This is a genomic window from Flavobacterium sp. 245 (assembly GCF_004362055.1).
In the GTDB taxonomy this organism is placed as follows: Bacteria; Bacteroidota; Bacteroidia; order Flavobacteriales; family Flavobacteriaceae; genus Flavobacterium.
Map to the genome: position 1 here is coordinate 461372 of NZ_SNXB01000002.1, position 115343 is coordinate 576714.

The 115343-nt window shown below is 34.6% G+C and carries 97 protein-coding genes and 1 pseudogene (2 of these 98 running past the window's edge); 38 read left to right on the forward strand and 60 right to left on the reverse strand.

Going from position 1 to position 115343, the window contains the following annotated elements:
* From EV145_RS05310 to EV145_RS05340, 7 genes are all read right to left on the reverse strand, one after another.
* Positions 1-1359: the 5' portion of a DUF5597 domain-containing protein gene (locus EV145_RS05310; RefSeq protein WP_133524178.1), read on the reverse strand. It extends 270 nt beyond the left edge of the window; the window shows 1359 of its 1629 coding nt (coding positions 1-1359); its start codon is at positions 1357-1359; the stop codon falls past the left edge of the window.
* Between the two features lie 92 nt (positions 1360-1451).
* Positions 1452-3656 carry an endo-1,4-beta-xylanase gene (locus tag EV145_RS05315; RefSeq protein ID WP_133524179.1) on the reverse strand — a complete coding sequence of 735 codons (2205 nt, stop codon included), beginning with the start codon at positions 3654-3656 and terminating at the stop codon, positions 1452-1454.
* Between the two features lie 12 nt (positions 3657-3668).
* A complete protein-coding gene (locus EV145_RS05320; protein WP_133524180.1) occupies positions 3669-5033 on the reverse strand; it encodes a glycan-binding surface protein in 1365 nt (454 codons plus the stop codon).
* Positions 5034-5068: 35 nt separating this feature from the next.
* Positions 5069-6700, reverse strand: coding sequence for a RagB/SusD family nutrient uptake outer membrane protein (locus EV145_RS05325; protein ID WP_133524181.1), 1632 nt, complete (start codon positions 6698-6700; stop codon positions 5069-5071).
* Positions 6701-6713: 13 nt separating this feature from the next.
* The gene (locus EV145_RS05330) at positions 6714-9881 is read right to left on the reverse strand and encodes a SusC/RagA family TonB-linked outer membrane protein (RefSeq protein ID WP_133524182.1); all 3168 of its coding nucleotides are present in this window, start codon (positions 9879-9881) and stop codon (positions 6714-6716) included.
* A gap of 606 nt (positions 9882-10487) precedes the next feature.
* Positions 10488-11519 (reverse strand): LacI family DNA-binding transcriptional regulator, encoded by a 1032-nt coding sequence (locus EV145_RS05335; protein ID WP_133524183.1) that lies wholly within the window; start codon positions 11517-11519, stop codon positions 10488-10490.
* Between the two features lie 118 nt (positions 11520-11637).
* Positions 11638-13239, reverse strand: a complete 1602-nt coding sequence (locus EV145_RS05340; RefSeq protein WP_133524184.1) for a Na+/H+ antiporter — start codon at positions 13237-13239, stop codon at positions 11638-11640.
* A gap of 330 nt (positions 13240-13569) precedes the next feature.
* On the opposite strand from EV145_RS05340, the gene EV145_RS05345 reads away from it, so the two are divergent.
* The 5 genes from EV145_RS05345 to EV145_RS05365 all read left to right on the forward strand — a co-directional run bounded on the left by EV145_RS05345 (position 13570) and on the right by EV145_RS05365 (position 21681).
* Positions 13570-15048, forward strand: a complete 1479-nt coding sequence (locus EV145_RS05345) for an ankyrin repeat domain-containing protein (RefSeq protein ID WP_133524185.1) — start codon at positions 13570-13572, stop codon at positions 15046-15048.
* A 102-nt stretch (positions 15049-15150) separates the two neighbouring features.
* On the forward strand, positions 15151-15633 hold the full coding sequence (locus tag EV145_RS05350; RefSeq protein ID WP_133524186.1) for a DUF2271 domain-containing protein: 483 nt from the start codon (positions 15151-15153) through the stop codon (positions 15631-15633).
* 48 nt (positions 15634-15681) lie between these two features.
* Entirely contained in the window at positions 15682-17865 is a 2184-nt protein-coding gene (locus EV145_RS05355; RefSeq protein WP_133524187.1) for a PepSY domain-containing protein, read from the forward strand.
* Positions 17866-18076: 211 nt separating this feature from the next.
* Positions 18077-19090 carry an FAD:protein FMN transferase gene (locus EV145_RS05360; RefSeq protein WP_133524188.1) on the forward strand — a complete coding sequence of 338 codons (1014 nt, stop codon included), beginning with the start codon at positions 18077-18079 and terminating at the stop codon, positions 19088-19090.
* 242 nt (positions 19091-19332) lie between these two features.
* On the forward strand, positions 19333-21681 hold the full coding sequence (locus tag EV145_RS05365; protein WP_133524189.1) for a mechanosensitive ion channel family protein: 2349 nt from the start codon (positions 19333-19335) through the stop codon (positions 21679-21681).
* A gap of 191 nt (positions 21682-21872) precedes the next feature.
* On the opposite strand, the gene EV145_RS05370 is transcribed toward EV145_RS05365, so the two are convergent.
* From EV145_RS05370 to EV145_RS05400, 8 genes are all read right to left on the reverse strand, one after another.
* Positions 21873-22814, reverse strand: coding sequence for a DUF2931 family protein (locus EV145_RS05370; protein WP_243739203.1), 942 nt, complete (start codon positions 22812-22814; stop codon positions 21873-21875).
* A 52-nt stretch (positions 22815-22866) separates the two neighbouring features.
* Positions 22867-24501, reverse strand: a complete 1635-nt coding sequence (locus tag EV145_RS05375; protein WP_133524191.1) for a T6SS phospholipase effector Tle1-like catalytic domain-containing protein — start codon at positions 24499-24501, stop codon at positions 22867-22869.
* A 3-nt stretch (positions 24502-24504) separates the two neighbouring features.
* The gene (locus EV145_RS22570) at positions 24505-24780 is read right to left on the reverse strand and encodes a hypothetical protein (RefSeq protein WP_243739204.1); all 276 of its coding nucleotides are present in this window, start codon (positions 24778-24780) and stop codon (positions 24505-24507) included.
* A 66-nt stretch (positions 24781-24846) separates the two neighbouring features.
* Positions 24847-26313, reverse strand: a complete 1467-nt coding sequence (locus tag EV145_RS05380; RefSeq protein WP_243739205.1) for a type VI secretion system Vgr family protein — start codon at positions 26311-26313, stop codon at positions 24847-24849.
* A gap of 199 nt (positions 26314-26512) precedes the next feature.
* Positions 26513-26974, reverse strand: a complete 462-nt coding sequence (locus EV145_RS05385; RefSeq protein WP_133524192.1) for a hypothetical protein — start codon at positions 26972-26974, stop codon at positions 26513-26515.
* Positions 26975-27147: 173 nt separating this feature from the next.
* Entirely contained in the window at positions 27148-28554 is a 1407-nt protein-coding gene (locus EV145_RS05390; protein WP_133524193.1) for an efflux transporter outer membrane subunit, read from the reverse strand.
* A gap of 17 nt (positions 28555-28571) precedes the next feature.
* Positions 28572-31736 (reverse strand): efflux RND transporter permease subunit, encoded by a 3165-nt coding sequence (locus EV145_RS05395; protein WP_133524194.1) that lies wholly within the window; start codon positions 31734-31736, stop codon positions 28572-28574.
* Between the two features lie 6 nt (positions 31737-31742).
* Complete coding sequence (locus EV145_RS05400) at positions 31743-32906, reverse strand: efflux RND transporter periplasmic adaptor subunit (protein WP_133524195.1); 1164 nt, start codon at positions 32904-32906, stop codon at positions 31743-31745.
* 267 nt (positions 32907-33173) lie between these two features.
* Here EV145_RS05400 and EV145_RS05405 point away from each other — a divergent pair, with 267 nt between their 5' ends.
* The 3 genes from EV145_RS05405 to EV145_RS05415 are packed head-to-tail and all read left to right on the forward strand — an operon-like array spanning position 33174 to position 35261.
* Positions 33174-34217 (forward strand): sensor histidine kinase, encoded by a 1044-nt coding sequence (locus EV145_RS05405; protein WP_133524196.1) that lies wholly within the window; start codon positions 33174-33176, stop codon positions 34215-34217.
* A complete protein-coding gene (locus tag EV145_RS05410) occupies positions 34217-34948 on the forward strand; it encodes a LytR/AlgR family response regulator transcription factor (RefSeq protein WP_133524197.1) in 732 nt (243 codons plus the stop codon). Before EV145_RS05405 ends, EV145_RS05410 begins: the two co-directional genes overlap by 1 nt.
* 19 nt (positions 34949-34967) lie before the next feature.
* On the forward strand, positions 34968-35261 hold the full coding sequence (locus EV145_RS05415; RefSeq protein ID WP_133524198.1) for a DUF3861 domain-containing protein: 294 nt from the start codon (positions 34968-34970) through the stop codon (positions 35259-35261).
* Between the two features lie 607 nt (positions 35262-35868).
* Here the strand turns inward: EV145_RS05415 and EV145_RS05420 are convergent.
* The 10 genes from EV145_RS05420 to EV145_RS05460 all read right to left on the reverse strand — a co-directional run bounded on the left by EV145_RS05420 (position 35869) and on the right by EV145_RS05460 (position 43334).
* Positions 35869-36819, reverse strand: a complete 951-nt coding sequence (locus EV145_RS05420) for a DUF2931 family protein (protein ID WP_243739206.1) — start codon at positions 36817-36819, stop codon at positions 35869-35871.
* A 55-nt stretch (positions 36820-36874) separates the two neighbouring features.
* Positions 36875-37189, reverse strand: a complete 315-nt coding sequence (locus EV145_RS05425; RefSeq protein ID WP_133524200.1) for a hypothetical protein — start codon at positions 37187-37189, stop codon at positions 36875-36877.
* A gap of 42 nt (positions 37190-37231) precedes the next feature.
* On the reverse strand, positions 37232-37888 hold the full coding sequence (locus EV145_RS05430; RefSeq protein ID WP_133524201.1) for a hypothetical protein: 657 nt from the start codon (positions 37886-37888) through the stop codon (positions 37232-37234).
* A 92-nt stretch (positions 37889-37980) separates the two neighbouring features.
* A complete protein-coding gene (locus EV145_RS05435) occupies positions 37981-38730 on the reverse strand; it encodes a hypothetical protein (protein ID WP_133524202.1) in 750 nt (249 codons plus the stop codon).
* Position 38731: 1 nt separating this feature from the next.
* A complete protein-coding gene (locus EV145_RS05440; RefSeq protein WP_133524203.1) occupies positions 38732-39616 on the reverse strand; it encodes a hypothetical protein in 885 nt (294 codons plus the stop codon).
* Positions 39600-39770 (reverse strand): hypothetical protein, encoded by a 171-nt coding sequence (locus EV145_RS22355; protein WP_166638412.1) that lies wholly within the window; start codon positions 39768-39770, stop codon positions 39600-39602. The genes EV145_RS05440 and EV145_RS22355 overlap by 17 nt, the downstream gene beginning before the upstream one ends.
* Before the next feature lie 5 nt (positions 39771-39775).
* Entirely contained in the window at positions 39776-41584 is a 1809-nt protein-coding gene (locus tag EV145_RS05445; protein ID WP_133524204.1) for a type VI secretion system Vgr family protein, read from the reverse strand.
* A gap of 188 nt (positions 41585-41772) precedes the next feature.
* The gene (locus EV145_RS05450) at positions 41773-42384 is read right to left on the reverse strand and encodes a thioredoxin family protein (protein ID WP_133524205.1); all 612 of its coding nucleotides are present in this window, start codon (positions 42382-42384) and stop codon (positions 41773-41775) included.
* Between the two features lie 3 nt (positions 42385-42387).
* Complete coding sequence (locus EV145_RS05455) at positions 42388-42864, reverse strand: TlpA disulfide reductase family protein (protein WP_133524206.1); 477 nt, start codon at positions 42862-42864, stop codon at positions 42388-42390.
* A gap of 152 nt (positions 42865-43016) precedes the next feature.
* Entirely contained in the window at positions 43017-43334 is a 318-nt protein-coding gene (locus EV145_RS05460; protein ID WP_133524207.1) for a winged helix-turn-helix transcriptional regulator, read from the reverse strand.
* 165 nt (positions 43335-43499) lie between these two features.
* On the opposite strand from EV145_RS05460, the gene EV145_RS05465 reads away from it, so the two are divergent.
* The 4 genes from EV145_RS05465 (at position 43500) to EV145_RS05480 (ending at position 46986) form a co-directional block, all read left to right on the forward strand.
* The gene (locus EV145_RS05465) at positions 43500-44414 is read left to right on the forward strand and encodes a DsbA family protein (protein ID WP_133524208.1); all 915 of its coding nucleotides are present in this window, start codon (positions 43500-43502) and stop codon (positions 44412-44414) included.
* A 171-nt stretch (positions 44415-44585) separates the two neighbouring features.
* A complete protein-coding gene (locus tag EV145_RS05470) occupies positions 44586-45422 on the forward strand; it encodes a sulfite exporter TauE/SafE family protein (RefSeq protein ID WP_133524209.1) in 837 nt (278 codons plus the stop codon).
* Positions 45409-45816: a DUF1634 domain-containing protein gene (locus EV145_RS05475; protein WP_133524210.1), complete on the forward strand. Its 408-nt coding sequence runs from the start codon at positions 45409-45411 to the stop codon at positions 45814-45816. Before EV145_RS05470 ends, EV145_RS05475 begins: the two co-directional genes overlap by 14 nt.
* Before the next feature lie 147 nt (positions 45817-45963).
* The gene (locus EV145_RS05480) at positions 45964-46986 is read left to right on the forward strand and encodes an LLM class flavin-dependent oxidoreductase (protein ID WP_133524211.1); all 1023 of its coding nucleotides are present in this window, start codon (positions 45964-45966) and stop codon (positions 46984-46986) included.
* A 256-nt stretch (positions 46987-47242) separates the two neighbouring features.
* On the opposite strand, the gene EV145_RS05485 is transcribed toward EV145_RS05480, so the two are convergent.
* On the reverse strand, positions 47243-49681 hold the full coding sequence (locus tag EV145_RS05485) for a TonB-dependent receptor (protein WP_133524212.1): 2439 nt from the start codon (positions 49679-49681) through the stop codon (positions 47243-47245).
* A gap of 365 nt (positions 49682-50046) precedes the next feature.
* On the opposite strand from EV145_RS05485, the gene EV145_RS05490 reads away from it, so the two are divergent.
* Together EV145_RS05490 and EV145_RS05495 are read left to right on the forward strand one after the other, a co-directional pair.
* On the forward strand, positions 50047-51327 hold the full coding sequence (locus EV145_RS05490; RefSeq protein WP_133524213.1) for an acetyl-CoA C-acetyltransferase: 1281 nt from the start codon (positions 50047-50049) through the stop codon (positions 51325-51327).
* A complete protein-coding gene (locus EV145_RS05495) occupies positions 51328-52065 on the forward strand; it encodes a hypothetical protein (RefSeq protein ID WP_133524214.1) in 738 nt (245 codons plus the stop codon).
* 35 nt (positions 52066-52100) lie between these two features.
* On the opposite strand, the gene EV145_RS05500 is transcribed toward EV145_RS05495, so the two are convergent.
* On the reverse strand, positions 52101-52712 hold the full coding sequence (locus EV145_RS05500) for an FMN-dependent NADH-azoreductase (RefSeq protein ID WP_133524215.1): 612 nt from the start codon (positions 52710-52712) through the stop codon (positions 52101-52103).
* A 109-nt stretch (positions 52713-52821) separates the two neighbouring features.
* On the opposite strand from EV145_RS05500, the gene EV145_RS05505 reads away from it, so the two are divergent.
* From EV145_RS05505 to EV145_RS05515, 3 genes are all read left to right on the forward strand, one after another.
* Positions 52822-53199, forward strand: coding sequence for a winged helix-turn-helix transcriptional regulator (locus EV145_RS05505; protein WP_133524216.1), 378 nt, complete (start codon positions 52822-52824; stop codon positions 53197-53199).
* Positions 53200-53340: 141 nt separating this feature from the next.
* Positions 53341-55251 (forward strand): fumarate reductase/succinate dehydrogenase flavoprotein subunit, encoded by a 1911-nt coding sequence (locus EV145_RS05510; RefSeq protein ID WP_133524217.1) that lies wholly within the window; start codon positions 53341-53343, stop codon positions 55249-55251.
* 95 nt (positions 55252-55346) lie between these two features.
* Entirely contained in the window at positions 55347-56093 is a 747-nt protein-coding gene (locus EV145_RS05515; protein WP_133524218.1) for a succinate dehydrogenase/fumarate reductase iron-sulfur subunit, read from the forward strand.
* Positions 56094-56208: 115 nt separating this feature from the next.
* Here the strand turns inward: EV145_RS05515 and EV145_RS05520 are convergent, their stop codons facing one another.
* Positions 56209-56955: a 4-hydroxy-tetrahydrodipicolinate reductase gene (locus tag EV145_RS05520; RefSeq protein WP_133524219.1), complete on the reverse strand. Its 747-nt coding sequence runs from the start codon at positions 56953-56955 to the stop codon at positions 56209-56211.
* A gap of 403 nt (positions 56956-57358) precedes the next feature.
* Here EV145_RS05520 and EV145_RS05525 point away from each other — a divergent pair, with 403 nt between their 5' ends.
* The 10 genes from EV145_RS05525 (at position 57359) to EV145_RS05570 (ending at position 67377) form a co-directional block, all read left to right on the forward strand.
* Positions 57359-57793 carry a DUF1810 domain-containing protein gene (locus EV145_RS05525; protein WP_133524220.1) on the forward strand — a complete coding sequence of 145 codons (435 nt, stop codon included), beginning with the start codon at positions 57359-57361 and terminating at the stop codon, positions 57791-57793.
* 130 nt (positions 57794-57923) lie between these two features.
* Positions 57924-58274: a hypothetical protein gene (locus tag EV145_RS05530; RefSeq protein WP_166638413.1), complete on the forward strand. Its 351-nt coding sequence runs from the start codon at positions 57924-57926 to the stop codon at positions 58272-58274.
* Between the two features lie 239 nt (positions 58275-58513).
* Positions 58514-59209, forward strand: coding sequence for an ABC transporter ATP-binding protein (locus EV145_RS05535; protein ID WP_133524221.1), 696 nt, complete (start codon positions 58514-58516; stop codon positions 59207-59209).
* 30 nt (positions 59210-59239) lie between these two features.
* On the forward strand, positions 59240-61534 hold the full coding sequence (locus EV145_RS05540) for a TonB-dependent siderophore receptor (protein WP_133524222.1): 2295 nt from the start codon (positions 59240-59242) through the stop codon (positions 61532-61534).
* A gap of 5 nt (positions 61535-61539) precedes the next feature.
* Positions 61540-62991: an ABC transporter permease gene (locus EV145_RS05545; RefSeq protein ID WP_133524223.1), complete on the forward strand. Its 1452-nt coding sequence runs from the start codon at positions 61540-61542 to the stop codon at positions 62989-62991.
* Position 62992: 1 nt separating this feature from the next.
* Positions 62993-64339 carry a DUF3526 domain-containing protein gene (locus EV145_RS05550; protein ID WP_133524224.1) on the forward strand — a complete coding sequence of 449 codons (1347 nt, stop codon included), beginning with the start codon at positions 62993-62995 and terminating at the stop codon, positions 64337-64339.
* A gap of 283 nt (positions 64340-64622) precedes the next feature.
* Positions 64623-65894 (forward strand): DUF6624 domain-containing protein, encoded by a 1272-nt coding sequence (locus EV145_RS05555; protein ID WP_133524225.1) that lies wholly within the window; start codon positions 64623-64625, stop codon positions 65892-65894.
* Positions 65895-65967: 73 nt separating this feature from the next.
* The gene (locus tag EV145_RS05560) at positions 65968-66294 is read left to right on the forward strand and encodes an ArsR/SmtB family transcription factor (protein WP_133524226.1); all 327 of its coding nucleotides are present in this window, start codon (positions 65968-65970) and stop codon (positions 66292-66294) included.
* Between the two features lie 58 nt (positions 66295-66352).
* Positions 66353-66826, forward strand: coding sequence for a DUF6428 family protein (locus EV145_RS05565; RefSeq protein ID WP_133524227.1), 474 nt, complete (start codon positions 66353-66355; stop codon positions 66824-66826).
* A 131-nt stretch (positions 66827-66957) separates the two neighbouring features.
* The gene (locus tag EV145_RS05570; RefSeq protein WP_133524228.1) at positions 66958-67377 is read left to right on the forward strand and encodes an arsenate reductase ArsC; all 420 of its coding nucleotides are present in this window, start codon (positions 66958-66960) and stop codon (positions 67375-67377) included.
* Between the two features lie 47 nt (positions 67378-67424).
* On the opposite strand, the gene EV145_RS05575 is transcribed toward EV145_RS05570, so the two are convergent.
* The 4 genes and pseudogenes from EV145_RS05575 to EV145_RS05595 form a co-directional block, all read right to left on the reverse strand.
* Complete coding sequence (locus EV145_RS05575) at positions 67425-69425, reverse strand: heavy metal translocating P-type ATPase (protein ID WP_133524229.1); 2001 nt, start codon at positions 69423-69425, stop codon at positions 67425-67427.
* Between the two features lie 258 nt (positions 69426-69683).
* Complete coding sequence (locus tag EV145_RS05580; RefSeq protein WP_133524230.1) at positions 69684-70931, reverse strand: efflux RND transporter periplasmic adaptor subunit; 1248 nt, start codon at positions 70929-70931, stop codon at positions 69684-69686.
* 2 nt (positions 70932-70933) lie between these two features.
* Positions 70934-75343: pseudogene (locus EV145_RS05590) on the reverse strand (CusA/CzcA family heavy metal efflux RND transporter).
* A 104-nt stretch (positions 75344-75447) separates the two neighbouring features.
* On the reverse strand, positions 75448-75771 hold the full coding sequence (locus EV145_RS05595) for a DUF6660 family protein (protein WP_243739207.1): 324 nt from the start codon (positions 75769-75771) through the stop codon (positions 75448-75450).
* Positions 75772-76069: 298 nt separating this feature from the next.
* Here EV145_RS05595 and EV145_RS05600 point away from each other — a divergent pair, with 298 nt between their 5' ends.
* A complete protein-coding gene (locus EV145_RS05600) occupies positions 76070-77191 on the forward strand; it encodes a hypothetical protein (protein ID WP_133524233.1) in 1122 nt (373 codons plus the stop codon).
* Between the two features lie 12 nt (positions 77192-77203).
* A complete protein-coding gene (locus tag EV145_RS05605) occupies positions 77204-77980 on the forward strand; it encodes a porin family protein (RefSeq protein WP_133524234.1) in 777 nt (258 codons plus the stop codon).
* Positions 77981-78171: 191 nt separating this feature from the next.
* Here EV145_RS05605 and EV145_RS05610 read toward each other — a convergent pair whose 3' ends face one another.
* From EV145_RS05610 to EV145_RS05630, 5 genes are all read right to left on the reverse strand, one after another.
* Positions 78172-78768: a chemotaxis protein CheB gene (locus EV145_RS05610; RefSeq protein ID WP_133524235.1), complete on the reverse strand. Its 597-nt coding sequence runs from the start codon at positions 78766-78768 to the stop codon at positions 78172-78174.
* Positions 78750-79559 carry a CheR family methyltransferase gene (locus tag EV145_RS05615; RefSeq protein WP_133524236.1) on the reverse strand — a complete coding sequence of 270 codons (810 nt, stop codon included), beginning with the start codon at positions 79557-79559 and terminating at the stop codon, positions 78750-78752. The genes EV145_RS05610 and EV145_RS05615 overlap by 19 nt, the downstream gene beginning before the upstream one ends.
* 19 nt (positions 79560-79578) lie before the next feature.
* Positions 79579-79944 carry a response regulator gene (locus EV145_RS05620; RefSeq protein WP_133524237.1) on the reverse strand — a complete coding sequence of 122 codons (366 nt, stop codon included), beginning with the start codon at positions 79942-79944 and terminating at the stop codon, positions 79579-79581.
* 107 nt (positions 79945-80051) lie between these two features.
* Positions 80052-83618, reverse strand: a complete 3567-nt coding sequence (locus tag EV145_RS05625; RefSeq protein ID WP_133524336.1) for a response regulator — start codon at positions 83616-83618, stop codon at positions 80052-80054.
* A gap of 13 nt (positions 83619-83631) precedes the next feature.
* The gene (locus EV145_RS05630; RefSeq protein WP_133524238.1) at positions 83632-84846 is read right to left on the reverse strand and encodes a response regulator; all 1215 of its coding nucleotides are present in this window, start codon (positions 84844-84846) and stop codon (positions 83632-83634) included.
* Between the two features lie 275 nt (positions 84847-85121).
* On the opposite strand from EV145_RS05630, the gene EV145_RS05635 reads away from it, so the two are divergent.
* Positions 85122-85970, forward strand: a complete 849-nt coding sequence (locus EV145_RS05635; RefSeq protein WP_133524239.1) for an SDR family oxidoreductase — start codon at positions 85122-85124, stop codon at positions 85968-85970.
* A 48-nt stretch (positions 85971-86018) separates the two neighbouring features.
* Positions 86019-86279 (forward strand): SemiSWEET family sugar transporter, encoded by a 261-nt coding sequence (locus EV145_RS05640; protein ID WP_133524240.1) that lies wholly within the window; start codon positions 86019-86021, stop codon positions 86277-86279.
* Positions 86280-86455: 176 nt separating this feature from the next.
* Here EV145_RS05640 and EV145_RS05645 read toward each other — a convergent pair whose 3' ends face one another.
* Entirely contained in the window at positions 86456-87250 is a 795-nt protein-coding gene (locus EV145_RS05645) for a hypothetical protein (protein ID WP_133524241.1), read from the reverse strand.
* Positions 87251-87751: 501 nt separating this feature from the next.
* Positions 87752-88090, reverse strand: coding sequence for a hypothetical protein (locus tag EV145_RS05650; RefSeq protein ID WP_133524242.1), 339 nt, complete (start codon positions 88088-88090; stop codon positions 87752-87754).
* 226 nt (positions 88091-88316) lie between these two features.
* Between EV145_RS05650 and EV145_RS05655 the strand changes: the two genes are divergently transcribed.
* Positions 88317-91523, forward strand: a complete 3207-nt coding sequence (locus tag EV145_RS05655; protein ID WP_133524243.1) for a PAS domain-containing protein — start codon at positions 88317-88319, stop codon at positions 91521-91523.
* Positions 91524-91591: 68 nt separating this feature from the next.
* Here EV145_RS05655 and EV145_RS05660 read toward each other — a convergent pair whose 3' ends face one another.
* Positions 91592-92023 (reverse strand): response regulator, encoded by a 432-nt coding sequence (locus EV145_RS05660; protein ID WP_133524244.1) that lies wholly within the window; start codon positions 92021-92023, stop codon positions 91592-91594.
* 216 nt (positions 92024-92239) lie between these two features.
* Between EV145_RS05660 and EV145_RS05665 the strand changes: the two genes are divergently transcribed.
* Positions 92240-92743, forward strand: a complete 504-nt coding sequence (locus EV145_RS05665) for a pyridoxamine 5'-phosphate oxidase family protein (RefSeq protein ID WP_133524245.1) — start codon at positions 92240-92242, stop codon at positions 92741-92743.
* Positions 92744-92846: 103 nt separating this feature from the next.
* Here EV145_RS05665 and EV145_RS05670 read toward each other — a convergent pair whose 3' ends face one another.
* From EV145_RS05670 to EV145_RS05680, 3 genes are all read right to left on the reverse strand, one after another.
* Positions 92847-93557: a DUF72 domain-containing protein gene (locus tag EV145_RS05670; RefSeq protein ID WP_133524246.1), complete on the reverse strand. Its 711-nt coding sequence runs from the start codon at positions 93555-93557 to the stop codon at positions 92847-92849.
* A complete protein-coding gene (locus EV145_RS05675) occupies positions 93554-94285 on the reverse strand; it encodes a DNA-formamidopyrimidine glycosylase family protein (protein WP_133524247.1) in 732 nt (243 codons plus the stop codon). The genes EV145_RS05670 and EV145_RS05675 overlap by 4 nt, the downstream gene beginning before the upstream one ends.
* Positions 94286-94356: 71 nt before the next feature.
* Positions 94357-94929, reverse strand: a complete 573-nt coding sequence (locus tag EV145_RS05680; RefSeq protein ID WP_133524248.1) for a ferritin-like domain-containing protein — start codon at positions 94927-94929, stop codon at positions 94357-94359.
* A gap of 188 nt (positions 94930-95117) precedes the next feature.
* On the opposite strand from EV145_RS05680, the gene EV145_RS05685 reads away from it, so the two are divergent.
* Positions 95118-95696, forward strand: coding sequence for a hypothetical protein (locus EV145_RS05685; protein ID WP_133524249.1), 579 nt, complete (start codon positions 95118-95120; stop codon positions 95694-95696).
* 96 nt (positions 95697-95792) lie between these two features.
* Here EV145_RS05685 and EV145_RS05690 read toward each other — a convergent pair whose 3' ends face one another.
* From EV145_RS05690 to EV145_RS05725, 8 genes are all read right to left on the reverse strand, one after another.
* Positions 95793-96440: a DUF5661 family protein gene (locus tag EV145_RS05690; RefSeq protein WP_133524250.1), complete on the reverse strand. Its 648-nt coding sequence runs from the start codon at positions 96438-96440 to the stop codon at positions 95793-95795.
* 90 nt (positions 96441-96530) lie between these two features.
* Positions 96531-96692 (reverse strand): DUF1328 domain-containing protein, encoded by a 162-nt coding sequence (locus EV145_RS05695; RefSeq protein ID WP_084157389.1) that lies wholly within the window; start codon positions 96690-96692, stop codon positions 96531-96533.
* A 109-nt stretch (positions 96693-96801) separates the two neighbouring features.
* On the reverse strand, positions 96802-97887 hold the full coding sequence (locus EV145_RS05700) for a DNA topoisomerase IB (RefSeq protein WP_317128109.1): 1086 nt from the start codon (positions 97885-97887) through the stop codon (positions 96802-96804).
* Positions 97888-97898: 11 nt separating this feature from the next.
* On the reverse strand, positions 97899-98138 hold the full coding sequence (locus EV145_RS05705) for a Rho termination factor (RefSeq protein WP_133524252.1): 240 nt from the start codon (positions 98136-98138) through the stop codon (positions 97899-97901).
* Between the two features lie 234 nt (positions 98139-98372).
* Positions 98373-99050, reverse strand: a complete 678-nt coding sequence (locus EV145_RS05710) for a hypothetical protein (RefSeq protein WP_133524253.1) — start codon at positions 99048-99050, stop codon at positions 98373-98375.
* Between the two features lie 45 nt (positions 99051-99095).
* Positions 99096-99734: a hypothetical protein gene (locus EV145_RS05715; protein ID WP_133524254.1), complete on the reverse strand. Its 639-nt coding sequence runs from the start codon at positions 99732-99734 to the stop codon at positions 99096-99098.
* A 176-nt stretch (positions 99735-99910) separates the two neighbouring features.
* Entirely contained in the window at positions 99911-100783 is an 873-nt protein-coding gene (locus EV145_RS05720; protein ID WP_133524255.1) for an XAC2610-related protein, read from the reverse strand.
* Positions 100784-101057: 274 nt separating this feature from the next.
* Positions 101058-101678 carry a hypothetical protein gene (locus tag EV145_RS05725; RefSeq protein WP_133524256.1) on the reverse strand — a complete coding sequence of 207 codons (621 nt, stop codon included), beginning with the start codon at positions 101676-101678 and terminating at the stop codon, positions 101058-101060.
* A gap of 289 nt (positions 101679-101967) precedes the next feature.
* Here EV145_RS05725 and EV145_RS05730 point away from each other — a divergent pair, with 289 nt between their 5' ends.
* Positions 101968-102555: a DUF4142 domain-containing protein gene (locus tag EV145_RS05730; RefSeq protein ID WP_133524257.1), complete on the forward strand. Its 588-nt coding sequence runs from the start codon at positions 101968-101970 to the stop codon at positions 102553-102555.
* A gap of 316 nt (positions 102556-102871) precedes the next feature.
* Here the strand turns inward: EV145_RS05730 and EV145_RS05735 are convergent, their stop codons facing one another.
* From EV145_RS05735 to galA, 4 genes are all read right to left on the reverse strand, one after another.
* A complete protein-coding gene (locus EV145_RS05735; protein ID WP_133524258.1) occupies positions 102872-103924 on the reverse strand; it encodes an NAD(P)-dependent alcohol dehydrogenase in 1053 nt (350 codons plus the stop codon).
* Positions 103925-104022: 98 nt separating this feature from the next.
* Entirely contained in the window at positions 104023-104427 is a 405-nt protein-coding gene (locus tag EV145_RS05740; RefSeq protein ID WP_133524259.1) for a cupin domain-containing protein, read from the reverse strand.
* 230 nt (positions 104428-104657) lie between these two features.
* Positions 104658-105527, reverse strand: a complete 870-nt coding sequence (locus tag EV145_RS05745) for a helix-turn-helix domain-containing protein (RefSeq protein ID WP_133524260.1) — start codon at positions 105525-105527, stop codon at positions 104658-104660.
* 215 nt (positions 105528-105742) lie between these two features.
* A complete protein-coding gene (galA, locus tag EV145_RS05750) occupies positions 105743-108562 on the reverse strand; it encodes a beta-galactosidase GalA (protein ID WP_133524261.1) in 2820 nt (939 codons plus the stop codon).
* Positions 108563-108773: 211 nt separating this feature from the next.
* On the opposite strand from galA, the gene EV145_RS05755 reads away from it, so the two are divergent.
* Complete coding sequence (locus tag EV145_RS05755) at positions 108774-109157, forward strand: hypothetical protein (RefSeq protein ID WP_133524262.1); 384 nt, start codon at positions 108774-108776, stop codon at positions 109155-109157.
* Positions 109158-109168: 11 nt separating this feature from the next.
* Here EV145_RS05755 and EV145_RS05760 read toward each other — a convergent pair whose 3' ends face one another.
* On the reverse strand, positions 109169-109642 hold the full coding sequence (locus tag EV145_RS05760; RefSeq protein WP_133524263.1) for a hypothetical protein: 474 nt from the start codon (positions 109640-109642) through the stop codon (positions 109169-109171).
* Positions 109643-109801: 159 nt separating this feature from the next.
* The gene (locus tag EV145_RS05765; RefSeq protein WP_133524264.1) at positions 109802-110290 is read right to left on the reverse strand and encodes a TlpA family protein disulfide reductase; all 489 of its coding nucleotides are present in this window, start codon (positions 110288-110290) and stop codon (positions 109802-109804) included.
* A gap of 160 nt (positions 110291-110450) precedes the next feature.
* Between EV145_RS05765 and EV145_RS05770 the strand changes: the two genes are divergently transcribed.
* Together EV145_RS05770 and EV145_RS05775 are read left to right on the forward strand one after the other, a co-directional pair.
* Positions 110451-110753 carry an ArsR/SmtB family transcription factor gene (locus EV145_RS05770; protein WP_012025367.1) on the forward strand — a complete coding sequence of 101 codons (303 nt, stop codon included), beginning with the start codon at positions 110451-110453 and terminating at the stop codon, positions 110751-110753.
* Between the two features lie 7 nt (positions 110754-110760).
* A complete protein-coding gene (locus EV145_RS05775; RefSeq protein ID WP_133524265.1) occupies positions 110761-111867 on the forward strand; it encodes an NADH:flavin oxidoreductase in 1107 nt (368 codons plus the stop codon).
* Positions 111868-112098: 231 nt separating this feature from the next.
* On the opposite strand, the gene EV145_RS05780 is transcribed toward EV145_RS05775, so the two are convergent.
* From EV145_RS05780 to EV145_RS05790, 3 genes are all read right to left on the reverse strand, one after another.
* Complete coding sequence (locus EV145_RS05780) at positions 112099-113226, reverse strand: acyltransferase family protein (protein ID WP_133524266.1); 1128 nt, start codon at positions 113224-113226, stop codon at positions 112099-112101.
* A gap of 57 nt (positions 113227-113283) precedes the next feature.
* The gene (locus tag EV145_RS05785; protein WP_133524337.1) at positions 113284-113931 is read right to left on the reverse strand and encodes a DUF1349 domain-containing protein; all 648 of its coding nucleotides are present in this window, start codon (positions 113929-113931) and stop codon (positions 113284-113286) included.
* A gap of 229 nt (positions 113932-114160) precedes the next feature.
* Positions 114161-115343, reverse strand: the 3' portion of a protein-coding gene (locus EV145_RS05790) for a glycoside hydrolase family 3 C-terminal domain-containing protein (protein WP_133524267.1). It continues 1034 nt past the right edge of the window; only the last 1183 of its 2217 coding nucleotides appear in the window; the start codon falls outside the window, past its right edge; the stop codon is at positions 114161-114163.

Below are 115343 nucleotides of genomic sequence, written 5' to 3' on the forward strand. Positions count from 1 at the left end.
TTCTTTAGCACCATCTGACCAATTTAAAGTATAATCATGTTTGAACGTAAATTCATAATTTCCTAACTGAATAATTTGCGACTGATTTTCTTTATCCAATAAAACGCCATCAATTCTTCCTTGTCCTTTATTTGCTTCAATAATCGGCGTTAACTGTTGTACTAATTCATATATTTTTCCAAGCGGTTCTTTTTTTGCATCGGTAACAGATTCAATAGAAAAAGGCGAAAAACCAATTGCTTCATAATGACCAATTGCATATAAACCTTTGAACGGCGCACTAGTATCAAAACGATGTTCTGGAATAAACAAAGGATCGCCTTGACGTGTAAACAAATCATTCCAATGCTTAAAATTAGGATTATAAAAATCTGGAGAAAGAAAATCAATTGATGATCCGCCTGCTTTCCAAACATCCATAAGATGTGGCAGTGGCCCCGCGCTTGGGTATTCGCCCGGTTTTTTCTCGGGTGCATTCAAAGCAGCATTTACAAACATTGGCAAAGGATAAATATTTTTTCCAGATTTCGCAACTTTATTGGTAAACGCTGAAAAATACCAAGCCATAAAAATTTCATCGGTCTGAATTCCTTTTCCAAAGACTTCTTCCCAGTTTCCTTTGGTTTTAAAACCATTTTTTTTCCATATTTCCAAAAATTCTGGAACTAATTTGTCTTTATTTTGTTGTAGGTATTTTAACAATTCCGCTGGAATTTCTTTCTGAAATGCTTCATTTGCCAGCGAACAATAATCTCTCGCAGTTGGCAGCATTCCGATTTCATTTTCAACCTGAATCATGATTACGGTCTGTTGCTTTTGATCAAAATCTTTGATGTGTTTCATTAGTTTTTGAAAAGCATTCAAATCGGCTGTTAGATTATTTTCACTGAAAGGTGTCAGGATTTCATGGCTTTTGCCTTTATCATCTTTAATTCTTGGGTATTTCTTCTGATTTAACTTTACCCATTCTGGTGCGTGACTTGACATGCTGTTTTTCCAAGAACCAAACCAAAGAAATACTAGTTTTAAATTCTCATTTCTGGCTCTTACAATTAAATCATCAACCAAAGAAAAGTCGAATTTGCCTTCCTCCTTCTCGATCAATTCCCAATAAATTGGCGTGAGAACGGTATTCAAATTCATATCGGTCAGTTTGGACCAAATAGGTTCCATAATTTCCATTGTAGTTGCTGAAGAATTTCCTAATTCTCCTCCTCGAATTATAAACGGCTTTCCGTTGACGATTAACTGTATTCTATTTCCTTTTTTTTGAAGACTCGGAATTTTTTCCTGAGAAAACCCAAACTGTATAAACAGTACAAAAAGCAGAAAAAATCTCTTTTTTAGAAAATATAGCATCCTGATTGTTTTAAAAAATTTAAGAAAACAAATAATCCATGCACAAACCCGAAATGGAATTTGTGTCATGGATTATTTTGAAATAAAAACTATTACTTCTTTACTAATTCACCAGAGAATCCAGCACTTACATCTTTTCCTGCAAGACCATCTGCAGTTCCTTTGTAAGCATGTTTACGGACATAATTTGCATCCCAAAGGTTTGGAGACTCATTTGGAAGCCAGAATTCGTGCTCTTTTACGCTATCTGAAACACCCCAAATTGTAATCCCGTATTGTTGCGCCGGCGGAATATGTTTTTTGTACATGTCAATAACGTATTGATACATTGCAGCCTGAGAAGCTTGTTGTTCAACTGTTGGCGTAGCAGTACCTAATCTGATGTCCAGTTCAGAAATTTTAATCAATTTACCGCTTGCAGCCAATTTTTGGAACATCTGAACAATTTTATCCTTATCAGTTGTCAGCGAAATGTGCATTTGAGTTCCAATTCCGTCAACTGTTGCTCCTTTGCTTTCAATATATTTTACATACTCAATTAAACCGTCACATTTGTCTAATCTTGACTCAAGATTATAGTCATTAATGAAAAGTTTATCGGTAGCATTTCCGTTTGTACGAGCTAATTTAAAAGCAGTTACAGCGTAATCTTTCCCTAAATATTTAATCCATGAAAAATAATCTGTTGCAGTGTCACCTTCAGTTCCGTTTCTTAAGGTACCGTCTTCTTTCATTGGTTCATTCACAACATCCCAAGCAAAAACACTTGTTTTATAGTGATTCATCATTTTAGAAATCCAATCTGCCATTGCATCACCAATGATTTTTGTCTTCTCAGCATCAGTTTTATCGATATTAACTGGTGGAGTTGCTCCTCCACTTGAAGTTCCGTCAGAAACTACCACATTGTCGATATAATATGTTCCTGCAACTCCTCCTAAATCAAAATTTAATCCAGTTTCTGTTCCATTACCCTTAAACTTCCATTCAACAAGTTTCCATGTTGGTGAAGTTGCCTGATCTCCTTGATAATGAGCAGTTGTACCAGTTGTAGAACAACGTACAGAACCTGTTGCATCTGAACGAATCATATAAGAAATTGTATAATCTTTGTCTAGAACCAGTGTCGAAGTAAAATCAGCATGAATCTGTGTTTTCCATTGATTTGCTGCATCGCTTGTGGCATTTACTACTTTCATAGCACCATTTCCTTCGTATGAATTTGCAACACCAGCAAGACTCAATGCGACAACTCCAGAAGGATTGTATTGAGCCCATCCAGTAAGATCTGTATTAAATTTGCCATTAGCAACCAAGTTCGCAACTCCTACAGGCGCATCTAAATCAACAACCGCTAATGTATTCACATCAATTAAATATGTCACATTTGGCAAATAACCCAAATCGATATTAAACTGAAAAGTTGTACTTCCTGCTTTAAAATCACCTGGAGCTAATTTAATTTTAACTTGTTGCCAAGATGAAGTTGTGGCAAAAGCTTCTGTCCATGATCCTCCTGTGGCGTACCAATCTTTATATGGATATTGATTTGTCAAAGATGCATTAAAAGAAAGTCGGCCTTTTCCAGCAACATCCGATTTTATATAAAATGAAATTTCATAATTGTGATTTGCAACAATTGGAACATTTGGCGAAGTCAACTGTAGACTATATGCCGCTGAAGATGTTGCGCTTGACTGCAATTGTACTGCCTGTGAAGTGCTTGTAAGTCCAGAATTTGCAACCACCGAAATTCCTTTTCCAGGATTATTTCTTGCCCAGTTTGTAAAAGCACCGCTTTTTAAACCTGCAATGTCCAGAATGTTAGTCCCGCTTGAACCCGGAATTACTGTTGGTGCAATTATACTGTTCAAATAACTTGCATTTTGATTTGAATGCCAAACTAAAGTATGACCAAAAACTTTTAATCCTGCTTTCTTTGTTTCGGCAATAAAGGCATCAATTGTAGCAAAATTTATTTCTCCTTTTGAGTTTACCATTGCACCATGTTTCATAGCATATCCCGGTGTCACTTCGTCAAAATTTTCATTTACAATTTTGCGGTAAGCTGCATCGCTCATATACAAATCTGCTCCAATTCCGTTTCCTAGAACGAAATTGGTGTAGTTTTTTAATGGCTCGTAACGGCTAATTTTTTCAACTAATTCTAATGGAAGCTCTGCGCCAGTTACAGCGCCATGCTCCGGATCCTTTTCCCAGTCCATTAAATTATCATCGCAAGATGACAAAAGCATTAAGGACAAGGCAGCTATTGGAAGTATATTTTTATATTTCATTTTGATGCTTTTTTAGTTAAAATCGTTATAAACTGGTGTGTTTAAAGAAACTATTCTCCAGTTGTCTGTATACACTTTTACAGAGGTTGCTTTTGCAGCAAATTCTACTTCACTTGCAGTTCCTGTAACATCTTGAAGCTTAACATTAGAGTTTTCGAAATACATTCCGAAGTTTTGATATGTTGCTGCTTCGCGAAAAGCCAAAACAGTTTCGAAAGTAAAAGGTTCTTTCGACCAAGCATAGAATTTATTTAACGGAATCGTTACCGTTCTCCAGCCTGTACTTTTAATTTCTGATGCTTTTCCGTCAATAATCCAAGGAACATAATTGTAGCAAGCTCCTGTCCATTCTCCACCATTAAAATTGTTGATCATACAAATTTTCAAGAATCCTGTCTCTTTCCATATTTCAGGAACATACATTTCAAATTGAAGCGCTACTTTATCTAGAGGCGTACTTGCCGGAATATATGGCGTTAATTGTGCTCTCCAGTTATCTACTCCGTTTCCTGCAGTCCAAACTTCTGAAAGACGGTTCTTTCCAGCCTCAAAAGAAGCAATACGAGCTGGGCGATGTGGCACATATTTTCCTTGTGAAACATTTTCAGTTCCAACTGCAGCGGATTCTAAATCTGCTGGCTGAATCATGCTTGTGCTTGTTCCCCAATATCCGTGTTGTCCTTGTCCATCAAAATTAAGAAGCAATCCTTTTTTGAAGTTAAAACATGCCGGAGAATAAACGCCTCCATTTGAACCTTCAACAAATAATGAACCTCCAATATCTGAAACTCCGTTTGGCATTGCAACTGTAAAGAACTCACCATCTGGATCAGAAACAATTCCTGTTGTTACGGTAACATTTCCAGGGAAAACCACTTTTTTAATTTCTGTCAAACCAGAACCCAAAACATGAATAATTTCTCCTGGATTAGGCATTGTGTTTGAAATTCCATTAATAACCGGTTTTCCTGAACGAATATCAAAAGCGAATGTTGTTTCGGTATTATCATTTACAAAACGAATTGTATTTCTGACACCAGGATCTGCTTCAATTGTTGGCGTATCAGCAGAAACACTGATAATCATTGAGTTATCAGAAACAAAAACAACATTAAAATACGTTGAATATCCGTTTATAAATACTTTTCTTAATCCTGTAAATCCCGAACCTTCAATACGCAATGTCTGTCCTAGTCGGGCAAAACTCACTTCTCTGTCGGGAACAGATGAATTTACATCTTCCAGAAATACTTTGCTTATTACTATTTGTTTACTGGCGCCGTCACTATTGTCGCAGGCAGTAAACAGCATACTAAAAACCATCATCCCAATAAATGCGATGGGTACCCAATACTTTTTATTTAAAATATATTTCATATAATCTTTCTTTTAGATTTATTTTTTCAGTCTGATTAGAATAAGTCTTTGATTTTTTCTTCTGTGAATTGATACGGAACTGGATTTTCTCTCAACAACGGGTTCTGAACCAATTCAGATTCTGGATAAGGCAACACAAAAATCGTAGCATCAATTACACCAATAGAACGTGTGCTGTTGCTTTTTGAAGGATCAATCGAAACTGTATTTGTTGCAGAATCATATAAAATTGGCACGATAGTTCCTCTGTTTTGAGCGGTAACATAATTGATTACTTCCTGTTGTTTGTAATATGATCTGCGTACTAAATCATACCAATATTGACCTTCCATACACAATTCGACTCTCCTTTCGTGAATAATATCAGCATAAGTCAACGTTGTTTTTGGATCAAGACCAGCACGCTGGCGAAGCGCATTTACACCTGCAATTGCTAATGGATCAGCAGTTGAAGCATTATTTCCTAAAGTAGCTTCAGCATAATTCAAGTAAACTTCTCCTAAACGCAGCATATAAGTATTTAAACCTGAATTCATACGAGTCGTTTTAGCGTTGTCTTTAGTTGAACCTACAACGCCTTTTTTCACAGTTAAGAAATCTTTTGTGTGATCAACCGTGTAACCTCCATTTGACTTGTTTATTTCTGGATAAAAATCATCATCGCCCATCCATGTTGCTTTACGGCGTGCATCTTTAGATTCATATTCTTGTAAAATATTATACGAAGCTCTCGTCCAGTACCCCCAAGCGGCATCATCTCCTGTAATATCAGAACCTAATGCAAAATAAGCCTGTTGTGTATTGTTTACGCCATAATCTCCGTTTGGAACCCATTGCAGTGCAAACATTGATTCTGGATTGTTATTATTGTCAATTTTAAATAAATCAGCGTAATTAGCCAGTAATTTATATGGACCTGAATTGAATACTTTTAAAGCTGCTTTTTTAGCTAAATCAAGATATTCCTGCTTTCTGGTACCGCTGTTTGGATTGTCACTAACTCCTGAAAAAGATAAATAAACACGGGAAAGCATTCCGAATGCACTATATTTTGTCAAACGTCCTGCCTGACCTGCCTGCTCTGGAAGATATTTAGCAGCAAATTCTAAATCACGAATTGCAAATTCATAAACATCTTTCATCGGGCTTTTATTTACAATTGGGTTTTTAACCAATTCTCTTGGGTCAGTAGAAATAATGGCGTCGCCCCAAAGTGATGCCAAATACCAGTAAGCAGTTCCTCTCATAAAACGAGCTTCGGCAATGTATTTGTTTTTGATAGTCGTATTTACATTGCTGTCTGAAATACCAATAATTACATTGTTAGACTGTTGTATGACATTGTATAATGATCCCCAAGCAGAAACTAAAGGTCCTGTTAATCCAGTTTCAGATAAATCAGTAAAAGGATAAACATAATCTGAATATGGTGCATATAAATTGTCTGAACGTCCATCGCCTAAACCATAATAAAATTTATCATTAAAATCGAACCAAACTTTATTGTAAAGCGGTCCTGTTGCAGCCTGAAAATCGGCTTCTGACTGATAAAAATTCTCTTTTGTAATCTGATCTTCGGGTTCAACATCTAAAAGATCACTGCAACTAGTCCAAACAAATGGTAATGCGATCAAAAGAACCGAGTATAATATTTTTTTTGTTTTCATTGTTTGCAATATTTTAGAAGTTAACATTTAATCCAAGTGTTGTTATCATTGGCGAAGGATAGCGTCCGTTATCAATGCCTGTTAAAAGCGCATCTTGATTTAGCGAACCAACTTCAGGATCATACCCTTTGTATTTTGTAAACGTTAAAAAGTTTTGAGCATTTGAGTAAATTTTGATATTCGAAATTCCGTATTTAGAATATAATTTCTGTGGAAGATTATATCCTATCGAAATATTCTTAATACGTACATAAGAACCATCTTCTACAAATCGATTGCTGAAACGATAATTTGATGATGAAGCTGCTGATGATGCAGCGATTCTAGGCATATAAGGATCTCCACCAACAATGTGTACGTTACGGTAATCATTTGGTCCTGTTGGATCAATTAATTCTAATTGCGCATAACCTAAAGCCGATGTCAATAAATTGGTATTTTCTCTAGGATTTTCTAACCAGCGTCTTTGGTAGTTTACAATATCATTTCCATAAGAACCTGTTACCAAAATACTAACATCAAACCCTTTGAAAGAAAATGAGTTGTTGACACCAAAAGTGAAATCTGGATTTGCATTACCAATATAATCACGATCTTTTTCATTAATCACACCGTCTTTGTTGATGTCTTCAAAAATATAATCTCCAATCCAAACACCGTTTTCCCCAATTTTCATTCCTTCAGGCAACGCAGTTGGCTGAACCGTTCCGTTTTTATCTTTATAATAGAAATCAGTTGCGTTTTCAAAACGTCCAATTACTTTGTATCCGTAGAATTGACCAATTGGTTCTCCAACCGCAGTACGCGTAACAATCGTTACATCAGAACCTTGCTGAATGCTTTTGTTCAATATTCCTGTTTCTGTGTTTAACGAAAGGACTTTACTTTTGTTCATTGAGAAAGTAACATTGGTTCTCCAAGAAAAATCTTTTCTGTTCATATTTAAAGTATTCAGCGTAAACTCAATACCTTTATTTTCAAGCGAACCAACGTTTACCCAAGGAGAAGATGTTGAACCTTGTCCAGTTGTACCAACATAAGCCGGAAGTGGCAGTTGTAATAGTAAATTATCTGTCTTTTTATAGTAAACATCTGTAGTAAGTTCGATTCTATTATTTAAAAACCCAAGATCAAGACCAATGTTTGTTTGGCTTGAAGTTTCCCATTTCAAATCTTTATTAGCTGTATTTGCTGCAAGAAGTCCAGTTCCCCAGTTTGTTGCCGAAGCATTATAAGTTGAAGTATAAGCGAAGTTTGGCACATTTTGACCACCTACTTCTCCCCAGCCAACACGCAATTTCATGTTATTAATTACTTCGTTGTCTTTTAAAAAGTCCTCATTTGAAACTTTCCAAGCTAAAGCCGCAGATGGAAACCAACCCCACTGATTTTCTTCAGCGAATTTTGAAGACCCATCACGACGAATCGTTGCTGTCAATAAATATTTATCGTTAAAAGAGTAAATCAATCTGGCAAAATAAGATTTCAAAGCACTGGTATTGCTTCCGTTTGAGTTTTTAGCCGTTGTTGCATCACCAGCATTCAAATCAGTAGCACCGTTTGTCAAATATCCTGAACGGTATCCGTAAAGATTTTCCCAGTGTGATTCCTGCATTTCCTGAGACACCATTGCATTAATATTATGAGAACCAAAAGTTTTGTTGTAGCTCAACATATTGGTCCATATCCAGAAATCGCTGTTTGACTTTGTTCTTGTTCCTTCGCGAACATCATTTACAAGTGCGCCAAAAGTATACGACGGACTAAAAGTATAGTTGTTTGCAAAACTATAATCTAAAGAGTATTGCGATTTGAATTTCAAGTCTTTTGTAAAACTGATCTCAGCATACGTGCTGGCTCTCATATTATAATTGATATTGTGATTGTCTTTGATTGAAGCAAGACCAATAGGATTATTTTGAACAAATTCAGTTGTATCTGGTCCGTCAAAAGTACCATCTGCATTGCGCACAGCTACGTTTGGCGTTTGTTTAAGCGCAGTTAGAATCAAAGAATCATCTGTAACTGTTGTTGTTTGATTTGTTTTGCTAAGTGCAAAATTTACTCCTATTTTAAAATAGCTTTTAACCTGAGAATCAACAACTCCTCTTAAATTAAAACGGTCAAAACCAGATCCAATTGCGATACCTTCCTGATCTAAATATCCAATTCCCATTGCATAAGTAGTATTATCAGTTCCTCCCGAAGCAGATAAATTATAACTCTGCATCATGGCTGTAGTAAAAAGTTCCTTTTGCCAGTCAGTTCCTTCACCTAATAAATCAGGTCTGATGAAAGTATTATCACGCTGCACAATTCCTAAATCAGCACGCGTATTTTTAAGTGTGCCGTATTCTTTTAAATTCAGCAAATCCAAATGTTTTGGGATTTCCTGCCATCCTACATAACTGTCAAAATTAAGAGCCATGTCTCCTTTTTTGCCACGTTTTGTTGTAACTATAATTACTCCGTTTGCCGCTCTAGATCCGTAGATTGCAGTAGCCGAAGCATCTTTTAAAACATCCATCGAAACAATATCTGAAGGATTGATTGAAGCTAATGGATTTGACATTAAAGCACTTGCTGTTCCATCAATAATAACACCGTCAATTACATATATAGGTTCGTTAGATCCGTTTAATGAGCTGATTCCACGAATACGAACCGAAGAGCTCGCTCCCGGCGCACCACTGTTTGCCTGAATCTGAACACCCGCCACACGACCTTGCAAAAGCTGATCAATAGTAGTTGTTACAGATTCTGTAACTGCCTTACTTGAAATAGAAGAAATGGCGCCGGTTAAATCGCCTCTTTTCATGGTACCATAACCTACTACCACTACTTCTTTCAAGTCATTTAAGTCTTCTTCAAGCGTAACATTTATTTTAGTTTGATTAGCAACAGCTACTTCTTTGGTTTTATATCCGATGAAGCTGAAAACCAAAACACCGTTAGACGGCAATGTTTGTATGGTATAACCGCCATCAAAATTAGAAACTGTGTTTACATTAGTTCCTTTTACAATGATATTAACTCCAGGTATTGGTCCATTTGCATCTGAAACTATACCAGATACAGTGGTTTGAGCATTTAAAGCAGCAGAAAATACAAACATCAGGAATAGCAATCCTAAATTTTCAAAGTATTTCCATTTGCTTTTCGTAATTAAAAAGTTAGTCATAAATGGTTAATTTAATTAGTTAATAGTTTGGTTAGTTGGTTATTTTTTTAACAGACTTATATTTAGTGTGTATTTGAATGATAATCAAAGCCAAAATAAATCTTTGTTTGAACAAATATATATAAAATACAACAACACACAACCGGTTGTGCAATTTTTTTATTTGAATAATTAAAAAAAAAGGGGTTTAAAAAATACATAATACATTTTTTTAATTAAAATTTTAAACATTTGATAAAACAACAATATATAACAACGAAAACGTTGTAGATAAATTGGCGTTTTGTTAAAAAAATTAAAAAAAATGCAAAAGTTAAATATTAGTTTTTTTTTTATTTCTACTACAATATCAAGCTTGAGTAATCTGTAAGTAAATATTGTCGAGTTAGCATTGGCGTAGGATAATTTATTACAGTTCTATTTTATTCAGAAAAATAAACCAAAAAGACAATCGGTTGCTTTTTAAATAAAAAAACTCCCGTCATTATAATTGACGGGAGTTTTTTTTATGCTTAAAACTAATCGATAAAAACAATAAATATCTCAAAATAAACTTCTTAAATATCCAACGATTTTCTGATTTTTATTTTATATCAAAACAGTAATTTATTTTCTATGCGAAGATTCGCGAACAAGAACTTCTGTATTTAAGAAAGTAATTTCCTGGACTTCACTTTCTTTAAGGGATTTTAGATTTTTTATAATAATTTCAGCCGCTGCCTTTCCCATTTTTTCTGCCGGATGCGTGATCGTAGATAAATTAGGATCTATAATTTCAGATATGGGGTCATTATTAAAACCAATGACTGCCAGTTCTTCGGGCACTTTTATTCCTCTTTTCTTTGCGGTCTGCACGGCACTAACTGCTATAATATCTCCAGAAGCAAAAAGACCGTCTGGAATTGGCTTTAAATCAAATAATTTGTTGCTTGCTTTTACACCTTCTTCATAGGTAACCGATTTTAAATCCACTATCAATTCATCTATTATAGGCAAATTATGATCTCTTAAAGCTTCAGTATAACCTCTTTTTCTTTCATTATAAAGATTTCCAAATTCTGCACCAGCAGTTAAATGTGCAATTCGAATACAGCCTTGCTCAATTAAATGCTTGGTAGCTTTATAACCTGCCGAATAATTATCAATAACGACTCTAAAAGTATTATAATCCTTTGGAACCCTATCAACAAATACAAGCGGAATATTATTGTTTGAAAATTGCTCAAAGTGCGAAGTATCTCTTGTTTCCATTGCAAGCGAACATATAACACCGCTTACGCGGTTGCTGTACAATGATTTAGCCATATTTACTTCTTCGGCATAGGAATCGTGCGACTGCATAATAATTACAGAATAGTCCGATTTTTGTGCTGTAATTTCAATACCGCTGATCAAAGATGATAAAAAGGGCTGCGTAACTGTTGGAATCAAAACGCCAATTGTTTTTGTTTTATTGCCGCGCAAGCCTGCTGCCAGAGTATTAGGAACAAATCCCATTTCTTTGGCTGCTTTTTTGACCTTTTTTATGGTTTTATCACTTATTGAATGATGATCTTTTAAAGCTCTTGAAATTGTAGATGTTGCTAAATTCAGCTTCTCGGCAATATCGTAGATCGTGACATGTTTATTCTCTTCCATGAAATAATAATATGAGATGTAAATATAAGTTATTTTACAACACTATAGGATTTCTAAAATTGACTTAATCAATTATCAAATTATCTTAATTTTCGAATTATCTAATTATCTAATTCGCTTATTCCTCATACATTTCCATCCAAAGGCGCGTTTCCTCAAGATCCAGCTCTTTTTCTATTTTCCTGAAAATCTCTTCATTTACGGAGCCGTTTTTGTGCATTACTTCTAATTTTGCTCGCTCAACATTCAGCAGATCGATCTGGAGTTTTGTAAAATCATTAAAAATCTCCCCTCCCATTACATTTCCTTTTCCAAAGAAATTTGCTGGAAGCTCTGTTTTCTGCAAACGATTAAATTTTACTTCATATTTGCTTTTAATATTATGAAGCAAATCATCATTTAGGAGCGAAAAATTATCTTCAATATGCGCAATTGTCTCCGAAACAATTACATTTCTAATTTCATATTCTTCGGCTAAAATCGAATACGGCTGTAGTTTTAATTTCCGAATGAGCCACGGCAACGTAAGCCCTTGAACAACTAATGTAGAAAGTATGACACAAAAAACTAAATAAATAATAAGGTTACGGAGCGGAAATCCTTCTTTCTCATTTAACATTAATGGCAAAGCCAATGCTGCAGCCATAGAAACCACACCGCGCATTCCGGACCACCCAAAAATAATCATGTTGCGATAATCGAATTCTTCGTTCTCACGGATTCTTTTACTGAGAAATCTTGGAACCAAAGTTGCCGGAACAATCCATAAAAAACGCACCAAAATAACGACCAAACTAATACTAACACCCCATAAAAATAAAGAGGTTCCAGAATAATTGCTTATTCCTGAAATAATATCACGCAGCTGCAAGCCAATTAAAATAAAAATCAGACCATTTAATATATTGGTCAAAATGTTCCAAATAGTTCCAGCCATCATACGGCTTTCATGCGTAAAAATAACGCTCGATCTAGCCGACAGAAAAAGCCCTGTAGTTACCACCGCAAGTACTCCTGAACATTCAAAATGCTCTGCAATTAAATACGATGCAAAAGGTGTTAAAAGTGTCAATGTCGCTTCTATAATATCATCGCAAACAAATTTTTTATGAATAATGCTCATGACATAACCTACCACAAGACCAATTGCAATTCCTAAAGTCGACATGATAAAGAAATTTAATCCTGCCTCCCAAAGCACAAAATTTCCAGCAATTATAGCAGTTAATGCGTATTTGTAGGCTACAAGGCCACTTGCGTCGTTCAGCAAACTCTCGCCTTCAAGAATAGCAATCAATCGCGGATGCAGACCGAGTCCTTTAGTAATTGAAGTTGCCGAAACGGCATCTGGAGGAGAGACAATGGCGCCCAGCAAAAATGCCAACGGCCAAGAGATATCATCTATAAGCATGTGCGCCGCAACGGCAACAGAAAATGTGGTAAATAAAACCAACCCGACTGCTGCAAGTGTGATGGGGCGAATCGTTTTTTTAAACTCGTACCAACTCGTGTACCAGGCCGCATGGTATAAAAGAGGAGGCAAAAAGATAATAAAAACGACCTCAGGATTTAAGGCAATTACCGGAAGCCCCGGAACAACACTAATTGCCACACCACAAAGAACCAGCACAATTGGAATTGGAAAATTATATCTTTTACTTAATAAGCTCAAGAAAGCGACTCCAAACAGTAACATTATAATTACAGTAATATTCTCCATACTACAGATTGTTTTGATTTTTTAAATTTAGATGTTATTGGAAACGGCTACTAAATTAATATTTAATGATAATTATACTCTTTTTTGTTTTAGAAAATAAAATTTTAAATGAAATTAAACTTTTATCCCAAATATAGGTCTTATACAAAGAAAATTATATTAAAATCTGCTTTAGACCAAAGTTTCTGAGCCAAATAAATTGGTTTACTGATATTAATTTTTACATTTGCGTTATTTTTATTTATTCTAAATAGAATCGTTTTTTACGAATGATTTTACTAAAAAGGATAAACAAAATTTAACGTACTGAATAACAACAAATACCAAAATATGAAAAAGAATATCTTTCTTTATTTGGCATTAACTACCGCTTTTTTTGTTAATGCACAGCAAAAAAATACATTATTAGAAGCTTCTTTTTGGAAAACAGCGCCAGATGTCAATACGGTTAAAGCTGAAATTGCAAAAGGAAATAATCCAGCAGAAGCCAATGCAAATGCTTTTGACGTTACCACTTTAGCAATTAATAATGATGCACCTTTTGCAACTATAACATTCTTATTAGAGCAACCAGGAAATCCTGTAAACAAATCTACACACGATAATCGTATTTATTTGCACTGGGCCGCTTACAGAGGAAATACCGAATTAGTAAAGTATTTAATCTCAAAAGGATCTGATATTAATTTTGAAGACAGCCACGGTACTACGCCACTAGTTTTTGCAGCGAGTAATGGGCAATCTGACCCAGCGCTTTATGAATCTTTTTTTAAAGCTGGAATTGATCCGAAGAAAAAATACAAAGACGGAGAAAACTTATTGCTTTTAGGAATTCCATCGGACAAGGATTTAAAACTAGCTGATTTTTTAACTACAAAAGGATTATCACTAAATGATACTGACAAAAACGGCAGCACAGCATTTGATTATGCAGCCAGAACTGGAAATATCGCACTTTTGAAAAAATTATTAGACCGAAAAGTAAAATATACTGATAACGCTCTTTTATTTGCAACTCAAGGAAGCCGTAGAGAAACGACTTCGCTTGAAGCTTATAAGTTTTTAGTTGAAGATTTAAAATTAAAACCAACTGTAACAGGAAAATCTGGTGAAAATGTGCTTCATTTATTAGCAGGAAAACCAAATCAGAAAGAAATCCTTGCTTATTTTCTATCAAAAAATGTTGATGCAAACAAAGTAAATAATGATGGAAACACTCCGTTTATGATTGCAGCGGGAGCAAGAGAAAATGGTGCGCTTGAAGTATTGCTGCCTGTAGCAAAAAATATCAATTTACAAAATCCGAAAGGTGAATCGGCATTGACAATGGCTGTTAAATCCGGAACTCCGGAAGCTGTTGCACTTTTATTAGGAAAAGGAGCCGATGCAAAAGTTCTTGATAAAGATGGGAATAATCTAGGTTTTTACTTAGTACAGTCGTACAAACCAGATCCTAAGCAAGATACTTTTGATGCTAAAGCAAAAATGCTTCAGGAAAAAGGCCTGAATCTTGCCACTCCGCAAAAAGATGGGAGTACTTTATATCATTTCGCAGCAGCAAAAAATGATCTTTCTTTATTAAAAAAGTTAGCGGTTTTCCAAATTGACATAAATGCTAAAAACAAAGACGGAATTACTGCATTGCACAAAGCTGCAATGGTTGCAAAAGATGATTCAGTTTTAAAATACTTGCTTTCAATTGGTGCAAAAAAAGACCTTATGACTGAATTTGATGAAAGCGCTTATGCTTTAGCAAAAGAAAATGAGTCGTTGACAAAACAAAACATATCAATAGAATTTTTAAAATAAATTTAAAAAGTTATGAATTATGAGTTATGAGTTTTGAATTCAATTCATAACTCACAATTCTTAACTCAAAACTCATAACTCATAATTCATAATTAACAAAAAATGAAATCAATTCTAAAAATCGCACTTACAAGTGCACTTATCTGCCTAATCTCTTTTCAGTCTAATGCACAAACAAGCAAATACAAATGCATGCTTCAAATGGCAAATTATATGGGAGAAGGTGCATATATAGTAGTTTCTTTAATCAATCCAAAAGGCGATTATGAGAAAACGCTTTATGTAATGGGAGATGATAAAAAATGGTACAAATCCTTAAAAGAATGGAACAAATTTCATACTGTAAAAGGCGATGATGTTAGCGCTATCTCAGGGGCGTCAGTTACTGGAGGAGACCGAAGTGTTACCACTTTCGAAATCGATGATTCAAAAATGAATAAAGGATATAAATTACGTTTTGAATCGGCTGTTGAGGACCAGAAATATTATGTAAGTGATCTAGAAATTCCTTTGACAACAGCTGGTCTTGCTGATAAAACTGACGGTAAAGGTTATATCAGATATGTAAGATTAAACAAAATTTAATACCTTACATTCCACATTTATATTTGATTATCTTTTAGCTTACATTCAATGACTCTTTCTTTTTGGCGTTACACACACTTAGTCTTGGCTTTGTTTTCTTCTTTGTTTTTACTGCTGGCATCCCTTACAGGAATCATTCTGGCTGTAGATGCTGTTCAAGAAAAAACTTTGCCGTACAAAACAGAAAATTTTGATACATTAAATTTAAGTCAAACACTTCCGGTTTTAAAAAAGAAATATGCCGAAATTACCGAATTAAGTGTCGATTATAATCAATTTGTAACCCTTCAGGCTATTGATGAAGATGGAAATGACATCAATGCTTATATCGATGCCAAAACAGGAAAAACGCTAGGAACTCCGGCAAAAAAAAGTGAATTTATTCAGTGGATTACAAGTCTTCACCGCTCCTTATTTCTTCATGAAACGGGGCGTTTTTTTGTTGGTGTAATATCATTTTTATTATTTCTGATTGCAATTTCAGGCTTTATGCTTGTTTTGAGCCGTCAAAGAGGAATTCGTAATTTCTTTTCGAAAGTAATCAAAGAATATTTTGCCCAATATTATCATGTTGTTTTTGGAAGATTAGCTTTAATTCCGATTTTAATTATTGCGCTTACTGGAACTTACCTTTCTCTTGAAAGGTTCAACTTTTTTATGGGAGATGAAAAAGCGAAGCCTGTAAAAACTGAACTTTCGGCAACAGCCAAAAAAACGTCAGTCTTTGAAAAAACACTTTTGAAAGATGTAAAAAAAATCGAATTCCCTTTTACAGATGACCCAGAAGAATATTATATCATTGAATTAAAAGACCGCGAAATAGAAGTTAATCAAGTTACAGGTGCTGTAATTACAGAAAAGCTTTCGCCAATGACGATTCAATTAGCCGCTTTAAGCCTTGATATTCACACCGGCAGAATAAATGCTGTTTGGGCTATTATTTTGGCAATCGCCTGTCTAAATATTCTATTCTTTATTTATTCTGGTTTTGCAATCACTTTAAAGCGAAGAGCGAGCCGTATTAAAAATAAATTCAAAGCTGCCGAAAGTTCGATCATCATTTTAGCAGGTTCTGAAAACGGAAGCACTTTGCGTTTTGCCAATTCAATTCTGAAACAATTAATAGATCACGGACATAAAGCGCATATTGCTGAATTAAATAATTTTACTGTTTTTCCAAAGGCAGAACATATTATTGTTTTCTCTTCAACACACGGTTTGGGAGACGCGCCTTCTAACGGAAGTAAATTTGTTTCTTTAGTAAAGAAAAATAATCAAGAGCAGAAAATCAATTTTTCTGTTGTTGGTTTTGGCTCAAAATCATATCCTGATTTTTGTGGTTTTGCTGTTGAAATGGATCAGCTTTTAGAAAAACAAAACTGGTCGGAACGTTTCTTGGAATTGCAGACTGTTAATGATAAATCGGCAACAGAATTTGTGGAATGGGTGAAATTATGGAGTGCCAAAACCGGAATTTCATTATCAACAACACCTTCACTTTATAATCATGTTCCAAAAGGGCTTCAGAAATTAATGGTTTTAGACAAAACTTTAGTTTCCGAGTCAGAACAAACTTTCTTAGTCACTTTAAGAGCTAATGCAAGAACCAAATTTACATCTGGTGATTTATTGGCCATTTATCCAGCAAACGACAACAGAGAACGCTTATATTCGATTGGAAATCATTCTGGAAACATACAATTGGTTGTCAAACTTCATCAGCATGGATTGGGTTCTGGTTTCTTAAATAATTTAGTGCCAGGAAAAGTCATAAAAGGCCGAATCATCAACAATCATGCTTTTCATTTTCCGAAAAAAGCATCAAAAGTGGCTTTAATTTCCAACGGAACCGGAATTGCGCCATTTCTTGGAATGATTGAGCAAAACAAGAAAAAAATCGAAACGCATTTATATTCTGGATTCCGAATGGAAACTGAAATGGTTTCTGGCTACAAAACGTTTGCTTCAGAAATGATTGTGAAACAACAGCTTCATAATTTTCATTTGGCTTTTTCACGCGAAGCGGAACATTTTTATGTCATGGATTTAATTAAAAGAGATGCTGATTTCTTTATTAATTTGCTGAAAGAAGAGGGTGTTATCATGATTTGTGGTTCGCTTGCGATGCAAAAAGATGTTGAAACGATTTTGGATACTTTATGTTTGGAAAATAACATTGGAACACTTTCAGAATTTAGAAATAATGGCCAGCTGTTAACTGATTGCTACTAACTAAATTACTATGAACTTGTGAGTCATAGGTTTGACTAGTACTTAAATTCTAAAAGATTAGAAAGCTTAATTTTAACCACAAATTGCGCAAATTTTCGCGAATTAATTTGTGTGCATCTGTGTAATTTGGGGTTAAGAACTTCTTTAGAAGTTGAAAACGCTCTATAGTAATAGTTTTGAACTATTTTTGAGAACAATAAAAACAAATTTTATGTCAATTCAGAAATCATATTGTAGAAGAATTTTGCTTCTTTTTATACTGATTTTCAGCTTTTCGGCCAATGCACAAGTCTTACGAAAAAGAACAACATTGCTGATGGGCGGACGATTTGATATTACCATTGTTGCCAAAGATTCTCTTGAAGCAGAACAAAGTATAAACGAAGTAATTGCCGAAATTACAAGAATCGAAAACTTAATATCAGATTGGAAACCTGATTCACAAGTTTCTCAAGTAAATCAAAATGCAGGAATCAAACCTATAAAAGTCGATCGAGAAGTTTTTGAACTTGCCAAAAGAGCCATAAAACTATCTGAAATAACTAAAGGCGGATTTGATATTAGTTTTGCTGCAATGGACAGAATCTGGAAATTCGACGGCTCAATGACCGAAATGCCTTCGGCGGAAGCCATAAAAAAATCAGTGGAGAAAGTAGGTTATAAAAGCATTATTCTTGACAGCGTACAATCTACAATTTTTCTGAAATTAAAAGGAATGAAAATTGGATTTGGCGCTTTGGGCGAAGGCTATGCTACCGATAAATGCCGTGCCATGATGATTGCAAAAGGCATCAATGCAGGAATTATAAACGGTTCCGGAGACATGAGTACTTGGGGAAAACAGCCAAACGGAATGTCTTGGAAAATTGGTATTACAAACCCATTTAATCCTGAAAAACTTTTAGCTGTCGTACCGCTTGAACAGCAAGCAGTTACTACATCGGGCAGTTATGAAAAATTTGTTGTTTTTAACGGCAAGCGTTATTCACATATTATAAATCCAGCAACGGGTTATCCAGCAACGGGTTTGTGCAGTGTAACAGTCTTTGGTCCAAATGCCGAAACTGCAAACGGCCTAAGCACTTCATTGATGGTTTTAGGCCAAAAAGAAGGTTTAATTTTACTCGAAAAACACTCCGAATATTCTTGTTTAATGATTACGGATAAAGGAAAAGTAATTAAATCTAAAAACTTCAATATTAAACACTTTAAGGCGAACTTTTAATCGCTTTATAAAAAACTAATTGTACTATTTGTCATTAATCGTCCATATTTTATAAAACTTTGCGCCTCTGCGACTTTGCGAGATTAAAACCTTTTTGCAAAAAACACTTCAAAAATATTAGGTATTTTCCTTTATATCCTTTTGAAAATTCTACATTATATTTCCTATAATATTTCGTTAATTACACACCAGAAATAGCTAAAAAAATCTAAATTTGAGAACCCAAATTTCATTCTTAAAATATGATTATAAAAAGAAGTTACCTGTACGTATTCGCCTTATTTGCAATCTTGTTTTTTGTACCAATTGCCTACTCGCAAACGGCGCCGCAAAAAAAAGAAAACCGCTCAAAATTATTTGAAAAAACCACAACCGACAGCGATTACCTGATGGCAATTGAAAAAGCTGGTGAAGTTATGGAATCAGCCTACAACGACACCGATTTTGATGGGGAAACGCGTCATATATTTGGCGAAATCAAAAGAACGCAAAGCAAACTTGATCTTATTTTAACGAGTCTGAAAGGCGCAAATCCTAATGTGCGAAATCAGCAGATGTATCGTATTGTATTGAAAGAGATTCAGCAGGAACTGGAAGACCAAAATACGGCCATCAATTCCCGAAATGCCAATCTTGAAAAAATCAAAAACAGGTTTGTCGATTTACGCAAAGACAAAACTTTTATGGAACTCATAAAAGATACAGTTCGTCGTAAACAATTCAAGAAAGAGTTTGCCAACCTAAAAAAAAGATATCTGGCAACAGACAGTTTGATGTCTAAAAATCAAGGCATTTTAAACAACAAAAAAAGACTGACTGTTGAAAGAAAAATTGCGGTATCGAATGCCTTAATTGCAGTTGAAGATAAACTGGAACAATCCGGAATTAGTATTCTTAGAAAAGAATATCCGTTTTTATGGAGCACAAACGATTCTGTGCCTAAAAAAGCAGTATCACAAAATATAAGAGCGAAAATAATTATAGAAAAAAGCGTTGCATCTTATTATCTAAGTTACCGTGCCGACGGCTTATTTACATTGCTGTTCTTTATGGGAATTTTGTTTTGGTACATTTCCCGTAATTTAAAATACTTAAAAGAAAACGGATACAATGAAAACCTTAGTTATTTCAATTTTAATTACTTAAATCGAGGTGTTCTGATTCCAGTTCTTGTTATTGGACTTAATATTGCCGTCGTTAGTAATTTGTATGCTCCTGCCCTATTTTTAGAAATACTTCAGCTTATTCTACTCGGAATTCTTACTATACTATTTAAAAATAAATGGGCAGCACAGTCCATGAAAAATTGGATGCTGCTTATGGGGCTCTTCTTTACACTTTGTTTTCTCGATTTATTTATAGAAGTAGGTTTTATACAACGCGCTGCATTCATTGTAATTAATATCCTGGGAATACGCTATGGTTTAGTACAGATAAAAAGCATTAAGAATCAATTGTATATCAAAGGATTTTTTAAATGGGCAAGTATCCTTTTTATTGGTTTTAATGGTTTATCGATACTTTACAATCTTTTTGGAAGAGTTTCGCTTTCAAATATGCTGACGATTACTGCTTTTATTTCGCTTACGCAGATTATCGCATTGAGTGTTTTATTGAAGATTATTCTTGAAATCATTCTGCTTCAAATCTATACAACAAGAATTAAGCGCGGTATAGAAAAGATTTTTGATTATGAAAGTTTATCCGATACCTTAAAAAAGCCTTTTATATTAGTAATCAGTTATATGTGGCTTGTGGTGATTGCTTCTAATCTAAACATTTGGGAATCGCTTCGTACTTCTTTAGGGAATTTACTAAGTCATCCAAACACTATAGGAAGCATTACTTTTACTTTAGGAAATATTGTTTTGTTTTTTATAATTATCTGGATTGCGCATCTTCTTCAAAAGTATGTAGCTTACTTTTTTGGTGAAATAGATGATGAAAACGAGGAAAACGTCAACAAAAGACAACATTCTAAACTATTAATTACCCGACTTCTTGTTTTGATTGCCGGTTATCTTTTAGCCGTCGCGGCTTCAGGAATGCCATTGGATAAATTGAGTATTCTTTTAGGCGCACTTGGAGTTGGTGTTGGACTTGGGCTTCAAAATGTGGTAAATAATTTTGTATCTGGTGTCATTTTAATTTTTGATAAACCAATTCAGATTGGAGATGTTATCGAAATTAGTTCAGAATCCGGCCGAGTGAAATCAATGGGTTTAAGAACTACAAAAATCAATGCGCCAAATGGAGCCGAAATCATTATTCCGAACGGAAATTTATTGTCTCAAAACATCACAAACTGGACTTATACCGACAACTTTAAGCTTGTCGAAATTTCGATCGAAATTAGTGGAGAAACAACTCCAGAAGCTATAAACGAAATTGTAATGCAGACTCTTGAAAATATGCCGTTAATTAATCTGGAAAAAGCGCCTCAAATATTCTACACCGCAATTTCAGACGGAAAATATAAACTGCTGATTAAATTCTGGTGCAGCATTTACCGTACCGAAGAAACAATAAGCAGTGCTCGTCAGGTTTTGTTTATCAATTTTAAAGCTAAAGGACTGACTTTTTCTACTTAAAATTTTAAAACAGGAATGCATTAAAATCAAAAAACGTCCCGAAATTCGGGACATTTTTCTTTATGATACTTAGAATAGGAATAGTTCAATGTTAAAACGTATTTTAGGATAAGACAGGGGGATTGTTTTTGTTATTTTATCCATTGTGTATTTCTCTTTTGCGTTTTGATTATAAAACCGTCACTTAAGAACTAATAAGAACCTTCATACATTACAGAACCTTTATAGATACGAACACTATCAACTTCTACAGGTTCATGATTTAAAAACAGTTTAAGTTCTTGATTATCTTTGCTGATTTTGACTTCAAATTCCTGCTTATCCTCTGTTTTAAAATTTTTGAACTTTTCAAATATCACTTTTTCATTTAGAAAAATATTGCCCCTAAAACGTTCGTTGGGACTGGTTTCCCAATCTAATTCCAAAATTTGTGGCAAAGCACGATTATCATATGTAGTCGCTGGTAGTGAGGGCATAAAAATAATATCCTGTTCACCATTGTAATTGGTAAAACAATATTGAAACAAACGCAAAGCTGGATTTTCGTTCTCCATTTTTATCCTAAAGGTGTAGCGCTGGCGGTACATATCCCATTTTGCACAGGAAGCATTTGGCAAAAAATCCCTTTCTGCTACTTCTTTACGGTTCATAGACCAGTTTCTAAAAAGCTGTTCCTCCAGTTTCTTGTCATCCTTTATAACTTCTGCCTTATAACTGCCAAGTTCAATCCTAAAAAACATATATTCTTTCCAGACTACAACCATACCCTGAGGGGCAAAACCAAATATAAGCCCTGTAAATTTTTCATTTCGATAATCGTTGTATTTATAAGTGGTATCCAATGCTTTTTTCATTTCCTCTATAGGAAATTGAGCTTTTAAATGGTAAAATTTATCCTCATAACCCGCATAATAAATTACATCGGCTCCTACAGGCGTGCCATGCTGCGAAGTCCAGCTTTTTCCAGACTCTCCCCAGCGTCCTGATGATCCGCCAAAGGGCAGGCTGGCAGACTCTCCCTCAAGTATAAGGATATCACCTCTTACAAATTCTACTCTGTAAATATTTTCATTGCTTTTATGTTGTTGCCTGGGCTGGCATGTGTAACTTTGCCATTCGTATTTATTTCTCATTTGACAGCTTGCGTTTAGTGTAATGATAAAAAAAATTAAAACCTTGTTTAGTTTATCCATTTTGTATTTCTCTTTTGCGTTTTTCTACAGGCAGAACATCATCAAATCTCGGCTCCAGCCCAAATTCGTCTGCCTTTACAGACCAATGCAGGTATTTGTGACGTAATTTTTTTAAATCATCTTGTTTTATATAATCGAGATAACTTATTTGTTCTGATTCTTTTAAATATTGCGCTAAGGGTTTCTGTTCTGTAATGGCTTCATTTCTGTGTTTCATAACAGCCTTGCTATAGTTTGTGATCTGTTCAAATACCTTTGTAATAAATGGATCTGAAATATTTGTTTTTTGCTTTTCAATTGTTTCATCGTAAATGACTCCAAATTGCTTCTGTTTCGAAACCATAATCATTTTGTTCAGCGCTACTTTATCATAGGTGTTTTCTAAAATACGCGTTCCTACCAAATAGGCTTCACTTTTACCGTAATCATATTCTATAACTAGCTGATTATCATCATACCAGCCTTCACCTAATAATATTTTCTTAAAAGCATCACATTTTGGTGTATTAGGAATAAACTTAAAATTCTTATCGCGGGTTCCTAAAAAAAAGCGTTCCTTAAATACAACTGAACGTTCTTTATCACCTTGTCTATAAGAACCTCCAATATCTGAATGTACACCAGGCAACTTTAGTTCCAGACCTCTGTGTCCGCAACTGGAAATATTGGTTAAATCGAAATTCTCTCTGTATTCATCGGCTGAGGAAAGTTGCAAAACCATTCTGGCTTTTTTTACTGCATCTAGTCCCAAATCCTTCACATCGTTATTATGATTAAAACCATGAGACGAAACAGTATCATACAAACCAACAAAATTGAAAAAGACCTCTTTTATTTCGAATACTCCATTATTAACTAAACATCTGCCAAAATAGCCATATTTAATTTCAAAACTGTCAGGGTAAGCAGGTTTGGTTTTGTCTTCATTCTTCGGATATTTTTGCTGCTTCATATCTCCAGGAAACCAGAAATAGCCATTAGGAGAAACTTTTACAGTATAAGGAGAACTGTCAGTAACACTTAAAAAATGCCTCGCTGTTGCTGCCCCTCGACTAAAACCAAAGACATTAATCGTAAGCAGATCAATAGGTTTTCCTTTTGATGCTTTAGAAACTTCTATACCTCCCAACTCACAACCTCGTTTTACCTTGTCTTTGATCCCTGTATGCCAAAAAATTCCCGTCTGTGCAAGACCTTTTGGCAACTTATCATCTGATTTTAAATCGGTTGTGCCAACCCCTTCAACATAAACTGATTTTTGTGTAGACTTTTCTGTTGATATTGCATCATAACCCCTTGCAACGTTGGTGTAATCATTCTCGTAACTGTCATCTTTTTTATTTGAGTTTTCTTGATAGGCAGGCATGCTTTTTTCTCTGGCTTCAGTATTGTTTCTGTTGTTTGCTGTACCGTCAAAAAAAATATTTAGTGTTAGTTCAAGTCTATTACTCATCTTGTCTTCAGGATGCGGAGGATCATAGTCATGATATTTTATCCCTTCTTGTTCTCCATGCCAATTATTATGTGTATTGGCTGCAAGATGAACGTTGCCATTTGTTGCGTGAATATCGATATTTCCTTTGGCAGTTTTAGTGAGTTTTCCGCCAACTATTCTTGTTATACTCATAATTTAGTAATTTCTTGAATTTTCACCACTATGACTGTTTACATCTTTAGATGCTCGAAGACTTATACTTTTTTCGGTACTATTTAAAAGAACTTCTTGAGCCATTTCTTTAATATCCTTACTTTCAGTTTCTTTGTTTCCTTTTATCCATTCAAACATATTGCTGGTAACATTGAGAATAAAATTAATTCCAATAGTAAGGTATTTCGAGCCAGTTATGGTCTCGGTATAATCTCCTCCAACAGTATCTGTTTTATTCAGACCAACATTTGTATTCATATTCTGCCCAGCGTTTATATTGATGTTTTCACCTGCATTTATCGTAAAATTCTTCGGTGCACTGGCCTAAATATTTCCCTGTCCGTCCTGAAAAACTTTACTTCCGGCTTTGTCTTCCGTCAGAATAGAACCATCGGCATCGTTGATAATGATTTTGCATCCACTTCGGGTTCTTATCGCCTTAATGTCATTTTTTGGAGTATTATAACCTGACAACTCCTGCCCATTATAATGCGCTCCCATAACATAAGGGCACTGGGCATTTCCGCCTTCAAAACCTACTAGTACCTCCTCATCAATTTCAGGAATAAAATAAAATCCTTTTCCGACTCCGGTATGAGGTTGAATCATTCTGATCCACTGGCTAGATTTGTTTCCTGATGCCCAAAAGAATTCCACTCTCACGCGTCCGAGTCCTTCAGGATCATTGTTGTCTTTTATTTTTGCCGGCTGGGTTTCTGCTCTGGCAAAAACTTTTGTATCTGTATAATGCGGAGCCGAGACATCGTCTGGAATTGCTTTGAATTTGCAGGTATAGTTTCCGTGTACTTCTGAGTGGTGTGTGGCTTCTATACAAATCAGATGGCGTTCTGTATTTTCGTCTATGATGGTAAACATTTGTCCCAGTCCTAACGGAAAATAAGAGATTCCGCTGTAATATACACTGTTGGCATCACTTGCTGCAGTCTGCAGTCTGACCATTTCTTCAAGTTCGTCTTTGCTTTGTGCATTGTTGGTATAGGCTCCAACAATCAAACCAGGCTGGGCAACGGTTCCTTGATTGAATCCAATATTTGATGCTAAACCGTCTTTGCTTCCTGATGTGGTTCTGGCTGATGAATTTCGGATGTTGGCTGCATTATGATAATCATAACCGCCCAGCGAAATTTTATGCGCACTCATATTCGCTTGTATGGTAAAGTCATGGAGTGATGCCCCGTTGATGAGTTTTATTTTTGTGTTTTTGATTTGCCCAAACTGCATGCGCATTCCGTCAAAATAGAACCACTGACCGTAACGCAGCGCCAGCCTTTTGAGAAAATTGAAATTGGATTCGTTATATTGTGCCATATAACTGAATTCTTTCATATAGGTCGACCTGATAGCATCTCTCTGGTAAAATTCAGTAGGGCCTTCATACAAAAGATCCAGCACAATATCATCCATTCCTCTTTCCAAATAGGTTCTCGATTTTGGCATGCCGTCAATAACAATGCTGTGGCTTGTACCGCTCACGTGAAGTCCGACCGGGCTTCCGTTCCTGTCTATCGAAGTCAGTCCGGTTATGATGCCTTTGCTCATCAGTTTGATTCCTGTAAGACTTTTGAAAGTAAAAATAACTTCATTTCCATTGTAGCTTTTCATTGCCTTGTCCTGTTCTGCGGGAGGTATGACTGCTTTTGCGTTATATTTCCAGACAAACGAAAAATAATGATGATCTGCCATTTTCTGCGACAGCTTCAAATCATAATAAATAATGTTTTGGGTAAAACCTCCGATAGTAATGTGGACTTGGTCTGAGAAATGTGCCATAAATTTTTGGTGATTGGTTAATGTTTAATATTTCCAAAAGAAATATCAAACGAAATCGTTTCCATAAAAATAGAAACGTAACCAAAAAATAGTTGAACTAAAAAAGGTTTATTTATAACTTAATAGGATATAATAAAGTGAGGCTAAAAAAAAACGTCCCGAAATTCGGGACGTTTTTCTTTGTCATGTTTAAATTTGCTTAATGGTGATCGTGGTTTTTATCTGAATGCTTATCGTTTCCTTTATTTTCAGACTTATGTTTTCCATTTGAAGGATTGTTTTTTTGAGGTTTTTCGCCTCTGTTTTTCTGTGGTTTGCCTTTATATCCTTTTGGATATTCTGCTCTGTGTTTCTTATGATACGTATAAGGAGCGTCTCCTCTGTAATCATTCAAAACTACTTTATAACCTGAGTAAAGATCATATTGTCTGTATCTTTCCGGAAGCCTTTTTGCGCGTACCCATTTTCCGTTATTATCAGAAATAAATACACTTTGATTTACATCATAATAAACATCAATATCTGGCAAATAATAATATCTGCTGCTATCATAACCAACCGGTCCCCAATTTGGCGGTGTTCCAATATTTACATTAACTGAAACCTGTGCCTGAGCAAAAACACTTGTAAAAAGCATTAAGGCGAATACTAACTTTTTCATCTTTTTTAAATTTTAATTATTAATTACGATAGATACTAATCGAAAGTAATGCCAAATTTCTATTTAATAGCATTCATTATACAAAAACACCAAACTAATCGACGAAAAGTACTTCTCAACCGATATACATTGCAAAAAAACATCTCAGAATTTGAGATGTTTTTTTGTGAATTTTATTTCCAACCGCCACCTAAAGCTCGGTACAAGTCAACAACAGCCTGCAGTTTTTGCAAATTATCATTGATACCGCTTAATTGCGCAGCCAGTAAATTTTGCTCAGAAGTTAATACATCTGTATAATTTGTAGCCGAGCTGTATTCTAAAAGCTGTTGTGTATAATCTACAGCTTTTACTAAAGCTTCGATTTGTTTGGTTCTTGAATCTTCTTTTTCGGTTGCCATTTGATACGCATACAAAGCATTTGAAACTTCCTGCCCTGCTGTTAATAAACTTTGCTGAAAATTATTGTAAGCCTGTAATTGCTGTGACTGAGCGGTTGTCAATCGCATTTTGTTGAGTCCTTTATTGAATATTGGTTGCGTTAATCCGCCAATAATCGAATAAAAAACAGAATTGGTAAAAAAGTCTGTTAATTGCAAATTCGAAAACCCGCCACTTGCTGTAAGTGTTAAACTTGGATAAAAATAAGTTTTAGCCAAATTTGTCGACTCAAAAGCGACTCTGAAATTAAATTCCGCTTGACGGACATCGGGACGATTTTCCAATAATTGAGAAGGCAAACCTAAAGCAAGATTTTCAGGAATAATCTGCGAATCTAATGTTCCTCTTTCGATTGGTCCAGGAGCCTGTCCTAATAAAATATTAATAACATTTTCGGTTTCGCGAATTCTTTGTTTTAAATCAGGAATCAAAACTTCGGCTGCATGCTGATTGGCTTCGCTCTGTACTACGGCTGCGCCAGTCACAATTGCTCCTTCTTTTAATTCCTTTATTGTTGCAACATTTTTAATACGGCTTTCTAGCGTTTCCTGCGTAATTTGCAATTGCTTATCATAAGCAAGCAATAAAAAATAATTGTTTGCAATATCTGAAATCAACTGTGTCTGAACGGCCTGTTTTGCAGCATCTGAAGCCAGATAAGTTGCTAGCGCAGCTCTTTTAGAACTACTTAATTTTCCCCAAATATCAGCTTCCCAACTTGTACTTAAACCTAATTTATAAGTTGTTGTTAACGTGTTGATATTAATTCCTGCCGGAAAATTAAGTCCAGCCTCAGATTGTTTAGTGCGTGTTGCATTTGCATCCAGGCTTAAAGTTGGATAATATGCTAATTTGCTTTGACGCAATGAAGCATTTGCTTGAACAATGTTTTCAATTGCATTTTTAAGATTCAGATTTTGATCAAGTCCTTTTTGGATTAAGGCGTTCAGTTTTTCATCTTTAAAAACGGTCTGCCAAGGCATATTAGCAATAGTAGTCGAATCGGCGGAAGCCTGATCTCGGTACAATTTATCTGTCGACAGCGTTGTGGGGCGTTCGTACTTTTTGGTAACAGAGCACGCACTCAAAAGTACGGCTGTCATTACCATCAAAATATATTTATTTGAACTATTTGTCATTTCTTTTGAATTAAATTTTATGCTTTATGAGCTTCTAATAAATGATCATCTTCTTCATCGTCATCATCATAACTTTCCTTTGCCGGACCGCTAACTCTTTCCTGTAATGTCTGAAAAATGATAAACAAAACCGGAATCACAAAAACTCCTAAAATGGTTCCAATCAGCATGCCGCCAACAGCTCCTGTACCAATCGATCTGTTCCCTACTGCTCCGGCTCCCGACGCAAACATCAACGGAACAAGTCCGAGAATAAAAGCGAATGATGTCATCAAAATTGGTCGCAGACGCGCTACGGCTCCTTCAATTGCTGCTTGAACAATTGGCAGTCCTTTTCGTCTTCTGTCTAAAGCAAATTCGACAATCAAAATACCGTTCTTCGCTAGAAGTCCGATTAACATGATTAAAGAAATCTGCAGATAAATATTACTATTCAATTTGAAAATAATCGAGAACAAATAAGCTCCCGCCAATCCAAACGGAATTGAAAATAACACCGCAAAAGGGAGAATATAACTCTCGTACTGCGCACTTAACAAGAAGTAAACAAATACCAGACACAGAATAAATATGAATATTGTTTCACTTCCAGAAGCTAATTCTTCACGCGTTAAACCTGAAAATTCATATCCGTAACCTGCTGGAAGATTTTCGGCTGCAACTTCCTGAATGGCTTTAATAGCATCGCCTGAACTGTAGCCCGGTTTTGGTGCTCCAGTAATCGAAATAGAGGTAAACAAGTTAAATCTTGAAATCGATTCGGGACCAAAAACTCTTGTCATATTTACAAACTCTGTAATTGGCGCCATAGTTCCGGCATTATTACGGACAAAAATTTTATTCAATCCTTCAGTATTGGTACGGAATTCTGGAGAAGCTTGAATCATAACACGATATTGTTTCCCGAATTTATTGAAATTCGAAGCATACAATCCACCATAATATCCTTGCATAGTTGATAAAATCGTATTTACAGAAACTCCGGCATCTTTGGCTTTTGCCAAATTAATATCCATCATATACTGCGGAAATCCAGGATTAAATGGTGTTGTGGCATATTGAATTTCTGGACGTTCTGCTAATTTCGCCAAAAACTCATTATTGACTTTATAGAATTCGGCAGTAGTATGTCCACCTTTGTCTTGCAATTGGAATTCAAATCCACCACTTTGTCCAAAACCTTGAATAGTTGGCGGTGAAATAAAGAAAATATTAGCTTCGCGAATGCCACTCGTTTTTGCAAAAAGCTGTCCAATTACGTCATCAACACTAAGGTCACGTTCATCCCATGGTTTCAATTTCACAATAACCATACTGTAGGCACTACCTGCTCCGGCTGTAAAGTTCTGCCCGACAATTCGAAGTGTATTTTTTACTCCCGGAATTGTCTTCGCGATACTGTCTACTCTTTTAGCAATTACATCAGAACGCTCCATAGAAGCGGACGGCGGTAAACTAATATTAGCAAAAACAGTTCCCTGATCTTCAGAAGGAACGAAAGCAGATGGCGTGGTTTTCATCATATAAAATAAAGACAAACCTGCTATTAAAATCGAAGCCAATACAATCCATTTTTTTACAGAAAGAAAACTTACAGAACGCTTGTATCTTTCGGTTACATTATCAAATGCAACGTTAAATGAAGTGTAAAAACGCTGCAAATAACTTTTATGTTTATGATCGTCTGCATGCGGTTTCAATAAAAGTGCACATAAAGCTGGACTTAGCGTCAAGGCATTTACAGCAGAAAGAATAATCGCTACAGCAAGCGTAATACCAAATTGTTTGTAGAAAACTCCAGTTGATCCTGTAATAAAAGTAACTGGAATAAATACTGCTGCCATTACTAAAGTAATCGAAATAATCGCTCCGGAAATTTCGTCCATAGCGTGAATGGTCGCCTTTTTAGCCGATTTATATCCGTGATCGAGTTTGGCGTGAACGGCCTCGACGACCACAATCGCATCATCAACGACAATACCAATGGCGAGAACCATCGCAAAAAGCGTCAATAAGTTGATCGTAAATCCGAATAAATTTAGGAAGAAAAACGTTCCTACAATCGCAACCGGAACCGCAATCGCCGGAATTAAAGTCGATCTAAAATCTTGAAGGAAAATAAAAACTACAATGAAAACTAATATAAAAGCTTCAATCAAAGTGTGAATTACTTTCTCAATAGAAGCATCCAAATTTTCGTTGACATCTACCATGATGGTATATTTCATTCCTTTTGGAAAACTCTTTGCGGCTTCTTCAATTAACTTTTTAGAATTGATAATTACATCACGTGCATTTGAGCCAGGAGTCTGGCTGATTGCCATTGCTGCCGATTCTACACCGTTTGTTTTGATAGTTGATGAATAACTTAAAGATCCTAACTCTACTTTGGCAATGTCTTTCAAACGAAGCATTTGTCCATTCCCAACAGATTTTATAATGATATTTTCAAACTCCTGAGCACTTGTTAAACGTCCTTTATATTTAATTACATATTGAAATGCCTGATTTCCGTTTTCACCAAATTTACCTGGCGCTGCCTCGATATTCTGCTCTGCCAAAGCGGCTGAAATATCACTCGGAATCAATTTATATTGCTGCATTACATCTGGTTTAAGCCAGATTCTCATCGAGTAATCTTTTGCACCAAAAACGGTTACATCTCCTACTCCAACTACACGTTGAATTTGTGGCACAAGATTGATCTTCGCATAATTTTGAAGAAACGTCTGATCGTATGCTTTATCATCACTATATAAAGAGAAAATCAGCAAGTTACTGCTCTGGCTTTTAGTTACCGTCACTCCTGCCTGAGTTACCTCTACAGGCAATAAACTTGTAGCTCTTGAAACCCTGTTTTGCACGTTTACCGCAGCTAAATCTGGATTTGTACCTACTTTAAAGAAAATTTTGATAGAAGCATTTCCGTCATTTGTGGCTGTAGAAGTCATGTAAGTCATGTTTTCTACACCATTAATCTGCTCTTCCAATGGAATTACGATACTTTTCAGTACCACATCGGCATTGGCACCTGTATAACTAGCCGAAACATTTACTGTTGGCGGTGCGATATCCGGATATTGAGAAATAGGCAACTCAATCAATCCTAAAACACCCAAAATAACAATAATAACAGATATTACTGTTGAGAGTACAGGTCGTTGTATAAATTTTTTAAACATTTGTTTTTATTTTAAATCGGCGTAAACTTTATCTGAAGATTGATTTTGGCTCTTAATTTCTGTTCCGTCTTTCAGTGTTGCCACTCCTTCAAGAACAATTTGATCTCCAGTCTGCAAACCGCTGGTTACCACATAATAATTTCCTGCACTGTTATCTAAAATGGTAATATTGGCACTTTTTGTTTTACCATCTTTTCCAACAGTAACCGCAAATATTTTGTCCTGAAGCTCATAAGTTGCGCTTTGCGGAATAATCAAGGCTTCTTTTACTTCATTTGGAATTCTAACAGTGGTACTGCTTCCACTTCTAATAATGCTTTTTGGATTTGCAAAACGTGCTCTAAAAGTAACCGAACCCGTTTCGGTATTAATTAAACCATTTACGGTTTCAACTCGGCCTTTTTCAGAATAAGGTGTCCCGTCAGACAGCACTAATGAAACCGCAGGCATATTTTGGATTTTTTGTGCCAATGTTGTACCTGGCGTTTTGCTTTCTGTAAAATCTAAAAGCTTTTTTTCATTTATCGCAAAATAAGCATACACATTTCCGATGCTCGAAACTGTAGTCAAAGCATCAGCAGTATTTGAGCTTACTAAACTTCCCAAACGAAACGGAATTGAACCGACAACTCCATTCACCGGACTTGTTACAGTTGTATAACCTAAATTTGTTTTAGCATTGACTAAAGCTGCATTCGCCTGCGCCAGCGTTGCCATAGCCGATTCATAAGTGTATTGTGCTGATTCTAAATCGTATTTACTGATAATTCCTTTTTCAACTAACGGTCTCACTTTATTAACTGCCAGTTTTGCTGCGCTTACTTCTGCCTGAGCACTTTTTATGCTGGCACTTGCAGTGCGAACCTGCTGTTCATATTCTGGCGCGCTAATTTTAAACAATGGCTGTCCTGCTTTTACTACAGCGCCTTCATCTACAAAAATCTTATCAATATAACCTTCAACTCTAGGACGTATTTCAATATTTTGCTGTCCTTGAATACTGGCAGGATAATCGCTGTATAATGTTGCAGACTCTGGTTGCAGCGTCAGGGTTTTATACTCTTTAACCTGTGGCGCAGCTCCGGCCTGAGCCGATTTATCATTTTTATTACCGCAAGAGACGATAATAACTGAGGCTGCGAAAATGCTTAAAAATGATTGCTTATTCATTGTGAAAATGTGTAATTATCTATTTATTAATAAGCAAAAGAACTAAAATAGAACACGCAAAATTTTTAGAATAGACGAACAGCGAAGCACAATCGATAGAGACAGCCTGACACCCGACGGTTTTTTTTCAGAATTAAACAAGCGTTTAATTTGTATGCTCGTCGGTTAAAAAATGGTTTCTGATGGCTGTAACGTTATTTTGGGCGATTGGTTCCAGATCGTATTCAAATAAAATGTAATATTGTCTTTAAAAAATCATAACTTATAATGGCTTCAAACATTTACAGACCCTATTTATTTGCCGGACTGCATATTCTCGGCTGGTTATTATTAGGTTTTATAATGCTGTTTTACATTCCTTTAACTTGGAATGTAGTTCTTCCTGGGGTATTTTGGCTTTGGCAGATAATTGTCTTGTTTCTTCTAATTGTCATTTTTTATTCTAATGCCAAAATCATAGTTCCAAAAACCATTATTAAAGACAATACATCGCCATTTTTGCTGTGGATTTTTCTTGTCATCTTTGCTTTGCAATTCATAGCTTATTTTTATAATCTACAAACCGACGTACATACAAAAGTCAGTTTAGTTCTGGGTTTCAAAAAATACAGAAATCCTTATTTCGACAATTACGTTTTCATGCTTACTTTATTGGTTTTGGGAATCAGTACCAGCTGGGCGATGCTACAACATTGGCAAAAAGCGGCACAACACAAACAAAAATTGGAACAGGATAAAACCATGGCCGAATTAGCAATGCTGAAGGCACAAATTAATCCGCACTTTTTTTTCAATTCGCTAAACAGCATTTACTCGCTTACTTATACTGATATTGAAGATTCCAGAAATGCGCTTCATACTTTAAGCCGAATGATGCGCTACCTGCTTTACAGCACCGAAGAAACAACGACTTTGCTTAAAGAAGCTGAATTTATGAAGGATTTTATAGCGCTGATGAAACTTCGGGCGAACAGCAAACTCACGATTACTACTGATATTCCTGAAAAATTGCCTGATTATCCGATTGTTCCAATGTTATTACTTCCTCTTGTCGAAAATGCATTTAAACACGGAATTCACGCTACAGACAAAAGCGAAATTTATATTAAGCTGCGCCAAAATGGAAGCAATCTTGATTTTGAAGTAGAAAATACTTATTTCGAAAAATCTGGAACTTCAGATGAAGGTGGAATTGGCTTGACCAATACGAAACGCCGACTTCATTTGATTTATCCAAACAAACATACATTAAAAGCCGGCGTTGCTTCAAATGGAAAATATAATGTAAAACTGCAGCTAAATTTAGAATAATGATGATATTAAAATGTATAGCAGTTGACGATGAGCCACTAGCACTAAAACTTGTGGAAACTTTTATTGAGCAGACGCCTTTTCTGGAATTAACCGCAAGCTGTGATAATGCTGTCGAAGCGATGGGATTAATTAGAGAAAAACAGCCCGATATTGTCTTTCTCGACATCAATATGCCCAATCTTACGGGAATGGAACTGGCCAGACTTTTACAAGATACTCCGGGATTAATGCCTAAAATAGTATTTACCACCGCCTATAATCACTATGCCATTGAAGGTTACAAAGTAAATGCTGTAGATTACCTTTTAAAGCCTTTCAGCTATGAAGAATTTCTGCGCGCTGCCAATAAAATTTTACAAATAACCGAAGAATCTTCAAATAACTTTCAGCCCATTACCGCCGATGATGAATTTATTTTTCTGAAAGTCGAATATAATTGGGTCCGAATTTCGCTGAAAGATATTTTATATATCGAAAGTTTGAAAGATTATGTAAAAGTTCATCTGGACGATTCGCAAAAAACGGTTCTTTCTTTAATTTCATTAAAAGCTTTAGAAGAAAAACTGCCTTCAGCAAAGTTTATGCGAATTCATCGTTCGTTTATTGTGTCACTTGATAAAATAAGCGCTATCAGCAAGCATTCTGTTTTTATCGGCAAAACCGAAATAACTGTGGGAGAACAATACAAAGAACCATTTAAAACCATCGTTGACAAATGGTTAAAATAAAAATAGATTATTTATTATCATGGAAAAAAGATCAAACAAATATTATCTGACATTAAGTCTAAAAGAATACGCAAACGGAGAAACTGAACCTGCAAAAGAACTCGGAATTGAATTTTCTAATCACGATGAAATTTTTGGCATCATTCAAAAAATGAAAGAAAAAAACTTATTTGATGATCCGTCTGAAGCAACTCAGTTTGCACTCGGATTAAAATTATTCAGCGAAATAAAACTAAAACACCGCAAAAATCCTTTATTTGATGAGTTAAATGAAGTTTTTCCTGTTTTTATGAAGAAACTGAAAAGTTTATAAAAATGAAAAAACGCCTCAATAATTGAGGCGTTTTCATTTTTATAAACTATCGAATTTATTTAATTCCTTCCAAAGTTATTTCCAATTTCAACTGGATAAATATCCATATAAGAAGATAAAATATTTAATGAATTTTTAGTGTTTGTCAGCCTTACAACCACGCTGTCGTTAGTAACTCTCTTCCGTATTATCAAGGTAAAACTGCAAAGAGAATGCAATACTAATGAGAAGAAACAAGGTTAGAAATACTTTCAATATATTTTTTTTTAAAATTAAATGCTTTTTTAAAATAAATCTTTTTAATTAATACATGTCGATTTTGTAAAAATGTAATGTTTGTTAATCAGTGCACGTGTCTCTCTAATGACTATTTATTCTAAAGGTATTTAGGCTTCCTTCAATAACGGTTAACCAGCGGGTTATTTGTTCATTTTAAAACGTTTTACGCTACTGTTAGCGCAGATTATTTGCAATCTGTGCCCATAAAGATTGGCCTGCGCGATGCAGTATAGAATAAAAGCTATATATTTCTTTGTAGCTTTTGTTTTAATTATTAGTATAATGTCTTACTGTTGCGGGCAAGGATTGCAAATCCGCGCTAACGGATTCATTTAAGATGATATGAATCTTTATAACTAACTGAACCTTCGTAAATACGCACACTGTCAACTTCAATAGGTTCGTTATTTAAATACAATTCCAATATTCTATTGTCTTTACTTATTTTAATCTCAAATTCCTGCTTATCTTCTGTTTTAAAATTCTTGAATTTTTCGAATATTATTTTTTCATTTAGGAAAATATTACCTCTAAAACTTTCTCCGGCGGCAGTTTCCCAATCGAGTTCCAGAATTTGTGGCAAAGCACGATTATCGTAATTTGTAGTAGGACGGTGTGGCATGAAAACGATGTCTTTTTCGCCATTATAATTTGTAAAACAGTAACGAAACAAACGTAAAGCCGGGTTTTCGTTTTCCATTTTTACCCTGAAATTGTAACGTTTTCTATACATATCCCATTTGGCACAGGAGGCATCGGGTAAATAATCCCTTTCAGCCACTTCTTTCCTGTTCATAGACCAGTCCCTAAAAAGCTGTTTCTCCAGTTCTTTGTCGTTGGCAATAACCTGAGCCTGAAAGCGACCAAGTTCAATCCTGAAAAACATATATTCTTTCCAGACCACAACCATCCCTTGAGGCGCAAAACCAAAGATCAGGCCTGTAAATTTTTCATAACTATCATCATCATATCTATAAGTAGTATCCATGGCTTTTTTCATTTCTTCAATCGGAAATTGGACTTTCAGATGATAAAATTTATCTTCATAGCCCGCATAATAAATGACATCGGCTCCAATAGGTGTGCCGTGCTGTGATGTCCAGCTTTTCCCGGAATCTCCCCAACGTCCTGACGATCCGCCAAAAGGCAAGCTAGCGGGTTCTCCTTCGAGGGTGAGGATATTTCCTCGTACAAATTCTACTCTAAAAATATTTTCATTATCTTTATGTTGTTGCGAAGGCTGACAGGTGTAACTATCCCATTCATATTTATTTCTCATTTGGCAGCTGGCATTTAATGTTATTATTAATATTAAAACTAAAAAATGGTTTATTTTATCCATTGTGTATTTGTCTTTTACGTTTTTCAATTGGCAAAACTTCATCAAATCTGGGTTCCAGACCAAATTTGTCTGCTTTTACAGACCAGTGCAAGTATCTGTTTCGCAGTTTTTTTAAATCATCGGGTTTTATATAATTGAGATAGCTTATTTGCTGTGATTCATTTAAATATTGTGCCGCAGGCTTTTTTTCTTTTATTGCTTGGTTGCGATAAAGCATAACAGCTTGACTATATTGGGTGAGTTGCCTAAAAACATCAGCTATAAAAGGATCTGAAATATTAGTTTTTTGTTTTATTTTTGATAACATTATTATATAACTCGTCGACACATCAATTTGATAAAATAGCTTTTAGTTGCAGTAAGTACCTCCATATAAGCGATCTAAAACATCATGAAAATTATCTTCTTTGTAATCTACAAACATTTCATAAGAATGATTATCCATATAAAATCGAGTGTTATAATTGTTTATTAGAAATCGATTAGAATACATTTCTCCTGTTTTCTTATTTTTAATTTGAGATTTAATTGAAGTTTTAACTCCATTATAGTATTTAATAATTTTATCTCTGCTTGTAAAATCTGCTATATCTTTTTGTGATTCATCAATAGGGTCTACAATTATATCTTTGTATAGCAGGGTGTCATTTCTAAAAAAATAAGTTATAATCCTATTATTCAATTTGTTTTTTAGATAATCTCTGTTTTTTTTCTCTTTAATTGAATCTTCTATATAAAAGTGCCATAATTGAATTGGACATAATTGACCTCCTTCATTTTTTTCAGGTTTCACATTTGAATACATCTCAAACTTAGTGACTGATTTAAAATAAACATCAATTTTATCTTCTTCATTAGGAATATAGACAAATGAATATTTATAAAACCCATTATCTAAGAGTTCTTTTTGTGTTACAACTTTATTTAGATAATGATTAATTTTATTTTTTTTATTGCAAGAAATAAATAATACTATTATTAATATTAGGGATGTTATTTTTCTCACTTTGTTGTTACTTTTATTCCGATAGCGCGGATTTGTTACGAAGAAAATCTGCGTGAACAGATAATTTATCCTTTTCATCTAACCATATAATTTTATTTTACTGGATGCCATTTCAAACCAGAATAATATGAGCCTATAATAGTATAAATTGTATAACTGTCATTATCAATATAGTTTATAGAACTTTCGTAAAAGGGATGTTTTTTATCACTATATCGTATCGTTGTTTTAAGATTCCCTATCAAAAACACTGTGGGATGATCTTTGGTACTTATATCTTTCACCAACAACGACTTGATGGGAATCTTTAGGCTGTCGTAATATCGAATGATTTTTCTCTTGGTCGTAAAATCGGTTATTTCTTTATCTTTTTTGTCAAAATCTTCAACTATTATGCTTTTATATTCAAGAGAATCGTTTATAAATAAGTAGGTTATGATTCTGTTCTTTAAGACAACTTTTAAATATCTCGTGTTTGCTTCTCTTTTGATTGTATCCATGCCGTAAAAATTACTAAATTGGGTTGGGTATATTTGTCCTTTTTCATTTTTTTCTGGTTTTACATTCGAATATATATCACGTCTTATTAGTAATTTTATGGAATCATAAATTCCGTCTCCACTACCAATCGAGTCAATACGCGTATGGGTATAAGCATAAGTATAATCAGAAGTATATTTATATAAATCTTCTTTATTGACAGTATCAACATAAGAATATCTATAAAAACCATTATCTAATAATTCTTGCTGTGTTATTGGATCTGGCAAATAGTGGTTAATTATATCTCTTTTTCCACAGGATATTAATGTTATTATAAATAATATAATTATAATTCTCATTTTACTTCTGTTTTAATATTAAACCAAATTCTTCTAATTCTTTTAATACATCTCGCTCCACATTTTTAGGTTTTCCATCTAATTTTTGAGAAGAAATATAACCATTGAAATTTTCTCTTTTATATTCTCTTAATTCAGTTGTTTTATCTAAATAAACTGGTCCTTTTATAGGATAAGTATATTCTGCAAGACTGAATCTTGGCTCTGCACTCAAAGCCATTCCTAAAATTTTCATTGCCGTGTCTGCAATTACTGGTGCTTTACCTGGTATAAAACCAACTGCCGATGTTGTTATTCCTAACAAGCTTAATGTTTTATTTAGTTCATCACGGTTTTCTGCAACCTTTAGGTTCGTATAATTAACATCGGTTCTGCGGTTGCACAGTGATGCCTGTTTAATATATTCATGAAATTTTTTTAAGACATAAATTTTCCCACTTCTAAAGGTCACGGTTTTATTTTCTAAAATATCCCTATGCAATTCTTTTACATCTATAGAAGCTTCTTTTTCTTTTCTTATTTTATATGAAGTATCAAGAAGATGTCTCTTTTCGGAGTAATCATAAATCAGTTTAAATTCTGTCAGCACTTTTTCTCCTTTCACTATTTTGCCTTTATTATCCATATAAATAGTTAAAGCGCTTAAATAACATTTTCTGGGAACTTGATCTATGTTGATATTTTTTGCCGAATCTGTAAAACATTTATTTAACTCTAATGAAGTTAGCGCTGTAATACAGTGCACTAAATTAATATCACCACTTTTAAAAACCATATTTACACTCTGTGTATAATACGCTCTAGATAATTCTCTAAATTGATATTCTTCCCAAGGTTCTGATATTATTTCCGGCTCGTAATTGCCAAGACTAATTGATGTTCCCATTTTTAATGATTTTATTTATACTACATAATTCTATATTTCCACATGTCGCAACCAACTTAATTATTTCTGCTGTTTTTTCTATTTTTCTTGCCATTATAACATGTCTTGCATTTACTTTTAGGTTATAATTTTTGGCTTGCTTTTTAATTGCCATATTTATTAATTAAAATTGCTATTTTCACCACTATTTGCATGAATGGTTTTTGAAGCTTTCAATATCATATCACCATTTGTAGCATTCATATTTATCTTTTCAGCCATTTCAATGTGCTCTGCAGAGTTTATCGTTACCTTTTCTTCAATAATTTCTATTTTTTCATTACCTTTTTCCATAATATTTCCATTCGCACTAATAAAAATATCATTCTCTGCTTCCTGAGAAATATTATTCCCTGCTTCGATTTCAATATTTTCTTTGGCATCTACTTTTACATCTCTTCCTGCATTCATAATAATGTCTTCTCCAGCTTCTAATTCAATATTTTTTGGTGCTTTAAACCTAATGTTCCCGTCCCCATGAACAACTGCAATTGTTTGCCCTTTTTGACTTTCTATTGTGATATCTCCTGTTGCATCATCTGAAATAATTCTGTTCCCACTTCTGGTCTGCAATACTTTTAGATCATTTTTTTCATTAGCATAGGTGCTTTTTGCCTGCCCGTTATAATGCGCACCCATTACATAAGGACACTGTGCATTCCCACCTTCAAAACCAACCAGTACTTCTTCATCAATTTCTGGGATAAAATAAAATCCTTTTCCACCTCCGGTATGCGGCTGGATCATTCTGATCCACTGGCTTGACTTGCTTCCATTTCCCCAATAAAATTCAACTCTTACACGCCCAATTCCTTCGGGATCGTTGTTGTCTTTTATTCTTGCGGGCTGGGTTTCTGCTTTTGCAAAAACTTTTGTATCGGTATAATGAGGAGCCGAGACATCGTCTGGGATGGCTTTGAATTCGCAGGCATAATTGCCATGTACCTCAGAATGGTGTATAGCTTCTATACAGATAAGATGATGCTCGGTAGTCTCGTTGATAATTGTAAAAACTTGTCCGAGTCCTAAAGGAAAATAAGATATTCCGCTATAGTACACGCTGTTTGCATTGCTTCCTGCGGTCTGCAGCGTGACCATTTCTTCTATTTCGTCCTTGTTCTGCGCATTGTTGGTGTAGGCCCCGATGTTCAGATCAGGCTGGGCAACGGTTCCCTGATTGAATGCTATATTCGATGCGAAACTGTCCTTGCTTCCGGCAGAAGTTCGCAGTGAGGAATTCTTGATGCTGGAAGCTTTGTTATAGTCATAACCTGCCAGCGAGATTTTATGTGCACTCATATTGGCCTGAATCTTAAAACTATGCAGAGAAGCTCCGTTGATGAGTTTTACTTTTGAAGTTTTAATCTGCCCGAACTGCATGCGCATTCCGTCAAAATAAAACCACTGCCCGTAGCGCTGTGCCAGCCTCTTCAAAAAATTGAAACTCGTTTCATTATACTGAGCCATATAATTAAACTCCTTCATATAGGTCGACCTGATGGCATCTCGCTGATAGAACTCCGTCGGGCCTTCGGACAAAATATCCAGAACAATGTCATCCATTCCTCTTTCAAGATACGTTCTCGATTTTGGCATATCATCCAATACAATGCTGTGGCTTGTGCCGCTTACGTGAAGGCCGACGGCGCTCCCGTTTTGATCCACCGAAGCCAATTCGGTTATAATGCCTTTGCTCATCAGTTTTATTCCCGTCAGGCTTTTGAAAGTAAAAATAACTTCATTGCCAATATAATCTCTTATGGCTTTAGCCTGATCTGCCGGTTTTATGACTGCCTTGCCGGTATATTGCCAGACAAATGAAAAATAATGATGATCTGCCATTTTCTGCGACAGCTTCAAATCATAATAGATAATATTTTGGGTAAAACTGCCGATAGTTATATGTACTTGCTCTGAAAAATGTGCCATAAAGCGGATTGAGTTTAATTAGTAAATAAAAACACTAAAAAGATTTATTTAGTAAACATATACCTACAAACATAAAAACAAAAAACTACGACGCTTTTTTTATAGCAGAATAAGGCTTTTAATTTTTTATCAAAAAAAAAAGCTGTCTCAAAATGAGACAGCCCTTTTCACAAATTAATATTCAAAAATTAAGCTTTCGCTTTTCTTTTTACTGTACAGCCAATTTCTTTAGTTTGTGTTACTGCTGGCTTTTTATTGCTTTGCAAAGCTGCAATGGCATCCTCGGCATATTTTGTTTTTTCAGCTTTTGTTCCTTCTGGATCATTATCGATTGCTCCCACATATTCAATAACATTTCCTTTTGGAGTTTTAGATACAATAAAAATATGTGGCGTGTGTTTCGCTCCATATTGATCTGTAACTAACTGTCCTGCATCAAATAAATATGGGAAAGGATAACTTTTATCTTTTGCTAAATCCTGCATTTTATTAAAAGCATCTGCTTTTGAAGCTTCAGGATCATTTGGATTGATTGCAATTACCGGATATCCCTGAGGTCTGAATTTTTTATCTAAATCTATAATGCGCTGTTCATACGCCACTGCATACGGGCATGTATTGCAGGTGAAAACAATAATAAAACCTTTTGCTTTTGGGTAGCTTGCAAAAGAAACTTCTTTATTGTCAACATTTTTAAGTTTAAAATCTGGTGCCGGATCTCCCGCTTTCAGCGTTGTTGTTTGTGCCTGCGATAACCAGGCTGTAAATACCAATACTAATAAAGTGATAATCTTTTTCATAATTTATAGTTTTTTATATTCAGTTAATAGTTGTTCGTATGTAAGTTCTGTCTCAACAAATTTTCGTTTATCGTCTTTAATGAAAATAGTTGCAGGAATACTTCCTGACCATGAAGGATCGATTCGATCAATATATTCCTGTGGACTGCTTTCGTTTAATAAAAACACTTGATTTTTCAGGCTTTTTCGCTTGACGAATGGAATTACAGCCGAATTTAATTTGGATTTAAAATCGACACTTACCAATAAAACCGCTAATTTGTCTGATTTATATTCGGATTGAAGTTTTTCAAAATGAGGAAGTTCTTTTACGCAGGGTGCGCACCAAGTCGCCCAGAAATTAACAACATAAGTGCTATCTTTTCCGTTTTTAATTCGTTCTTGAAGCTGATCGACAGTAATGAGTTTTACATTCTGACCATAAGAAACTGTCGATAAAACGACTAATAAAAAGAGGCTTAAAAAAGTCTTTGCTTTCATAAAAAACAGTTCTTTAAATTTAATTTGTCTCTTACAAATATAAACTAATGAAAACTTACTTTTTGTTAATGAAAATTTAATGATTCTTTTTAAGGATCAAAGATGCAACGGTTCAAAGTTACAAAGGCTAGTTTTAGCGTGAAATCAAGGCCTTATTTTTCAAAAAAAGATTCCAATTGTCTAAAAACCGGAATCAATGATTTTCCTCTTTCTGATAAATTATATTCAATATGAAGCGGTTTTAATTTGATGACCTCTTTATTTAAAAGTCCAAATTCTTCGAGTTCGCGCAATGCTACTGCTATTGATTGTTTATTTGAGCCTTTAATTTCCCTTAAAAGTCCGTTAAAACGTATTGGTCCATCGACAGCTAATAAAAAAATCTGAGGTTTCCATTTTCCTGATAATAATTTTAGAAGTCCTTCCGCTGGACAACCGCTATCTTTTTCTTCTTTATTTTCTGTAGTCATATTTTTTAGACTAATTGACTTTTGGTTAAACATCTACGAACTTTGATATAAAAATATAAAATATTAAACGCCCAGCCTCTATTTCCCTTCAGTTTTTATGAAAATAGGATCATTATTATTAATCCTAGTCTACAGCAAGTTCTGTCAATCACAAACCCATTCAAAATGAAAGAAAACAATATAAATCCACTGCTTTGTGATCCTGCTACCGGAGCATGTGAAATGCCTTTTAACGAAAAAGCAGTCGAAAACACCATCATTAGAACAGAAAACAAACCTGTAAAAATAATTTATTACACTGATCCTATTTGCTCTTCGTGCTGGGGAATTGAACCACAGCTCAGAAAGCTTAAACTTGAATATGGTGACTATTTTGAAATTGATTATAAAATGGGCGGTTTATTACCCGATTGGAGTTATAACAGCGGCGGTATCAGCAAACCGTTGGATGTGGCACATCATTGGGATGAGGCAAGTTTGCTTTATGAAATGCCAATTGATGGAAATGTATGGCTTGAAGATCCGTTGGATTCTTCCTATCCTTCTTGTATTGCAATGAAAGCGGCTCAAATCCAAAGCAAAGAAAAAGCAGTTCAATTTATGCGTGTATTACGTGAGAAATTATATCTCGAAAAGAAAAATATTGCAAAATGCAAAAACATTGAAGAAGCGGCAAAAATAGTCAATCTAGACATTCAAAAAATGAAAACAGATTATGACGAGGCTGAGGAACTTTTTCAGGAAGATTTGGATTATGGAAAAAAACTTGGCGTAAGAGGTTTTCCAACGCTATTTTTTGCTGATCAAAATAATAACCGTTTTGCCGTTTACGGTTCAAAACCTTATTCTGAATACGAAAGCGCTTTGCTCGCCGTGTTTCCTGATGCAAAAAAGAAAACTATTTCGAATACAAATCCTTTATCTCTATTTAAAGTTTATCCGACATTGACTCCAAAAGAATTTTCTGTTATTCTCAATGTGCCTTATGCTGAAACCATCGTGCTTCTGGAAAAATTATTTGAAAAAGGGGAACTGGGAAAACAAGCTATAAAAAACGGTTCACTGTACTATAAAAAATAACACTTTATAAAAGCCACAATTTGTAATAGTTGTGGCTTTTTAATTTCATCAAAAGTTACTTTTACCGTCTCAATAAAAAATCGTTTTCGGATTTTTAAGGATTTTTTAAGCTCCTAAAAATTCCTTCGCCAAATATCAATTCGTAAATTAGCCAAAACAAAATTTATTCGAATGACAGTACTTACGTTTACGCTGATTATGATTCTTGGTGCTTTTTTAGCAGGTTTTATTGGTTCATTATCAGGATTAGGAGGCGGTATCATTATTATTCCGCTTTTAACTGTCATTTTAGGCGTTGATATTCATTACGCAATTGGAGCCGCTTTGGTTTCGGTAATTGCTACTTCATCAGGTTCTGCGGCAGCGTATGTAAAAGAAGGGATCACTAATATGCGATTGGGAATTTTTCTTGAAATTGCCACAACAATCGGTGCCGTAGGTGGTGCATTGCTTTCGGCTATCGCTCCTACTTCTTTTATTGCCGTTTTATTCGGACTTACCTTGATTTTTTCGGCAATAAATTCTCTTCGAAAAAAAGAAGAACATATTGTTTTAGAATCTAGTCCATTGGCAAAAAAATTAAGATTAGACGGAACTTACCCAACACATGATGGCGAAGTGATCAGTTACGGCACTAAAAATGTAATTGGTGGCTTTAGTATGATGGGACTTGCCGGAATGATGTCTGGTTTACTCGGCATTGGTTCTGGTGCTTTTAAAGTAATTGCGATGGATAATATCATGCGAATTCCGTTTAAAGTTTCAACTACAACTAGTAATTTTATGATGGGCGTTACAGCAATGGCGAGTTCGGTAATTTATATTCAAAAAGGATATATTGAACCCGGAATTTGTATGCCAGTTGTGATTGGCGTTTTATTTGGTGCAATGGCCGGTGCCAAAGTATTAGTGCGAACAAACCCTAAAAAACTTAGAATATTTTTTGCTTGCTTGATTTTTGTTTTAGCAATTAATATGATTTATAACGGACTTAATGGAAAAATCTAAAAGTATGCAGCACGAAAAATTTGGAGAAAAAGATTTTCAGGCTATTGTTGGAAATTTATTGCGATACGGAGTTTGGATTTCGCTTTCGGTTGCTTTTATAGGTGGTATTGTTTACTTGATGCATCACGGAAATGACATTGAAGATTATTCTGTTTTCAAGGAAAATGACCGAAATATATTTGAAGTAATTGCCGATGTTTATCATGGCGTAATCCAAGGAAATGGCGAATTTTTAATTTTCTTCGGCATTATATTATTGTTTCTTACGCCGGTTTTCAGGGTTTTACTTTCATTATTTTCTTTCCTTCTGGAGAAAGATTATCTTTATGTAGTGATTACGCTGATTGTTATTTTGATCATTATTACCAGCATTTCATTTGGATTTTCACATTAATCGTTTGCTATAAGCAATAAGCTTTAGGCTTTTCAAAAGCTTAAAGCATATTGCCTAAAGCATAAAATAATTGCAATAAGCATTAAGTTGTAGGTTCTCTAAAAAAGCCTAAAGCCTATTGCTTAAAGCCTAAAGCCTAAAAAAAATATGGAAATAGGAATTGACAGTTTTGCTTCGGCAATGTACGGAGACAACAACACTTTGAGCAGTGTTGATGCAATGGAGCAACTGCTCCAAAGAATTGAACTTGCAGATCAGGCTGGTTTGGATGTTTTTGGAATTGGAGAACATCATAAAAAAGAATTTTTAGATTCGGCGACAATCGTGATATTAAGTGCAGCGGCTGCGAGAACAAAAAACATACGTTTATCGAGCGCTGTTTCGGTTTTAAGTGCTGCAGATCCTGTGAGGGTTTATCAAAGTTTTGCAACACTCGATTTAATTTCAAAAGGAAGAGCCGAAATTGTTGTTGGACGTGGTTCTTCAATTGAAGCTTATCCCCTTTTCGGATTTGATTTAAATGATTATGATGCGCTTTTCAAGGAAAAATTAGACCTTTTTTTACAAATAAGAGATAATGAATTTGTTACTTGGTCAGGGAAATTTCGTCCCGCTATCAATAATCTTCCCGTTTATCCGAGAGCATTACAGGAAAAACTTCCTGTTTGGCTGGGCGTTGGCGGAACTCCAGAATCTTTTATCAGAGCCGGATCGTTAGGTTTGCCCTTGATGGTGGCGATTATTGGCGGTCAAACACATCGTTTTCGTCCTCTAATTGATCTATATCGCGAAGCCGGAAAAGCTGCAGGTTATAAACCCGAAGAATTGAAAGTAGGAATACATTCGCCAGGTTTTGTTGGAACAACTACTGAAAAAGCAATCGAAGAATATTATCCCGGATACGCCGAATTGTGGACAAAATTAGGCTACGAACGAGGCTGGCCTCCAGTTACCAAAGGAAAATTTGACGGACTAATCGATGATCTCGGTGTTTTAATTGTTGGAAGTCCTGAACGCGCAGCCGAGAAAATTTTGCGTCACAGTGAAGCGCTTGGCGGTATTTCAAGATTTACTTTCCAAATGGACAACGCCGGACTTACACATCAACAATTAATGAACGCAATAGAGTTAATTGGCGGAAAATTAATTCCATTAATCAAAAAAGGATAACAAATAAAAGTTTCAAGTTTCAGGTTTCAAGTTTCAAGTTTCAAGCTAGATTCACTTTGTCAGACTGAGCGAAGTCGAAGCCTTTAACGTACTACCCTTCGACTTCGCTCAGGGTGACATGTGAGCTATTTCATATTTAGCGTTACGTACAGAAACTGAAACTTGAAACAAAGAAAACTTGAAACAAAAAAAAGCATCCGCTAAAAATTAACGGATGCTTTCTTTTTCACTAACAATTCTTTTTAAAGGCGTATAATTAAAATTTATAAGTTACCCCAACTCTAAAGTTTGTTGGTGCTTCTGCTTGCCAATAGTAAGCATCTAGCCACTCATAGTAGGAACCGCTGTAAAGGTATTTGTTCAAGATATTAAATACATTAGCTGTTACTTTCACTTTACCCGTTTCATAAGATAAACCTCCATCTAATTTAAAATAAGAAGGCAACTTTTGAAGCCCTTCGCTCCAAGTATCTGTTTGGCGACCGTCAAGGAAAGTTCCTCCGATAGAAGCTCCAAATCCTTTAATTTTACCACTTTGAACTGTATAATTTAACCATGCATTTGCTGTGTGTTTAGCGTACCCTGGAACAATATCTCCTTTTTCAATTCCTGTTGCAGCAGAAACTAACGGATCAACCTTATTCACTATAGATTCTGTAAAAGCATAATTTGCAATAAGATTTAAACCATCAAATAGTTTTCCTCTAACGTCAAATTCGACTCCTTGAGCTCTTTTTTCTCCAAGGACAATTTTATATTGTTCGTTTGGTGTATTTCGAGGGTCAGCAGTAAGCTCATTCTTTTTCAAGATATTATAAACAGATAAACTTGTATTCCAAGAACCGTCAAACCAGTCTTTTTTAACACCAAATTCAACATTATTTCCTGTAAGTGGTTTAATCTGGCCATCTCTAACAACTCCTGACTGTGGAGTAAAAGCCTGATCATATAATCCGTACACTGCAGTGCTTTCGTTTACAGAATAGCTAACTCCAATACGAGGAGTAATATGACTATCTTCCTGTGTGTCTCCATAGCTAGACTGACTAATCCATGTATATCTTGCAGCAAGAGTTAATCTTAATTTATTTTGAAAGAAACCAAGTTCATCCTGAACATATCCAGCTGCATATTCAGAAGTATAAATTCCGCCAGCTCTTTGGCTAAGAGGTGTTTCGTGGTCAAAAGCTGGAAATCCGTTAGATGGAGTTCCATAATTTGGATTGTAAACGTTGAAAGGATTATCAACTGTATCAAGATCATGAGATTGTCCCCAATCTGCCATATAATCTTTACTTCCCAAATCTACTCCTCCTAATATTTTATGACTTACAGATCCTGTATTGAATTTTCCGTTTACAAATATTTGCCCCAGATACATATTACTTTCTGCATCCCAAATACCAACGTTTCTGATGATTTCTCCTTTTGCCAGTGTTCCTTCAGAAATTCCATTAAAATCTCTATCAACATCACCAGGACCAACTACGCCAGGCCAAGAACTATATCCTTGCTGAATGTATTTAAAATAAGAAGTCTGAGCTGTAAGTTTCCAGTTGTCATCAAATTTATGTTCGAACATCAAATAACCGCTGTGATCCTGAATATTGGTATCTGGCAACCCTGGCTGCGTCATGGTAAAACTACGAGGCAATGTTGCATATCCGTCAGATGCAGGTCCAAAAACATAATAAGAACCAACTTCTGTCATATTTGCGTACTGAAAATTATATTCAGCTGTAATTTTTGTTTTATCATCAACTTGATATGAAATTACCGGAGCAATTACATAACGGTCGTTGTGCTCAAATGGGCGGTGAGAACCTTTCTTTTGCGCTGCGCCGTTAAATCTGTAAAGCAGTTTTCCTTTTTTATCTAATTTTCCGTCAAGATCAAGACTTACTCTGTAAAAATCAAAACTTCCGCCAAGTACAGAAACTTCACCTTTTGTAATTCCAGTTGGTTTTTTAGTAACAACATTATAAAGTCCGCTTGGATCACCGCTAGAAAGCATAAATCCAGCCGGTCCTTTTACAAATTCAATATGATCTACAAAACTCATATCTTCAGTTAATGGTCCCCAGAAAGAAGAAACCACGTTAAATCCGTTACGGAAAGCCTGAATTTGAGAACCTCGCATAGTAATGTTTGTGTACAAATCGCCCCAGTGCTCTAAACGTACAGCCCCACTCACGTTACGAATTACCCCGTCGCTCATACTTGTAATTTGCTGATCTTTTAAAGTCTGACCGCTTACAATCTGCACGTTTTGCGGAATCTCCAATACCGGAGTCTGAAGACGCAAAGACAACGAAGGTTTGTCTTGTTTGTATTTATTTTTTGTAATAACGACTTCGTCAAGATCTTCCTGACTTTCAGAAAGTACGAAGTTTTTTGTTGTGACTTGTTTTGCGGTAACAACAATTGCAGCTTCTTGACCATGAATACCAACTGAATGAATACTGATCGTGTACGAGCCTGGTTTTACATTTCTAATTTCATACTGCCCACTTTCGTTGGTTACAGCGCTATATTTTGTTCCTTTAAGAGCAACTGATATACCTTCTGCTGGAGCATTTCCGCTTAAAGATATTTTTCCTGTTACCCTGCCTGTATTTTGGTTTTGCGCCATCATAGTTAATGATGTTACGAAAAGCACAAAAAAACAGATTTTTTTAATGGTTAAGCTATTCATTTTGTCTGGTTTTAAATTTCGTTCGCAAAAGTACTTTCTAAAACTTGTTTTTCCAAATTATTTTTAACCATTCTAAATAAAAATAATAGCAAATATCAAAACTACATTTTTAACTTGCTGGAAGGCAATAAAAAAGCCTGTTTTACAAAATGAAACAGGCTTCAAAAAAAATCTCTAATTCTAAATAAGATTAAAATTTTACTAAATAAAATTAGATAATGTGCCAATTAGATAATGAGATAATTCACGATGCTTATAATTATCTAAGTAGCACATTATCTAATTATCTAATTGTCTAATTACCACATTATCTCATTACCAAATTTTCTGCTTATCTTTAATCTTCAAACAAATCTAGTTTTAAGATGAACAATACCACAACGATTAGAAAAGTTGCCATTGTTGGCTATAACCGAATTCCTTTTGCACGAGCAAATACAGCATATTCAAATGTTGGAAATCAGGAAATGATGACCGCAACCTTAAACGGACTTATAGACAAATACAATTTAAACGGAAAATTATTGGGCGAATTAGCCGGCGGTGCGGTAATCAAACATACGTACGACAGCAACTTGATCAGAGAATGTGTGATGAAAACGTCGCTTGATCCTGCAACTCCTGCCTGCGATTTACAGCAAGCGTGTGACACCGGAATTGAAAGTGCTGTTTATATAGCCAATAAAATTGCCCTTGGCCAGATTGATTCTGGAATCGCGGGCGGTGTTGATTCAATCAGTGATATGCCTATTGCGGTAAGTGAAAAACTCCGAAAAGTTTTGCTTGAAGCACGAAAAGAAAAATCATTGAGCGGAAAAATCAAGACATTTCTAAAACTTCGTCCGGCAGATTTAACACCATTAGTTCCTCGAAATGAAGAATCGCAAACCGGACTTTCGATGGGCGGACATACTGAAATTACTGCAAAATATTATAAAATATCGAGAGAAGACCAAGATCAATTAGCACTTAAAAGTCATTTGAATATGGCAAAAGCTTATGAGGAAGGCTTTTTTGATGATATGATTACACCTTTTAACGGACTAGAAAAAGACAATAACCTAAGAAAAGACAGCTCGATTGAAAAATTAGCCAAATTAAATCCCGCATTTGACAAAACAAACGGAACTCTGACAGCTGGAAATTCAACACCGCTTACTGATGGAGCGTCTTGTATTCTTTTAGCAAGCGAAGAATGGGCAAAAGAACAAGGCTTGCCAATTTTAGCTTATATCACATTTGCTGAAATTGCTGCAATAGAATACGTCAAAAAACAACAAAATCTTTTGTTGGCTCCTTTATTTGCCGCATCACGAATGCTGGAAAAAGCAGGATTAAATCTTCAGGATTTTGATTATTATGAAATTCACGAAGCTTTTGCTGCACAAGTTTTGGCTACTTTAAAAATTTGGGAAAGCCCAGAACTGAGTGCCGAAATAGGATTGAAAAAACCCCTTGGTGCGATTGACAGAGAAAAACTGAATGTAAAAGGAAGCAGTCTTGCGGCGGCGCATCCTTTTGCTGCAACTGGAGGCCGAATCATTGGTGTAATGGCAAAACTTTTACATGAAAAAGGTTCTGGAAAAGGTTTTGTTTCGATTTGCGCTGCGGGCGGACAAGGCGTTACAATGATTATTGAGAAATAAATGAACATATTACAGAAAACACTAGGAACAATTTTTCCTCCATATAAGTTCTCGATAATTATAAAAGAACAGAGAAGCTTTTTTAACGCTATAATTGATAAATTACCCGAAAGCCTATCTGAAATAAAAATTCAGACAAAAAGTGGTACTTTGCTTGGCTTAGACAATTGGGAATTACATCCTGATTTTAAATTTGTTACCATGTCTTATGGAGGTGAGAAATATTATGAATATAAAAAAAGAGGTAAAAATTTTAAAATCTCAGGACTTAGAATTTTTTCAAAACACAATAATAATTTTGAAGATATTGAACTTTTAATTTGGGATAACTTAGTTTCGGGTTTAAAAATCAAAAATTCAAACTATCAACTTAAAGAATTTGATTTATCAACTATTGATAACATTAATTTTACTATTGCTGACTTTGAATTTCCTCCAAATGATGTCGACCTTTTTTATAATAAATTAGAAAAGGCTATTAAAGAAAAACTAGATTACAATGAATTATTTGATATTGACTTTAACGGGAGAACTTTTTACGCCTTTTATAATTTGGAAGATGGAAATTATTTGGCTGTAGATAAAAAATTAATTGTCTACTCATTAGTTCATGATGCCAAACCGATGGTTTCTAAAATGAAAACAACCTTTAAAGAAATTTTAGAGGAAATCTCGAATAATCGTTTTGATAAAAATAAGCATCTGGATAATCGATATTCAAATAAATTACAAAAGTAAAAATCCCAGTATAACTGGGATTTTATTTTTTAAACTTAAAAAGCAAATTCTTCTACAGAAGATAAAGCCTTCGGCAATGCATTTGCAGCAAAATCAGGGATTGCAGTTCCTTCAACTCGGAAAGTAGTAACATCTGTCATTCCTAAAAAACCAAATATAGTTCGCAAATACGATTCGGAGAAATCATAGCTTTTCATTGGTCCTTCAGAAAAAACGGCGCCTGATGCTATTGATAAATACACTTTTTTATCCGTTACTAATCCTTTTGGGCCTTCGGCACCATAACTAAAAGTCTTTCCTGCTCTGGCAATTTGGTCAATCCATCCTTTTAAAACAGCTGGAATTCCAAAATTATATAAAGGAACCCCAATTACAAGAATATCTGAATCAAGTAACTTCTCAATCGCTTCATCTGAATATTTAATCGCTACGGTCTGTTCTTCTGTATGAGTTTCAGCAGGCGTATAAACAGCGCTGATATGTGAATTTGTCAAATATGGAAGCGGGGTTTTAGAAAGATCAAGCGTACGCACTTCACTTTCAGGATATAATAAAATCAATTTTTCGATAACTGCATTTGATAACTGATTACTGAATGAAGTTTCTCCATTAGTACTCGTTATTATTTTTAGAATTTTCTGGCTCATAATTTTTAGTATTATTTGTTTACAATGCAAACTTATTTACATTTGCTATACATTTTATAGTACTATCCTAGAGGATAGCGCTATCATCAAGTATAGTAAAGTAAAACATATGGAAACGGCTACAGAAATTCAGAAAATAAACGAAAAAGATTGCAACCCACAAGAATGCATGGGCGCCTTACTTCCTGTAAGAGATGCATTAGAAGTATTAAGTGGCAGATGGAAACTGCCTATTTTAATCGCTTTATCTGACAGGCCAAAACGTTTTAAAGAAATTTCAAAAGACATTAACGGAATCACTGATAAAATGCTTTCTAAAGAACTGAAAGATCTTGAAATAAATAAATTGGTAACAAGAACAGTTTACGATACTTTTCCGCCAACAGTAGAATATGCAAGAACAGAACACAGTCAAACGCTCTCAAATGTTATTATGGCATTAAAGGACTGGGGAACTTTACATCGTAAAGAAATTATTGGAAAGTAATTTCTGAAAAAACATCCAAAGAATCCAAACTAAATATCCGCAAAAACACTTCATTTTCAATATTTTATATTAAATTAGGGTTTCATAAAAAGTAATGCCACTTTTTAAAATTTTGCACCAATTCATTTTAAACCGTTAAAAATGATGGAATCAAAAATACCCGAAGGACCGCTTGCCGAAAAATGGAACACTTATAAAGCCAAAGCCAAACTGGTAAATCCGGCGAACCGAAAAAAACTTACTGTTATTGTTGTAGGAACTGGGCTTGCTGGTGCTTCATGCGCTGCTTCTCTGGCAGAACAAGGCTATAATATAAAATCGTTTTGTTTTCAGGATTCGGCCCGACGAGCGCATTCAGTCGCGGCACAAGGCGGTGTTAATGCCGCTAAAAACTACAAAAATGACGGCGACAGCACTTTCCGAATGTTTTATGACACCATAAAGGGGGGAGATTTTAGATCTCGAGAGGCCAATGTTTATCGTTTAGCCGAATGTTCTGCAGCCTTAATAGATCATGCGGTTGCACAAGGCGTTCCTTTTGCAAGAGAATATGCTGGATATTTAAATAACAGATCTTTTGGCGGTGTTCAGGTTTCGCGGACTTTCTACGCTCGCGGACAAACTGGGCAACAGCTTTTACTTGGTGCTTATCAAGGTTTATTGCGACAAGTTTCATTAGGCAAAGTAGATTTACATACACGTCATGAAATGCTTGAATTAGTAGTTATTGACGGAAAAGCAAAAGGAATTATTGCCCGAAATCTTGAAACTGGTGCATTAGAACGCCACAATGCAGATGCAGTTGTTTTAGCGTCTGGAGGCTACGGAAAAGTATATTATCTCTCTACACTCGCAATGGGCTGTAACAGTTCGGCGATTTGGAGAGCACACAAAAAAGGCGCCTATATGGCAGGAGTTAGCTGGATTCAGTTTCATCCTACTTCTTTGCCACAACATGGTGAAAATCAGTCAAAATTAACTTTAATGTCTGAATCATTGCGAAATGATGGCCGAATCTGGGTTCCTAAAACAGCAAACGACGATCGAGATGCCAATATAATTCCAGAAAACGAACGTGATTATTATCCGGAACGTAAATATCCTTCTTTCGGAAATCTTGCTCCAAGAGATATTTCGTCACGCGCCGCAAAAGAAAGAATCGATGCCGGACATGGCGTTGGTCCAATGAAAAATGCTATTTATTTAGATTTCTCTGATGCAATAAAAGCGCAAGGAAAAGATAAAATCGAAGCCAAATACAGCAATCTTTTTGCTATGTACGAGAAGATTACAGGAATCAATGCTTATAAAGAACCAATGCTCATTTCGCCTTCTGCACACTTTACTATGGGCGGACTTTGGGTTGATTATGAATTGATGACCACTATTCCGGGTTTATTTGCATTGGGAGAAGCTAATTTTGCTGATCATGGCGCTAATCGTCTTGGGGCAAATTCTTTGCTTCAGGCTTGTGTAGACGGTTATTTTATAGCGCCTTATACAATACCTAATTATTTGTCAGGCGAATTAAATGCTCCAAAAATTACTACTTCTCATCCCGCTTTTGAAGAAGCCGAAAAGACCATACAATCACAATTAAATCGGTTTTTAAGCAGTAAAGGAACACTTTCAACCGATTATTTTCATAAAAAAATTGGACGTTTACTCTATGAAAAATGTGGCCTTTCAAGAAGTAAAGAAAAACTCGAGGAAGCAATTGAAGAAATTAAAATTCTGAAAGCTTCTTTTGAAAAAGATTTACTAATTACCGGCGACGACAAACTCAACAGCGAATTAGAAAAAGCAGGAAGAATTGCTGATTACATTGAATTAGCCGAATTAATGTGCCATGATGCCTTACAGCGCGAAGAATCCTGCGGTGCGCATTTTAGGGAAGAATACCAAACTGCAGATGGCGAAGCCGTTCGCAATGATGCCGATTTCTGTTATGTCTCAGCTTGGGAATGGAAAGGAAAAGAACAACCACCAGAACTTCATAAAGAACCACTAGTATTTGAATCTGTTGAACTTGCGGTACGCAGCTATAAATAATTGTTGATTGTAAATTATTAATTAACAATTCATAAAACTCAATTTCACAACTTACAAGCAATTCATAATTAACCATTTATAATTAATAATTAGCTATGAAACTATTTCTGAAAATATGGCGTCAGTTTGATACTTCTTCTAAAGGAGAAATGATAGATTATGAAATAGACAATGTTTCAGAGCATATGTCTTTCCTCGAAATGCTGGATCTTTTGAACGAATCCCTGATTCACAAGAAAGAACGTGTCATCGAATTTGACCATGACTGCCGCGAAGGAATTTGCGGACAATGTGGTGTTATGATAAACGGAAGAGCACACGGACCCTTAAAAAACACTACAACCTGCCAGCTTCATATGCGAAGTTTTAAAGATGGCGAAACCATTTATATTGAACCATTTCGCGCAAAAGCTTTTCCTGTTTTAAGAGATTTAAAGATTAACCGAAATGCTTTTGACAAAATTATCACTGCTGGCGGATTTATTGGCGCCGCAACGGGTCAAGCGCCAGAAGCCAATAGTATTCCGATTTCTTATGAAACTGCCGAAGCCTCTTTTGACGCTGCCGCCTGCATTGGTTGTGGTGCCTGCGTGGCGACCTGCAAAAATGCCAGTGCCGCTTTGTTTGTTGGCGCCAAAATAACTCATTTAGCTTTGCTTCCGCAAGGAAAAATAGAAGCTTCAAAAAGAGTTCTAACGATGGTGAACCAAATGGATGCGGAAGGTTTTGGAAACTGTTCAGATACAAGAGCCTGCGAAATCGAATGTCCGCAGGGTATCTCGGTCCTTTCAATCGCAAAAATGAATGCTGAATATACTAAAGCTCTGATTTTAAGAAAATGAGGTTCTTTTCTAAGATTCTGAGGAACTAAGGTACTGAGACTCTAAGATTCAAAAAACTTTGCGTAATTATTCTCAAAAAACCTTAGCAAGTTAGTCCCTCAGAAGCTTAGCACCATTATTGAAAATATGGCGATAAAATATCTTCAAAATTATATAATCCTTTTTGTTTGTCTTTTAGATTTTCGGCAACAAAAACGACCCCGTTTCCAAAAGCTTCTCTCGAAATAGATTCGTGAATCAGACGAACCGTTTGATATGGAAATCCAAAGATAACCTCGTGTTTTCCAACGATTCCTCCTGCCCTTACCGAGTTTATATTTTCCTTTTCAACATCCAGTGCTTCGGCAATTTTTAATGCAGTGCCAGACGTTCCTTGTTTCTTTTTAAAGTGTTCTTCATTCACTTCAATATCAACCCAAGGGGCAATTTTCTTTAAAAACTTTGCCGCAAATAGTAAATAATTCACTCCCAATGTGATATTTGGTGACCAAAAAACAGTCGTTTTATTGGATAATTTTTTAAGTAATTTTAATTCATTTTCATCATAATGTGAGATAGCTGAGATGATTTTTACTTTCTTTTCGGCTGCAGATTCACCGTAGGAATAAATTCCTTCATTTGAAGAAAAATCAATAATCACATCAACCGGATGCTTTTCTAATAATTCGTCGACTGTTGTAGTTTCACTTGAATAAATTAATCCAGGCTCTTCTGATTCGATTCCTAAAAATTCTGGAACCGATCTGTGTTCTAAAACTTTACTTTGTCTTAAAACCCATTCGAGTGAGAATTTTTTATTTTCCAGCAAGATTGACGCTACTGATTTTCCAGTTTTTCCGAATCCGATTAATCCTATTTTCATAAATTTTAGTTTTTTTGAGTACGAAACCCGTTTAAAAGAAAATACCTTTTTAAGATGAATTGCAACCAAAGAAATTGCTTCAAAAATTTCTTAAAAAGAACCTTATTATTTAAAATTAGAAAAAATATAACAGGATAACTAGCAAAAACTTTGATATATAACAATAAAATCAGGGTTTAACAGGAATAACTTTGCTAATGCATCCTTTAGACTAAAAAAATTTGCAATTCTTCTCAAGAATGCCATTTCTTATTTTGAAGCCAAATTTTTACAGTTCTCCTATAAAATTTTGGTTTGTAAAAATTATAACAAAATAGCTGGAAAAAAACGACTTCTGCGCATACAACTAAACATATTTTGAGTAGATTTATAACCTGATTCCCCAAATCAAAATCAGTACATAATGGCCTACAATAACAATGAATTGATGCGTTTTTTAGACGCACAAAATAAACTATACCTCTCAGCATTGGCTGAAATTAAAAAAGGTAAAAAAGAATCTCCATGGATGTGGTTTGTATTTCCACAAATAAAAGGATCGGGTTCCTGCGATACTTCAAAATTCTATGAAATCAAGAATGCCGATGAAGCAATTGCGTTTTTAGAACATCCAATTCTTGGGAAACACCTCATTGAAATCACATCAGAATTAATTAAAAACGAAGAAAAAACGGCAGAAGAAATATTTGGAAATCCAGATGACGAAAAACTCCAGTCATGCCTGACATTATTTGCCAGTATTCAGAACAGCGAACCTGTATTTCAGGAAGCACTTCACAAATATTTCGACGGATCATCAGACTTTCATACACTGCAATTATTGTATAGCAATCTTTAGATTTTTGACTTTTTCAATAAAAACAGTCCACTTTTAGGGCTTTTCAAAATAAGATAAGTATATTTGCAACACTGTTGCGTTTATTAATTTCATTTTGAGTGATTTAAGAATTGCGCTGAAATACCACTGAATGAAAAAGAAAATTATCGTTTTAAATTTCTTGATGTCTTTTGCAGTATTGTTCGCAATGCTGTTCCAGACCGTTCACTCGTACGAGCACGTTGTTAAGCAATTTTCTGAAAAACATTGTGTTCATAAATACAAATCAGGGGAAAATCAAATAACACACAGCCACTCTGTTGAGAACACGTGCCATGTATGTCATTTTGCTTTCAGCAGTTTTATCCCAAATTCTTTTCAGCCAATTTCATTCCATAAGATCAGTGTTCAAACTTCTTATCATTTCTTTTATTCAAAGACAGTTTCTACATTTTTTAAAGGAAGTCTTTTTGCGCTTCGTGCACCGCCGGCACTTCTTTAATTTACTACATCTTATCTTAAACTAAAAAAATGCATTTTATCTTTTTCATTGAAATAGATAAAAGCATACTATTTTATGCTTTTTTGATTTGTTTTTCAAAATACAAATCAAATCCACTTTTCTATTCTTTGTAGTAAATCTCTTTTTTTTAAATTAAAAATTATGCTTTTACATATACGTAAAAGCCTGATTTTAATATTTCTATTTTTTAAAATCAAACCTTTCAAATAAACAAAACTATGCTTACAGCAAAAAATCTGACTAAAAAGTACGGAGATTATACCGCTTTAAATGCCTTAAACTTAACGATAAATGAAGGCGAAATCTTTGCTCTTTTAGGCCAAAATGGAGCCGGAAAAACTACTACAATCAATTTGTTTCTTGGCTTTGTTGAACCCACATCTGGAGAATTAGAAATTAATAATATATCAGTAATTGAAAATACGCAGGAAACCAAAAAACATGTCGCTTACATTCCAGAAACAGTAATGTTATATCCGAATTTAACTGGTTTAGAGAACCTCAAATTTTTCTCGTCATTAGCAGGTTTCAAATATTCAAAAGGAGAATTAACCTATTTTTTAAACAAAGCTGGATTACAAGCCAATGCTCATGATAATAATTTAGGAGGTTATTCTAAAGGAATGCGTCAAAAAGTTGGGATCGCAATTGCTATTGCTAAAAAAGCAAAAGTGCTTTTATTAGATGAACCTACAAGCGGTTTAGATCCAAAAGCTTCTAATGAGTTTTCGCAGATTTTAAAAGAACTTTCGGCTGATGGAACCGCAATTTTAATGGCTACCCATGACATTTTCAGAGCTCGCGAAGTAGCTTCCCGCATAGGAATTATGAAACAAGGAAATCTTGTTACGGTAATTGAAGCGTCTAAAATTTCGGCTGACGAACTTGAAAATTTGTATTTACAAACCGTTTAAAGGAAATAGCATTTCCATTCTCTATAAAACATGAAAAATTTATTTTCTTTTATATTTCTAATAATTGCCACACATACAATACACTCTCAAATAGTTAACAAAAAAAATACAGACAGCATTGCACAGGATTCAATCAAAATGATAAAAAATGAGTTGCAAACTGTTGAAATCGTAGGCCGGTCAACCAAAAAATACAACAGCGAATATTCATTTGCGGCTACAAAAATTGCCGCCTTAAACAAAGATATTCCGCAATCTATTTCGACAATAACAAAGGAATTAATTGCCGATAAAGCCGCATTTTATCTTGCTGATGCCGTAAAAATGGCAAGTGGCGTAATTCCGGCAAGTTATTATAATCAATACACAATTCGCGGAATCAGTCAGAATGAGGAAGGCCAAATTATTAACGGAATGCGAACGCGTCAATATTATTTTCTGCAGCCTTTAACGAGTAATATTGAACGCGTTGAAGTTATCAAAGGTCCATCGAGTGCGACATTTTCTTCTGTAGATCCAGGTGGAAGCATTAATTTGGTTACTAAAAAACCATTAGCAATTGACCGAAAAGAGATTAGTTTAAGTGTTGGAAGTTTCAGCACTTTGCGCGGAACGCTTGATTTTACAGGTCCTTTAAATGAATCCAAAACACTTTTGTACCGTGTAAACGGGGCATATCAGCAGGCAAAATCATTTCGAGATTTAGTGAATAATAAATCGTTTTTGATTTCGCCTTCTTTCAGTTATATCCCAAATGAAAAAACCGCCATTAACACCGAGTTAATTTTAAGCAATATGACGGGAATTCTAGATCGCGGACAGCCTATTTTTGGTGCCGTTGCCGGAAAAACAAGTCTGAATAAAACACCGATAAGTTTAAATCTTGGCGCTCCGAGTGATTTTTTCAAGTCGAAAGAAATGATTTTGATGACAAATTTTGCACATAAATTCAATTCTAAAATTGGTTTTAATGCTTCATACATGAAACAAACCTGGACTGAAGATCTTCAGGAACACCGTACTACAAACGCCTTTGCGGTCGATATGAACAATAAACCCGTTACAAGTCTGGCGATGATGCAGTTTGTACAGCGTCAGCAAAACTGGGATATCGACAATTTGAGTGCCTATTTTAATTTCGATGTCAAAACTGGAAAACTTAAACATAAATTATTGACGGGTTACGATTTAAGCAGTTGGAATAAGAATAAAGGCGGCGGACAAAACGCCGCGCGAGGTTATGTATTAAAAGACGGAACGGTTGCGAGCAGTTTTGTCTTGGCGAATGCCTCAAACTACCAAACTATTACTGTTGACGGCGTTGTAATGCCTAAACCGAATGTTGATTATTTTAATTTGAATAATCCAAGCTACAAACTTACTAGCACAGAAGATTATACACTGAATGTGAGAACGGCACTGCCATCAGCATTAACGACTACAAATGCGATTTATATTCAGGATCAGATTCAATGGGAAAAATTTACTTTCTTATTAGGGTTGCGAAACGAATGGTTTGAAGATATTACGAATTACGAAACCAATAACGAACTGAAAGTCAAAAAAACAGCTTTATTGCCAAGAGTTGGAATTACGTATGCGGTAAATAGTGCCATTAATGTGTACGCGACGTATCTCGAAGGTTATCAGCCACAATCGAATACGGTTACTTTAATGCCACAAACAGGAACTTTACCAGCCGGAAGTTTGTTTGATCCGCTGGAAAGTGATTTAAAAGAAGTGGGAATCAAAACTACTTTTTTAAACAACTCTATGAGTTTTAATGCGGCGATTTATGAAATCAATCAGCGTAATATTTTAATGAATGCTAATGATCCTGCAAATCCGGATTTACTGGTTACAAGAGGTGCAGAACGAAGTCGTGGTTTTGAGTGCGATGTAGCAGGTTATATTACACCAGACTGGCAAATTAATGCGTCGTACAGTTACATTGATGCCGAAATTATCAAGGATAATAATCCGGCTTTGATTGGTGCCAGAAAGCAAAACACGCCAAAAAACAGCGCCAACTTATGGACGCGCTACAATTTTGCTTCTGATTCTGCTTTGCAAGATTTAGGAATTGGTTTTGGAATGCAATACCAAAGCAGTAAAGTGCCTTGGTTTACTCGAGATTTTACACTTCCTGATTTTACCATTTTTGATGCTGCTTTGTTCTACAAACCAACCAAAAGCAACGTGCAAATTGCTGTAAATGCTGGTAATTTATTAAACAAAACGTATTGGCTGGGCGCACAGAATTATCTGCGTTTATTTCCGGGAAGTCCAAGAAATGTAAGCCTTACCGTAACTTACAAATTTTAATTTATATGAAATTATTACATACAGAACTCCTTATTGCCACGCATTTTAAAAATTCGGTTTTTAAAAATTCGGCGATTTACATTATTACACTTTTTATTGGTGCCTTGATTTTATTTGCTTCATTTTCGGGTTGGGATAATTATAAAAACCAAAACGAAACCAGCGAAAAATACCAGCATAAATCTCGTGAGGACTGGTTGAAAAATCCAGATAAAAACCCACATAGAATGGCGCATTACGGGAATTTTGCTTTTAGGAAAAGTACGCCTTTAAGTGTTTTTGAATTTGGAATGGAACCGTTTTTTGGAAATGCCATTTTCCTTGAAGCGCACAAACAAAACACAGCCAACTTCTCTGAAGCCGGATTCTCCAACAGCATGCTTCGATTTGGCGAAATTAGTATTGCGATGGTTTTGCAGGTTTTACTGCCTTTACTGATCTTTTTCGTTGGATTTAATTCTGTTGCTTACGAAAGAGAAAACGGAACTTTAAAAATCCTTTTAAGCCAGGGAATCAGCTGGAAACAGCTTTTGTTTGGTAAAGTTCTAGGAATTGCGAGCGTGGTTATGCTGCTTTTTGTTCCAACCATTATTGTTTTGGTTTTGATTTGGTTACTGCTTCAAAACTTCTCCATTTCGGCAGATCAAACAATCAAAATGCTGTTGTTTATTGGGTTTCATTTTATTTATCTCATGTTCTTTTGTGTGGTTGCTGTTTTGATTTCGGCGTCAAGCAAAACGGCAAAAAAAGCACTGGTTTCGTTAATTGGTATCTGGCTGATTTTTACCATCATTTTGCCAAGAACAACACAGGCCATTGGAGCTTATTTGTATGAAGCGCCTTCTAAAATCGAGTTTAACAGCGATATCGAAAAGGATATTCTAAAACAAGGTGACAGCCACAACCCAAATGATGTTCATTATAAAGCAATAAAAGACTCTTTATTAAGAGTTTACAAAGTCGATTCGGTACAAAAACTTCCTTTTAATTATTCCGGATTTATTATGACAGAAGGCGAAAAAATCAGCTCGAATATTTACAACAAACATTTAGAAGAATTGCTGAAAATTTACGACAGGCAAAACAGTTTTTCTAAAGCCGTTTCTTTCCTAAATCCATACATCGCAATGAAAAATCTATCGATGGGATTATCTAATACTGATTATGATTCGTACACCGATTTCCAGAAACAGGCTGAGAAGTACCGTTACGCAATGGCGCAGAAAATGAACGCATTACAGGTTAAATACATCAGCAATAAAAAACCCGGACCAAACGATAAACCGCTTACCATCGGCAAAGAACACTGGTCCGATGTTAAAGAATTTCATTATGAACCAAAAGGGGTTTTGGACGTTTTAAAAACCGAAATCATTTCTGTTATTTCTATTCTTCTGTGGGTTATTCTGCTTTTTGTTTTAATCAGAATTGCCGCTAAAAACTTAAAAGCCATTTAATATGTTAGTACTCTTGTTTAAAAATTTCATACGCTCAAAAGGTACCAAAATTGGCTTACTTTTTTTATTAATTATCGGTTTTATAAGCCTTTTAATTGGACGTCAGTTTCAGGAAAAACAACAAAACAATATTACCGAAGCTGCACTTTATCAAAAAGAACATATTGCCAGAAATGCTGCTTTTCATAAAGATGAAATTGGGCTTCTCCTCTACTATATCAAATTTTCATTGGTTAATAATACGCTACCAATTAACAGTTTAGCAATTGGTCAGCGCGATGTAAATCCGTCTATTCAAAGCGTTACGATTCGTGGTTTAGAAGCTCAGAAATACGACTCAGAATTGAATAATCCGAGTAATCTTTTATCCGGAAATATCGATTTTAGTTTTGTACTTTTGTATCTTTTTCCGCTTTTGATCATTGCTTTTTCGTATAATATTATTTCCGAAGAAAAAGAATCAGGAACTTGGAAAATAGTAGCAACACAAACTCCAAATACCTTTTTCTACATTTTAAAACTATTTTATGTCAGGATTTTAAGTATAACCGTACTTTTGACTTTGATACTTTTAGCTGCGATTTTCTTTTTGCAGATTCCAATTGATAAATCGTTTTTTCTGTTTTATGGCCTTTCGGTTTTGTATATTTTGTTTTGGTTTGCGGTTTGTTTTTTCATTGTTTCATTTCAAAAAAATTCCAACTTTAATGCCGTTATTTTATTGACAATCTGGCTTTTTCTTATTATTATTCTTCCGGCTGGAATCAATACGTATATCATCAATAAATACAAAGTTCCCGAAGCTTTAGAATTAGCGCTTACGCAACGAAATGCCTATCATGAAAAATGGGATATGAATAAACAGGAAACACTGGATAAGTTCTACAACCATTATCCGCAATTTAAAAATTATCCTTTGCCTGATAAAGAATTCAGCTGGCTTTGGTATTACGCAATGCAACAAATGGGCGACGATGAATCTTCCGTACAATCTAAAGAATTAGAATTAAAATTGAAGCAAAGAAATCAAGCGAGCGAGTTAATCGCGCAGTTTATTCCAACACTCCATACTCAAATTCAGTTAAACGAAATTGCTAAATCTGACTTGCGAAATCAGCTTTTATTTTTAAAAGAAACAACAAAATTTCACGAAAAACTGCGTTTATATTTTTATCCAAAAATATTCGACAACGCTCCAGTTAATCAGGAAAAATGGGAGAAATTTAAAGTAGAAACTTTTAAGGATAACTCTGAAGCGAGTTTTATGAAAGCGTTTTTGCCGTTATTTATTTTTAATTTAGTGTTGATTGTTTTTGGATGGTGGAATTTTAAACGCAACGTTTTTTAACCGCAAAAAGCGCTAAGATTTGTACAAAGTTCGCAAAGTTTTTACACAAAGCTTTGCGAACTTTGCGCTTATATGAAGTTCGTATATATACTAAAATCTTTGCGTGCTTTGCGGTTAAATTAATCCAACTATTTGCAAATCTACTTAGCCCGTTTTCTTTTATGAAAATTGGCTTTTATTATTCTTCAAACCATAAGTATTTAAAAATCAATAAACTATTACATATTTAATTGAAATTTAAATTTGTATTTTCGCTTTAGCATATTAAAAAAATACCGTTAAAATGAAACGATGTATATTTATTGCGCTATTACTTTTCAGCTGTTTTACTTCAAAAGCACAAACAGATTATAATTATCAGGCATTAATTGCCGAAGCTTCCTTATTCCATTTACAGAAAGATTATAAAAATGCCATTTTAACTTTTGAAAAAGCATTTTTATTGCAAAAGCCTGATGCTCTAAATGCTTATAAAACCGCGGGCGTTTTTGCATTGGATAAAAATAAAAATGAAGCGTTAAAGTACTTAAATATTGCTTTGGATAAAGGCTGGACAGAAACAGACGCTTTATTAATTGATCCTTATTTTGATTTCCTGCGAACTGATTTTCCAGAGGAATGGAAATTAATCGAAAAAAGAGCGATTTTAAACGAAGAACACTATTCGAAAACACTGAAGTTTCCTGCACTTCGAAAACAAATTAATCTGATGACAATTCAGGATCAAAAGCTAAGATTTATAAAAAGCCAGACTAAAGATCCTATTCAGATAAAAGCTTTAAATAAAGAAATCAATGCTTTAGATCATAAAAATTTAACTGAAGCCAAAGAGATTATAAAAAAATACAATTGGCCTAAAATATCTGAAATAGGAAAAGATGGGCAGAATAATTTCTGGCTGATTGTACAGCACGCTGATCAAGATATTCGGTTTCAAAAAATGGCTTTAGCTAAAATGGAAAAATTAGTTGGCACGAAAGAAATTGATCTCGAAAATTATGCTTTTTTATATGACAGGGTACAATGCAATCTTAACTACAAACAAACGTACGGAACGCAAGTAAATTGGACAAAAAACGGAAAAGCGTCAAGCTTCAGACCCATCATAAAAGAAGATTCAGCAGATAAAAGACGGGCTGATTTTGGACTTCTTCCTTTAAAAATTTATGCTTTAAATTACGGATTTCAATATTTTAATATTTCTTCTGAACAGGCTTTAAAAAATGATTCAAAAGATCTAGATGATGTTTTACAACTTATTAATGAAGCTAAAAAATACTGCAAATCAAAAGATTTTCAAAAAGTATACGACAACTACAACAACGCCTCAATGATTTTAGGCGGTATGTCGAGTGAACAAAATTATGAAGCTGCAGTTTTATTTGCGAAAATTTACAATGAGACAAATGAAGAACAATATCGAAGTATTTCACTAGATTTTTTAACCTTGCTTTTTTATAGAGAGGATTTAGAGAAGAAAAAACTAATGGCCGAAACTGAATTTAAAAGTTTTTATACCGAAGAAAGATTGATCGAAATTTTCAATAACATTTGAAAAGTAAATATTTTAATCTTTTTGTTTTTAAAGAATTAATATCGTAATATTGCTATATTAAAATAAATAAAAAATGGGAGCTACTAAAACAGAACATTTTACTGAAAAGCAAAATCAGATTGCAACTATAGCAAAAGCTTTGGGACATCCTGCGAGAATTGCAATTATAGAATATCTATTGAAGGTAAATGAATGTATATGCGGTGATATTGTAAATGAGCTCCCACTTGCTCAGCCTACAGTTTCACAACATCTTAAAGAACTTAAAAATGCCGGACTGATAAAAGGAAATATCGAAGGAAATGCGATTTGTTATTGTATTGATGAGTCGACATTTGATATTTTAAATACCTATTTTTCAAATATTATTGCTGTTACAAAAAATCAAAAATGCTGCTAAAAGCATTTTTTTCATCATCTATATCGCAATATTGCATTATAACTATAAATAAAAAATTATGAAACTTTCAGAAATTAAAGCCATTCTTCCAAATTTGGAAAATGTTGCATTTCAATTAGAAAACGGAACTTTTGTTCCTGAGCATTTTCATGTAACCGAAGTTGGAATCACTACTAAAAACTTTATTGATTGTGGAGGTGTTATACGAAATGAAAACGCGGTAAACTTTCAATTGTGGAATGCAGACGATTATGAACACCGATTGAAACCAGGCAAACTTTTACATATCATTCAGCTATCAGAAGAAAAATTAAAGATTCAGGATTTCGAGATTGAGGTAGAATATCAAAACGAAACAATTGGCAGATATGATTTAGAATTCAATGGAAATCATTTTATTTTAAAAAACAAAACTACCGCTTGTCTGGCACAAGATGCATGCAAAATTCCTTCACCTAAACAAAAAATAGCTTTAACTGAATTGCATAAAAACGAGGCAAACAGCTGTACGCCAAACTCGGGCTGTTGTTAATCATGAAGCAGAAAATAATTAAATACAAAAAACCTATCATTATCACAACATCTGTAATTGTACTGCAGCTTATTTTTGGCTTTGATCCAAAATTCTGCATTATCAATATCATTTGGTTATTCGTTTAAATTATGACAAAAAAGATTCTAGTACTCTGCACAGGAAATAGCTGCAGAAGTCAAATTGCTGAGGGCTACTTAAAACACTTTTTAGGCAAAAAAGCCGAAGTTTTCAGTGCCGGTGTAGAAACTCATGGTGTCAACCCAAGAGCAATTATAACAATGAAAGAAGATGCAATCGACATTTCTAATCACACTTCAAATCATATTGAAGAATATCAAAATATCGATTTTGACTTTGTAATTACGGTTTGTGATAATGCAAAAGAACGTTGTCCATTCTTTCCTTCAAAAGCCATAAAACTGCATTACAATTTTAATGATCCAGCAAAAGCAATTGGAAATGAAGAAGAAATTCTACAGGAATTTAGAACTGTAAGACAAACTATAAAAGAGTTTTGCGAACAATTTTCTAAAGATCATTTTAATTAAAAGATAAAAAAAGCGGTGACTAAATAATTTAATCACCGCATTTTTTTCTAAAATCTCATCCTTTGAATCCTAACGGCATTCAAAATTGCCAGCAAAGCTACTCCAACATCGGCAAAAACGGCTTCCCACATTGTTGCGAGTCCACCCGCTCCAAGAATCAAGACAAATGCTTTTACAACAAAAGCCAAAGTAATATTCTGCCATACTATTTTTTTAGTTTGTTTCCCGATATTGATTGCCATTGCAATTTTGCTAGGTTTATCATCCTGGATGACAATATCGGCAGTTTCGATTGCCGCATCGCTTCCTAAGCCTCCCATCGCAATTCCAACGGTACTTAAAGCGATTACAGGCGCATCATTTACACCGTCACCTACAAAAGCAACGGTTTCATTTTTAGTTTTAATTTCATTTACTTTATTGACTTTATCTTCTGGAAGCAAATCACCAAAAGCTTTCGAAATCCCGAGTTTATCAGCAACAAATTGAACGACATTGGTTTTGTCACCGCTCAACATCGTTAGTTTTACGCCTAAAGATTTTAGTTTTGAAACTGTTTCCTGAGCATCGTCCTTAATTTCATCGGCAATCGTTAAATAGCCAGCAAACTTTTTGTCGTAAGCAATTGCAATTGTCGTGTAAACAATTGACGATGGATCAGTATCATACGAAATAGCATATTTATCCAGCAGTTTGAAATTCCCAACATGCAGCTCTTTTTCGTTATAAACAGCTTTTAGCCCATGCCCAGAAATCTCTTCAATATCTTTCAGTTCGATAGAAGAATCAATTTGTCCTATATAATTATGAATTGCAGTTGCAACGGGGTGCGTGCTTCGGCTTTCTAAAACGTTTATCAATTTTAGAATTTCTTCTTTATCAAAATCAGGTTTTATAATAACTTCCTGCACTTTAAAAACGCCTTCGGTCATAGTTCCTGTTTTATCAACCACAACATTCTGAATTTTCGAAATACTGTCAAGGAAATTACTTCCCTTAAAGAGAATTCCGTTTTTACTTGCTGCGCCAATTCCGCCAAAATAACCCAACGGAATGCTGATAACCAAAGCACAGGGACAAGAAATTACCAGAAACACCAAAGCCCTGTAAAGCCAATCAGCAAAAATATAATTATCTACAAAAAACATTGGAAGCAAACAGATTGCGATTGCCAGATAAACTACAATTGGCGTATAAATTTTAGCAAATTTTCGAATGAATAATTCTGCTGGCGCTTTTTTTGTTGTAGCATTTTGCACCAATTCCAGAATTTTAGACAATTTACTGTCGTTATAAGCGGTTGTTACTTTTACTTCTGCAATCGTGGTTCCATTAATCATTCCGGCCAAAACCGTATCGCCTTTCTTTTTAGTATCGGGTTTGCTTTCTCCCGTTAAAGCTGCGGTATTGAACGAAGCCGAATCCGACAATAATTCCCCATCCAAACCTAGTTTTTCTCCTGCTTTAAGCTGAATAATAGCTCCAATTTGAACATCTTTGGCTTTGACTTTTATCGCAATATTGTTTTCTAAAATATTTACCTCATCAGGACGTTGATCCAAGAGACTTTTAATACTTGATTTTGCTCGCTTCACCGCCATTCCCTGAAAATTTTCTCCAATAGTATAAAACAGCATAACCGCAACACCTTCCGGATATTCGCCAATGGCAAATGCGCCTATTGTAGCGATACACATCAAAAAAAACTCAGAGAAAACGTCGCCTTTGACAATGCTTTCATAGGCTTCTTTCAAAACTGGAAGCCCTACAGGAAGATATGCAATCACATACCAAGCAATTCTAACAATTCCGGTAAACCAATTTTGCGGAAAATAATGATCAAAACCAATTCCAATCAACAGCAAAACAAAAGATATAATAGATGGCATGAATAGTTTAAACAAACTGCCATCTGTATTATGTTCGTGGTCGTGTCCTTCGTGATTATGTCCGTCAGTTGCTGCATGTATTGGTTCATCATGCGAACAGCAACAGGATGTTTTGGGTTTGTTTTTTATATTTTTTACTTCTTTATCTTGATGTATCATGGGAAAGTTTCAAGTTTAAACTTTATTTTAATTATGTTCTAAATTTACAGCTTTTGTGGCAAAGTTTTTTATTAAAATAATGATTAAACGCACGATTTGTCATTTCGACGGAGGAGAAATCTTCGCCAGTAACTCCGTTCCTAAAATCCAATCTTTGTCGAGCTTCTTGCGAAGATTTCTCCTCCGTAAAAATGACATAAAATGAGAGAAAACTTAGTCCCTTAGCACCTCAGAACCTTAGAACCTTCCAAAAAAAATCTAATGCTCATGCTCGCCTCCGCCCTTCATTGCTGAGAGCAGATAAAAAGCACCTTTGGTAACGATTTTAGAATCCGAATTAATTTTATCTACAAACTTAACTTCTGTAAAACCTAAATCTGTTGTTCCCGGAATCACTTCAATTGCTTTAAAATGAATTTCTTTTTCATGAGCTTTTTCATTTTTAGCTTCTTTATGTTCCTGTTCTTCTTCGATATTTCCTTCTTGCTGTACAAAAACAAAATACTTATCGGCATTTTTGACCACTGCATCTTTTGGCAAAGCCGGAACCGTAGTATTTGTAATATTGATATTTGCCGAAACATACATTCCCGGAATCAATCCTTTGGCGTCTGCAGGATCAATTTTAGCATGAACAGCAACGGTTTTGCTTTCATTCGAAAATGATTTATTAATTCCGAAAATCTTCCCTTTAATTGATTTATTGGACTGATTTGTTAATACAAAATCAATTACCTGACCCACTGAAATGGAACCTAAATCTTTCTCATAAACATTCAAGTCCAAATGCATTTGACTATTGTCAACTACTTCAAACAACGAAACTCCAGTATTTGCAAAAGCACCTTTGGCAATATTTATTTTCCCAACGTAACCGTTTATTGGTGCTACAATTGGAACCAAAGATGAACTTCCTTTCGTAGCAACATGCAGCGCTTCTAATTTATTTTTTGCTGCCTGCGCACGGGCTCTTTCCGTCGCTAATTTGGCTTTCACTTCCTGAAATATTTTCCTCGGATTTACATTTTCATCGCTCAACGTTTTCTGACGATTGTATTCTAACTGCAAATATTCAATATTAGCTGTCGCCGAGTGATATTCTTCCTGCATTTCAATTACTTCCAAATTCTGAATTGTTGCCAAGACTTTTCCCTTATTTACATATGTTCCTTCCAAAACATAAATATCCTTGACCGTCCCACCAATTAAAGTCGAAACTTCAGCAGAGTTTTGCGGCGGAACTGTTGTATAACCATTTGCTTTGATGATTTTATTCAAGTTTCGATCTTCAACAAATCCGGTTTCAATTCCTACGGTTTTGTATTGCGATTCGGTTAATGCAACTTCTGTAGTTGACTTTTCTTCTTCTTTTGTTTCTTCGGCTTTCTTTTCATTGCAGGAATTCAACATTCCGCAGTAGGCAATAAGCAGTAAGCTATAGGCTAATTTTCTTTGCGAAATTTGCGTTAAAATCTTTGCGAACATTGCGGTTAAATCTATTTTCATGATTAATTGTTTTTGATGGTTGGGAATTGCAATTCGATGGCACTTTGATTATAGCTGTGAGTCGCTTCGGCATATTGTTTTTTAATATCGATCGCCTGATTTAAAAAACTGATATACGACCAATAACTCATATCGCCGTTTGCATAACTTTTCTGCGCAGTTTCAATAATTTGATTGGCATATTGCAGTCCCTCATTTTGATAATAATCCAAGTTTCTCTGCTGTTTCTGAAAATTATTCTGCAATTCTTCTTTTTGTAGATTCAGGATAATTTTATTTTTATCCAATGCCAATTGTGACTGCGAAATGCTTATTTCAGATGCTTTTGCTTTAGCTGTATTAACACCTCCAAACAGCGGAATCTGTAATCCTGCCGTAAAACCTTGAAACAAAGATTCCGTATTTATCGTTTGGGCAAAATAACCTAAACCAACTTTTGGTGTTCGCAATGCTTTAAATGTCCCGACTTCTTTTTGATAAACTGAAATCTGCTGCTGATAAAAATCTGATAGTAATATTTCAGCTTTTGAATCTTGAGTTTCTATAAATGAATACTTTAAGGAAATCGTTTCATCTGGAATTATATTTTGATCCGTTTGAACAAAAAACTGAAGCTGTTTCTGGTAAATTGCCAAATCGTACTCTAATTGTGCTTTTTGTGTTGCAATTTCTTTCACTTTGGCTTTCGCGCTAATAACTTCAATGTTTCCACTTTCTCCTGTTTTGAATCGGAGTTCTGCATTTTTTAAGAATTTGGTATAAATATCATTCAACTCTGCGTTTAGTTTTTGAATCGAAACGCCGTACAAATATTGATAATACGCCAAAGTCACTGCTTTTTCAATTTCATAAGATGACAAGGCTTTTCGTTTTTCAGCGAGTTTTGCTAATTCTTCCTGCAACTGTCTGTTGGCTTTTGTGACATTTCCTAACGGAAAAAATTGCTGTACCGAAACATTATGATCAAAATCGGCGCTATTAAACTGACCGCCTTGATATTGTACTTGTAAAGGATCTGGCTGAAAAGCCGTTTTCTTTAAAACGGTTTGCTTTTCAATTTCTTTATCGGCTATTTTTAAGTCGATATTGTTTGATTTGGCGAGTTCTATTGCTTTTTCAAGACTAATTGATTGTTGTGCAAATGTTACTGTGCTTGCCAATAGGAATGTGCTTAACCGCAAAGTTCGCAAGGTTTTTTTCGCAAAGTTCGCAAAGGTTGTGTGCTGCGTTTTATATATTGAATTCATTTTTCTCTCTTTTAAAATTTCTTAGCGGTCTTTGCGTAAATCTTTGCGGTCTTTGCGGTTAAACCTAAGCTCCAGCATTAAATACAAAATCGGTAAAACGATTAAGGTCAATAAAGTTGCTGAGACTAATCCGCCGATAACTACGGTTGCTAGAGGTTTTTGTACTTCTGCTCCGCCACTTGTCGATAATGCCATCGGCAGAAATCCTAATGAAGCCACGGCCGCCGTCATTAAAACAGGACGTAATCTGGTTTTGGTTCCAATAAGAATTCGTTGAAACGGATCTAAAATTCCTTCGGTTTTCAATTGATTGAAATACGAAATCAATACAATTCCGTTGAGCACGGCAATCCCAAACAAGGCTATAAAACCAATTCCTGCCGAAATACTAAACGGCATTCCTCGCAGCGAAAGCGCAAAAACACCTCCAATTGCTGACAACGGAATTGCAGTAAAAATCAACAATGCTTGTTTTACACTTTTGAAAGTAAAATAAAGCAGTACCAAAATCAGCCCTAAAGCAATTGGCAATGCCACAGAAAGTCTTTCCGAAGCTTTAATTAAATTCTCAAACTGACCGCCATACGTTACGTAATAACCCACAGGAAGATTAAAGTTTTTATCCAGTTTTTGCTGAATTTCTTCGACTACACTTTTAATATCTCTTCCGCGAACATTTAAACCAACTGTAATTCTTCTTTTTCCGTCTTCGCGGATAACCTGCACCGGGCCTTGTTCATATTCGACCGAAGCTACCTGAGAAAGAGGCACCTGCTGGCCATTTGGAAGCGGAATAAACAGGTTGCTGACATCTGTAATATCAGCCCTATTATTTTCGTCCATTCGTACCACTACATCAAATCTTTTGCTTTCATCATAGATTTTCCCAGCGCTTTCGCCGGCAAAGGAAGAACGGATAATCTGGTTGATATCTGAAATATTGAGTCCGTACAATGCAATTTTATCATAATCATATTTCACGGTAATCTGAGGCAATCCATTTACTTTATCGGCTTTTAAATCTCCAATACCTTCAATACCTTTTATTTTCGAAATTAATTCTGAAGCTTTAGCGTCTAGGATTTCCAAGTCATCACCAAAAATCTTGATCGCAATATCAGATCGGCTTCCGGTCATTAATTCGTTAAAACGCATTTGAATGGGCTGCGAAATCTCAATATTGGCACCTGGAATTACTTCCATTTCTTCTTTCATCGCATTGGCTATTTCTTCCCAATTATGGTATTTTCCTTTCCATTCTTTTTTGTCTTTCAAAACAATTATTAAATCACCGCTTTCAATCGGCATGGGATCGGTCGGGATTTCACCGCTTCCAATTTTGGTGACGATGGTTTCGATTTCAGGAAATTTAGCTTTTAGAATCTGTTCGTATTTTGTGGCCGTCTCCACCATCTGCGTAAGCGAACTTCCGGTCATAATTGTTGCATTTATAGCCAAATCACCTTCTTCGATAGTCGGAATAAATTCGCCTCCCATATTTTGGAAAATAATAAATGCCAAAGCAAATAAACCAACCGCAAGTGAAAGAACCACTTTTTTAAACGCCAAAGCTTTATGCAAAAAAGGTGTATAAATGTTTTCTAACCAAGAAATCATTCGGTCACTGAAATTAGATTTGTGTTCTGTTTTTTTAGATAGAAACAAAGCACTCATCATCGGAATATAAGTCAGCGAAAGAATAAACGCCCCAATAATGGCAAAACCAACTGTCATTGCCATTGGTTTGAACATTTTTCCTTCGGTACCAATCAAAGCAAGAATAGGCAGATACACAATCAAAATAATAATTTCTCCAAAAGCAGCACTGTTTCTAATTTTTGAAGCCGAATTATAAACCTCTTCATCCATTTCTTCCTGTGTCAGCTCTTTTTTATTTTTGATTTTCTGCAGATGATGCATTGTGGCTTCAACAATGATTACAGCCCCATCGACAATAATTCCGAAATCTATAGCGCCAAGACTCATTAAATTCCCGCTTACGCCAAAAGCATTCATAAGAATAACAGCAAATAACATGGCCAATGGAATTACGGAAGCTACAATTAATCCGGCACGGAGATTTCCTAAAAACAAAATCAGAACAAAAATGACAATCAACGCTCCTTCTAATAAATTCTTGCTTACTGTTTTTATTGAATTATCAACCAGTTTTCCTCTGTCAATAAAAGCTTCGGCAACCACTCCTTCTGGCAGACTTTTATTAATCTGGGCCATTTTTTCATGAATTCGATCAACTACAGCACTTGAATTTTCACCTTTCAGCATTAAAACCAAACCGGATACAATTTCGCCTTTTCCGTCTTTTGTAGAAGCGCCGTAACGCAATGCAACGCCTTCACGAACCTCAGCCACATTACGAACTAAAACCGGCGAACCGTTCCTGTTTTTTACTACTACATTTTCGAGATCCTTTACTCCTTTTGCCATTCCGACACCACGAATAAAATAGGTATATTGATCTTTTTCTATGTAAGCTCCGCCAGTATTTTGGTTGTTTTTTTCTAAGGCTTCAAAGATTTCAGTAATGGTTACGCCCAGACTATTCAGCATATTTGGGTTAACGGCAATTTCGTATTGCTTTAGTTTTCCGCCCCAAGTACTGACATCCGCAACGCCTCGGATTCCCTGTAATTGAGGACTAATAATCCAATCTTGGATCGTTCTTAATTCTATCGCACTGTATTTGTTTTCGTACCCTTTTTTGGCATAAACATCATATTGGTATATTTCTCCTAAACCTGTAGTAATTGGCGCTAATTCGGGAGAATTTACATAATCGGGAATATTTTCTTCGGCTTGTTTTAAACGCTGAAAAATTTGTTCACGCGCCCAGTAAATATCTACATTGTCTTCAAAAACAACGGTAACGACAGATAACCCGAAACGGGAAATACTGCGGAGTTCTATAATATCTGGAACTGTTTTTACAGCTCTTTCCAGCGGATATGTAATTAATTGCTCGACTTCCTGACTTGCTAATGTTGGTGCAGTTGTAATAATCTGAACCTGGTTATTGGTAACATCAGGCAACGCATCGAGCGGTAAATTTTTAAGCGAAAAGCTTCCCCAAGCTATTAAAACAAGGGTAAATAATAGTATAACGAATTTGTTTCGTATACTAAATTGAATGATTTTATCTAGCATTTGAAATATATAATGACATGAGAAATTAGGCAATAATTTACCTGAAAAATTTGTGGAAAGTCCACACGTCTCTATTCCTTCCCGAAGCTATCGGGAGGCAATCATTATGCTATTTGAGGAGGTTGCCAAATACTTCCGTAGAAATCGGAAATAAAAACAGAATTATAAGTTGGTAATGCAACAGCTATTTTACTGCATGATTTAGAAAACTCAAAAGTTATCGAAGGCTGGTAACTCAAGACCTGAGCGCCACAGCAATTGCAGACACAAAATGGAGAACATAAATCATTGTCTTTGTCGTGAGAATGATTTTCTTCAGAAGAAAATTGAGCTGTTTTATGCATAGCGCTATTCACTTCCATATCTGCGCAGGGCATATTTGAAAGTGCCATCAAATAAATTGATAATAAAGCTGCAATCCATTTCATGTTTGTAAAATTACTATTTATTTTTATAAATATAAATTTTTGATATTCATAATAGCAAACCTCAAATTCATTTTTATAAACAATCTATCTATTTTTTAACCTAATTTACACTTTCTTAAAAAATTTTACAAGAGGTAAGAAAATTTCGTTAACTTTAACATTAATTAACACATTATTAAGCCTTAAACAAAATTAAAAAAACCTACGCTAAGCACACCCAATAAAAAGATTACCCCATAATTATTAGTACATATTTATTTTTCGCAGTTTATTAATTAATATTAAAACACTCAAATCAATGAAATGTAATACATTTATATCAGCCTTTTTATTATTATTTAGCATGCAAATTTTCGGGCAGGTTTACACCGATAAAATTGTAGGAAAAAAAAATGAAGATTTAAAAGACAGTCTTAAAGTCGAAAAATATCCTTACGCTCTTCCAATCTGGGGAGAAAAAGTAGCTCAAAAAGGATACAAACTTCCTTATTCTGCAGGAGTTTCCGTTAATTATTTTTGGCAGGAATCCGAAATTGTGATCAATGATTTAAATATTGGTTTTAATCATGGTCCTCAATATAACTTAGATGAAATTGTACGTTTTGATAAATCAACAGTTGAAGCTGGTGCACTTACAATTCGTCCTGATATATGGCTGCTTCCTTTTTTAAATATTTATGGAATTTTTGGAAAAGCAAATACAGCAACTAAAATAAATGCCGGTATCTATGTTCCAGACGCCGATAATAACTGGTCTGAAATTGCAAATTTCAGTACCAAAGCAAATTTTGATGCTACTACTTTTGGTATCGGTATGACTCCTACAATTGGTATTGGCGGAGGTTGGCTCGCACTTGATATGAACATGGCCTGGACTGATATCAGTTCTCTTGACAAACCTGCTTTCTCCTATATTTTTGGACCAAGATTAGGTAAAACTTTTAAATTCAATAAACCAGAACAAAACATAGCAGTTTGGGTTGGAGGCTTCAGAGTTCATATTTCTGGAGATACAAATGGCGATTTGCCTTTGTCTGACTTTATTGACCTAAGCAGTGCACAGGCTAAAGTAGACAGCGGTCTTCAAAAAGTAGCTGAAAACCAAACAAAAGTAGATAACTGGTGGGACGGCTTGAGCCCAGCTGAACAAAAAAATCCGGTTAATATAGCCAAACATAATACTGCCGATAGAGCTTTAGATAGAGCAGGAACATTTCTGGCAACTCTGGACGGCGCATTGAGCACGGCTTCCGATTCATCTGTTCAGTATTCGCTTCAAAAAAGACCAAAAGATATGTGGAACTTTATTGTTGGGTCGCAGTATCAATTCAATAAACATTTTATGTTTCGTGCTGAATGTGGTTTTTTAGGAACCCGTACTCAAGTATTGGGAAGTTTGCAATATCGCTTTGGACTGTAAATCATCCATTTTATGAAAAAGATTTTATTAATCGTTTTTACTTTCTTTTGCATCAATTCGGCCCAATCGCAAGTTTTAATTTCCTTGATTTTTGGAGATAAACTTAACTCTGAGTTTTTAGAATTTGGTTTAGAAGGCGGCGTAAATTTTTCTACTATTTCAAATATGGATTCTTCGGGAACAAATCCTGGTTTTAATCTTGGTTTTTACTTTGACTTTAGGTCAAGAAAAAATCCAGCTTGGATGATTAATACTGGTGTAATTGTAAAATCTCCTATGGGTGCACAGGGAATTCCGGTCTATCCTACTGGAGATGCAAATTTAGACAATACATTTGCCGGCGGCAGCGTGAACCGTGAAATACGTTATTTTAATGTTCCGATATTAATTAAATATCAGTTCAAAAATAATATTTATGTAAAAGCCGGACCACAGTTTGGTTTATTAGCAAAAGCCTTTGATGAATTCAAAAATGAATATGAGAAAGACGATATTCTTTACAAAAAAAACATACGCGATCAAATTCATGTTATTGATGCCGGGCTTGCAGCAGGTTTGGGTTATCATTTAAACGTTGGAAACGGCCTTAATTTTACGGTTCAATACTACTATGGCCTGGTAACTGTTATGAAAGGCGACGGACCAAATAATCAGTACAACAGATCTTGGTACATTACGGCCGGAATACCTATTGGCAAAGGAAAAGCAGCTCAAAGAAAAGCAGAAAAAGAAGCGGAATTGAATAAAATTATTCTTCCTGAAGATGAAAAAGCACCGCCAAAAAATTAAGTTCTCCTTTATTTACATTTGTATTTGCGCTTAAAAAAAATTTAACACATAGAAACATAGGATTTCTCTGCGGTTAAAGGCGTTTCACTTTTTTAAAATAAACATAGCTTATGTGTGAGAAACCTAGTTTCTTTTCGTATTCTTTTTTACACATTTAAAACTATGTTTCTATGTGTTAAAAATAATTACATCTATTGGTCTAATTTTGTATTTATTGATGCAATAAAATGAAGTATTTCCTGTGTGTTTAAAACAAAATCAGGATCTGTATATAAAATAGCATTATTAGGCATAAAAGGCATTTCTGCAGAAAGCGGATTTTGAACGGCGATTGTTCCGCCAGATGCTTTAATAGCTTTTAAACCTTCAGTTCCATCTGCATTTGAACCTGAAAATAAAATTCCGATCAAAGACGATCCATAAATTTCGGCCGCCGATTCAAAAGAAACATCAATACTCGGACGGCTGTAGTTTATTTTCTCGGAAGTATCTAAAGCCAATATTCCGTCTTTTTCAAACAATAAATGATAATTTGATGGTGCTATATAAATAAATCCAGGCAAAAGCGGTGTTTTGTCTTCAACTGGCTTTACTTTTATGTTTGATTTTAGTGAAATTAAATCCTCTAAAGTCTGCTCGTCTGTGCTTTTTCTGTGAAGCACAATTACAAGTGCAAAATCATTGAGTGTGATCAGCTCTGGCAAAATAAGCATTAAAGCATTCAAACTTCCGGCCGATCCTCCAATAATAACTACTTTACAATTTGATATTATTTTAATTTCCTCCATATTTTATCTTTATCCAATTGTTTGTATTTATTTGGAGCAATCGAATATTTTATAGTTTCTTTTGTACCCAAAGCCAAAAAACCTAAAACAGCTAAACTTTCGTCAAATAAATTGATTACGCGTTTTTGCAAATCAGCATCAAAATAAATTAAAACGTTGCGACACAAAATCATATCAAATTCATTGAAAGAAGTATCTGAAACGAGATTGTGTTGCGAGAAAACCATTTTTTCAGCCAGATCGCCATTAAACTTTGCTATTCCGTAGTTTGCTGTGTAATAACTTGAAAAATCTTCTTGACCTCCAGCGTCACGATAATTTTGTGAATACTCTTTCATCATTCGAAGCGGAAAAATCCCTTTTTTGGCTGTTTCTAAAACGGTCGCATTAATATCAGTCGCGTAAATTAAAGATTTATGAAGCAAGCCTGCCTCTTTGAGCATTATTGCCATCGAATAGACTTCTTCGCCGGTTGAGCATCCGGCGTGCCACAATCTAATAAAAGGTTTTGTTCCTAAAAGTGGTAAAATTTCATTTCTCAAGACACTGTAAAATGAAGGATCACGAAACATTTCAGTTACATTAACTGTAATTTCGTCCACCATTCTTTTGTAATATTCGGGATCTGAGCGGACTTTGGAAAGAAATTCATGAAAATGCGTAAAACCATCTAAATGAAAAATTCGGTTCACACGCCTTTTTAGCGAAGCTCTGGAATAACTTCCAAAATCAAAACCATAATATTCATAAACTTCGTTGATAAGCGTCTCTAGCTCAATATCCTCAATCATATTCCTTTCAAATTTTAGCTCAAATTCTGCTTAAAATAAGCAGTAATTTATCAACATCTACTGGTTTTGAGATGTAATCATCTGCCCCAGCCTCTAAACATTTTTCCTTATCGCCCGTCATAGCTTGAGCCGTTACTGCAATAACAAAAAGAGATGTTCTTGAAGGAATCGCTTTTATTAACGGAATTGCATCATAACCATCCATTTCTGGCATCATCATATCCAATAAAACGGCATCAACCTTTTCATCCGATTTAAGTAGCTTTAAAGCTTCTTCAGCACTTGTACAAGACAAACAATCGTAAGACTTGACGCGTAAAGTATGCGTCAATGCGAAAATATTCCTAGAATCGTCATCTACAATTAAAAGTCGTTTTTTACTCATAAACTCTTATATTTTTTTGCCACGAATTACACTAATTTTCACTAATTTTTAATTAAAAAATACCAATTGTATTTGTGTCAATTTGTGTAATTCGTGGCGTTTTACTTTTATACTTTATCGTAAAGCCAAACTCGCAGTAACGAAAGTAGCTGGTCAACATCAACCGGTTTTGTTATATAATCTGATGCTCCGGCTTTTATACATTTTTCTCTGTCTCCTGTCATGGCTTTTGCTGTAACGGCAATTAATGGCAGATTCAAAAATTTCGGATTTGCCCTAATTTTCTCTGCTGTTTCATAACCGTCCATATTAGGCATCATCATGTCTAATAAAATTACATCTGTATCTGGATTTTCATTCAGAATTTTTATGGCTTCATTTCCGTCAAAAGCTGTAATAATATTCATTTTAAATACTTCTAAAGCTTTTGTAAGCGAATAAATGTTTCGGACATCATCGTCAACAATCAGGACTTTTTTATCATGCAGAATGTTATTCAGTAAATTTAGCTTTTTATGTCCTTCCTTTTTGTCTTTTCCTTCTTTTTTATCTTCGACCAAATGCAGAAAAAGAGAAACTTCATCTAGCATTCTTTGATACGAATGTGCCGTTTTCACAATAATTGAATCGGCGTACTTTTTAATTTTTACTTCTTCCTTAAGCGATAAACTTTTTCCTGTAAAAACAATCACAGGCAAATTCTCCAAGCCCGGATTTTTTTTCACGCCGTCTAGAATTTGATACGCCTGTTTATCAGGAATTCCCATATCCAAAATTACGCAATCTACTTCAGTTTTATTTAAAGCCTGAAGCCCGTCAGAAACTTCACTTTTAATCTCTGAGTTAATACTGTATGTTTCTAAAAAATAAGCTAAAGCCTTAGCATGTTTCGGGTTATCTTCAATAATTAAAACCTTTTGTGCTTCTTTATTTATAATATGTTCGATTCGCAAAAACACGTCAGGAATTTTTTCAAAAGCTACTGGTTTATCTAAAAAGTCAACAGCACCTTTTAGCAAACTTTCCTGCTTTAATTTGTGTGAAGACATGATATGCACCGGAATATGTTTTGTTTCGGAATGATTTTTTAATTCTTCCAAAACTTCCCAGCCACTTTTTACAGGAAGTTCAATATCAAGCAAAATCCCAACTGGTTTATAGAGCACGGTGAAATTCAATGCATAATCACCGCGAACTGAAACAACACCCTTATATCCTTTTTGACGTGTAAAAGCCAAAAGTGATTTTGCAAAATTCACATCATCTTCAACAATTAAAATTACCTTGTCGCCTTCGCGAATTGAATTTCGATCATCCTCAATTTCAGCTGGAATTACAAGACTAATGTATTTTTTTTCAGAAGCTGGTTCTTCTTCCTCTACTTCTGTAAAATCAGTTGGCGGAATTTTTTCAACATTTATTTTATTATATGCCGATCCAAAAACGGGCAGACATAATGTAAATGAGCTTCCCTCATTCACTTTACTGTGCAGTATAATTTCTCCTTTTAATAATTTTGCCAATTCCCTGCTGATCGACAATCCTAAACCTGTTCCACCATATTTTCGTTTTGTTGATCCGTCTGCTTGTTGGAAAGCCTCAAAAACAAGTGGTTGTTTTTCTAACGGAATTCCAATTCCTGTATCTTTTACAATAAAGCAGATTATTTTTTCGTCATCTGTATTAATTTTAATTTCAAGGCTTACTTTTCCTTTTTCAGTAAATTTAATTGCATTTGAAATCAGGTTTTTCAAAATTTGTTCCAAGCGCATTTTATCTGTTTTAATGACAATTGGCGCTTCTTTAGAAATAATTTCAAATTCAATTCCTTTTTCTTTTGCAACGAGATTAAACAAGTTCCAAAGTGTGTCTGTAATCTCTTTAGTCGAAACATCTAAAAATTCCAATTCCATTTTACCGGCTTCAATTTTGGATAAATCCAAAATTTCATCAATTAAACCTAATAAACTGTTTCCTGAACTCTGAATCACTTTTGCAAATTCAATCTCTTCATTGTTCATGCTGTTATTATTGTTTTCAGACAATAATCGGCTTAAAAGAAGAATTGAGTTCAACGGCGTTCTTAGCTCGTGCGACATATTGGCCAAAAATTCCGATTTGTATCGTGTCGTCAGTTCTAGAGCTTCGGATTTTTTCTGAATTTCATTGTTTTTTTCTTCCAATAAAACACTTCTTTCAGACAATTCTTCATTGGTTTGTTCCAATTCTTCCTGCTGAACCCTAAGTTCTTCTTCAGAAGCCTGAAGTTTTTCTGTCTGCGCTTCTAATTCGGCATTAATAGCCTCAAGTTCACTATGCTGTACCTGAAGTTCTTCCGATTGTGATTGTGTTTCTTCGAGCAGTTCCAGCACTCGTTTTCTGTTTTGAGTCGATCTTAATGCAATTCCGATGTTGTTGGCAACCATTCTCAAAAATTCTAAATGCAGTTCTGAGAATCCATAAATACTTGCCAGTTCAATAGCACCTTCCATTTTATTATCTATTAAAGGAAATGCGACAACATGAGTAGGTTTAATTTGTCCTAAAGCATAATTAATCTGAATGTCATCTGGAGTTAACGTTTTTAGTTCTAACATTTTACCAGAAATCATAACCTGACCAATAAGACCTTCGCCCTTTTTGATACGCTCTCTGTTTTTGCTTGGTATATAACTGTAACCAGCCGCAGTCGCAAGTTCATCTCCATCTATCACATACATAACACCTGCGCTGCTGTTGGTATAGTTACATAAAAATTCTATAATATCTTTTGATAATTTCTGTAATGGTTTTTCGCCTAACATTGTATTATTCAAATCGGCAATCCCTGTTTGAAGCCATTCTTTCTGCGACAGCAAATCGAATGACTTTTTAAGATTAACACCCATTGTGTTCAGCGATTCTCCAACACTTCCAAGTGCATCTGCTTTTGTGTCATCAACGCGAATGTCATAATTTCCATTTGAAATATTGGTAGCAATTGTACTGATTGCTTCAATTCTTTGAGCCGTTTCAAAATCTTTTTTCTCTAATTCAATTTGTAAAGCCACACGTTCGTTAAAATCTTTAAGAATTCGGAACAAGAAAACAATGGAAATAATAAACGCAATAAAAAAGGCAACAATGATCAATATTAAACTGTAATTGCCATATTTTTCTGAATTTGCGTTGCGTTCTGCTAAAAGTCCCTGCTCTGTAGCTTCAACTTTTTTAATGACCGCACGCAGATCATTCATCATTTTTCTGCCTTCATTTAAATCAAAAATCAAGGCATCTTTTCCAAGACGTTTTTTGACTATCTGATTGTTCAAATATTTAAAAAAACTAGCACGCATATCACGCAGTTCTTTCAAAAGTTTTTGTTGCGAAGGATTATCAACTGTAAGTTCGTCCAATTTATCAAAATAAGCATTGGATTTAGCCTCAGAATCGTTGTATCTGTCTACAAACTGTTCGTCGCCAGTAATCAAATAGCCTCGCATATTTGTCTGCGCCTCTGTAATAATTGCTGAACCTTCGTTTAAATTATAAATAACTTCCTGAGTGTGATTGACCCAGAAATTGCTATGCAGCAAGCTTTGAATGCTTATAAACGACGCAACAGAGCTAATGGTAAGTACTAATAACGAAACTAAAGAACTTATTAGCAGATTTCTTTTAAAATTATTCTTCATATATAATTTCTGTTTATTCATATTTTAAAGGAAGTACAATAATAAAGCTCGCACCTTTGCCTACTTCGCTTCTAGCAGTGATTAATCCGTTGTGTTTTTCTATGATTTTTTTTGCAATCGCTAAACCAATTCCGGTTCCTTCATACGTTTGACGGTCATTTAAACTTTGAAAAATGATAAAAATTCGATCTAGATAAATTTCGTCAAAACCAATTCCATTGTCTTTTACTGTAATTCTGCAGAATTTTCCATCTGGTGAAGTCGCGCTGTCAAAAGATTTAGTGGCAATTAATTCTGAAGTAATTTCGATGAGTGGAGGTTCATTTGCACCTGAGAATTTAATGGCATTTCCAATCAGGTTTTGAAAAACCTGACGAAGCTGGCTAGGAATACTGTCAATTGTTGGGAGTTCAGAAGTTTTGATCGTTGCATTCTTTCGATCAATCAAATAATCAAAATCCGAAAGCACTTCCTGCAAAACGACATTTAAATCGGTACTTTCCGGTTTGACTTGCGCTGATAATCGCGAATATGCTAAAAGATCCGTAATCAATGTCTGCATTCTTTCAGCCGATTTAATAGTACGGTCCACATAATCAACTGCTTTTTCATCGGCACTTAAATAAAGGTCTTTGATAATTTTTATAAAGATTTGAATTTTTCGAATCGGCTCATTCAAATCGTGCGAAACAACCCAGGCAAACTGTTGCAGTTCGTGGTTTTTCATCTCTAACTCTTCATTTTTCAAAACCAATTCTTTTGTTCTTTCGGCAATTTTAATTTCAAGATTATCCTGCGCTTCTTTTCTGATTTTTATTTCTTTTGAAAGAAGATCTTTAATGCCTTTCAGTTCATTTTGCTGTTCGTAGATTTTAATAAAGGTTTTTACCTTCAGCATCAGCAAATCGGTATCAACAGGTTTTGTGATATACTCCACCGCACCCGTTTCATAACCTTTAAAAATGTATTTTTTTTCGATATTTAAAGCAGAAAGAAATATAACCGGAATATCTTTTGTCCGTTTATTTCCTGAAAGGATTTTTACCACTTCAAAGCCATCAAGTCCTGGCATTTGAACATCCATAATAATGAGGCAGTAATTTGTTTTTAAAATTTTCCTCAGGGCTTCCTCACCAGATTCGGCGGTATCGACATCGATATTATGCAGCTCTAATGTTTTTTTTAAGGCAATAATATTTGCCTTTATATCGTCTACAATCAATACCATGCCGTATGGGGTAAAAGCGTTAAGAATTTGTTTTGGTTTGAAATACTAAGCGTTGGCGTTATCCAAAACATCTGATCCTATTTTGGACAGCCAAAGCTCAACTTTCAAATTTATAAAGAAAAGTTAAAATTATTTTTCATCAAAAATCTAATTCGTTATATAATTCCCATGTTTAAGAAAATCGCATTTTTTGAGATAATCTTAAAATTATTTCAGTTAATCTACTGATAGAAAACTATCTAAATTACAAATGAATTACGATAACTTAAACTATTATGAAAAAGGTTAAAACATTTCCTGAACAAAAACAGGAACTTCCCGGAAATGAATATTTAATGCATCCCGAACCCGAAATAATACGTAAAAATTATGCTGGAAGCGGTAAGCTTCTTGGTAAAGTCGCTTTTATAACAGGCGGTGACAGTGGTATAGGGCGCAGTGTCGCAGTTCATTTTGCCAGAGAAGGTGCGAATATTGCGATTGTCTATTTAAAAGAAGACAAAGATGCACTGCAAACAAAAGAATTAATTGAGAAAGAAGGCCAGCAATGCCTTTTAATAAGTGGTGATTTAAAGGATGAGAAATTCTGCAAAAGTGCCGTTAAAAAATGCATCAGTACATTTAAAAAAATAAATGTTTTGGTTAATAATGCTGCAGTTCAATTTCCGCAAAATGAATTAGAAAAAATTACTGCGGCACAGCTTCAGAAAACTTTTGAAACCAATATATATCCCTATTTCTATGTAACAAAAGCGGTGCTGCCACTTCTAAATGAAAATGACACTATTATCAACACAAGCTCAGTAACGGCTTATAGAGGCAGTGAACATTTAGTAGATTATGCCAGCACAAAAGGCGCAATCGTTAGTTTTACCAAATCGCTATCCGCTATGCTTGCAAAAAGAAAAATCAGAGTAAACGGTGTTGCGCCAGGGCCTATCTGGACACCGTTGATTGTGGCTAGTTTTGATAAAATTTCAGATTTTGGAAAAGACAATCCGATGGGAAGAGCCGGACAGCCATCAGAAGTTGCGCCAGCCTATGTGTTTTTGGCCTGCGAGGACAGCAGTTATATTACAGGACAATTTATTCATATTAATGGAGGGGAATTGGTTGGAGGATAAGAAAAAACCTTAGCGCCTCAGCATCTTAGAATCTTAGAAATTAAAAAAATGAACTATATCGACATTATAGGATTATTTGCAGGAGGATGCATCACCATATCTACAATTCCTCAGATTTTAAAAGTTTGGAAAACTAAGAAAGTAAAGGATATTTCACTCAAGACTTTTGGAATACTGACTTTTGGAATAGTTGTTTGGATTATCTATGGAATTTTAAAAAAAGATTTACCAATCATAATCACGAATAGTGTTTCGCTATGTCTAAATCTAGTGATGGTCTATTTTATAATTTATTACGAAAAAGAGTAGTCTGAGTTTCTAAGATGCTGAGATGCTAAGATCCTAAGCTAAAAAATCTTAGAGTCTCAGCATCTTAGAGTCATAAAAAAAACTCTGAGACACCAGTTTAAAAAAACTTAGAATCTCAGAATCTCAGAATCTTAGCGTCTTAGAAATGAATCTTAAGACAAAATATATGTTGCTTCTCAGCTAGCTAATTTTTGGTTATAAAGCTTAAATGACCAATGATGTTTGGCTCTGAAAAGCTTGAAAGAAGTAAATACTTCAGAAAAACTCATGGCTGAAATTCGTTTGATTTCAGCAATTTGACGAACAACAATATCCACAATTGGATCAAATGTTTTTAAATAATTAAAAGCGTGCTGCTCTACCTCCATCTCTACAATATGATTCAAAATGCTTTTTTTAAGAAGCGTTCCTACTATACCTTTCTCGGGCATTGTTTTATATTGCTGAATCTTTTTTGAAATTCTTGCATTCTCTTTTCCAATGTAAATATAGTTTCCAGAATCATTTGTAAAATGCTGTTTTACCTGAGAAACTAAAGGTGTGTTTCTATTCTCCACTGTCGGCATTCCTAACAAAGTAAACTGAATACGTTTATGGCTTTCAAAATATAAAACACTATTAATTACAGAGGAATTATTTAAAACTGCCGACTGGTTTTTACCCACGATTTTCTTTTCTCCGTTAGCGCCAAAACTGTGGCATACTTTTCCGTTTTCACAATAAACAAAAAATACAGGAGCCGATTGAAATGCCTCAATACTTAAACTTACATCCTGATGAAAAACCAAATCAAAATGCATAAACAAAATCTTATCATCAAAACGGTTTCCTTTTATAGAACCTTTAGTCCATTTTGATTGAATATCTAAATTATATTCATTGTTTTGAGCACTTAATGTGCCGTTAAAACTATCTTTAAGGTCATTAAAAACAGTATCAAATTCCCCATTGTTTATGTATAGTTTTTTCATTTTGGTTTGGTTTTACAAAGTAATCAATACTTAATTAGTTTTATATAAATGAGCTGAATAATAATTCTCATTTTGTATAATTCAAATTTCGTATTAATTGTAAATCAAACCCTTACACAATTTCAGTCAGATATTTCATAATTTTTATTTTATAAGGGACTAAGGTTCTGAGGGGCTAAGGTTCTAAGGCTTTTTTATTTTTGTCCAAATAACATACGTAAAGAATAATTTTCTTTAAAAAAAATCTCAGAAGCTCAGAACCTTAGCCCCTCAGAACCTCAAAAAAAAACAGCTGCCCCAGATAAATCTGGAACAACTGCTCCTCAGCAAAATAAAAATACCTATTTATTTTATCTTCATTTTTTAAGGGACTTAGAGTCTAAAGTCCTAAGACTATAAGGTTATTAATTTTAGATCAAATGACAATGCAAAAAGGATTGTTTTTAGCTAAGAAAACCTTAGAATCTCAGAATCTTAGAATCTTAGAACCTAAAAAAAATCTTAAGTAAGTTCACTTACATCGGCATTTTTTGAATAATTCTTTTTCGGAATATCTTTAAAAAATTCGGCTTCATCTAAATCTGCTGTTGGGCCATAACCTAGCAAATGAGTTCCTTTTATATGATCTTTTGTTTCAATAATATACAATATTGACATATCATCTGGGTCGCTCATACCTTCATATCTGTGATGGGCTACAATATAAATTTCGTCTGGCTGATAAGCGTACTTTGTATCAGTATCGATTAGGCTGGCGTTATCAAATAAAAAATTTGCTGTATAGCCTTCATCTTGATATTTCTGTATATAGTCGGTTTCGTGTTTTTGCTCTTTTTTCATGACTTAAAATTTGAATAACATCTTTGTTAATCTATCTAAGTCAAATTTCATCATAGTTTACAAATAAAATTAACTCAATAGATTTAAAAACTATCTCATTCAAAAAAGACCAATTCTTGTGATGAATATTTTTATTAATTTTAAATTTATAAGACAGTATACAATACAAAACGCTATATTTATTAGAGAAATTTATTTTTTCAATTAAGTGCAAAAACAAATTTTAATGAACAATACACATTACAATTTTCTTTCAAATGGGGGTGAAATGGGTGCCCTTACACGTGCCAAAGATTGGAGCAAAACCCCTGTTGGGCCGGTTGAAACTTGGCCTCAAAGTCTTCGCACTACTTTAGGTATTCTTTTACATTCTAGGTTTCCTATGTTTTTATTTTGGGGAGAAGAACATATTTGCTTTTACAATGATGCTTACCGTCCAAGTCTTGGAAACGAAGGAAAACACCCTGATATTCTAGGACAAAAAGGCGCTGAATACTGGCCGGAAATTTGGGATTTTATTGGTCCCTTAATTGATCAGGTTCTTACAAATGGCGAGCCTACTTGGCACGAAGACCAATTAGTGCCAATTTGCAGAAACGGAAATTTAGAAGATGTTTACTGGACTTTTAGCTATAGTCCTGTTACTGATGATAACGAAAAAATCTCTGGTGTTCTAGTTGTATGTACAGAAACCACAGATAAAGTAAACATTAGAAAAAGACTCGAAGAAAGCAACGAACGCTACCGCAATAATATACTGCAGACACCAAATGCTATGTGTATTTTTAGAGGAAAAGATTTTGTCGTTGAAATTGCAAACCGATTAATGCTGGAAATTTGGGAACGCAAAGAGCATGAAGTTTTAAATAAGCCCATTTTTGAAGCATTGCCTGAAGTAACAGGACAGGGTCTTGAAGATATTTTATTGAAAGTATATATGACTGGCGAGCGCTTTACCGCAAATGAACTTCCGGTAAAATTAACTAGAAACGGCAAAATCGTAAATACTTATATCAATGTTGTTTATGAAGCGTTGTATGAACCAGACGGAACAATTTCGGGAATTGTTGCCATTGCAAATGATGTAACGCTTCAGGTTATGTCGCGCCAAGCAATCGAAGAAAGTGAAAAGCGTTTTAAAAACATTGTACAGCAGGTTCCGTTAGGAATTGCAATTCTTAAAGGTCCTGATCATATTGTCGAATTAGCAAATGATACGTATTATCAAATTGTAGACAAAACGGAGGAAGAAACACTAAATAAACCTGTTTTCGAATCGGTGCCTGAAACTAAAGATGCTGTTTATCCTCTGATTTCTAAAGTTTATGAAGAAGGAATTCCGTTTTTTACTGATGAATTGCCAGTCACCATCAATCGATATGGGCGAAAAGAAGAATGCTATTTTAATATCGTTTTTCATCCTTTAAGAGAAGAAAATAACGAAGTAACTGGCGTTATAGTTGTGGGTTATGAAGTAACCGAATCTGTACGTTCTAAATATCTCTTGGCCGAACAAGAAAAAGCTTTTAGAAATCTGGTGATGCAGTCGCCAATCGCGATGACGATTTTTAAGGGAAAGGATTATATTATAGAATTGGCCAATACGACGATGCTTAATGATATTTGGCAGAAAACAGAAAGCGAAACTATTGGTAAGCCAATCTTGGAAGTTTTTCCGGAATTACTAAATCAAAAATATCCAAAACTTTTAGATGAAGTTTTGAATAATGGAAAGACGATTCGTGAAAGCGAGTCAGTTGCTTATATTAACATTAAAGGAAAACTCGAAAAATTTTATCTTGATTATCAATATACGCCGCTTTTTGAACCAAATGGAGATATTTCGGCAGTAATGGTCAATGTAAATAATGTTACAGACAAAGTCGAAACCCGAAAAAAAGTGGAAGATGCAGAAGAAAGAGTGCGCTTAGCTTCGGAAATTGCCGAAGTCGTAACTTGGGATTTAAATGTTCCTACACAGGAATTGATCTATTCTAATAATTTGCTGACTCTCTTTGGTCTAGAAAAAAACAAAAAAGTGACTCGTGCCCAGATATTAAGTCAGATTTTTCAGGAGGACCTCCCAGTAATCGAAAAGGCATTTGCAAAAGCACTGAAAACGACTATTTACAAATACGAAGCCCGAATCCTGAAACCAGATGATTCTATTGCATGGATAAGAGTGCATGGAAAAATGTTTTTTGACGACTTAAAAAATCCTGTGAAAATGCTCGGAATTGTAATGGATGTTACTGACGAGAAAAACAGCCAGGAAGTTTTAATGAAAAGCCAAGAAAAATTCAGGCTCCTCGCCGACTCGATTCAGCAGTTTGTCTGGACCAGTGATGCTATGGGAAATATGAACTATTTCAATCAGTCGCTTTATAATTTTTCTGGCCTTTCAAAAATTAATATTAATCAAAACGGATGGCTTCAGATCATTCATCCTGACGACCGTGAAGAAAATATTAATCGATGGATGGAATCAATAAAAACGGGTACTGATTTTTTATTTGAACACCGATTTTTGCGTCATGATGGAAAATACAGATGGTATGCAAGTCACGCGATTCCGCAAAAAGATGCTGATGGCAAAATCCAAATGTGGGTAGGTACAAGTACAGATATTCAAGATCAAAAAGATTCTACCACTTTACTAGAAAAGCAAGTTTTACAGCGCACAGAGGAACTGGAAAGCAAAAACAAAGATTTGATAAACATGAACATTGAACTTCAGTCTTTTGCTTACATCTCAAGCCACGATTTGCAGGAACCTTTAAGAAAAATCCAGACTTTTGCCAGTCGCCTAACCGATCTGGACGAACAGAATATTTCGGCGAAAGCCAAAGCTTATTTAGAACGTATTGAATTTTCGGCCAAAAGAATGCAGGCGCTTATACAAGATTTGCTTACGTATTCTAGAACTAATTCGGCCGACAGAACTTTTGTAAAAACCAATTTAGACGAAATTGCAGAAGAAGTCCTAATGGATTTTTCTGATCGTATTGAAGAAAAAAATGCTCTTATAGAACTTCATCCTCTTGGTGAAGGAACAGTAATGCCTTTTCAATTCAGGCAGCTGCTTCATAATTTAATTGGAAATGCATTGAAATTTTCCCACAAAGATGTTCCGCCTCATATTCAGATAAAAGCCCGAAGGGTTCTTGGCAATAAATTAAAATTTAAGGTTGATTATCCAAACAAAATTTATTTTTGCCTAAGAATTTCAGACAACGGAATTGGCTTTGATGATGCTTATAAAGAGCGTATTTTTGAGGTTTTTCAGCGTTTGAATACAGATAGTGAATTTTTAGGAACTGGAATTGGACTGGCGATCGTAAAAAAAATTGTCGAAAACCATAAGGGAATTATTAAAGCGAGCAGTAAAAAAGGCCAAGGAGCAACTTTTAAAATTTTCCTCCCTGAATTATAAAAAAATACCAGATTCATTTATTAAAATGAATCTGGTACTTCTTTTTTTTTTTTTGTAAGCTGCTGAGATTACAGTTTGTAAACGAAAGTTTTATGATCTGGAACAAATTCCTTCCAATTTATGGTCAGGGAATGCTCAATAGATTTTATGATATCTTTCATCAAAACTGGTTTTGTAATAAAATAATTCGCTCCTAAGGCGAGGCTTTTTTCAATGATACTTGGCTCATTTGAAGTTGAAAAAATGATAATTGGAATATCATTATTTTCATCGGATCCTTTGAGTTCTGTCAAAACATCAAAACCATTTTTTCCAGGCATATTTAAGTCTAAAAAAATAACATCTGGCTTTGGAGGCGAGTGCGCTATTGCATTTAATAGCTTTTCTCCACCTGAATAAGTTTGCAGCACTATATCTTTTGATAATGAATCGACTGCATCAGCAAATATGCTTAAATCGTCTTCGTCATCATCAGTATAGAAAATTAACAAATCGTTCATGTAGAATGGGTTAAACTGTTTTTGTAAAGATAAAAAAAATAATTTCACGCACAATAATATGCTAAAATATTCTGACAAAAACGCCAGCTTGAAATCTGATAATTTATAAGTATAATTCTATAAATCTTTCCGTTCTAAAAACACCAACTTTGTTCAATAGATTTTAAGCAAAACAAAATCAAAGATTTATACAATTAATCATTTAAATTAAAAGTCATGGGAGATCATAAAAACCTTACCGAAGAATTAGCGGTAAACAAAATAAAAGAATTGGCAGAAAATATTAAAACCTGCATGTTTTGTACTTACAACAGCGATCGTTTGCAGTCAAGGCCAATGTCTGTTCAAAAAATCGATGATTTAGGCAATCTCTGGTTTTTATCTGACCGAAACAGCAGTCAAAATGCCGAGATTACAATGAATCCTATTGTAGAAATATTCTTTTCTGAACCACACGATAAATTCCTGACACTGCACGGAAAAGCAACGATTTTATACAAAAGAGATATTATTGAAGATTTATACGACCCTATTGTAAAAGTCTGGATGCCGGGCGGTATTGACGATCCAAATTTAAGCGTTATAAAAGTGGTTCCTGAAGACGGTTATTACTGGAATAATAAACACGGTAAAATGGTTGCAATTGCTAAAATGACTGCCGCCCTTGTAACCGGTAAAACGATGGATGACGGTATTGAAGGGAATTTACAGCTTCAATAAGTTTTAGTCTAACCATTAACCACAAAGTTCGCAAAGGTTTACGCAAAGTTCGCTAAGATTCATTCTCTTGCGTGCTCTGCATAAACCTTTGCGAACTTTGCGGTTAAATCAACCTCTTCATCTCCAAAGCATTCAAAATCCCTGCCTCGCTAGCAGTATTATTAAAATACACAAATCCAGATTTAGATGCAATTTTAGTTGTAATATCTAATAATTCATCTGAAGAATAACTGGAATAAAACAGCTTTGGAACACCATGCAAACGAATATAAACAAGAGGAAAATCTGTAAAAATAGTTTGTGGGAGCCTTGGATAACTGACACTACAAAAGGTAATATTGTTTTGCCTAAATGCATCCCAAACTTCCTGATTCCACCAGCTTTCATGACGAAATTCAATTACATTTTTGAAACTTAAATCTAGGTTTTGAACAATATTTATAAGTCTTTCAGTTGTAAACGAATAGCTCGGCGGAAATTGAAAGAGAACACATCCTAACTTTTCTTTCAACCCATCTTTACAGCAATTATAAAAGTCATTTAATAAAGCTTCGCAACTTATAAACTTTTTGATATGCGTAATTTCCTTGGGCGCTTTTACTGAAAATATAAAATGATCTGGTGTTTTATTGTACCAATTTCCAAAGATTCTTAATGTTGGGAATTTATAAAAGCTTCCATTAAATTCGTACGTATTAAAACGCTCGCAATAATAATCAAACCACTTTGAAGTAGGCAGGTTTTCAGGATAAAAAACACCTTTCCAAAATCGGTTATTATAACTCGAGCATCCTATTGAGATATCCGTTTTCATATGTGCAGCTGTTGACAATTGGTGCAAAAAAAACTTCGGCGTTTCTTTTTTCCTGTATATTTTCTGATCATCGGTAAATTACAGCGAAGGCAACTATTTTTTGTATAAGACAGCCAATGTTTCTTCAATTCAAACTTTTTCTTCCAATACAAAAATTCAAAACTGTAGAGGGAGCATTCAGAAATAATCTCAGTGATTTTTTCAGACGGAATTTTTCCAACCAATGATTCAGGATGAATGAAACATCGGTACAAAACTTCATTTTTAATGATATTCCCTACTCCCGAAAATATGTTTTGGTCTAAAATTGCATCACAGATCATTTCATCAGGAATCTTATCCAGACTTTGTTTTGCTTTCTTCGGGTTCCAGTTTTCGTTCAGCACATCTTCGCTCCAATCATAATATTGATTTACATCGCCTTCCAATATTTTGATTGAACAGGTATAAAAATTAATTTCGCCCGTAGCAAACTGTAAATGCAGTCGCGGTTTGGTTTCCTTTTGCTCATTAACTCGATAAGTACCAAACATCAGCATGTGAATTTTTACAGTAAAGTCTTCAAAGCAAATTAAAAAATGTTTTCCCCAAGTCTTGAAGGCTACTATTTTTTTGGCTTTTAAACGGTGTATATCAATACTGCTGTTTCCTGAAACTTCCATTATTGTCTGACCGGCAAACTGCTGTACTTCTTCTTTTAAAATTAATATGGATGGACCTTCGGGCATAATTTTTCTTTTAAAATTTCTTAAAAAAAAATGCAGTTGTTACACTGCACTTTTTATCCTAATTTTTAATCTTACTCTGCTTCAGCAGCTTCAAGATTCACGGCGTTTACAGCCACTTCTGTCAATAATTTATCGGCTCCTTTTTCTTCATCAAGCGTCAATTCTAATAATGAAGCTGCTTCTTCCATACCCAAGGTTTCAGCAAATTGTCTCAAAGTTCCGTAAGTCGCAATTTCGTAATGCTCAATTTTCTGACTTGCCGCAATAATTCCGGCATCTCTCACCACGCCAATTTCAGTTTCTTCAAGAATTCCTTTTCCTTCTTCAATCAAACCTTCCATTGCATCGCATTTTTTAGCCGTTGCTTTTTTTCCAATCAGTTCAAAAACTTTCTCCAAACGCGTTACATGTTCTTCTGTTTCAACCAAATGGTTATTAATAGCTGTAATCAATTCTTCAGATGTTGCGTTTCTAGACATTACCGGAAGTGCTTTTGTCAAAGCTTTCTCTGCCCAGTATATATCCTTCAAGCCATCTTCAAATAATTCGTTCAGGCCGGCTGCAGCATTTGATTTTGGTTTTGTAACACCTCTCTTTACTTCTTGCTTGGCTGTAGTTTCATTTTTGTTATTCGTAGTTTTCATGGTAATTTCTTTTTATGATTAATAGAGGATAAAATTACCATTAGAAATTCCAGCAGGGTTATAGCATTCTGCAATTAAATTCTATTCTACACATCTGATAATTATACAATTACACGAAACAATTCTATAAAGAATTCTCTTGCATTTAGAATTAGATTTGTTTTATAGAAATTATAAAAACTAATGTCATGAATACTATAAATAAAAACAACAGCATTCTTAACAGAAACCCTAACGCCACCAATAGAAATATGGTGATGAATGAAGAACTCTATGATTTAAACGATCTAAAAGAAACGGATAACAGTATCGAAGGAATTGCAGATCGCGGTTATACGGTAAGAAACGGACATAATCCTGATAAGCCAAATCCTGATGAAAACGTTATGGATTATAGCGACGATGATTTAGACGATCTTGATGATGATTTTCATACCGATCGCGATTTAGAAGACAATAACGATGATGTCTATGAAATTGAGTTAGAAAATGACGACGATTACATAGATGAAGATCTTGACGAAGAAGAAGAAGAAGATCTTGACGAAGATCTTAACGAAGAAGAAGAAGAAAACGATGAATTTGATAATCCCGCCGACACTTTTGAAAATGACTTTAATGAAACAGAGGATGATTTAGAAGATTTAGATGAAGATGACGACGATTTTAACGACGAAGATGATGATAACGATGATGCTGATACTTATGTTGAGGACGATGTTCAAGAAGATGATGACGCGTACTCAGACGATGATTTAAGAAGGTAAAATTTGAATTTTTACAAAAGTAAAACCGTTAAGATTAGAAATTCTTAACGGTTTTTTTATGTTTTTTATGTGGTAAATTAGAGCTTGATTTCAATGTTAATCGCCAATTTTTTCAAGCGTCGGAATATCATCCATTTTTTGCAGACGTTCTGTTAAACCTTCCCTCGCCTCGCTCAATTCTTGTTCTGCTTTTCCTAATTCTTTGTACCAGGCTTCTTTGCCTGTTGACGAGTTTTCAATTTTACGCATGATTTCATAAATTTCACCTTCGGCTTCCATCACTTTTAAGCGTTTATAATAGGTCAAACTTTCTGTCATATGTGCAAGCGCAATCATCGCTGTTAAAAACGGATGATTGTTGGTTACATTTACATCTTTAATTTTTCCATGCTCCAACTCCACTTTTAAAGCAAAAGCAAATTCTTCCATATTAAATTCGGCATGTTTGCTTTTCGGATTTAAATACGCTTTAATAGCTTCGACATTGTTCATGGTCGAAAGATCTACTTCTGTATTTTTGCTGTCCAGCAAATCTTTGTAAACCACATTTGCAATGGCTCGTGCTTCGGCCGTTGTAGGGTCGTTTTTAGGATTTTCAAAATCACGAATCGACCAGTCCCAGTTTTGAGGATGTACAGGTTTTAAATACTTTTCGCAAAAATCTGTGACATCATTTTTTAAGCTTACCATTTCGTCTTCTCTTTTTACATAGACATCTTGATAAGCGCCACTTTTTGTTCCCATAGTTGCTATTTTTTTAAAAGATAAACGACACAAAATACCAAGATATAATTGTGTCGTTTTTATTCGAATTTATGTACTGAGATTCTTGGTTTAAACACTTCTTCGGCCACTAATAAGCGAAATGATGAATAACACCAGGAATATAAAAAATAAAACTTTTGCTATACTAGCTGCTCCAGCGGCAATGCCACCAAAACCAAATATTCCGGCAACTATTGCCAAAATAATAAATATGACTGTCCAACGTAACATAATAATTGATTTTTAGTTAATAACGATTTTGTTTGTTACTCAAATTTCATGCTTTTAAAGGAGATGCATTAACTCTAAACATTTTATTTCTAGCTCTATAAAAGGCGATTTACAATAAATTGACTTGATAATTTTCAATCAATTCTGCAAATGCAGCTTCAGAGCGTGAAAAGTATTTTTTTGTGCTTCGGCTCTTTTTTACTTTGTCAAAATAAGGCTGAATTGATCCGTCTTCATAAGTCGAAACCAATAGCGGATGAACGTAATAATTTTTGCATACATTTCTTGTATTTCCGAGCGCCTCGGCTGTCGCGTCGTATGCGGTGACAATATTTCTTTTAATTTCTTTTTCGTCAGATGTTATCCCGATTTCCATTAAATTTTCAAAAAATATTATCGAAGCGGCCCAAGTTCTGAAATCTTTGGCACTGAAATATTCTCCTGAAATTTCATGAAGATATTCATTGACCATATGACTGTCTAAAACTTTTCGTTCGCCGTTTTTATCATAATATTTAAAAACTTCCCATCCCGGAATTTCCTCGCATCGGCTTACCAGTTTTACAAGCTGTTTATTTCGAGTTGTAATAGTATGCTGTTTTCCTTTTTTTCCGATGAATTCAAATCGGAGGGAATTCTTATTGATGTTGATGTGTCGTTTGCGCAAAGTCGAAAGTCCATATGATTTATTGTCTTTGGCATATTTCTCATTTCCGATTCTGATATGCGTTTCTTCCATTAACCGAATCACAAGTGCAATAACTTTATTTTTAGACCATTCTTTTTGTTCTAAATCACGATCAACTTGTTTACGGATAGCAGGAAGTTTTTGACCAAATTCGGCTATTTTATAAAACTTCGTCTGGTTTCTTATTTGATTCCATTTTGGATGATAACGATATTGTTTTCTGTTTTTAACGTCTAAACCAACTGCCTGCAAGTGTCCGTTTGATAGATCGGAAATATGAACGTTTACCCAAGCAGGTGGCAAAACCAAACTGCTAAAGCGTTTTAATTCGCTTTTTTGTTTGATGCATCTGCCGTTTTTTTTATAAACAAAGCCATCTTCACCTTCGCATCTTTCAATTGGCAGTTTTTGATTGCTTACATAAACCAAATCCAATTTTTCAAGTACCAAATGCGGTGACTTGATTAATTGATTCATAAGCTTTTGCTGAGCGATTTTTGCGGGCATGATTTCCGGTTTTAATTGTTTCGTAAAGAATTAACTAATGCTTTTTTATTCATATACGAACGTCCTTTTATTCCAACTTTTATTGCTTGTTTAAGCAATTCGTCTTTTGTCCATTCTTCATATGGCTTTGCTTTACCACCTTTTTCTCCTGCATCTGGCGTATTGGCAATACGAGCCGACTTTTCTTTACTGTATCCTTTTTCTACTAGAGCCTGATACTGCTTTTCGTTTTTAATTCTTGGATCTGGCATGACTTTTAATTTTAGGTTAATGATTTAAGATGTATGGTATATCAAAGTTCCCAAAAAAGAAAGATTTTTCAGTTATACAATTTTAGTTATAACTTTCATAATTTGAGTTAGATATAGTCGAAAGTCATAAAGTGGAAAGTCGGAAAGTGGAAAGTGGAAAGTGGAAAGTGGAAAGTGGAAGGCAAAAAAAATCCCAATTCTTGGAATTGGGATTTTTGCAATTTTAAAAGGACATTATTTAAGCTTTTTAAAAGTAAATAGTTTTTCCTTTTTTATCTGAGTTTCATAGGAAATATCAAACCCTGTCTTATATACATTTAGTATCAAAAGGGAAATTTGATCTTTTTTAATTTTCTTTCCTTTTAGAACTATGTCGGTGGCAAAGCTGCCTTTAAATTCAATTTCCAGATTTGTCTTGTTGATTTTATATTCAATTTTGGTAATTGTAAAGTCGGCTTTATTTTTGACAGATGCAGGTTTGAATACTTTAATTATTTTTTGATCAAAACCCAAAGAAAGTCCTTGCGCGCCAATCTCAATTCTGCCGTTTCCTTCTAAATTATCTTTATCCATAAACTCCTCAAAAGTAACCGGAAATGAAGCAGATTTCTCTCTTAAATTGACGTTGAATCTTAAAAACACACCCGAATTTAAAAAATTATACTCCCGTACAGCAGTTGGGACAACTTTAAAGGCATAAAAACCACCTGACTTACTGGTAGATGTTTGTACATCTCCTACATAAAGGGTCTTACTAGCTATTTTTAATTCTTCTCTAAAATAATTAAGCTCCGGACTAAAAAGAGATTCATCTGGATCGTTTAAGAACAAGATTGAAAAACTTGGAAAATATGCTTGCGCAGAAACACTAAGATTCAAAAGAAATAATATTACTAGGAAAAGTTTTTTCATTTTTTTAGCTAATTAGCTCCATTCATACATTATTAGTTTCAATAATTACAATGCTTTGTCAAAAGAAAGTTTTATTGAATCATCATTTTTTGCTGCATCCCAAAAAACATATGGTTCTTCTATTCTTATCCCGGCAAGGTCTTTTTCAAAATTATTCTGATAACTTACAAAAGGTTCACCGTTTTCGGCATATTCATTAAATACTATGTTTCCTATATATTTAATTTCTCCTTTATTTACATTAAAAGGAATTGAAAAGCCATTTATATTACTAGTTTTTTGAAGAATTTGAAAACCGCTATTTGAAAAAAGTCTAATATTTGTAATAACATATTCTCCTTCCGGTTTTTCAACAGCAAAAAGATACGTCAACCCGCCATCTAAGTCTCCTTTGTGTCGCATTCTTGTAATCTGCGCAGGAATAAAATGTACTTCTTTTGAATATTTTCTAACCAATTTAGGATCAGTAGATTTATAACTTATAAGCATATAATACCCATTAAACCTTGCCTTTTCTTTTGGAAAAGTAAATGACCCGAAAATTAATCCGTTATCTGTTTTCTTTGGATTATAGGTCAATTTTTGTGCTGTGACATTTGATAATGCTCCGCAGAAAATAAAAGCACATAGAAATAAAACACGAAGAGTTGATGTGAATGACTTGTTTTTTGAGGTTGTTTTCATCTATTACGAGGTTTTTGGTTTTTCTTCACTAAATATATGCACCAAAATAATGCACCTTATTATTTGAAACAAATATTGCGATTAAAAATAGATTTATTTTACGGGAAACCTCATTTTTAAATCATAACCTTTCTAAAAAATCTTAATTCTTATTCTAAAAATTTAATCCTTTTGATTTAATCGCATTTGCTTTCCACAAAATCCTCGGTTTTTTCATCATATACCAGACAAGTTTTCTTTATTAAAACCATTTTATTATTCACCACTTGATATTCGGCGTTCATGTGCCTGCTACCGGCACAACATTGATTGTGCTCATGAATCGTTTTGGTTACTGAATCAAATTCTAAAGAAGTTCCGCTGAAACTGCTCTCAAAATATTTTCCTGTTTTTGGATTATAAAGAAAATATAAACTAGATGTATTGGGTCCGGCATAACTGCTTTCAAAAACAGAGAAATCAGGAATTCCGTCAAAATTATAATCGTCGATACTTATGTTATTCACACCCCAAAGCTGACATTCTACAGCTATTTTCTGAATCAATTTATCTGTCTTTTTTTCTAGGATTTTTATACCAGATACTTTTGCATAAAAATTCCCTTTTTCTTTAGAGACAATCAATTTAAAATATTTGTCTTTAAAGGATTCTGGCTGGAGAATTTCCCTATCTTTCCACTGAATATTATCGCCATAATCGATATCAAATTCCTTCGACAAAGTAATTTTGAGTTCTTTTCCTGAATTTAAATCTTTCCATATTCCGTTTAACTGCTTGCTTTTTTCATTATAATTCTGAAAAGTCAATTTTGCAGTTTCCTTATTTGTTTTGTCTGTTTCGGTAAAAACCAAAGTCTTTCCGGTAAGTTTAGCGCTTAAAACAATTGGAGTATCAAAATTAGAATAAGCATAAACCGCCGTACCTACTCCATCAGAATAAATATAGGATACCAATTCTACGGGATATTTATCAATAAATCCAGTGTAGCTTATTTGGGCAGAAAGAAAAGTTGTTGCAAGAAGAAATAGTAAAGTAATTTTTTGTTTCATTTAGTAAATATTTCAATTAAATCTTTCCGATTTCCTCGATAGAATCTTCAGGCAAAGCTTTCGGTTTTAATAACTTCAAACCAAATCTTATCATATAAATTGTTCCTATAGTAAGAAAAAACTATCACTGCAAAAATTATTAAATACCAGAAATCCTGATTCGTCGACGCTTTTATAAAATTTTTAATTGCTGTGAACAAAGTTCCATACGATACAAATAACAGAAGCCCTGCAATAATAAGCAAAAACAAACCTATAATTTTTTTAAGTACTATCATGACACCGAAGTATTATCAATTTGATCAATCATCCATTTATCATTTACCTTTTTGATATAAATCCTTACACCAATTCCGCAATGTCTTCCACAAGAAAAACCGCCATCTAAAACGCCATATTTTCGCTCTTTATCAAATTGAATTCTTGTAAAATAAATTGCGCCTGCAAAAATAAAATCATATTTTTTTCTCCAAAATTCATATCTATCTTTTGGAAACTCCGACATGTTTCTTAACTCAAACTTACCTTTAAGCGGGATATTTTTATAATCTATGGTATAAGTAGAATCTCCTTTTGTTTTTGGATTAAAGATTTTAGCGCCTTTAAAATGCTCTTCCAAATATTCTTTTAAATCCTTACTGCTTTCCTTTATTTTTGGGTCGAATGCTACAATTAATTTTGATGTATCTTTTTCAATTGCTTTATCAATGGAATCCCAATTGCGCTTCCATTCTAGTATTTCTTGTTTTTGCTTTTCAGTTCCTTTTGTTGAATCAGTACTTACATAATTGCCTTCTTTATCATAAATAATTTCCCCATAAATTGGAGGCGGAGTAGGAACTGTTCTATCATCAATACAAATAGAATCAATCAAATCTGGGAAAATCTCTGTCATTACATTTTTTTCGAATTCTATGTCACTAATCTCTCTTTTACAACTCCCTAAAAAAAAGACAATCAACAGAAAAAATAATTTAAATAGTTTTGACATTCTTATAAATATAATTTGAGCAAAAATTGCTTTTAGATGAAAATTATTAGCTAATATAAAACTATTTCTATTACAAAATAACTTACAATAACAGCATCATATCCAAATCATATAACAATCTCCAAAAATCCTGTAATAGATTCCTCCTGCTTCCTGAATAATTTTACATCATAACTTTCAAACAATTAAAATCATGAAAAAGATACTATTAGCCGGTAAAGTAATTTTAGGAGCGGGACTTATTATTATATTCCTTCAGTCTTGTAAAAACGAAACAAAACAAGAAGATCCAAAAGAGGTTGCAGAAGATGCTAACGAAGCAAAATTTGATTCTATCGACAGCAAAGAAGATGATTCTGAATTTTTGGTTGATCAGGCTGAAATCAATTTGGCTGAAATCGAAATTGGAAAATTGGCACAACAAAAAAGCACCAATCCTGAAGTGAAAAAATTTGGTAAAATGCTTGTTGATGAGCATACTAAATCGGCTTCAGAAGTTAGTGCCTTAGCAAAAGCTAAAAACTTTACATTGCCTACTTCTCTTACTGAAGAAGGTCGTGACGAATACAACAAACTAAACGAAAAAACAGGTCTTGACTTTGACAAAAAATTCGCCGATATGATGATCGATGGCCACGAAAAAGCAATTAAAAAACTTCAAAAAGCAACTGAAGACGCTACTGATAATGATGTAAAACTTTGGGCTTCAAATAATATTTCGGGTTTAACAGCGCACTTGGAACATGCCAAATTGCTGAAACAAAATTTAGACAAAAAGTAAAATAAATTTAATTGGTTATTATTTATTTTTTAATAGATGCAAAGGCTTAAAGTAGCAAAGGTTCAAAGGTTTCTTTTAAATAGAAAGAACCTCAGTCTTTAAGTCTTCATTTATTTTACAAAACCCTCAAGAGTTGAATTGCTTGAGGGTTTTTCTTTTTTTTTTAAAAGTTGCTAAGATGCTAAGATACTAAGGCTCTAAGTTTCTCTTAGCATTTTAGAGGCTTAGTATCTTAGTATCTCAGAACCTTAGTATCTCAGAACCTTAGTATCTTAGCATCTTAGAACCCTAGCAACTTAGAATCTTAGAAAGTGTCTTACTTCAAAGAAGCCATATCAATTACAAAACGATATTTAATATCTCCTTTTAGTAATCTTTCGTAGGCATCATTTATTTCATTAATGCCAATTAATTCAATGTCAGCGGTAATATTATGTTCGGCACAGAAATCAAGCATTTCCTGAGTTTCTGCAATTCCTCCAATAGCTGAACCAGCGAAACTTCTTCTTCCTAATAAAAGGCTGAAAGATGTTACCGGAAGTGGTTCCATTGGTGCTCCAACTAAGGTCAAAGTTCCGTCAACTTTTAGTAAATTCAAATAGGAATCAATATTGTGTTCAGCTGAAACGCAATCCAAAATAAAGTTCAGGCTTTTTGCATGTTTGGCCATTTGTTCAGGATCGGTAGACAAAACAACTTCATCAGCTCCTAAGCTTTTTGCTGCATCGAATTTAGATACAGATGTTGTGAAAACGACAACATGAGCGCCCATAGCTTTTGCTAATTTGATTCCCATATGGCCTAAACCTCCAATACCAACGATTCCTACTTTTTGCCCAGGACCAACTTTCCAGTGTTTTAGCGGTGAATACGTTGTAATTCCAGCACAAAGCAATGGCGCAACTCCGGCAAGATCTAATTTATCTGAAATATGCAATACATAATTTTCATCTACAACAATACTTTGAGAATAACCTCCAAACGTATGTCCGCCTAAATGTTTATCAGCAGAATTGAATGTCAAAATATTTCCTTCATCACAATATTGTTCCAAATCATTTTTGCAATGCTCGCATTCTCTACAAGAATCAACCATACAGCCTACTCCTGCTAATTGTCCTACTTTAAAGTTTTTTACGTGATCTCCAATTTTCACAACTCTTCCCACAATCTCATGTCCTGGAACAATAGGATACATTGTGCCATGCCATTCATTTCTAGCTGAATGCAAATCAGAATGGCAAATTCCGCAGTACAAAATTTCGATTTCTACATCATGCGCCTGAACAGCTCTTCGTTGAATATCTAATGTTTTTAATGGTGCTTCGGCCGCTTCTGTACCAAAGGCTTTTATGTTTTTTGTTTCCATAATTTTTATTTGTTTTTTTTGTTTCAGGTTTCAGGTTTCAAGTTTCAGGTTTCAGGTTTCAGGTTTCAAAAAACTCAGCATCTTAGCATCTTAGTATCTTAGAAACTTAGTAAAAAATACTCTCCATCAGTCACTTTGTCAAGCCAGATTCCGTGGCCTTTATCGACTTCTGTGATAATAGCAATATAAGAGAACTGGTCAAATGGAGTCGCTCCGTACCAATGTTCTACTCCTGGTAAAATCGTCACTACTTCATCTTTCTGAAGCATTCTAACTGCGTTTCCTCTTTCCTGATAATAACCAACTCCGTCTTTCGCAATAAGCATATGCAGACTTGCATTAATATGCCAGTTGCTTCTTGCGCAAGGTTCAAACGTAACTTCTTTAATTACAGTATTTTCAGGATGAATATTGCTCGTTTGTTTTTTATAAGAAACGTCACCTGTCATAAATGTATTCGGGACTTTTCCTTCTTCAATAACTGTTGAATAATTTGTTGACATAAATTTACTTATTTTTTTGAGATTGACTTTATTCAAAATCACTTATCTAATTCATTATCAGAATTATAAACTAAATTTTAGAAAGCTAGAAGCCGCTTTATGAAGTAGTAATTTAGTTTGTCCAAAACTGATAAATTATTTCAGCGTTGTAATTTCAAGGCAAAATTAGCTCAGGAATACGTTCCGTAAATAACAATATTCAAACAAAAAATTATGAAAATGAAACAATTTTACATTCGCAACGATTTTGGAACCGTTCCTGTAAGTCTTTTAAAATAATTATTGAAATAACTCGGATATTCAAATCCAAGTGAATAACCAATGTCTGAAATACTCCAGTCTGTATGCTGTAAAAGTGCCTTTGCTTCGCTGATAACTCTTTCAGTAATATGTGAAGTCGTTGGTTTTCCTGTGACTTCTTTAACCGAGCGGTTTAAATGATTCACATGTACAGCAAGACTTTGCGCATAATCTTGTGGTGTTTTTAATAAAAGCGGCTGATTTTTTGTTTCAATCGGGAATTGACGTTCTAATAATTCTAAAAACAAAGAGGTAATTCTTGAAGAAGCATTTTTAGGCTTAAAGAAGTTTTCAGAAGGCTGCATCTTCATGGATTCATGCAAAATTAAATTGATATAATTGCGCATCAAATCATCCTTAAAAGCATAATCGGTTTCATATTCTTCAATCATTTTTTGAAAAAGCGAATCTATAAACAGCTTTTGTCCAGGATTTAAAGTAAAAATTGGGGTTCCTCCTATTTTAAACAAAGGCGATTCATGAAGTGTTTCCGAACGGTCTTTTGCTTTCAGAAATTCTTCGGTAAAAACACAGGCATAACCTTCATATCCTTCAGAAACCGTTTCCCATGAATAAGGAATAATTGGATTACCAAAAAACAGAATTGTTCCGTCAGTTTCTATGCCGCGGTCAGCATATTGTATAATGCTTTTACTGGTATTGATGCAGATTTTATAAAAATCTCTACGGCTGTAAACGGGAATTTTGCTTTGGTCTCCGTTTATCTGATATACTTTAAAACCTTTCAGTTTTAAGTCTGAAGTAAAATCGCAATTCTGAGTTTCTGTCTGATTATTCATTTTGCAAAGTTATGAAAATCAAATAATATTATTTTAGTTTATTTTGTTTCAGGTTTCAGGTTTCAGGTTTCAGGTTTCAGATCTAACCGCAAAGCACGCAAAGATTTACGCAAGGATCGCAAGTCTTTTTTACCTGGACGAAATAATCTCGCAAAGTCGCTAGGACGCAAAGTTTTATTTTCTTTGCGTGCTTTGCGTGCTTTGCGGTTAAATTTTTAATTCTTCAAACTTGCAGATCGTAGTCCTTTCGCGGAAGCGGTTAAAATAACTTCTTTGGCATTATCCTCTTTTTGAATTATAATTTGAACGTAGCCATTAAAAAGCTTTCTTTTCCACGATTCGGCAGGCGTTATTATTTGAATAATTCCAGGATCTGTGTTCATCACATCCCAGTCTTTTATTTTTTGCAATGGTGTTGCAACAATATGAATTGTGTTTTTTCCTTCTTTTAAAATAGTAGCGTCCAAAATGTATTTTTGCGAATCATTAGCATTTGCATTCACTTTATTTCCGTTGATAAAAACTACAGTTTCTCCTCCAATTTTTTTGTAAAAGAAACTTACGATTTTTGATGCCGAATTATTCTTTAAATCAAATTCTCCTTTATAAATATAAGAGGGCGCCTGATTTTTATAATCACTGCCTTTAAAGGCTGTTTTCCAATCGTTTTCAGGATAATTTTGCAATTCCTGAGGCAAATTAACTGAAGTTCCTTTTTGTTCTTCTAAATCGGCTATTACTACTAATGAAACATCATCAATAAATTGATCTTTTTCTAACGAAGTCGGATTTCCGTTTCCTACACCTAAAATTTTCCCGCCTTTTATTGAAAATGAAATTTCGTCGTTTGAAGTCGGGACATGCAAACCTTTTTTATCTGTAACTTCAACAGTAACAACTGTAACTTTCGAATTTGGAAGATTTTCTCTATCAACAGAAAGTTTAATATTTTCCGCTTTTCCAGTTGTTTTCTGAGTTTCAGTCAATACTTTTTTTCCATTTTTATATCCAATTGCTTCCAGAGTTCCCGGTATATAATTTACTTTCCATTCTAAATGGCTATTTAGCTCCATTTTCTTTTTTCCGAGACTCTTTTTATTTAAAAAAAGCTCCACTTCATCACAATTCGAATACACCCAGACCTCAATTTCTTTGCCTTCCATTCCGCTCCAATTCCAATGTGGCAAAATATGTAAAACAGGTTTCTTTCCCCACCAAGATTTCAAATAATACACATTATCTTTGGGAAAACCACAAACATCCATCATTCCAAAATACGAAGTTACCGACGGCCAGCCATAAGGCGTTGGTTCTCCGCGATAATCAAAACCTGTCCAGATAAACATTCCTGCCAGATAAGGTCTTTCGGCGTAAAATTTCCAGCCTTCTTCAATACTGTAAAAAGTTGGACGTGGTTTTTTATCGTATGCACTTTGATAATGCTTGGCATCATCTGTAAAATAAATGCCACGAGTTGCAAAAGTTGAACCTTCCTCCGTTCCCATTCCGGGTTGGTTTTTGAACTCATTTCTGTGTGCATCAATATCACCATTTCCAAGATAATTGTAGCCCATAATTTCAACTACACTCGAAATCCCGCTTCTGAAACCACTACTGATTCCAACAGTAACCGACCTTGTAGAATCGATACTTTTTGCAAAATCCTGCATCACGTTTGTAATGCGTTCGCCCACAATGTTGCCTTCAATATTCCATTCTTCATTTCCAACAGACCAGCAAAAGACACTTGGATGATTGCGGTCTCGTTTTATCATTCGTTCCAAATCATTCAAATGATAATCGTTTATTCCCATCAAACGGGTTTCATCAATTACTAGTATTCCGAGTTTATCGCATGCATCCAGAAGCTCTGGAGTTGGCGGATGATGCGAACAACGATAAGCATTCGACCCCATTTCTTTAAGTTTTTTAATTCGGTAATACTGAATTTCGTCGGGCAATGCTGCTCCAATTCCGGCGTGATCTTGATGATTATTAGTTCCTTTTAATTTTAAGGCTTTTCCATTCAAGAAAAAACCTTTTTCGGGATCAAACTTAATCGTTCTGATTCCGAAAGAAGTAATATAACTATCAATTACTTTTCCGTTTTGCTTAATTTCAGTTTCTAAACTGTATAAATTTGGAAAATCAATATCCCACAAAAGCGGATTATCAACATTTAATTTAGACGTATAAACATTGGTTTTATAAAATTCCGGAGCATTTCCATTTTCTGAAACACTTGCGATTTGCTTTCCCGAGGCATCAAAAATCGTCTGAACTATTTCAACCGAACCTTTATAATTTCCTTTATTTTCAATTGTAACTTCTGCAGTAACTTCTGCATCATTGTTTTTTATTTTTGATGTTACGTAAGTTCCGTTTGCCTTAACATGGATAGGATTTGTTTTCTGCAAATAAACATGCCTGTAAATCCCCGCACCTTCATAAAACCAGCCTTCCTCCATTGAAGCATCTGCACGAACGACAATTGTATTTTCTCCGCCATAATTTACATAAGCCGTAACGTCATATTCAAAACCGTTGTAACCGCTTTCTTCAGTTCCGAGATAATAGCCGTTAAAAAATACTTTTGAATTTCTAAAAACACCGTCAAATTTTAAGCTGACAATTTTCCCTTTATCGGTTTCCGGAATAGTGATTTTTTTTCGGTACCAGCCAATACTTTTGTCTGGAAAACCTTTTCCCGCTGTTTTAAATCCGTGGCTAAAACTTCCTTTTTCGCTAAAATCCTGTTCAACTGCCCAATCGTGAGGCAAATCAAGTTTTCGCCACGCGCGGTCATCAAAATCTTTTGCTGCCGGTCCATCTCCAAAACCTGTTTTTGCCAAATAAGAAAAATATCCTGTTGCATGCCCAAAATCTTTTTCAGTATCATATGAATGTCCGAATGAAAAATGCCAGTCTTTATCAATCAGAATCAATTCTCGATCTGATTTGCTTTGGGCGAAAGCCAGACCTGAAATGATAAAAATAAAAAACAAAAAAGCATTTTTAAGAAAAGAATTTCTCATGAAAAATAGTTTGGAGATAGTTACAAAATATAAAATTAGACTTTTGAAGCCATTAATTTTAATAGTATTTTATCAAAAACATAAACTATTATCCTTTTATACCCCGTAAAAAATGACTAACAAAATTTAGAATCATTCTATTGGCTATAGTTTCTGAAATGATTTTGATTTGATGTAATTTTATGTAAAAATTAAAAAAACAGAGATTACCATGAGTGTTATTAAAGACGAAAATAAACTTATTAGCACCATTAAACGCGTTGATCAAAAAATTGACAAACTTAATGATCAAAAGATCATTGCCTTTTTTGAAGCTTTAGGTTTAACTGAAAGAGCAGATGTACCAAAAAATTTCCTAGAATGGGAAACGATTCTAATCGTCGTTCCCGACCGCCATATATCGCACCAATTGAAATATTACAAATATTCAATTGCCAGGCTTTCATTTGTTACCAATCCGAATGCCAAAGAAATTCATATTTTTGATTTTAATGAATGGCAGAATTTCACCCGAAACAAAACACAATTTCAAATCAGAGAACTATTAAAAAATAATTTTGGCGGTGTACGAAATCTTGCGGATAGAATGAATTGATTATTTTACAATTAGGATTTAATTTCAAAAATTTTGACAAACTTTTGTTCTAATTTTTTTTTCTTTCGCTCTTCATTCCATCTTGAATAGAAAGCGATAAAAAGTAAAAACAAATTTACAATTGTAGACGCACGCCTTAACCCGCGTGCAAAAAAGAGAAAGAATATATTAATTGCCACAATTAGGATTATGGGAGAATATCTTGTCCAAAATTCCTGAAATTTATTGCTTGATTCAATACTATAATCAACTTTGAGCTTATTATTGTTGTCCTTGTAGTTTCCTTTTACAATAAAATTGGTGTCTGACTTTGCCGAATTACTAGTCAAAATAAAGCTTTTATCATCAAAAAAACCATAAAAAGGCTTTATAGGACCAGATATAGGAAAGATTCTAACCTGTTTGGAAAGTACTTTTGGAGCGCTAAATTCTGTATTATTGTTTAATCTAGTACGGAATTCAGCGATATTTAATTTTGATTCCATTGAATGTATTAATAAGTTAGAATTTTTCAGGTTTCAAGCTTTGATGACTCAACCTCAAGGCACGCTAAGATTTACGCGATGAACGCAAAACACATGAAAACCAGCGTACTTCGCGAAACCTTTGTACCTCTTTCAGTTAAAACCTGAAACAAGCAAAACTTATTCTAAAATACTTTTTACCATATCTTCTAAAGCTTTTCCGTGAATATTTTTAGCCAAAATAATTCCGTTTTTGTCAATTAGAAAATTCAAAGGAACAGATTGCAGCATATAGGCACTTACAACTGGTGAACTCCAGTATTTTAAGTCACTTACCTGTGTCCAAGGCAATTTTCCCTTTGCAATTGCTGCAGTCCATAAAGGCTTTTTTGTATCCATCGAAACACTGTAAATCGATAATTTATCAGGATAAGCATTATGCAGTTTTAATAAAGCTGGCTGTTCTTTGATACATGGTCCGCACCAAGACGCCCAAAAATCAACTAAAACCAAAGAACCTCTAAATGAGGAAAGCGACACAACATTTCCCTTTGTATCTGGAAGTTCAATTTCAGGAGCAATATCGCCAACATCAACCCCTACTACTTGTGCTTTAGAACTGGTTATTACACAAAATAAGAAGCCTAGAATAAGTACTGTTTTTTTCATAATTGATTAAGTTTATTTTGTTTTGGGGCTGTTTTTAATACATCAACAAATATAAATTTTCTTTATTAAAATCATTCATATTTCATCTACTCCATCATAAAAAAATCCTAAATATTTTTCTTTAAATTGATATATCGGGAAAAGTCGATATATTTGCATCATGGAAAATATAGAAATTTTTAAAGCCCTTTCAAACAAATCCAGACTGCAAATGCTGGAGTGGCTGAAAGAACCCGAAATTAACTTTCCCGGTCAGCTGGAACATGGCGGATTTGAACACGGTGTTTGCGTGGGACAAATTCAAGCCAAAGCCGGACTAACTCAATCTACAGTATCTGAATACTTGTCTATTTTGCAGCGCGCTGGTTTCATCGAGGCTAAACGCGTTGGGCAATGGACTTATTATAAACGCAACGAAGGTGCCTTTGAAGCACTCAGTAAATTAATTCAATCAAATTTGTAAAATTACTATGAGTACAAACAACCTGTTTTCTCCGTTTAACTTAAAATCGTTAAACCTGAAAAACCGAATCGTAATGGCGCCAATGACGCGCTCTTTTTCTCCAAATGGAGTTCCAACTGACGAAGTAGCGGCTTACTACCAAAAAAGAGCCGAAGGCGAAGTTGGTTTAATATTATCTGAAGGAACTGTAATTGAGAGACCTTCATCATCAAATGATGCTAATGTGCCGCATTTTTACGGCGAAGCTTCTCTAAACGGATGGAAAAAAGTAATTGATGAAGTTCATGCTGCTGGCGGAAAAATGGGCCCGCAGATCTGGCATATGGGAATTATGGACAACCACCATTCTGGATGGGTTCCTCCGGTTCCATTTGAAGGGCCGTCTGGATTAAATCGTCCTGATTTTAGAAATGGTGTTGCCATGACCGAAAAAGATATTGAAGAAACAATTCTTGCTTTTGGTAAAGCGGCGGCCGATGCTAAAAGATTAGGTTTTGATACTATCGAAATTCACGGTGCACACGGTTATTTGATTGACCAATTTTTTAGAGCCGAAACAAACTTACGTGAAGATATTTATGGTGGAAAAACATTGCCAGAACGTAACCGTTTTGCGATTGAAGTGGTGAAAGAAATCAGAAAACAAGTTGGGAATGATTTTGCTGTTATCATGCGTTTTTCTCAATTCAAACCTTCTGATTACAATTATAAACTGGCTAAAAATCCGCAGGAATTAGAAGCTTGGCTTACTCCTCTTGTTGATGCCGGAGTTGATATTGTACATGCTTCACAACGCAGATTCTGGGAACCTGAGTTTGAAGGTTCTGATTTAAATTTTGCCGGATGGGCTAAAAAAGTTACCGGAGCTCCAACAATTACTGTGGGTTCTGTTGGACTTTCTAGTGATTTCTTTGGTGCTTTTGCTGGAGAAAGTTCTGAGCCAACTTCTCTAGAAGAATTAAACAGACGTTTCGACAGAGGTGATTTTGATTTAGTTGCCGTTGGAAGACCTCTTTTATCTGATCCAAATTGGGTTGCAAAAATTAAAGCCGGAAAAACATCAGAATTAAAAGGTTTCAGTAAAGAAGCTTTAGGAGCTTTGGTTTTGGAGTAATCTTTAAGTTTCTAAGATACTAAGATGCTGAGATTCTAAGTTTTTCTATTCTCTATTTTATACAGATTCTTAGAATAACTTTAAATACAAAAAGGGATGAAACATTATGGTTTCATCCCTTTTTTTGAATAGCTAATAACTAACAAAATTAGAAATTCAATATTTTTATGTAAAGACACAAAGTAACAGAGTTGCTATGATGCTAAGTTTTTCCCTTAGAGACTTAGTATCTTAGAACCTTAGAAACTTTTTCTGAAATTTATTCTGAAGCCAATTTCTAACCGGTTCATCATATAATCTTAAACATACAAAAGCTAAAACGATACTTGCTACTAGAAGTGCAATTCCAGGAAGTAATCCCTCTTCAAGAGAAACTTTGTTATTTACAACCCACGCTGTATACCAGTAAATTAGAGGATAATGAGTGATGTAGATTGGATATGAAATATCGCCTAAAAGCTTGCAAATTTTAGCCGAAAAAGCACTTTTTATCTGTCCGCCTGCGCCTATGGCAACTATCAGCGGGAAAACTAAAATTATACAGAAAGACTCATACAAACCATTCATCCATAAAGAGTTTTCATCTCCAAATCTTGGCAATGCCAAAACAATGGTTATCAAAATACTGCAAATCCAGAAAGCGCCTTTTAAGTGAATCAATTTTCCTAAACGACAAAGTAAAACTCCTGCGAAAAATGGATATAACAAGCGAGTAAATCCAATATTCATTTGCTCCAAATTTAATGACCACCCTCCTATTACATCACCTTTTGGACCAAAAACAGTATAATTAATTAACAGTCCGGCAAATATCAGTACGAAAACTGACAGTACTTTATTAGAAAATTTGCGAAAAAACAAGGCGTACAAGATATTCGCAATATATTCGAAAAAAAGTGACCATGCCGGACCATCTAAAGGATGCATTTCGCCCCAGCCTCTAATTTCTAATGAAGGCGGAATTGGCAACAAAGTAAAACCTATTACCATTGTTACAATTACTTTCCAAACCTCCATTCCTGCAATCTGAGGAAATACTATATCTGAAGCTTGAAAGTAATAAAATATGGCGCCAATAATCATTCCCATAACTACCATGGGCTGTAAACGAATTAATCGGCGTTTGTAAAATTCCCATTGTGTCATTTTTCCCCAACGGTCGTCATACGCATAAGCCACAACAAATCCGGATAAAAGAAAAAAGAAATCTACGGCTAAATAACCGTGATTGATAATTTGTTTAAAACGGTTTCCGCCATTAAAGGTTTCAAAAATGTGAAACGTAACAACTAAAATAGCTGCAACGCCACGCAAACCGTCTAGAATTTCGTAATGCTTTTTTGATTTTATATCGGTCATATAATGGTTAATTATAAATTGTTAATGGTTAATTTAATTGATAATTACAATTCACAATTATTGATGGTTTTTCAGCCATTCCAATCTTCTTTGATCTGGAAGATGTTTTACAGTGAAATTTTCGAATTTAGCTTCAAAACCATTTCCATCTGGCGAAGCAGCCATTAAGCCTACCATAACTGGTGTATTATCTTGTAACGGCGCATTTCTGGTCATGATGTAGTTTTTATCATCAAAAGAATAAAAAACTTCAATAGCATCTAATCTCCTTATAGCTTTTATCCAGATAAATGGCGGTGCTTTTTCCAAAGTTGTGACGCTCCAATCGCTTTTTTCGTGCGTTACTACGGTGCTTATATTGAACTTTCCATCGACAAATTCTACTCCGGTTTTAATGTAGTTTTTTTCGTCTACACGAATCATCAATCCCATTTGGTCAAAACGAGCGATATAATTTCCTGTAATTTTTACTTTCGCCTCAAACTCGCCACCATAAGTTGCGTAGTAAAAGGGCGCATCGTCTACCGTAAAACCGTAATGCGAAATTCGCCAATAGTCACTGTTGGCGGTTACATTCATAATCAATGCATTATTTTTAATTTCCCATTTTTCAGGTTCATTAAACCATTGCATTTTATTTAAACTTTGTGCCGATAGATTTTGCGCAACAAATAAGGTGAAAGCAATAAATAGAATATTTTTCATCATAAATAATTTAAACAATAAAGTGTTTTTTATTTTCACCATTAAGATATTAAGAATCATTAAGTCACAGCTTATTTTTTCTTTGAACACATTCAAGATATTAAGTTCAAAGCTTAATTAACTTAATATCTTAATGGTGAAAAACATCTAAATGGTCAAATTCACAAAAGCAAAGCTGCAAATTTTTACACTTGCAGCTTTACAACCAACCAATTTAGAAATAATGAAATTATTGAAGTGAGAAGCCCACTTTAGATTTAATATCTGTTGAAGATGCTCCAATTAAAGCTTCAAAAGCTCCTGGCTCAGCAACCCAGTCGTGTTTTTTATCATCAAAGAAACTTAAAGCTGTTTTATCAACTGTAAAAGTTACTGTTTTTTCTTCTCCTGCTTTTAATGAAACTTTCTCAAAACCTTTCAATTCTTTTATCGGGCGAGGTAACGAAGATTTTAAATCGCTGATATAAAGCTGTACCGTTTCTGCTCCATCACGGCTTCCTGTATTTTTTACTGTAACTGAGAAAGTAATTTGATCTCCGGCTCCCATTTGCTTTTTATCTGCGGTAACTTTTCCGTAAGCAAAAGTTGTATAGCTTAATCCATGTCCAAAAGAGAATAATGGTTTGATTTTTTGTTTGTCTGCCCAACGGTATCCAACAAAAATTCCTTCATTATAAACAACTTCATCGCCTCCAGGAAACTGACCTAAAGCGTGTGCTCCATTATCTGCTAATTTTACTGGGAAAGTAAAAGTCAATTTTCCTGACGGATTCACATCGCCAACCAAAACATTTGCCAAAGCATTTCCTGCCTCAGTTCCTAAAAACCATCCCTGAACAACTCCCGGAACTTCTTTCATCCAAGGCATTGCCACAGCATTTCCTGAAATATTGATGAAAACAATGTTTTTATTCACTTTCGCTAATTGGCTGATTAATTCATTCTGTCCATAAGAAAGTTCCAATCCTTTACGATCGTGTCCTTCATCATCTTGATTTGGGCTTTTATTCAATCCTCCGATGAAAAGAACAATATCAGCATCTTTTGCTACTTTTACAGCCTCAGCAGTCAATTCAGCAGGAGAACGTTTTTCTTCTAAACTAACTTTAGCCACAACTCCGTTATAGTTGCTTGTTGGATCTCCAACGTAACCACGGGCGTACACAATTTCAGCCTGATTGCCAATTCTCTTTTTTAATCCCTCAAGAGGTGTAATTTCGTATCTCGCTTTAAGAGAAGAACTTCCTCCTCCTACTGTCATCATTTTGATTGCATTTTCTCCAATAACCGCAATTTTCTTAGTTTTAGAAAGATTGATTGGCAGAATATTGTTGTTGTTTTGCAATAACACAATTCCTTCTTCAGCAATTTTACGGCCAGCGTCAGCATGTTCTTGAGTTCCAAATGATCCA

Excerpts from the sequence above, each read along its gene's own strand:
- EV145_RS05315 (WP_133524179.1), bottom strand. The coding sequence starts at position 3,656 with ATGAAATATAAAAATATACTTCCAATAGCTGCCTTGTCCTTAATGCTT.
- EV145_RS05320 (WP_133524180.1), bottom strand. The coding sequence starts at position 5,033 with ATGAAATATATTTTAAATAAAAAGTATTGGGTACCCATCGCATTTATT.
- EV145_RS05325 (WP_133524181.1), bottom strand. The coding sequence starts at position 6,700 with ATGAAAACAAAAAAAATATTATACTCGGTTCTTTTGATCGCATTACCA.
- EV145_RS05330 (WP_133524182.1), bottom strand. The coding sequence starts at position 9,881 with ATGACTAACTTTTTAATTACGAAAAGCAAATGGAAATACTTTGAAAAT.
- EV145_RS05335 (WP_133524183.1), bottom strand. The coding sequence starts at position 11,519 with ATGGAAGAGAATAAACATGTCACGATCTACGATATTGCCGAGAAGCTG.
- EV145_RS05340 (WP_133524184.1), bottom strand. The coding sequence starts at position 13,239 with ATGGAGAATATTACTGTAATTATAATGTTACTGTTTGGAGTCGCTTTC.
- EV145_RS05345 (WP_133524185.1), top strand. The coding sequence starts at position 13,570 with ATGAAAAAGAATATCTTTCTTTATTTGGCATTAACTACCGCTTTTTTT.
- EV145_RS05350 (WP_133524186.1), top strand. The coding sequence starts at position 15,151 with ATGAAATCAATTCTAAAAATCGCACTTACAAGTGCACTTATCTGCCTA.
- EV145_RS05355 (WP_133524187.1), top strand. The coding sequence starts at position 15,682 with ATGACTCTTTCTTTTTGGCGTTACACACACTTAGTCTTGGCTTTGTTT.
- EV145_RS05360 (WP_133524188.1), top strand. The coding sequence starts at position 18,077 with ATGTCAATTCAGAAATCATATTGTAGAAGAATTTTGCTTCTTTTTATA.
- EV145_RS05365 (WP_133524189.1), top strand. The coding sequence starts at position 19,333 with ATGATTATAAAAAGAAGTTACCTGTACGTATTCGCCTTATTTGCAATC.
- EV145_RS05370 (WP_243739203.1), bottom strand. The coding sequence starts at position 22,814 with ATGAGAAATAAATACGAATGGCAAAGTTACACATGCCAGCCCAGGCAA.
- EV145_RS05375 (WP_133524191.1), bottom strand. The coding sequence starts at position 24,501 with ATGAGTATAACAAGAATAGTTGGCGGAAAACTCACTAAAACTGCCAAA.
- EV145_RS22570 (WP_243739204.1), bottom strand. The coding sequence starts at position 24,780 with ATGAATACAAATGTTGGTCTGAATAAAACAGATACTGTTGGAGGAGAT.
- EV145_RS05380 (WP_243739205.1), bottom strand. The coding sequence starts at position 26,313 with ATGGCACATTTCTCAGACCAAGTCCACATTACTATCGGAGGTTTTACC.
- EV145_RS05385 (WP_133524192.1), bottom strand. The coding sequence starts at position 26,974 with ATGAAAAAGTTAGTATTCGCCTTAATGCTTTTTACAAGTGTTTTTGCT.
- EV145_RS05390 (WP_133524193.1), bottom strand. The coding sequence starts at position 28,554 with ATGACAAATAGTTCAAATAAATATATTTTGATGGTAATGACAGCCGTA.
- EV145_RS05395 (WP_133524194.1), bottom strand. The coding sequence starts at position 31,736 with ATGTTTAAAAAATTTATACAACGACCTGTACTCTCAACAGTAATATCT.
- EV145_RS05400 (WP_133524195.1), bottom strand. The coding sequence starts at position 32,906 with ATGAATAAGCAATCATTTTTAAGCATTTTCGCAGCCTCAGTTATTATC.
- EV145_RS05405 (WP_133524196.1), top strand. The coding sequence starts at position 33,174 with ATGGCTTCAAACATTTACAGACCCTATTTATTTGCCGGACTGCATATT.
- EV145_RS05410 (WP_133524197.1), top strand. The coding sequence starts at position 34,217 with ATGATGATATTAAAATGTATAGCAGTTGACGATGAGCCACTAGCACTA.
- EV145_RS05415 (WP_133524198.1), top strand. The coding sequence starts at position 34,968 with ATGGAAAAAAGATCAAACAAATATTATCTGACATTAAGTCTAAAAGAA.
- EV145_RS05420 (WP_243739206.1), bottom strand. The coding sequence starts at position 36,819 with ATGAGAAATAAATATGAATGGGATAGTTACACCTGTCAGCCTTCGCAA.
- EV145_RS05425 (WP_133524200.1), bottom strand. The coding sequence starts at position 37,189 with ATGTTATCAAAAATAAAACAAAAAACTAATATTTCAGATCCTTTTATA.
- EV145_RS05435 (WP_133524202.1), bottom strand. The coding sequence starts at position 38,730 with ATGAGAATTATAATTATATTATTTATAATAACATTAATATCCTGTGGA.
- EV145_RS05440 (WP_133524203.1), bottom strand. The coding sequence starts at position 39,616 with ATGGGAACATCAATTAGTCTTGGCAATTACGAGCCGGAAATAATATCA.
- EV145_RS22355 (WP_166638412.1), bottom strand. The coding sequence starts at position 39,770 with ATGGCAATTAAAAAGCAAGCCAAAAATTATAACCTAAAAGTAAATGCA.
- EV145_RS05445 (WP_133524204.1), bottom strand. The coding sequence starts at position 41,584 with ATGGCACATTTTTCAGAGCAAGTACATATAACTATCGGCAGTTTTACC.
- EV145_RS05450 (WP_133524205.1), bottom strand. The coding sequence starts at position 42,384 with ATGAAAAAGATTATCACTTTATTAGTATTGGTATTTACAGCCTGGTTA.
- EV145_RS05455 (WP_133524206.1), bottom strand. The coding sequence starts at position 42,864 with ATGAAAGCAAAGACTTTTTTAAGCCTCTTTTTATTAGTCGTTTTATCG.
- EV145_RS05460 (WP_133524207.1), bottom strand. The coding sequence starts at position 43,334 with ATGACTACAGAAAATAAAGAAGAAAAAGATAGCGGTTGTCCAGCGGAA.
- EV145_RS05465 (WP_133524208.1), top strand. The coding sequence starts at position 43,500 with ATGAAAGAAAACAATATAAATCCACTGCTTTGTGATCCTGCTACCGGA.
- EV145_RS05470 (WP_133524209.1), top strand. The coding sequence starts at position 44,586 with ATGACAGTACTTACGTTTACGCTGATTATGATTCTTGGTGCTTTTTTA.
- EV145_RS05475 (WP_133524210.1), top strand. The coding sequence starts at position 45,409 with ATGGAAAAATCTAAAAGTATGCAGCACGAAAAATTTGGAGAAAAAGAT.
- EV145_RS05480 (WP_133524211.1), top strand. The coding sequence starts at position 45,964 with ATGGAAATAGGAATTGACAGTTTTGCTTCGGCAATGTACGGAGACAAC.
- EV145_RS05485 (WP_133524212.1), bottom strand. The coding sequence starts at position 49,681 with ATGAATAGCTTAACCATTAAAAAAATCTGTTTTTTTGTGCTTTTCGTA.
- EV145_RS05490 (WP_133524213.1), top strand. The coding sequence starts at position 50,047 with ATGAACAATACCACAACGATTAGAAAAGTTGCCATTGTTGGCTATAAC.
- EV145_RS05495 (WP_133524214.1), top strand. The coding sequence starts at position 51,328 with ATGAACATATTACAGAAAACACTAGGAACAATTTTTCCTCCATATAAG.
- EV145_RS05500 (WP_133524215.1), bottom strand. The coding sequence starts at position 52,712 with ATGAGCCAGAAAATTCTAAAAATAATAACGAGTACTAATGGAGAAACT.
- EV145_RS05505 (WP_133524216.1), top strand. The coding sequence starts at position 52,822 with ATGGAAACGGCTACAGAAATTCAGAAAATAAACGAAAAAGATTGCAAC.
- EV145_RS05510 (WP_133524217.1), top strand. The coding sequence starts at position 53,341 with ATGATGGAATCAAAAATACCCGAAGGACCGCTTGCCGAAAAATGGAAC.
- EV145_RS05515 (WP_133524218.1), top strand. The coding sequence starts at position 55,347 with ATGAAACTATTTCTGAAAATATGGCGTCAGTTTGATACTTCTTCTAAA.
- EV145_RS05520 (WP_133524219.1), bottom strand. The coding sequence starts at position 56,955 with ATGAAAATAGGATTAATCGGATTCGGAAAAACTGGAAAATCAGTAGCG.
- EV145_RS05525 (WP_133524220.1), top strand. The coding sequence starts at position 57,359 with ATGGCCTACAATAACAATGAATTGATGCGTTTTTTAGACGCACAAAAT.
- EV145_RS05530 (WP_166638413.1), top strand. The coding sequence starts at position 57,924 with ATGAAAAAGAAAATTATCGTTTTAAATTTCTTGATGTCTTTTGCAGTA.
- EV145_RS05535 (WP_133524221.1), top strand. The coding sequence starts at position 58,514 with ATGCTTACAGCAAAAAATCTGACTAAAAAGTACGGAGATTATACCGCT.
- EV145_RS05540 (WP_133524222.1), top strand. The coding sequence starts at position 59,240 with ATGAAAAATTTATTTTCTTTTATATTTCTAATAATTGCCACACATACA.
- EV145_RS05545 (WP_133524223.1), top strand. The coding sequence starts at position 61,540 with ATGAAATTATTACATACAGAACTCCTTATTGCCACGCATTTTAAAAAT.
- EV145_RS05550 (WP_133524224.1), top strand. The coding sequence starts at position 62,993 with ATGTTAGTACTCTTGTTTAAAAATTTCATACGCTCAAAAGGTACCAAA.
- EV145_RS05555 (WP_133524225.1), top strand. The coding sequence starts at position 64,623 with ATGAAACGATGTATATTTATTGCGCTATTACTTTTCAGCTGTTTTACT.
- EV145_RS05560 (WP_133524226.1), top strand. The coding sequence starts at position 65,968 with ATGGGAGCTACTAAAACAGAACATTTTACTGAAAAGCAAAATCAGATT.
- EV145_RS05565 (WP_133524227.1), top strand. The coding sequence starts at position 66,353 with ATGAAACTTTCAGAAATTAAAGCCATTCTTCCAAATTTGGAAAATGTT.
- EV145_RS05570 (WP_133524228.1), top strand. The coding sequence starts at position 66,958 with ATGACAAAAAAGATTCTAGTACTCTGCACAGGAAATAGCTGCAGAAGT.
- EV145_RS05575 (WP_133524229.1), bottom strand. The coding sequence starts at position 69,425 with ATGATACATCAAGATAAAGAAGTAAAAAATATAAAAAACAAACCCAAA.
- EV145_RS05580 (WP_133524230.1), bottom strand. The coding sequence starts at position 70,931 with ATGAAAATAGATTTAACCGCAATGTTCGCAAAGATTTTAACGCAAATT.
- EV145_RS05595 (WP_243739207.1), bottom strand. The coding sequence starts at position 75,771 with ATGAAATGGATTGCAGCTTTATTATCAATTTATTTGATGGCACTTTCA.
- EV145_RS05600 (WP_133524233.1), top strand. The coding sequence starts at position 76,070 with ATGAAATGTAATACATTTATATCAGCCTTTTTATTATTATTTAGCATG.
- EV145_RS05605 (WP_133524234.1), top strand. The coding sequence starts at position 77,204 with ATGAAAAAGATTTTATTAATCGTTTTTACTTTCTTTTGCATCAATTCG.
- EV145_RS05610 (WP_133524235.1), bottom strand. The coding sequence starts at position 78,768 with ATGGAGGAAATTAAAATAATATCAAATTGTAAAGTAGTTATTATTGGA.
- EV145_RS05615 (WP_133524236.1), bottom strand. The coding sequence starts at position 79,559 with ATGATTGAGGATATTGAGCTAGAGACGCTTATCAACGAAGTTTATGAA.
- EV145_RS05620 (WP_133524237.1), bottom strand. The coding sequence starts at position 79,944 with ATGAGTAAAAAACGACTTTTAATTGTAGATGACGATTCTAGGAATATT.
- EV145_RS05625 (WP_133524336.1), bottom strand. The coding sequence starts at position 83,618 with ATGAAGAATAATTTTAAAAGAAATCTGCTAATAAGTTCTTTAGTTTCG.
- EV145_RS05630 (WP_133524238.1), bottom strand. The coding sequence starts at position 84,846 with ATGGTATTGATTGTAGACGATATAAAGGCAAATATTATTGCCTTAAAA.
- EV145_RS05635 (WP_133524239.1), top strand. The coding sequence starts at position 85,122 with ATGAAAAAGGTTAAAACATTTCCTGAACAAAAACAGGAACTTCCCGGA.
- EV145_RS05640 (WP_133524240.1), top strand. The coding sequence starts at position 86,019 with ATGAACTATATCGACATTATAGGATTATTTGCAGGAGGATGCATCACC.
- EV145_RS05645 (WP_133524241.1), bottom strand. The coding sequence starts at position 87,250 with ATGAAAAAACTATACATAAACAATGGGGAATTTGATACTGTTTTTAAT.
- EV145_RS05650 (WP_133524242.1), bottom strand. The coding sequence starts at position 88,090 with ATGAAAAAAGAGCAAAAACACGAAACCGACTATATACAGAAATATCAA.
- EV145_RS05655 (WP_133524243.1), top strand. The coding sequence starts at position 88,317 with ATGAACAATACACATTACAATTTTCTTTCAAATGGGGGTGAAATGGGT.
- EV145_RS05660 (WP_133524244.1), bottom strand. The coding sequence starts at position 92,023 with ATGAACGATTTGTTAATTTTCTATACTGATGATGACGAAGACGATTTA.
- EV145_RS05665 (WP_133524245.1), top strand. The coding sequence starts at position 92,240 with ATGGGAGATCATAAAAACCTTACCGAAGAATTAGCGGTAAACAAAATA.
- EV145_RS05670 (WP_133524246.1), bottom strand. The coding sequence starts at position 93,557 with ATGAAAACGGATATCTCAATAGGATGCTCGAGTTATAATAACCGATTT.
- EV145_RS05675 (WP_133524247.1), bottom strand. The coding sequence starts at position 94,285 with ATGCCCGAAGGTCCATCCATATTAATTTTAAAAGAAGAAGTACAGCAG.
- EV145_RS05680 (WP_133524248.1), bottom strand. The coding sequence starts at position 94,929 with ATGAAAACTACGAATAACAAAAATGAAACTACAGCCAAGCAAGAAGTA.
- EV145_RS05685 (WP_133524249.1), top strand. The coding sequence starts at position 95,118 with ATGAATACTATAAATAAAAACAACAGCATTCTTAACAGAAACCCTAAC.
- EV145_RS05690 (WP_133524250.1), bottom strand. The coding sequence starts at position 96,440 with ATGGGAACAAAAAGTGGCGCTTATCAAGATGTCTATGTAAAAAGAGAA.
- EV145_RS05695 (WP_084157389.1), bottom strand. The coding sequence starts at position 96,692 with ATGTTACGTTGGACAGTCATATTTATTATTTTGGCAATAGTTGCCGGA.
- EV145_RS05700 (WP_317128109.1), bottom strand. The coding sequence starts at position 97,887 with ATGCCCGCAAAAATCGCTCAGCAAAAGCTTATGAATCAATTAATCAAG.
- EV145_RS05705 (WP_133524252.1), bottom strand. The coding sequence starts at position 98,138 with ATGCCAGATCCAAGAATTAAAAACGAAAAGCAGTATCAGGCTCTAGTA.
- EV145_RS05710 (WP_133524253.1), bottom strand. The coding sequence starts at position 99,050 with ATGAAAAAACTTTTCCTAGTAATATTATTTCTTTTGAATCTTAGTGTT.
- EV145_RS05715 (WP_133524254.1), bottom strand. The coding sequence starts at position 99,734 with ATGAAAACAACCTCAAAAAACAAGTCATTCACATCAACTCTTCGTGTT.
- EV145_RS05720 (WP_133524255.1), bottom strand. The coding sequence starts at position 100,783 with ATGAAACAAAAAATTACTTTACTATTTCTTCTTGCAACAACTTTTCTT.
- EV145_RS05725 (WP_133524256.1), bottom strand. The coding sequence starts at position 101,678 with ATGACAGAGATTTTCCCAGATTTGATTGATTCTATTTGTATTGATGAT.
- EV145_RS05730 (WP_133524257.1), top strand. The coding sequence starts at position 101,968 with ATGAAAAAGATACTATTAGCCGGTAAAGTAATTTTAGGAGCGGGACTT.
- EV145_RS05735 (WP_133524258.1), bottom strand. The coding sequence starts at position 103,924 with ATGGAAACAAAAAACATAAAAGCCTTTGGTACAGAAGCGGCCGAAGCA.
- EV145_RS05740 (WP_133524259.1), bottom strand. The coding sequence starts at position 104,427 with ATGTCAACAAATTATTCAACAGTTATTGAAGAAGGAAAAGTCCCGAAT.
- EV145_RS05745 (WP_133524260.1), bottom strand. The coding sequence starts at position 105,527 with ATGAATAATCAGACAGAAACTCAGAATTGCGATTTTACTTCAGACTTA.
- galA (WP_133524261.1), bottom strand. The coding sequence starts at position 108,562 with ATGAGAAATTCTTTTCTTAAAAATGCTTTTTTGTTTTTTATTTTTATC.
- EV145_RS05755 (WP_133524262.1), top strand. The coding sequence starts at position 108,774 with ATGAGTGTTATTAAAGACGAAAATAAACTTATTAGCACCATTAAACGC.
- EV145_RS05760 (WP_133524263.1), bottom strand. The coding sequence starts at position 109,642 with ATGGAATCAAAATTAAATATCGCTGAATTCCGTACTAGATTAAACAAT.
- EV145_RS05765 (WP_133524264.1), bottom strand. The coding sequence starts at position 110,290 with ATGAAAAAAACAGTACTTATTCTAGGCTTCTTATTTTGTGTAATAACC.
- EV145_RS05770 (WP_012025367.1), top strand. The coding sequence starts at position 110,451 with ATGGAAAATATAGAAATTTTTAAAGCCCTTTCAAACAAATCCAGACTG.
- EV145_RS05775 (WP_133524265.1), top strand. The coding sequence starts at position 110,761 with ATGAGTACAAACAACCTGTTTTCTCCGTTTAACTTAAAATCGTTAAAC.
- EV145_RS05780 (WP_133524266.1), bottom strand. The coding sequence starts at position 113,226 with ATGACCGATATAAAATCAAAAAAGCATTACGAAATTCTAGACGGTTTG.
- EV145_RS05785 (WP_133524337.1), bottom strand. The coding sequence starts at position 113,931 with ATGAAAAATATTCTATTTATTGCTTTCACCTTATTTGTTGCGCAAAAT.